Raw genomic sequence first — 110,389 nt, forward strand, 5'->3', positions numbered from 1 at the left:
GTCTTGAGCACCAGGTCCACGTTGGCGCCAGGCACCATGTCCAGCCCGGTGTAGCGCCAGTTCGGTGAGTCGAACAGGGCGCGGTAGGAACCGTTCACATCCTGGCTGCCCAGATCGTGGATGACCAGTGGCTCCCCCCGGCGGTTGCCCAGGTACTGGTCAACGATGGAGCGCATCTTGTCATGGGAGCTGGCGTGCATGGATTCAGTTCGGTGGTGGGTGCAGACGGTACAGCCAGGCGTCTGGCCAGTAGGTGAGGTTGGGGGCCGCCAGGGCATCGTTGTAGAGCGCGATGGGGCGGCGCAGCGCGAACTCGGGGTGCTCGGCGGCGTACGCCCGCGCGGCGGCGGCCGGGTTGTCGTCGCGCCAGTGCGCCTGGCCCAGGGGCGTGTCCGCAAGCTGCTGCATCACCCCGTCGGTCGCCACGATGTAGGAGCCGGGCGTGACCAGCGGGCCGTAGGCATCGAGTTCGCGGCGCACATGCTCCCGGCTGTGGTCGCTGTCGAGGAACACCAGCACCGTCTGGCCCGGTCCCACGGAACGGCGGACCCGCTCCACCACCGCGGGCGCGGCCGAGTCGCCTTCGATCAGGGTGATGAGGTCGCCCAGCGGGCAGACGGCCACGGCCTCGCGCACCTCGGGCGGGATGTGGATGTCGATCGAGATCACCCGTCCACGCCCCAGCGCGCGGCACAGGGAAGCAAAAAAGACGGCACTGCCGCCCCGGTTGACGCCGGTTTCGATGATGACGTCGGGCCGCACACTGGCGACGACCTCCTGCAGCCGCAGCACGTCTTCCGGCAACTGCCAGAGCTGGAAACCCAGCCAGGAGAACGACTGCCAATGCAGCTGGTTCCACTCCTGCTTGAGCCAGACCTCCGACACCAGCCGGAACGCCTCGGGCGAATACAGCGGCAGCCGCGTCGGCGCGGCGTCACCGGACTGGCATTCCAATGTTTTCGCTTCGGTGTCGATCGTGATCTTCATGGCGCCTGCGTGCGCCCCCGACCTGGGGGCCTGCGCATTGTGCGGCACTCAGACCTCGCTGGCATCGCACTCTCGCAGGCGTCCATGTTCGAGCCTGAAGAACCGGTTGCAGTACTGCTTGACCAGGTCGCTGGAATGCGAGGCGAACACGAAGATGCCCACGGATTTCACCAGGGACTCCATGCGCTCGTGGGCGTGCACGCGGAATTCGGCGTCGCCCAGGCCGAAGATCTCGTCCACCAGCAGGATGTCGGGGCGGGTCGAAGTAGCGACGGCGAAGATCAGGCGCGCGACCATGCCCGACGAGTAGGTGCGCACCGGCATCTGCAGGAAGTTGCCGAGCTGGGTGAAGCGCTCGATCTCCTCGATGTGCTGCCGCACGTCGGCGACGCGCTCGCCCATCAGCAGGCTCATGCGCGTGATGTTCTCGTAGCCCGAGAGCTCGTTGTCCATGCCCGCGCCGAGTTCGAGCATGGTGGCCACGCGCCCCTGCCGTTCGATCGTGCCCTGCGTCGGCGAGTAGATGCCGGCCATGGTGCGCAGCAGCGTGCTCTTGCCCGCGCCGTTGTGCCCGACCAGGCCCACCGCGTCGCCCCGGCGCAGCTCGAAGCTGACATCTTGCAGGGCGGTCACCATCTGCACCCGCCCGGACTCGCGCTCGATGCTGCCCCCGGTGCTGATGCGCACAAGGTGGTTGCGCAGCGACATGCCCCGGCTGTTGTAGACCGGGTAGCGCACGGTCACCGCATTGAATTTGAGGGAAGCCATGGTCAGACCCAGAACGCGATGCGGTGGTGCTTGCGGTCGAACATCCACAGGCTCACGCCGCCGCCCACCAGCAGCAGGCCCAGGTTGGTCCAGATCACGAAGCCCGGTGGCGCCGAACCCATGAGGGGGTAGCGGATGACCTCGATGAAGTGGGAAATGGGATTGGCCCACAGGTAGACCTCGCTGAAGGGCAGGAACTCGGGCCGGTAGAACACCGGGCTGAGCAGCATCAGCAAGGGCAACGCCGACGCGATCAGGTACTCCAGATCGCGAAAGCGCGCGCCCAGCATGCCCACGAGCAGGGCCAGCCAGAGCAGGTTGAGCGTCACCAGCACCACCCCGGGGACCACCAGCAGCAGGTTCAGGGTGGGCTGCAGCCCCACTGCCCAGGCCACCACGGCAAAGACCGGCACGCTGTGCAGCAGGTTGATCAGGTGCCGCAGCAGCAGCTGGGTCGGGTAGATCGACAGCGGCAGGTTGATGTTGCGGATCAGCGCCGCCTGGCGGCTGAACAGGGCCGATGCGTCGCCCACCACACCGGCAATAAACTGCCAGAGGATCAGGCCGGCGGTCACCGTCGGCATGAACTCGCGCACGTCCTTGTGCATGAGCTCGGCCCAGAGGAAGCTCAGACCCACGGCGCCGATGGCCGTGCCCAGCGTCATCCACAGCGGCCCGAGCACGCTGCGCTTGTAGCGCGCCCGCAGATCGCTCATGGCCATGTAGATGATGGCGCGGCTGTAGGCCAGGGACTGGACGATGTCCAGCAGAGCGGGGGACGAACGGAACCGGGCGTGCATGAAGCGCTCAGAAAGCGGGAAACCCTGGGGCCGCCGATGGGGCCCGGGCGCGGGTGGCGCAGTGCTCAGCGGCCAGCGTCACGGCCCCGGCGGCGGCGCGGGGCGTCCATGTCTCGGGGCGGGCTTCATGCGTCGGGCTCATCGGGCCAGTTTACCCGGGCGCCTCGCGAGCGCGGTCGCAGGTTCAAGCCGGCCCGACCGGGTTCAGCGGCCAAACAGCCCCAACAAGCCGATGATGATCAGGTAGACGGCGACGATGGTGTTCAGCAGGCGGGGCATCACCAGGATGAGGATGCCGGCGACGAGGGACACCAGCGGTCCGATGCTCAGGTGCAGGTTCATGAGGGTTTTCCTTCTTGGGGGTTGAGGTGCGGGTGCCGCGACCGGCCTGGAAGGCGGCGCAGCGGGAAGCCATGATTTTGCGCGACCGGTGCGGTCGTCTGTGCGTCGTCGAACAGACGCTGGGCCATGGCCCCGTGCGCTTGGGGCGGGCGGGCAAGTGCCCTGGCGCTTATTACCGCGTGGCCTCGCTCGGCGCGCGGCTCATCTCGTTGTTCTGCGTCACCAGCAAGTTCAGCAGCCGCATGAACTCGGCGCGCTGGCGCTCGGTCAGGGGCGCGAGGATCTGGTCCTGCGCGCGCAGCATCGCGGGCACGGCCTCGGCCAGCAGGGCCTGCCCGGTGGGTGTCAGGGCCAGCTGGCGCGCGCGCCGGTCTTCGGGCGCCGTCCGGCGCACCAGCCAGCCCCGCGCTTCGAGCCGGTCCACCACGCCACCGGTGGTGGAAGCGTCCAGCGCGATGGTGCGCGCCAGCGTGCGCTGGTCGATGCCGGGCTGGTTGCCCACCGTCTGCAGCGCGGCGTACTGGACGGGCGTGATGCCCAGCTCCCCCGCTTCCTGCAGAAAGATGCCCACGGAAATCTGGTGCAGGCGCCGGATCGCGTGGCCGGGCTGCAGGTCGATGTTGATGGCGGAAGGTTCGGTGGTGCTCATGGTGATCGGCGTCCAGGGTTAACCCTGATTTGGCGTCCGGCCATATTAGCACTACACTTATGATAAGCATACTGATGATGTGCATGCCATCTTTCAGACACCGTCTTTTGCCCGCCGCCTTTTACGCCGTATTTCACAGGAGTCGCGACCATGAACACAAGCTCTTCCGATCTGCCGGTGCTGGTGGCCGGTGGTGGCATCGGCGGTCTGGCCGCCGCGCTGGCGCTGGTGCGCCAGGGCTTCACCGTGCAGGTGTTCGAGCAGGCCGCCGAGATCGGCGAGATCGGCGCCGGCATCCAGCTCGGCCCCAACGCCTTCCATGCGTTTGACGCGCTGGGCGTGGGCGACAAGGCGCGTGGCCGCGCCGTCTACACCGACCACATGGTCATGCACGACGCCATCGACGAGACGCTGGTCGGCCGCATCGAGACCGGCGAAGCCTTCCGCCAGCGTTTCGGCAACCCCTACGCCGTGATCCACCGCGTGGACATCCACCAGTCGCTGCTCGAAGGCGCGGTGGAAACCGGCCGGGTCGCGTTCTTCACCAGCACCCGCATCGTCAAGGTCGAGCAAGACGAAGCCGCCAGGACCGTGACCGCCATCGACCAGAACGGCAAGCGCTGGCTCGGCCAGGCGCTGATCGGCGCCGACGGCGGCAAGTCGGTGGTGCGCGCGCAGTACGTGAACGACCCGCCGCGCGTGACCGGCCACGTGGTCTACCGCGCGGTGGTGGACAAGGCCGATTTCCCGGACGACCTGAAGTGGAACGCCGCCAGCCTCTGGGCCGGCCCCAAGTGCCACCTGGTGCACTACCCGCTGCGCGGCGGCGAGCAGTACAACGTGGTCGTGACCTTCCACAGCCGCCAGCCCGAGCAGTGGGGCGTGACGGACGGCAGCAAGGAAGAGGTGGAAAGCTACTTCCAGGGCATCTGCCCCAAAGCGCGCCAGCTGATCGAACTGCCCAAGACCTGGAAGCGCTGGGCCACGGCCGACCGCGAGCCGATCGCCACCTGGGTGTTCGGCCGCGCCACCCTGCTGGGCGATGCCGCCCACCCGACCACGCAGTACATGGCACAAGGCGCGTGCATGGCGATGGAAGACGCCGTGACGCTGGGCGAGGCGCTGCGCGTGTGCGGCAAGGACTGGGACGCTGCGTTGCAGCTGTACCAGCAGAGCCGCGTGACCCGCACCGCGCGCATCGTGCTCAGCGGCCGCGAGATGGGCCGCCTGTACCACGCCGTCGGTGTGGAGCGGCTGGTGCGCAACAGCCTGTGGAAGGGCCGTTCGCAGGAACGCTTTTATGACGCGATGGAATGGCTGTACAGCTGGAACGTCAACAACTGCCTGAGTCAATGAACCACCCCCGTCGCTGCGCTCCGCCCCTCAAGGGGCAACGCCAGCGGCCCGGCAAAGCCGGTTCCGCGGCGTTCTGGCACAAGACACCTCACACCCCTATTTCCGGAGACACCAAATGAGCCACGAACTCGGACGACTCGAAGACCTGCCGCTGGACTACCGCGACGACCTCAAGGCGCTGAACCTGGTGCCGCTGTGGCCCAGCCTGCGCGCGGTGCTGCCGCCCAAGGTGCCCACGCGCGCCACGCAGGCCATCCACTGGCCCTACGCCACCCTCAAGCCGCTGCTGCTGAAAGCGGGCGAGCTCACGCCCATCGAGAAGGCCGAGCGCCGCGTGCTGGTGCTGGCCAACCCGGGCCACGGCCTGGAAAACATGAAGGCCAGCCCCGCCATGTACCTGGGCATGCAGCTGCTGCTGCCCGGCGAGTGGGCGCCCAGCCACCGCCACACGCCCAACGCGGTGCGCATGATCGTGGAAGGCGAAGGCGCCTACACCACGGTCGATGGCGAGAAGTGCCCCATGAGCCGTGGCGACCTGATCCTGACGCCCACCGGCCTGTGGCACGAACACGGCCACGACGGCACCGAGCCCGTGGTCTGGCTCGACGTGCTGGACCTGCCGCTGGTCTATTACATGGAGGCCAGCTACCACATCAACGGTGAGCGCCAAGCCGTGAAACAGGGCAGCGGCGAGCGCGCCTGGACCCGCGCAGGCGTGGTACCGACGCAGGTGTTCAACCGCAGCGACAAGCGCTACCCCATGCTGCGTTACCCCTGGGTGGACACGCGCGCCGCCCTCGTGGCCATGGCGGCCGACCAGCCCGGGCTGGACTGCGTGCAGGTGACCTACGTGAACCCCGAAACCGGCGGCGACGCGCAGAACATCCTGGGCTTCTACGCGCTCATGCTCAAACCCGGCCAGACGCTCACCCTGCCCGCCCGCTCGCCCTCGCAGGTGTTCCACCTGATCGAAGGCGGTGTGGACGTGTCCACCTGCGGCAAACGCTTCGAGCTGGTCGAGGCCGACACCTGCTGCGCGCCGGGCTACGAGCCCGTGACGCTGAAGAACCGATCGGTCGACCAGCCTTCGTTTGTCTTCATTGCCGATGAATCCCCACTGCACCGCAAGCTGGGCGTTTACGAGACGAGATAGCCCACCCCCGCGCCGCGCTTCGCGCGTCACCCCCTCAAGGGGGCAACACCAGCGGCCCGGCAAAGCCGGTTCCGCGGTGCTCCCGGTTCAAGACACTTCTCCCTACCCCCACTCCTTTGTTCACCATGACCACATACCTCTTCGCCCCACCCGCCGTCCAGTCCTTGCCCATCCGTGGCCAGGCCGAACGTTTCCCCATCAACCGCATCTTCTGCGTCGGCCGCAACTACCACGCGCACGCCGTCGAGATGGGAAAGCCGGTCGACAAGAGCGCCGAGCGGCCGTTCTACTTCACCAAGTCGCCGCAGACCCTGGTGCAGAGCGGCACCACCGTGGCCTACCCGCCCGGCACCCACAACTACCACTTCGAAATGGAACTGGTGCTCGCCGTGGGCAAGACCGGTTTCCGTGTGAAAGCCGAAGACGCGCACGAAGTGATCTACGGCTACGCCGCCGGCCTGGACATGACCCGCCGCGACCTGCAACTGGTCGCCCGCGACAAGGGCCGCCCCTGGGATCTGGGCAAGGACATCGAAGAGGGTTCGGTGTGCAGCGAGATCGTGCCCATGGAAGGCGTGGTGATCGAGAGCGGCGCCATCGCGCTCGAAGTCAACGGCCAGACGAAACAGTCGTCCAACGTGGACAAGCTGATCTGGAACATCCGCGAAATCATCGCCGACCTGTCCCAGTTCTACCACCTGCAACCCGGCGACCTGATCTACACCGGCACGCCCGAAGGCGTGGGCGCGGTGATCAGCGGGGACAAGATCACCGGGCGTGTGGAGGGCGTGGCGGAGGTGGCGTTGAACGTTGGGCCGGCGGAGTAACCGCCGCGCCAACTCACTCCATCTCCAAAATCGTTGTTGACCGCAGGCGAGCGCTTGATCTAAGCAGACCGCGCCGGTGTGGCGCTTGACCTGCAAGGAAGACAATGATTGCGAGCCCTCGCGACCCAAGTCCCCAATCAGTCAGTCCCTTGCCCTTGAGAGGGAGTCCATCTATATGTTTAGGCTACCTACGACGGTAGCCGACAGTAGCTTCCCAAGCGATTTCATCTACGTTCACTGGCAGCCCTGTGCGTTCCTTCGCGAGTCTTGCAAAACGTTTGACCAGGTACTCGTGGGGTAGATGCCCTTCATGAGCAGCCAAGGACTCTCTGAGCTTGCCAGCCCAAAGGGCGATGTCGTCAACGTCCGTCAGTTCGGAAAGTGGCGCGATCAGTCCACTACCCAACTCGCAAACGATGTTGCCGCTGTCGACTCGTAACCGTTGATCGAGTTCATCCAACCACGCTTCGTATTGGTGCAACGGGTTCATTGGCCGCCCAACCTTGATCTAAATATCAACACGCAGGATACCCAGAATCGGCAATCCCACGGGCTCGGGTTGTCAAACCACCACCCCCCGCCGCGCCATCATCTCCGCGCCCATCGCCTGCAGCGCCTCGCCCCGGATGACCGAGCGCGCCGCCGGGTAGACCACGCCGTTCTCGTCCACCAGATGCCGCCGGTACAGCGCGTCGTAGGCATCGAAGCGCTGCCCATCTTCCGCAGAGAACCCGGACCAGCCCTCGCCAGCATCCACCAGCGCCATCAACGCCGCGCGCACCAGCGCCCACTGCGCTTCCATCGCCCGGTGGTCCTGCTTGAGCTGGATGACCACCGCCACCACGGCGGGGTCGCGCTGCGCCAGCAGCGGCGGGAACACGTGCCGCTCTTCGTCTTCGTGGTGGTGCGGGCCGGCCTGGTCGAAGTAACGCATCACGTCGCGTGCGGCCTGCCGGGCCTGTTCGTCGGCACCGTGGGTCTTGACGTGTTCGCGGATCTTTCCGAGCAGGGCCAGCATGCGCTCGACCCGCTCGTGGCAGGCGTCGAGCATCTCGAACGGCGCCTCGAAGCCCACGCCGGGTGAGGCATGGCCCGGCAGGCTGATCTCGTGCAGGCGGATGCCGGCCATGGCCATCAGCCGATCTGCACCGGCCGGCCCTGCGGGTCGAACGGGATGTAGGCCTGGATGCGGCCCTGGCGGATCGCCTCCACCATCTTCTGCAGCGGCTCGTCGGCGTCGGCGCTGGTGGGCGCCTTGCCCGGCGCGCCCGACATGGCGGCGGCGAAGACCATGCCCCAGGGCTGGCCGAAGGTCGCCGCTTCCTGCCTGAGCTGATCGAACGAGGCCAGCTCGTCCGGGCTTTTGTCCACACACATCTGCGGCACCAGGGCACCGCCCTGGCCTTGCTCAAAGGCCGCGCGCTCTTCGGGCGTGGCGTCGTCCGGCAGCTCGATGCCGGCGAACACGAACAGCAAGCGCTGCGGCAGGGGCTGGGCGCGCGCGGCGCTCAGCAGGTCGTCAAAACTGGCGATGTTCATGGGGAGGGGTCCTGCGTATCGGGGGTCAGGCGCCGGGCGGGTCGTCGCCCAGCGTGCGAAAGAAATCGGCCACGGCCGGCCGCACGCGCGATCCGCCGTGCGACAGCGCGGTGCCGATGCTGATGAAGCACAGCGCGTGCTGCCCCTCGCGCAGGGCGAAGAGCCGGCGCAGGCTGTCCGAGCCGAGCGCCTGGCCGCTGGTGAGCGCCGAGCCGAAGCCCAGCGCGGTGGCCATGAGCAGCACGTTCTGCACCGCGCAGCCGGCGGACAGGATGCGCTCGTGCAGATCCACCCGGGCGTCGCCGCACAGGCTGTCCACCACCACCAACATGAGCCAGGGCGCGCGGTGCGCTTTGTCGCCCGCCTGCGCCACCTGCTCGGGGGCGGCGGCGGGGTCGCGTTCGAGCAGGGCCTGGGCAAACGCCTCGGCGAGCGCGCCGCGCCGCGCTGGGGGCACGGCGATGAAGCGCCAGGGCAGGAGCTGGCGGTGGTCGGGCGCGGCGGCGGCCGCGGCCAGGATGGTCTGCTGCTGCGCGGCGTCGGGGCCGGGCGCCACCAGGCGCTTGGGCAGCACGGTCTGGCGCGCCTGGATCAGCTCGCCCGCGATGGCGGCCCAGTCGGGGGCCTCGGCGTCATGGGGGGATGTGGCGCGCATGGAAGGCATGGGGAAAGACGCTCAGGCGCTCAGCCCGGGCGGCCGTCGACGCGCACGCGGCCGTACCAGCCGACCATGCGCAGGCCCCAGACCGCCATCACGCCCGCCCACAGCAGCGCCGCGACCATGAGCAGGCCCACGGGCGCCTGCTCCAGCGCGGCGGTGATGCGCAGCACCACCGCCAGTTGCAGCAGCCAGAACAGCGTCCAGACCAGGTTGTCGGCCACCAGGGTGCGCCCGCTGTGGCCGCAGGACACGCGCGTGACCATGGCCAGCATCAGCGAGCCCAGGCAGCCCATGGTGAGCGCGTGCAGCGCGCCCAGGCCCAGCACCGGCGTGCCCAGCCGCAGGCCGAACAGCTGCGAGGTGCCCGCGAGCACGAAGGACAGGCCCAGCCAGAGAAAGCCCAGGTGCAACATGGCCAGCAGCCGGATGCTCAGGCTCTGCACCAGCCCCCAGACGAAGGCCAGCCACAGGATCACGCTGCCCGCGGCCAGCTCCATCAGGCCCAGGCTGAGCATCCAGCCCCGGCCCTGGGGCCAGCCGGCCAGAGGCGCCCACACCGCCAGCACTTCGAGCGCCACGGCGCCGAGCAGCACCCACAGCACCCAGAACGGCCGCCAGGCGTCCAGCATGGGCACCGCGCTGGAGGTGAAGAACGGGATCATGCGGTGCGCCACCACGAGGTAGGTCACGACCACGAAGCCCCAGAGCCCGGTGAGCACGGCGGCACGGGCCACGTCGAAGGCGTCCACCGACAAGGCCGCCAGCATGAGCGCCAGGCTCGCCACGCCCACCGCCCCGGCCAGACCCACGGTCTTGGCGTGCAGGCGGTCCGGCTGGGTGCTGCGCAGCACCAGTTGCCAGAACAGGGCGACCATCCAGCCCAGGCCCAGCAGCGCGGCACCCGCGCCGGCCATGGCCAGCCCGGCGGCGCTGTGCAAGCCGAGCAGCCAGACCAGCCAGCCCCCGGCCTGCAGCAGCAGCGGCGCCACCAGCGCCGTCACGGCGGGCGGCGGCACGCCCAGCCACTTCGGCCCGGCGGTGAACAGAAAGCCCGAGAAAAAGAGCGGGATGAACCCGAAGGTCATGACCGAGGCGTGGCCCAGCGTGGGCGAGACCGCGTAGGACAGCCCCACCAGGCCGCTCACGCGGTCCACCTGCACCAGCGCCCACCAGGCGCCCGAGGCCAGCAAGAGCAGCACGGCCAGCGCGAACCCCAGCCGGTGCGGCGCCAGCAGCAGGTGCCGAGGCCGCCAGGGCCGCCGCCCGGGCGGCTCGGCCCGGGGCGCGGGTGTTGTCGCCTGCGCGCGCACGGGCCGGATCGGCAGCACCGGGCGCGCGGGCGTGTTCATCCGCAGCTGCCGAGGTGGCCGCACGAGGTGCAGTAGTCGCAGCCGTCCTTGCGGATCATGGCGTGCGCGCCGCACTCGGGGCATTTTTTGCCCGCCATCACGCCCGAGGGCATGCCGACGAGCTCGGGCATGGCCGGCGCCGACGGGGCGGCGCTGGCCGCCACCACGCCCGACTGGGCGCGGCGCGCGATGATGTTCTGCAGCGCGAAGGCGATGGCGGCGACTTCGGAGTCGTGCCACATCGGCACGTGCGTGCCATCGGCCTTCTGGTACGTGCCCAGGCGCACCGGGCCGCGGTCCCAGGCCACCTTGCGCATGTCGGACAGCGCTCGGCCCAGGAAACCGCCGCGCGCGGCCAGCGAGAGCATGCGCATGGTGGAGGTGATCCACTGCTGCGACTCACCGCTCTGGCCCACGGGCATGAAGAACTCGATCGCGCGCTCGACCGTGCCCACGCCATCGGCGGCCGGCACCGGCAGGAACGACACCACGATGTACAGCGTCTTGTGGCCTTCCTGCGTCCAGTACTCGATCTTGTCGGCCACGGCCGACAGCGCGCCCTTGGGGCGGCTCTCGATCACGGTGCGCATCGGGTCCACCGGGGCCGGGGCGGCGGGCGCGGCAGCGGCCTTGGCGTCGGTCGCGGCACTGCCGGTGTCGAGCACCGAGCCGAGAATGTTGTTGGGCCGGTAGGTGGCCATGCCCTTGAGGTTGGCGCGCCAGGCCTTCTGGTACAGGCTCTTGAAATCTTCGAACGGGTAGTCGGCCGCGACGTTGACCGTCTTGGAAATGGCGGTGTCCACGAAGGGCTGCACCGCTTCCATCATGGCGATGTGTTCGCCCGCGCTCATGGCCAGCGCGTTGACGAAGTACTCGGGCAGCTGGTCCACGTCGCCGCCGAGTTCGCGGTACAGGCGCCAGGCGTGGTCTTCCACCGCGTACTCGCTGGTGGAGCCATCGGCCTCGCGCTTCTTGCGGCGGTACATCCAGGAAAACGGCGGCTCGATGCCGTTGGAGGCGTTGTCGGCAAAGGCCAGGCTCACCGTGCCGGTGGGCGCGATCGAGAGCAGGTGGCTGTTGCGGATGCCGTGCTTGCGGATGGCCTTCTTGATCGCCTCGGGCAGGCGGCTGGCGAAGGTGCCGGGGGCCAGGTAACCCTCGGCGTCGAATTTGGGGAACACGCCCTTTTCCTTGCCCAGCTCGACCGAGGCGAGGTAGGCCGCGTTGCGCATGCGCTCGGCGATCTGGGCCGCCATGTGGCGCCCCTCCTCGCGGTCGTAGCGCACACAGAGCATGGCCAGCGCATTGCCCATGCCGGTGAAGCCCACGCCGATGCGGCGCTTGGCGGCGCTTTCAGCGCGCTGCTGCTCCAGCGGCCAGAAGGTCACGTCGAGCACGTTGTCCAGCGCGCGCACCTGGGTCGCCACCGCCTGCTCGAAGGCCTCGAAATCAAACGCCGGCACACCGCCGAAGCCGAACGGGTTCTTGACGAAGCGCGTGAGGATGATGGGACCGAGGTCGCAGCAGCCGTAGGGCGGCAGCGGCTGCTCACCGCAGGGGTTCGTCGCCGCGATGGTTTCGCAGTAGTGCAGGTTGTTGTCGGTGCCGATCTTGTCGAGGAACAGGATGCCGGGCTCGGCGAAGTCGTAGGCCGACTTCATGATGGTGTCCCACAGCTCGGTGGCGGCCAGGGTCTGGTAGACCCACAGGCCGTCGCCGCGCTGGTAGGCCCCTTTTTCCATCAGGGTCTTGCCGGGCTTGGCCTTGTGCACCAGCTCCCAGGGCTGGTCGTTGCCCACGGCTTCCATGAAGGCGTCGCTCACGCCCACCGACACGTTGAAGTTGTTCCAGCGGCCGGGGGTGCGCTTGGCGGTGATGAACTCCATCACGTCCGGGTGGTCGATGCGCAGCACGCCCATCTGCGCGCCGCGGCGTGCGCCCGCGCTCTCGACCGTCGAACACGACTGGTCGAACACGTTGATGTAGCTGCAGGGACCGGACGCCATGGAGTGCGTGCCCTTGACCTCGGCGCCCTTGGGGCGGATGCGCGAGAAGTCGTAACCCACACCACCGCCACGGCGCATGGTTTCGGCGGCTTCGCGCAGCGCTTCGTAGATGCCGGGGTAACCCTCGGCGTCCACGCCCTGGATGGCGTCGCCCACGGGCTGCACGAAGCAGTTGATCAGGGTGGCCTGGATCTCGGTGCCGGCGGCGCTCATGATGCGCCCCGCGCCGATGGCGCCCACGTGCAGGTTGTCCAGGAAGCGCTGTTCCCACTTGGCCCGGTCGGCTTCTTTTTCCACCGAGGCCAGCGCGCGCGCCACGCGGCGGTACAGGTCTTCCAGCCCGGTTTCGCCGGGTTTGAGGTACTTCTCGGCCAGCACGTCCTGGCTGATGGGTTGGGTGGCGGTCAGGTCCTGGGGACGCATGGTGTTGTCGCGTTTCATGTCTGTTTTCTGGTGTAAGGCTCAGGCGAGAGCCTGGGGTCGAATGCCCGCGATCGACCACCGCATCAGATCATGAACGGAGCGGACGTGGCTGCCAAACGGCAACAACCCGGCTCCGCGGAGAAAAAGACCCTTGCGCTGGTCGCCATCGAAGGCGTGGCCCAGTTGCTGGTCGATACCGAACTGGCCCATGTCGGGCTTTCCGCCCCTCAGGCCGCGATGGGCGAGGCGGTCGAAAGCCATGCCGCATTTTGCCTTGACATGGGCAACCGCTCTTCGGTTGGGCCCAATTCGTGGATTATTTCCGCCCTCCCCCGAATCCATATGCATTTTTTCGTCAGTCCGTAAGGATTTGTCCATCGTGTTCCACATAAGGCTGGTAAGGCCCGGTGCCGCTGTGGGAGGCTAACGAGGCGGGCACGAACGCTCCTTGCTCTGCGTCAAACACGTGGACTTCTCCGTCCTCGATCACGTAATGCCAGCCGTGCAACGAGAGGTGGCCGACCTCCACGGCGCGGCGCACCATGGGGTAGTCCATCAGACGCTCCAGTTGCAGCACCACGGCGCGCTGCTCGGTGCGGCGCAGCGCCTCGGTACTGGCCTGTACCGGCAGCAGGGCCTCGTCGGCCAGCTTGAGCCAGGCCTTGAGCGCCACCGCCTCGTCGGGCGCGCCTTCGTAGGCGGCGCGGATGGCGCCGCAATGGCTGTGGCCGCAGACGATGATGCGCTCCACCTTCAGGTTGAGCACGGCGAACTCGATCGCGGCCATGGTGCCGTGCAGGCCGTGCGACTGGTCATAAGGCGGGATGAACGCCCCAACATTGCGCACCAAAAACAGCTCACCCGGCGCCGCACCGGTGAGCAGGTACGGCACCAGGCGCGAGTCCGAACAACCGATGAACAGCGTCTTGGGATGCTGCCCCTGCGCCACCAGATCCTGAAAACGTTGCTGGTGCCGCGGGAAATAGTCCGAATGGAAATCGCGCAGGCGCAGCAGCAGGTCGTCAGGCATGGCGGGCCATCACTGCACCAGGGGGCTGTCCGCGCCGATCAGGTCCACGCCTTCGATCTGCGCCTCCCCCACCAGCAGCTGCATGTACTGGCGCAGCGCCGTGGTGCGCGACTGCAGCAGCAGGCGCGAGGCGATCTGCTGGCGCAGTTCCTCGAACTCGGGCAGGCGGCCTTTCTTGCGGCCCAGCACTTCGATGATGTGCAGGCCGAAGCGGGTGTTGACCAGGCGCGGGTGCACGCCCATGCCCCAGCGCGAATCGCTCTGGAAAAACAGCTCGTTGGCCAGCTCGGGCGCGCAGTCGTCCGGCGTGAGCCAGCCCAGGTCGCCGCCCTGGACACTCGACGGGCAGTTGGAGAGTTCGCCGGCCAGGTGCTCGAAGCGCCCGGGCGAGACGTCCTTGCGGGTGAGTTCCAGCAACGCGGCCTCGGCGCGCAGCGTGAGCGCGTGCACGTTCACCCCCGGCGTCACGGCGAACAGGATGTGGCGCACGTGCAGCGCCTGGCCCACGATGAAGCGGCTCTTCTGGGCCGCGTAGTGGCGGCGGCATTCGTCCTCGGTGGGCTCGGGCACGCTCACCACCTGGTCGACCATGGCCTCGATGATCTGGCGCTGCGTCTCGTCGGGCGCGCGCGCGATCAGCCCACCGTAGCGCGGCAGCAGCCCGGCCCGCACGGCCTGCTGGCGCAGCAGCTCGGTGCAGGCGCGTTCGCGCAGGGTCTGGGTGTCCAGGGTCTCGCCCGGCTCGTGCAGGGCGATGCCGTTGACATGGGCAATCGCGGGCTGCGCCAGCTCGGAACAGGCGCAGGTGCTGCTGCCGCAGCCGGTGGTGGATGTTGCGTTCATGGAAAGTCTCCGGAAGCTTCAGGCGGCGCGGTCGCGCTGGCTCAGTGGCGCACGCGGCGCCATGCCCAGTCGACGGCTGCGCACCAGTTGGTAAGGGCGCACCACGTAGGCCAGCGTGCCAAAGCCGCTCCACACGTGCACCAGGCGGGTGAAGGGGAAGATCAGGAAGATGCTCATGCCCAGGAACATGTGGCCCTTGAACACCCAGCCGGCCTCGGCCAGCAGCTCGGGCGCTCCGGCGCGGAAGGTCACGATGCGCTGCGCCCACTCGGCCAGCTTCATCATCATGCCGCCGTCCAGGTGCTGGGCCGACAGCGGGATGGTGGCCAGACCCAGCGCGAACTGCAGCCACAGCAGGACCAGCAACACGATGTCGCTGGTCTTGGAGTTGACGCGGATGCGCACGTCGGAAAGCCGGCGGTGCAGCAGGATGCTCACGCCGATGAAGCCCAGCAGGCCGAACAGGCCGCCCGAGATCATGGCCATGAGCTGCTTGGCGCCGGCCGCCATGAAGGGCTCGTACACGAAGTGCGGCGTGAGCATGCCCACGCTGTGGCCGAAGAACAGGAACAGGATGCCGACGTGGAACAGGTTGCTGCCCCAGCGCAGCTGCCCGGCGCGCAGCAGCTGCGAGGAGTCGCTTTTCCAGGTGTACTGGTCGCGGTCGAAACGGATCAGGCTGCCCAGCAGGAACACGGTGAGGGCGATGTAGGGGTAGTAGCCGAAAAGGAATTGGTCAAGGGGGGTCATGAGCGTCTCCAAGGGGTCTCAAGCGGCCGCGCGGGCCGCGGGCGACTGGCGCACGATGTGGATCGGCTGCGGTTCGCCGGGGCGCGACTGGCCGCGCGTGCTGCAGCCGTCGAAGGCCTGTGGCTCGGCCCAGGCCTCGTCCATGGCTTCGTCGGCCGCGAACGGCACGGCCTGCGCCTTCTGGCCGGCCAGCTCCAGCACGGCGGCCAGCACGGCGGCGTAGGGGCTCTCGCGCTTGAGCAGGGCGCTGAAGATGGCGTTGAGGATGTGGGCCATCTCGGCGAGGAAGGCGCGCGCCAGCTGCGACGGCTGCGTGGAGGCGAACTCCAGCACCACGCAGAGGTGGTCGGGCAGTTCCTCGGGACCGAGGAACAGGCCGGCCTTCTCGTAGGTCTGCACCAGATCGATCATGGCCGGGCCGCGGTCGCGCGAGTCGCCGTGCACATGCTCGAACAGGTGCAGCGAGGTGGCGCGGCCCCGGTCGAAGGTGTCCACGTAGCGCGCCTCCACCTCGAACGGATCGAGCCGCAGCAGTTCAGCGGCCAGGGCGCGCAGCTCGGCGCGGCGCGCGACCGGCACGGCCTGCTCCTCGTCGATCACGTCAAGCAAGGCCGGCAGTTCGGCGCGCCAGGCAGCGTCCGGGTAGGCCAGCAGGCGGGCCAGGGCGCGCAGGGAATAACGGGTGTTTTTCATGGTCTTGCGCTCTTTCATACAACCGACTGGATCGGGATCGTGCGGCGCTTGTCGCCGCCGAACAGGCTCGTTTCCGAAGCGCCGTCCGAGCAGCCGTTGCCGAACGAGAAGCCGCAGCCACCGCGCAGGTCGAAGGCGTTTTCGGCGTACTCGCGGTGCGAGGTCGGGATCACGAAGCGGTCTTCGTAGTTGGCGATCGCCATCACGTGGTACATCTCCTCGACCTGCGCCACCGTGAGGCCGGTCTGCTCCAGCACCGCCAGGTTCTGCACGCCGTCGACGTGTTTGCCGCGCTGGTAGGAACGCATGGCCAGCATGCGTTCGAGCGCGCGCACCACCGGACCGGTGTCGCCGGCCGTCAGCAGGTTGGCCAGGTACTGCACGGGGATGCGCATCTGCGTGAAGTCGGGCAGCTCGCCGTTGACGCCGATCTGGCCGGCGTTGACCGCCGAGGAGATGGGCGAGAGCGGCGGCACGTACCAGACCATGGGCAGGGTGCGGTACTCGGGGTGCAGCGGCAGCGCGACCTTCCAGTCGATCGCCATCTTGTAGACCGGGCTGTTCTGCGCGCCGGTGATCCAGTTCTCGGGGATGCCGTCAAGCCGGGCCTGCTCGATCACCTTGGGGTCGTTCGGGTTGAGGAAGATGTCGAGTTGGGCCTGGTACAGGTCCTTCTCGTCTTCCACGCTGGCGGCTTCCTGGATGCGGTCGGCGTCGTACAGCACCACGCCCAGGTAGCGGATGCGGCCCACGCAGGTTTCGCTGCACACGGTGGGCTGGCCGGCCTCGATGCGCGGGTAGCAGAAGATGCACTTCTCGGCCTTGCCGGTCTGCCAGTTGTAGTAGATCTTCTTGTAGGGGCAGCCGCTCACGCACATGCGCCAGCCGCGGCACTTGTCCTGGTCGATCAGCACGATGCCGTCGTCCTCGCGCTTGTAGATCGAACCCGAGGGGCACGAGGCCACGCAGGCCGGGTTCAGGCAGTGCTCGCACAGGCGCGGCAGGTACATCATGAAGGTGTTCTCGAACTGGCCCACCATGTCTTTCTGGACCTGCTCGAAGTTCGCCAGGTTGGCGTCCTTGCTGCGCTTGCTGAACTCACCGCCCAGGATCTCTTCCCAGTTCGGACCCCACTCGATCTTCTCCATGCGCTGGCCGGTGATCAGGCTGCGCGGGCGCGCGGTCGGCGGCGCCTTGGTCTCGGCGGCCGACTGCAGGTGGTCGTAGTCGAAGGTGAAGGGCTCGTAGTAGTCGTCGATCTGTGGCAGGTTGGGGTTGGAGAAGATGCGCATGAGCAGCTTCCACTTGCCGCCCTGCTTGGGCTCGATGGAGCCGTCGGCCTTGCGCACCCAGCCTCCGTTCCACTTGTCCTGGTTCTCCCACTCCTTGGGGTAACCGATGCCGGGCTTGGTCTCGACGTTGTTGAACCAGGCGTATTCCACGCCGGGGCGGCTGGTCCAGACGTTCTTGCAGGTGACCGAACAGGTGTGGCAACCGATGCATTTGTCCAGGTTCAGCACCATGGCGATTTGGGCACGAACTTTCATGTTGTTTTCTCCTGTGCTGATCAAGCCTGAACGGTGTCGGTGCCCTGGCCGTCGAGCCAGTCGATCTTGCGCATCTTGCGCACGATGACGAACTCGTCGCGGTTGGTGCCGATGGTTCCGTAGTAGTTGAAGCCGTAGCTGAACTGCGCGTAGCCGCCGATCATGTGGGTGGGCTTGGTGACGATGCGGGTGACCGAGTTGTGGATGCCGCCGCGTGTGCCGGTGATCTCCGAGCCGGGGGTGTTGATGATCTTTTCCTGCGCGTGGTACATGAGCACCATGCCCGGGTTCACGCGCTGGCTCACCACCGCGCGCGCCGCGATGGCGCCGTTGGCGTTGAACAGTTCCACCCAGTCGTTGTCCTCGATGCCGGCGCCCTTGGCGTCGTCTTCGCTCAGCCAGATCACCGGGCCGCCGCGGTTGAGCGTGAGCATGTGCAGGTTGTCGCTGTACGTGCTGTGGATGCCCCACTTCTGGTGCGGCGTGATGAAGTTGAGCGAGATCTCCTTGTTGCCGTTGGGCTTGCGGTCGATCATGTCGCCCACCGTCTTCAGGTCCACCGGCGGGCGGTAGCTGGTGAGGCCTTCACCGAAGGCGATCATCCAGGGGTGGTCCAGGTAGAAGTGCTGGCGGCCGGTGAGGGTGCGCCATGGGATCAGCTCGTGCACGTTGGTGTAGCCGGCGTTGTAGGACACCTTCTCGGATTCGAGGCCGGACCAGGTCGGGCTGGAGATGATCTTGCGCGGCTGGGCCTGGATGTCGCGGAAACGGATCTTCTCGTCTTCGCGGTGCAGCGCCAGGTGGGCGTGTTCGCGGCCGGTGATCTTGCTGAGCGCTTCCCAGGCCTTCACCGCCACGTGGCCGTTGGTCTCGGGCGCGAGTTGCAGCACCACCTCGCAGGCGTCGATGTCGCTCTCGATGCGGGCCATGCCCTGGGTCACACCCTCGGCCTTGACGGTGCCGTTGAGCTCCTTGAGCTGCGCCACCTCGGTGTCGGTGTTCCAGCCGATGCCCTTGCCGCCGTTGCCCGCTTTTTCCATCAGCGGGCCCAGGGCCGTGAAGCGCTTGTAGGTGTTGGGGTAGTCGCGCACCACCACCTGGATCTGCGGCGCGGTCTTGCCGGGGATCAGCTCGCACTCGCCCTTGCTCCATTCCTTCACGTCAAACGGCTGGGCCAGTTCGGCGGGGGTGTCGTGCATCAGCGGCGTGAGCACCACCTCGCGCTCCACGCCCAGGTGGCCGACGCAGACCTCGCTGTAGGCCTTGGCGAAACCCTTGTAGATGTCCCAGTCGCTCTTGCTCTGCCAGGCCGGGTCCACCGCGGTGGACAGCGGGTGGATGAAGGGGTGCATGTCGCTGGTGTTGAGGTCGTTCTTCTCGTACCAGGTGGCGGTGGGCAACACGATGTCGGAGTACAGACAGGTGGTGCTCATGCGGAAGTCCAGCGTGACCAGCAGGTCCAGCTTGCCCTCGGGTGCCTTGTCGTGCCAGGCCACTTCCTTGGGTTTGGCCTCGTCGACCCCCAGGTCCTTGCCCTGCACGCCGTGGGTGGTGCCCAGCAGGTGCTTGAGGAAGTATTCGTGGCCCTTGCCGCTGGAGCCCAGCAGGTTGGAGCGCCAGACGAACAGGTTGCGCGGCCAGTTCAACGGGTTGTCCGGATCTTCGCAGCTCATCTTGAGCGTGCCGTCCTTCAGGCCCTGGACGGCGTAGTCCTTGGGGTCCATGCCGGCGGCGGTGGCATCTTTCACCACCTGCATCGGGTTGGTCTGCAGCTGCGGCGCGCTGGGCAGCCAGCCCATGCGTTCGGCGCGCACGTTGTAGTCGATCAGGCTGCCGCCGAACTTGGTCTTGTCGGCCAGCGGCGAGAGGATTTCTTCCACGCCCAGCTTTTCGTAGCGCCACTGGTCGGTGTGGGCGTAGAAGAAACTGGTGCTGTTCATCTGGCGCGGCGGGCGCACCCAGTCCAGCGCGAAGGCCAGCGCGGTCCAGCCAGTCTGCGGGCGCAGCTTCTCCTGGCCCACGTAGTGCGACCAGCCGCCGCCGCTCTGGCCGATACAGCCGCACATCATCAGCATGTTGATGATGCCGCGGTAGTTCATGTCGCAGTGGTACCAGTGGTTCATGGCCGCGCCGATGATGACCATGGACTTGCCGCGGGTCTTGTCGGCGTTGTCGGCGAACTGGCGCGCCACGGCGATCACCTGGTCGCGTTTCACGCCGGTGATCTTTTCCTGCCAGGCGGGGGTGTAGGGGGTGTCGTCGTCGTAGCTGGCGGCACCCGTGTCGCCGGGCAGGCCGCGGTTGACGCCGTAGTTGGCGACCGTCAGGTCGAACACCGTGGCGACCAGCGCGTAGCGCTCTTCACCGGCCTTGCCCAGCTTGACGCGGCGCACCGGCACCTGGCGCACCAGCACGTCGGCCACCGCGCCGGCCTGCTTGTTGGCGCTGAAGTTGGGGGTGTCGATGCCACCGAAATACGGGAACCCGACCTCGCCCACCTGGTAGTCGGGCTGCACGCCCTCCATCAGGCTGAGCTTGAGCTGCACGGTCTCGCCGTTGCGCGCTTCGCGGTTCTCCAGGTTCCACTGGCCGGCGTCTTCGGTGCCCTCGGCGCCCCAGCGGAAACCGATGGAACCGTTGGGCAGCACGATTTTGTCGTGCTCGTCGATGGCGACCGTCTTCCACTCGGGGTTGTGCTCCTGCCCGAGCTTGCCGTTGAAGTCGCTGGCGCGCAGGTAGCGCCCCGGCACCAGCACCGTGCGGCCGTCGGGCAGGGTGCGCTCTTCGAGCTGCACCAGGTTGGGCATGTCGGTGTAGCGGCGCACGTAGTCGTCGAAGTACGCCGAGCGCTTGTCGAAATAGAACTCCTTCAGGATCACGTGGCCCATGGCCATGGCCACGGCCGCGTCGGTGCCCTGCTTGGGGTGCATCCAGAGGTCGCAGAGCTTGCTGATCTCGGCGTAGTCGGGCGTGATCGCCACCGTCTTGGCGCCCTTGTAGCGCACCTCGGTGAAGAAGTGGGCGTCGGGCGTTCGGGTCTGGGGCACGTTGGAGCCCCAGGCGATGATGAAGGTGGAGTTGTACCAGTCGGCCGACTCGGGCACGTCGGTCTGCTCGCCCCACACCTGCGGGCTGGACGGCGGCAAGTCGCAGTACCAGTCGTAGAAGCTCATGCACACGCCGCCGATCAGCGACAGGTAGCGCGAGCCCGCGGCATAGCTCACCATGGACATGGCGGGGATGGGCGAGAAGCCGAGCACGCGGTCGGGCCCGTACTTCTTGGCGGTGTAGACGTTGGCGCTGGCGATGAGCTGGTTCACCTCGTCCCAGGTGCTGCGCACGAAGCCGCCCAGGCCGCGCTGCTGCTGCCATTCGCGCCGGGCTTCGTCGTTCTGCACGATGGCGGCCCAGGCATCGACCGGGCTCTTGGCCACGGCCAGCGCGGCACGCCAGTGCTTGAGCAGGCGCGCGCGGACCATGGGGTACTTCACGCGGTTGGCGCTGTACAGGTACCAGGAATACGAAGCGCCGCGGGCGCAGCCGCGCGGCTCGTGGTTGGGCAGGTCGGCGCGGGTGCGCGGGTAGTCGGTCTGCTGGGTTTCCCAGGTGACGATGCCGCCCTTGACGTAGATCTTCCACGAGCAGGAGCCCGTGCAGTTCACGCCGTGGGTGGAGCGCACGATCTTGTCGTGGGCCCAGCGGTCCCGGTAGGCGTCTTCCCAGGTGCGGTCTTCGCCGGTGGTGACGCCGTGGTCACCCGAGAAGGCTTCCTTCGGGGCGGAAAAATGGTTCAGACGGTCGAGAAAATGGCTCATGTGTGTCTCCGGAAAATGGGGGCGGTGCGCGGGCTCAGGGGTTCTTGATCTCTGCACCAGCGCGCAGATAGAACCACCAGTTCAGCACCAGGCAGACGGCGTAGAAGATGGCGAAGCCGTACATCGCGAGCTGCGGTGTGCCGGCCTTGATCTGGGCGCCGATCACCACCGGGGCGATGAAGGCACCGTAGGCGGCGACGGCCGAGGTCCACCCCAACACGGGGCCGGCCTGCTGGCGGTCGAAGATGACGCCGATGGTGCGGAAGGTGGAGCCGTTGCCGATGCCGCTGGCCACGAACAGCGCGATGAAGAGGCCAAGGAAGGCCGGGAAGTACTGCTCGGGCGTGGCCGAGCCGTAGGCCTGCATCATCACGTAGCCCACCGCACCCGAGGCGAACACCATCACGGCGGAGATGATCTGCGTGACGATGGAACCGCCCACCTTGTCGGAGATCCAGCCGCCCACCGGGCGCACGGCGGCGCCGACGAAGGGGCCGATCCAGGCGTAGGTGAGGGCCGAGGGAGCGTTCGGATTCTTCAGCGTGTGCGTCATCACGCCGGCCGCGTCGGCCACGTGCTGGAAGCCGAAGATCACGGTGATGGCCAGGGGCAGCACCATCGAGAAGCCGATGAAGGAACCGAAGGTGACGATGTAGAGCGCCGTGAGCGACCAGGTGTGCTTGTTGCGGAAGATGGCGAACTGCTTGCTCACGTTCTCCTTCATCGAACCGAACGCGGCCAGCTTCATCATCAGCAGCGCCAGGATGATGTCCAGCGGAATGGCCACCCACATGTTGAGCAGGCCCAGGCCGGTGGGTGCCGGCAGGTAGAGCCAGAGGATGAAGATGGCCGGCACGAAGGCCAGGGTGTAGAGGTAGGTGACCTTGGCGAAGGCGCCCACCGGGTGGCCGGCTTCGGGCGACACCGTCTTCAGGTTGTTCATGCCGAACCAGGCCAGGATCGACAGCGGCACCAGCGAGAGCACCCAGGCAAAGCCGGCGTTCTGGATCCAGGTGGGGGTGCCGGCGGCGATCTTGCCGAAGATCCAGCCGCTGTCTTTCACCAGCGTCATGGACTCACCGCCGAAGGCGCCCAGCAGCGGCAGCGTCATCACCAGCGGGATGACGATCTGCATGGTGGTGACACCGAAGTTGCCCAGGCCCGCGTTCAGGCCCAGCGCCGTGCCCTGCAGCCGCTTCGGAAAGAAGGTGCTGATGTTGGACATGGAGCTGGCGAAGTTGCCGCCGCCCACGCCCGACCACAGCGCCAGCAGCTGGAACACCCACAGCGGCCACTCGGGGTGCTGCAGCGCCACGCCGGTGCCGATGGCCGGAGCCAGCAGCATGGCGGTGGTGAGGAAGATGGTGTTGCGGCCACCGGCCAGGCGCACCAGGAAGGACGCCGGGATGCGCATGGTGGCGCCGGAGATGCCGGAGATGGCGGTCAGCGTGAACAGCTCGGCCTGGGTGAAGGGGAAGCCCAGGTTGAGCATCTGCACGGTGATGATGCCCCACATGCCCCAGACGGCGAAGCCGCAGAGCAGCGCGGGCACCGAGATCCAGAGGTTGCGGTAGGCGATCTTCTTGCCGGTGCTTTCCCAGAAGCGCTCGTCTTCGGGCCGCCAGTCAGAGATGTCCGCGCCCTGGCCGCTGGCAACAGCAACCGAGGCAGGCAGGGGGTTTGCTTTGGTGTTCATGGTGGGGTTCCTGACGGTGGAGTCAGTTCTGGAAGGAAAAGGATTTGGCTTCTGTGCCCATGACCTGGGCCTTGCGCACCTCGGTCCAGTACATCCAGATCAGCGAGACCCAGACCACGCCGTACATCAGCATGAAGGCGCTGGAGCGGATGCCGGTGAGGTCCATCAGGGCGCCGAACATGATGGGCAGCACGAAGCCCCCCAGGCCGCCGGCCAGGCCGACGATGCCGCTGATGGCGCCGATGTTCTTGGGGTAGTCGTCGCTGATGTACTTGAAGACACTGGCCTTGCCGAAGGCCCAGGAGATGCCCAGGATGAACATCAGGCCGGTGAAGAGATAGACGTTCAGGCCAATGTGGAAGGTCCTGGGGCCGTTCACGGTGAGCACGGTGAAGTCGGTCTGCGGGTAGGACAGCAGGAACAGGCAGATCCAGCTCACCCACATCACCCACCAGGTGACCTTGTGCGCGCCGAACTTGTCCGACATCACGCCGCCGATGGCGCGCAGCACGCCGCCGGGCAGCGAGAAGCAGGCGGCCAGCAGGGCGGCCACGCGGATGTCCAGCCCGAACTCGCCCACGTAGTACTGCACCATCCACAGCGAGAGCGCCACGTAGCCGCCGAACACGATGCTGTAGTACTGGCAGTACTTGAGCACCTTGGGGTCTTTCAGCGCCTTGAGCTGGTCGGTGAACTTCACGTTGCTCGGCACCAGGTGCGAGGAGTCGCTGTGGCTGAAGAGCCAGAAAAGGATCACCGTGCCCAGCATGATGGCCGCGTAGACCTGCGGCACCATGGTCCAGCCAAAGGCCACCAGCAACACCGGCGCCACGAACTTGTTGACCGCCGCGCCCGAGTTGCCCGCGCCGTACACGCCCATGGCCATGCCCTGGCGGTTTTTCGGGAACCAGCGCGCCACGTAGGGCGTGCCGACCGAGAAGGAGCCGCCGGCCAGGCCGACGAAGAGGCCGATGGTGAGGAAATGCCAGTAGGCGGTGGCGTAGCTCATGAGCCAGATCGCGGGCACGGTGAGCGCCATCAGGAGCGCCATCACGATGCGGCCGCCGTAGCGGTCGGTCCAGATGCCCAGGGGTACGCGCACCAGCGAGCCGGTGAGCACCGGCGTGGCCATGAGCAGGCCGAACTGGGTGGAGTTGAGGTCGAGCGCCTTCTTGATCGGAATGCCGATGACGCCGAACATCATCCAGACCATGAAGCACACGGTGAAGGCCAGCGTGCTGACGATCAGCACCGACCAGGCTTTTCTTTCGTTTCGAAGTTCAGAGGCCATGTTCTTTCTCCAGAGACATGGCATGACTGTCGGCGCTGTAGGGTTTTTCCGGTATCCACCGGTGGGACACCCGACCCTCGCCAGACGGACGATGGGGGCACCGGCCCCCATCGTCCTGAAGAACTACCTCGGCGCCTGATTCACCGGGTCTTGACCCAGATCAACCCAGGCCGCGACCGGCCGCGTATACCGCCGCCTGCACGCGGGAGGTCAGATTGAGCTTGCGCAGGATGTGCTGCACGTGAATCTTGACCGTGGTCTCGGCGATGTCGAGGTCGCGCGCGATCTGCTTGTTGCTGCCACCGCGCGCGATCAGCGCCAGGATCTCGCGCTCGCGCGCCGAGAGCTTGTCGATGCCCGGGTCGGGCTTGGCCTCGGGCGCCGGGACCAGGGTCGACAAGGCCGCCGGGCCCGTGTCCGCCGCCGCCGGCTGGCCGCGGAACATGCTGAAGAGCTTGCCCATCATCGCCGGGCTGACCACCGATTCGCCGTCAAGCACCTTGACGATGGCGTCGCACAGCTGGTCGGACTCCACCGTCTTGAGCAGGTAACCGTCGGCCCCGGCCTGCAGCGCGGCGGCCAGGTCGGCCTCGTTCTCGCTCACGGTGAGCATCAGGATGCGGGTGCCCGGCGCCGCGTCTTTCAGGGCCGCCACGCCGTCCACCCCGCGCACCCCGGGCAGGTGGTTGTCGAGCAGGATCAGGTCGGGCCGCTGCTGCGCCACGCCGCGCAGCGCCTCGCCCACGTCGGCGGCCTCGCAGACCACGTCGAAACGCTCGTCCTGTTGCAGCAGCGCTTTCAGGCCACGGCGGAACAGGGAGTGGTCGTCCACCAGCATCAGCTGGATACGGGGCGGGGGCGTCTGGATCATGGGGTGGTGGCAATGCCGTTGAGGTTGAGGCCGAGCGTGGCCACCGGGCTGGCGGTCACCGGGTAGGGCGGCAGGGTCAGGGTGACCGCTGTGCCCTGGCCGGCGCTGGACACCACCGCCACCTCGGCGCCGATGCGCTGGGCCCGCTCACGCATGATCTTCAGACCCACGTGCGAAGCACCGCGGGTGTGCTGGGGGTCGAAACCGCTGCCGTTGTCGCGCACCGTGAAGCGCCACTGCGAGCCCTTGGCCACGTCCAGGCTGACGTGGCTGGCGCCCGCGTGCTTGCGCACGTTGGACAGCGCCTCCTGCAGCACGTGCAGCACCTGCACCTGCACGTCGGCCGGCAGCGGCAGGCCGTCGCCTTCGACCTGCAGGCGGGTTGGCAGGCCGGTCTGGTGCTGGAACTTCTGCAGCGTCTCCTGCAGCGCGGCCTCGATGTCGTCGGTGTTGGTGCGGGTGCGGAAATGCACCAGCAGCTCGCGCACGTCGTTGATGCTCTCGCGCAGGCCCACGTCGAGCTCGTCGAGCGTGGCGTCCACCTGCTGCGGCTGCTGCTTCTGCACCGCCGTGCGCAGCAGCTGCACCTGGATCTTCAGGAACGCCAGCGACTGCGCAATGGAGTCGTGCAGCTCGCGCGCGATCAGCGCGCGCTCCTCGCCCACCGCGGCCTCGCGCTCCAGCGCGGCCGCGCGCAAGCCTTCGAGCGAACTCGCCAGGTGGCTGGCCAGCGCGTCGAGCAGGCCGATCTCGTCCACGTTGAGGCTGACCTCGCTGCGGAAGAACAGATCGATCTCGCCGATCAGGCGGTGCTGCAGCCGCACCGGCACGCTGACCAGGCTCTGGTAGCCCGCGCGCGCGCAGTGGCGCATGGGCGCCTCGTCGTGGCTGTGGATGGGGATGACCCGGGTGCGCGCGTCGGACTTGAGCGCGCCGCAGGCGCAGGCCCCGGCCAGCAGGCTGCGCTCTTCGTCCACCATGTCCTGCGGAAAACAGTCGGACGCCAGCATCAGGTAGCGCTGGTTGGCCTCGTCGGACCAGCGCACCGCCACCGCGTCGGCCTTCACCACCTGGCGCACGCGCTGCGAGAACCCGCGCGAAAGCTCCTCGATGGTGTTGGCGCCGGCCAGGAAGGCGCTCACCTCGTACAACGCCTCCAGCCGCGCGCGCTGCGCTTCGATGCGCTGCGTCTTGACCTGCACCTTGCTCTCCAGCCCTTCGTAGAGCGACTGCAGCGTGGCGGCCATGCGGTTGAAGCCGGCGGCCACCTGGCCGAATTCGTCGTGCGTGTCCACGTTGACCCGCACCGCGAAGTCGCCCGTCTCCAGCTGGCGCAGCCCCCCGCGCAAATGCCCCAGCGGGTTGATCACGTACAGGTAGCCGGTGTAGAGCATCACCACGGCGGCGGCAATGGCCAGCGCCATCATGAGGAACTGGAACAGGTTGAGGATGGCCGTGAAGCCCGAGAGGTGGTTTTCGATCGACTGCACGAAGCGGTCGATGCCGGTGACGAAGGCCTCGGCCGCGTGCATGGACTGCTGGGCGTCCAGCGGGCCGTCCCGCAGCCACAGCCCGCGCTGCACCTGCCAGAGCGATTCCACGTTGGCGAACTCGCGCTCGACCTCGTCGTCCCAGGGCACGAACAACGGGCGGCTCGGATCGCCGGCGCGCAGCAGGCCCAGGCTCTGGTCGAACTGCGCCACCAGCGCCGCCACCTCGGGCGCCGGCAGCCCGGCCTGCACCGCGCTGGTCAGGCGCCAGGTCTGCATGCGCATGCGCCCGGCCTCGTTGACCGCCGCGGCACCGCCTTCGAGCTGCCAGGTCACCCACAGGGTCAACCCGATCGAGGCCAGCGCCACGATGAGCAGGCCCGCGCCGATGCGCACCAGCTTGGTCGACAGGGAGGCGGTGGATTTCATGCGCATAGGTTAGCGGCTTTCGGCGCGACTGCGCGGCTTTGTGCCCGCGCCGAGGGCGGGCTTGCGCCCCGCCCGGGCCGGATACCCGGTCGCCAGCCTGGGGTATTTTAGATTCATTTAAAATGCATATTAAATCCAGGCCACCGCCCCCGCCCGGGCCGGCCCCACTGAAACACCCGCCATGCCACCCGCCTCCCCGATCGCCGCCAAGCCGGTGCTGTTCTCCATGGTGGAGGACACCCGCAAGATCTACCCGCGCTCGGTCACGGGCCGCTTCGCGCGCTGGCGCTGGATGATGGTGTGGCTGACGCAGCTGGTGTTCTACGGCATACCCTGGCTGACCTGGAACGGGCGCCAGGCCGTGCTGTTCGACTTGGAGCAGCGGCATTTCTACATCTTTGGCCTGGTCCTGCAGCCCCAGGACTTCATCTACCTGGCCGCGCTGCTGGTGCTCTCGGCGCTGGCGCTGTTCTTCTTCACCGCCCTGGCCGGCCGGCTCTGGTGCGGCTACGCCTGCCCGCAGACCGTCTACACCGAGATCTTTCTCTGGGTCGAGCGCCACCTGGAGGGCGACCGCAGCGCACGCATGCGCCTGGACGCCCAATCCTGGGGCGCCACCAAGCTGCTGCGCAAAGGCGGCAAACAACTGGCCTGGCTCGCCATCGCACTGTTCACCGGCTTCACCTTCGTGGGCTACTTCATGCCCATCCAAGGCCTCACCGCGCAGGCCCTGGCACTGCAGCTCTCGCCCTGGGCCACCTTCTGGGTGTTCTTCTACGGTTTCGCCACCTACGGCAACGCCGGTTTCCTGCGCGAGCAGGTGTGCAAACAGATGTGCCCCTACGCACGTTTCCAGAGTGCGCTGATCGACATGGATTCCATGGTGATCGCCTACGACGCCGGCCGCGGCGAAAACCGCGGCGCCCGCCCGCGCAAGGCCAATCCGAAAGCGCTGGGCCTGGGCGACTGCGTGGACTGCACCCTGTGCGTGCAGGTCTGCCCCACGGGCATCGACATCCGCAACGGCCTGCAGAACGAATGCATCGCCTGCGCCGCCTGCATCGACGTCTGCGACGACGTCATGGGCAAGATGGGCTACGCCCCCGGGCTGATCCGCTATTCCTCGGGCAACGGCATCGAAAAAGGCTGGAACCGCACCCGCATGCTGCGCCGCGTCTGGCGCCCGCGCGTGCTCATCTATGGTGCCCTGCTGCTGGTGCTGGGCACGGCCTTCGTGTGGAGCCTGTCAAACCGCAACGACTTCGTGGTGGCCGTCAGCCGCGACCGCGGCGCGCTCGCGCGCATGGTGGGCAACGGCAACATCGAAAACACCTACCGCCTGCAGATCACCAACAGCACCGAACAGCCCCAGCGCTACACCGCCAGCGTCTCGGGCGTGGAAGGCCTGCGGCTGGACACAGACGCCAGCCTGACCGTGGCCGCCACCAGCACCGGCGACCAGGCCCTGCGCCTGGTGCTGCCCGCCACCACGGCACAGGCCCACAGCGGCCAGACGCTGGCGGTGGTGTTCCAGATCGGGCCCGACACGGGCGGCGCGCGCGAGCCGGTTCAGGTGAAGAGCACGTTCATCGTGCCGCGGTATTGATGAGGTGACGTGCCGCGTTAAGTCTCGATTGACTCACACGTATCTATGCCGGTAAGACCGGAAGACTGAATAGCCGCAGCAAGGATCGCCCCGCACAGTATGAGGGGGCTGGCCTCATTGTTGGACCCAAAGTACCAGTCCGAAAAGGCCAGTTCGTTGTCCGCAAGATGAGCGATTGGTTGAAGCGCGATATGGCTATACCCAACAACATCCAGATGGCGGTCACAGCCGGCGCATGGCCGCAGGCGCTGCGCCCCAATAGCCGAATAATCCAGATGGAGCGGCTGGCTACATTTGAGTTGGTAGAAGCCGGGTGTGGCTGGGAGGCCAGTGAAACGCATTCTGGAGCCGCCGAGCGATTGATACAGCAACCGAAAACTGTCACTGACGATCACAGCGCCGTCATAGCAGCAAGAGATGTCAAAGCGCCGCTTGCGGAGCCGAAATGCTGGATTTGTGAAGTCAGGATCGGTGCGATAGCCACAGGTCGCGCACGTTGGAACTCCACAGACGGGATCGACACGGTCGCACGAGCCCACCATGTACGAACCATTGTCTTTTGGGGCTATATGGAAGAGCATGGTGGTTAGGTCTTTGCGAGGAAGGCTTCGGCATCTCCGGCCTCACACTCCCAGTGAGCAAAGACTCCAATGAGACTGCATTTCGTGCATAAACAACCAATGTAGTTCCAGCGAACATCGTTGCTTGCTGCGTATAGAGCGACGCCGGACAGCAGTTGAAAAGTTTCGCTATCGCAAACACACTCATGGCTTTCGAATTTCGCTTCGCTTGCGTACTCCGCGCTGTCTCCCATCAAATGGGACGTCTCGCATGCCACGCATATGCGTCTGGCGGCACCTTCGTCTTCATCGGTTTCGAGCTTGAAGGTGCGGCTCCCGCATGAGCACACAGATTCGGAAAACTTGGTGGCTGCATAGCCGTTCAGCTTGCTGAAGCGAACCAACTCGTACTTGAGGTCTTCCAGTGTTGCCCCGTACCAGTACTTGCCCTTTTTTTGCCGTGCCATTGGGATAATTTGACGTTGTGGTTTGAGTTGCGCGGAATTCGAGCGAAGGGGCGTGCATCATGCGGCATCCCTAAGTCGGGCAACCAGCTTCTCGCAGGCCTGACGCAAGAGGGCCTCCATCTCGCTTCGTCGAGCTGGCCGCTCCAGACCCACCAGAACGCGCCAAGACAGCGCTCTGTTCAGATACACGGGCCAAGGCATTTTCTGAGTGACATGGAAGGTCGTCTTCGTCTTGTTCGATTGAAGATCGAAGAGCCTTGCCGCGAGACGAATTTTGAGCCTCCAATACATGGGAAGGCCGACCGCATCCAGCGACAGGTCTGTTGCGCTCCCAAACCGATAGCCTTGCAAAACGACATCGAAGGCCATGTCTGTTGACCGTGGCGCCTCGACCGTGGCAGCCATTGGGAAAGAAAGCAACTCGGTGAGCTCGACGAGAAGTGCTCGATCGAGCGCGGGAGGTGCACCACCGGGCAGACTCTCCAGATGGCGGATCAAGTTGCGGCCCGTGGTGATACTCAGCGCACCGAGAAACAGTCGCGCTGGCTCACGCTTCAACAACTTGCGGAACACTGAGCTACTCCCCTGGCGCCCAACGTTTTGGCAAGAGATGTGCTCCGTTCAGAGGCTGTTGCTGGGCGATGGACGCTGTGACAACCCTGCCTTTCATAAGGCATCGATCTTCACTTCGTCCGAGGGAACTGCCACGGCCCGAGGCCCGAAGCTGGTGATGTTGGCCAGCGTTTCGTTGTGGTGAGCCGTGATCTGTGCGGCCGACAAGACGGCGTTGTCCACGGTGGAGTGGGCATCCGACACGAGCGTGACCGGATAACCAAGGGCAAGCGCCCTGCGAGTCGTGGTGTCCACACAGAATTCGCTCTGAAAACCACAGATCACCAGCTTCGTCACCCCGTGTGCCTGCAGGATGGCCTGCAAGTCTGTGTTGTGAAACGAATCCGTTGCCCGCTTGCGGAGGCGTATGTCGGTGGGTTGAACATCCAGCCCGGCGGCAAGGCCCCAGCCCTCCGTTCCGTACTCCAGCGGGCTGCCCGGCGCTTCGTGCTGGATCACAACGACCGGTGCGCCAGCTTCGCGCGTCTTTCTGGCGACAACGTTGATGCGATCAATGACGCGTCTGGACTCAAAGGCCGCGTGCTCGCCGGAACACAGGGCGTGCTGAACATCGATGATGAGAAGAGCGGTGGTCATGGTATGTCTTGATGCCTGATTGGCTGTTTTCCGGCCGCGGGCTGGACCCCGTGCGCGAAGGCAGCCGCGAATCGCACTATAAGCCGGCGGGCGGCGCAGGCCTGCGCCCATTGGGCGCGCTTCTTGTTGTGAACCAGCTTCCCGCAGCCCCATTGAAGAGACCGCTGAACCGCCCTACAAATCAGGCATCCCCGGGATGTGCTTCAGCTGCACAACCTTGCGCACACCGGCGCCCGGGGGCATGGGTTCGAGCAGGTCGGCCAGGGTCACGCCGTCGAGTTCCGCGAGGTAGCGGTCCATCGCCTTTTGCAGCGTGCCCTTGAGCCGGCAGTAGCCTTCGAGCCGGCAGGTGTTGTGCTCGGCGCTGAAGCATTCGACCAGGGTGAAGTCGGTCTCGGTCTGGCGGACCACGTCGCCCAGCACGATCAGGTGCGCCGGCTTGAGCAGGCGCAGGCCGCCGCCCCGCCCGCGCGTGGTCTCCAGCAGGCCCAGGCCGGAGAGCGTCATCACGATCTTGGTGAGGTGGCTGCGCGAAATGCCGTGCGCCCCGGCGATCTCGCTGATGGTGGCGGGCTTCTCGCGCTGCGTGCAGGCCGCGCAATACATCAGCACGCGCAGGCTGTAGTCGGTCCAGTGGGTCAGTCGCATGCGGTGATCTCCCGGGGCCGGTGGGTCATCGTTCTTTCGGATACCCCGTGTTGTTCTGTGGAAATATTCACTTCATATGAATTTTATCTTCTAATACATGCAGTCACAATGCATATTTCAGGAAACCCCATGAACCACACCACCACCGAAGCCCGCCCCACCCACGCCGCCGCCGATCGTGCGCAGCAGGCCATCGGCCAGATCGCCGTTGACCTGCCGGGCTCCACCGCGGTCTTTCGCCGCCTCAAGCTCGATTTCTGCTGCGGCGGCCAGATCCCCCTGCAACAGGCCTGCGCCAGCAAGGGCCTGCCGCTGGACGCGGTGCTCGACGAGCTCTCGCAGCTGGAGCGCCCGAACACCCTGCCCATCACCGAATCGCCCGAGGCGATGGTGGACCACCTCCTGCTGCGCTACCACGCGGTGCACCGCGAGCAGCTGCCCGAGCTGATCCGCATGGCGCGCCGCGTGGAAGCGGTGCACTGCAACAACCCCGACGTGCCCACCGGCCTGGCCGAGCACCTGGAGACCATGGAAGCCGAGCTGCTGGACCACATGGAGAAGGAAGAACAGATCCTGTTCCCCCTGCTCAAAAGCGGTGGGCGCTCGCTGGCCGCCGGGCCGATCAACGTGATGCGGGGTGAGCACACCAGCCACGGCGTGCAACTGGACCGGCTGATGGAGCTGACGAACGACGCCACGCCGCCGATGGGCGCCTGCAACACCTGGCGCGCCCTGTACACGGGCATCGCGCAGTTCTCCGACGACCTGATCAACCACATCCACACGGAAAACAACCTGCTGTTCCCGCAATTCGAAGAAGCGGAACAGCAACAACCCGCCACCGGCTGCGGCTCGGCCTGCGGCTGCGCTTGACATGGCCCACCCCTGCGGCGCTTCGCACCACCCCCTCAAGGGGGCGACACCAGCCGTCCGGCAAAGCCGGCCCGGCGGTGTCCCCGGTGGGGCAGGTGCTGGCTCGGATGACCCACTTGCGCCAGATCAAGCCATGAGCCCCTTGACCCAGGTCAACGCCCGCGTGGCGGGCGGTTGCTAAGGTCGCGCCCGCTTGGCACCGGCCTGTCCGCGCTGCCCTTTTCACGACGCAACTCCCCCATGGCCATCGACCGCACGCACGAAAATTCCAACACCCTGGACCTGGTCTGCCCGGCCGGCAGCCTGCCCGCGCTCAAGGCCGCGGTGGACCATGGGGCGAACTGCGTCTACCTGGGCCTGCGCGACGCCACCAACGCGCGCAACTTCGCCGGCCTGAACTTCGACGACGCGGCCATCGCCAGCGGCGTGGCCTACGCGCATGCGCGTGGCTGCCAGGTGTTCATGGCGCTCAACACCTACCCGCAGGCCGCGCAGCCGGAGCGCTGGCGCGAGGCGATGGACAAGGCTGTGAACCTGGGCGTGGACGCGGTGATCCTGGCCGACCCGGGCCTGATGCGCTACGCCACGCAGCGCCACCCAACGTTGCGGCTGCACCTCTCGGTGCAGGGCTCGGCCACCAACCACGAGGCGATCAACCTCTACCACCGCGAGTTCGGCATTTCGCGCGCCGTGTTGCCGCGCGTGCTCTCGCTCGACCAGGTGCGCCAGGTGGTGCAGAAGACGCCGGTGGAGATCGAGGTGTTCGGCTTCGGCAGCCTGTGCGTGATGGTCGAAGGGCGCTGCGCGCTCTCGTCCTACGTGACCGGCGAGTCGCCCAACACGCACGGCGTGTGTTCGCCGGCCAAGGCGGTGCGCTGGCAGGAAACGCCGAAGGGGCTGGAGTCACGGCTCAACGGCGTGCTGATCGACCGCTACGCCAGCGGCGAAAGCGCGGGCTACCCCACGTTGTGCAAGGGCCGCTTCGACGTGGAGGACGACACGAGCTACTACGCGATCGAAGAGCCGACCAGCCTCAACACGCTCTCGCTGTTGCCGCAGCTGGCGCAGATGGGCGTGCGCGCGATCAAGATCGAAGGCCGCCAGCGCAGCCCGTCCTACGTGGCCCAGGTCACGAAGGTCTGGCGCGAGGCCATCGACAGCTGCCAGGCCCAGCCCCAGCACTACACGCCCAAAAGCGCCTGGATGGCCTCGCTCGACCAAGTCGCGGAAGGTCAGCAGCACACCTTGGGTGCCTACCACCGGCCGTGGAAATGATGGCTCCCCCCTGCGCCGCTTCGCGGCTTCCCCCCAGGGGGACCACGCCCTTGGACCGGCGGAGCCGGATCTTCGGCGTGTGCTGGGAAAGGCACGCGCGATGAACGAAACACCGATATGAAACTATCCCTCGGACCTCTGCAGTACCACTGGCCGCGCCAGACCGTGTTCGACTTCTACGAAGCCATGGCCGCGACCGCGGTGGACATCGTCTACCTCGGCGAGGTCACCTGCTCGCGCCGCCACGAGCTGCGCCTGTCGGACTGGCTGGACGTGGCCGAGCTGATGCGCGCTTCGGGCAAGACCGCGGTGCTCTCCACCCAGGTGCTGCTCGAATCGGGCTCGGACGTGAGCGCGATGCAGAAGATCGCGGCGAACACCGACTTCGGCATCGAGGCCAACGACATGGGCGCGGTGAGCGCGCTGACCGGCCAGCGCGGCTTCGTCGCCGGCCCGCACCTCAACGTCTACAACGGCCCCACGCTGCAATGGATGGCGTCGATGGGCGCATCGCGCTGGGTCGCGCCGTTGGAGATGCCGCGCAAAGACCTGGCCCTGCTGCAGCAGCAGCGCCCGGCCGGCCTGCAGACCGAGGTGTTCGTGCACGGCCGCCTGCCATTGGCGTTTTCGGCCCGCTGCTTCACGGCGCGCCACCGCAACCTGCCCAAGGACGACTGCCGCTTCAGCTGCATCGATCACCCCGACGGCCTGATGCTCAAGACGCGCGAGAACGCCGAGTTCCTGGTGCTCAACGGCATCCAGACCCAGTCGGCGCGGGTGCACAGCCTGATCGACGCCTGGGACGATCTGACGGCGCTCGGTGTGGACGTGGCGCGCATCAGCCCGCAGTCGTTGCACACGGCGGACGTGATCGCGCTGTACGACGCGGTGCGCCGCGAAACGCTGAACGGCCCGGCGGCGCGCGCCGCGCTGCTCGGCCTGCTGCCCGACCGCGACTGCAACGGCTACTGGCACGGCCAGCCCGGGCAGGAGCGCGTCGAACCCGCCCTGGCCTGAACACCCCCACCGCCCATGACCAACACCCTTGCCAACGCCCAGCGCCACACCGTCCCGCCGCCGCTCGCCGCGCTGCTCTCGCGCCTGCCCGCCTACCCCGGCTCGCTGCTGCTGGTCACCGGGCTCAACCTGGTGCTGGCGCGGCAGCTGCCCGCCGACGTGGTCGAGCGCCTGCAGGGCCAGCGCATCCGCATCCACGTGCGGGACGCCGGCCTGAAGTTCGACTTTGCCTGGCGGGGCACGATGTTTCGCGCCAGCGCGCCGCAGCCCGCCACCGAGCTCACCCTGAGCGCCAACGCGCACGACTTCCTGCGCCTGGCGCAGCGGCTGGACGACCCCGACACCCTGTTCTTCAACCGCCGCCTCTCCATGGAGGGCGACACCGAGCTGGGCCTGGTGGTCAAGAACGCGCTCGACGCGCTGGAACTGCCGGTGTTCGACTTCGCGCCGTGGGCGCCCACGGCGGTGCTGTCCCGCCTGCGGCAGTTGCGCCCGTCGTGGGCGCCGGAGCCCCGCCATGGCCCGCGCTGAAGCCAGGCTGCCCATCGTCTACGCGTGCTCCGGTTGCTCCAGCGCCGCGCAGCTGGCCAACCACGTGGCGGTGCGGCTGGACCGCATGGGCACGGCCGAAATGTCCTGCATCGCGGGCATCGGTGGTGACGTGCCCAGCCTGCTGAAGACGGCCCGCTCGGGGCGCCCCATCGTGGTCCTGGACGGCTGCCCCCTGGAATGCGCGCGCCACTGCCTGGGCCGCCACGGCATCGAACCCACCCAGCACCACCAGTTGAACATCTACGGCGTGCGCAAGCGCCTGCACGAGGATTTCGACCCGGACCAGGCCGAGGCCGTGCTGTTCCGCGTGCGCAACGACCTGCAGCGCCTCTTGCAAGACGCCGCCAAGCCGCCCGATGAGCCCCCCACCGACTGAACCACGCCGCCTGCTGGTGGCCATCACCGGTGCCAGCGGCGCGGTCTACGGCCTGCGCCTGCTGCAGGTGCTGCAACACGCGCCCGGGGTGCAGACGCATGCGGTGGTGTCCGACGCCGGCTGGCTCACGCTGCGCCACGAACTGAACCTGGCACCCGAGGCGCTGCGCCCGCTGGTGCACACGTTGCACGACGCACACGACCTCGGCGCCGGCCCGGCCAGCGGCTCGTTCCGCTGCAGCGGCATGGTGGTCGCGCCCTGCTCCATGCGCACGCTCGCGGCCATCGCGCACGGCCTGTCGGACAACCTGGTCACGCGCGCGGCCGACGTGATGCTCAAGGAGCGCCGCCGCCTGGTGCTGATGACGCGCGAAACCCCGCTGCACCTGGGCCACCTGCGCAACATGACCGCCGTGACCGAGATGGGCGCCATCGTCTGCCCGCCCATGCCCGCCTTCTACCTGCGGCCCCAGACGCTCGACGATCTGGTGGACGCCAGCGTGGCGCGCGTGCTTGATCTGCTCGAGGTGCCGCACACGCTGAGCCAGCGTTGGCAGGGCATGGACAAGGTGCCCGCATGACCTACCGCGACCTGCGCGATTTCATGGCCCAGCTGGAACAGACCGGCGAGCTGCGGCGCGTGAGCGAGCCGGTCTCACCCCACCTGGAAATGACCGCGCTGTGCGACCGCGTGCTGCGCGCGGGCGGCCCGGCCCTGCTGTTCGAGCGGCCCACCGGCCACAGCATGCCGGTGCTGGGCAACCTGTTTGGCACCACGGGCCGCGTGGCACGCGCCATGGGCGTGGGCAGCCTGGGCGAGCTGCGCCAGTTCGGCGAGGTGCTGGCCGCGCTCAAGGAGCCGCAGGCGCCGGGCGGGCTCAAGGACATGGTAGCCCTGAGCGGTCTGGTCAAGACGCTGTGGCACATGAGCCCCAAGGAATGCCGCTCGGCGCCCTGCCAGGACCTGGTGTGGGAAGGCGACGACGTGGACCTGGCGCGCCTGCCCATCCAGCACTGCTGGCCCGACGACGTGGCCCCGCTCATCACCTGGGGCCTGGTGATCACGCGCGGGCCGCACAAGACGCGGCAGAACCTGGGCATCTACCGCCAGCAGGTGCTCTCGCGCAACCAGCTCATCGTGCGCTGGCTCGCGCACCGCGGCGGCGCACTCGATTTCCGCGACCACGGCCAGCAGCACCCGAGCCAGCCCTACCCGGTGGCCGTGGCCCTGGGCGCCGACCCGGCCACCATCCTGGGCGCGGTCACGCCGGTGCCCGACAGCCTTTCCGAATACCAGTTCGCCGGCCTGCTGCGCGGCGCACGCACCGAGGTTGTGCGCGCGCTGGGCGTGCCGCTGCAGGTGCCGGCCTCGGCCGAGATCGTGCTCGAAGGCCACATCCGGCCCGACCCGCTGCACCCCAGCGGCTTTCAGCACGCGCTCGAAGGCCCCTACGGCGACCACACCGGTTACTACAACGAACGCGCCGAGTTCCCGGTGTTCACGGTGGAGCGCATCACGATGCGGCGCGACGCCATCTACCACTCCACCTACACCGGCAAGCCACCCGACGAACCCGCCATGCTCGCGCTGGCGATGAACGAGCTGTTCATCCCGCTGCTGCAGCGCCAGTTCCCCGAGATCACCGACTTTTACCTGCCGCCCGAGGCCTGCAGTTACCGCATGGCGGTGGTGCAGATCCGCAAGGCCTACGCCGGCCACGCGCGGCGCGTGATGATGGGCGTGTGGAGCCACCTGCGCCAGTTCATGTACACCAAGTTCGTCGTGGTCGTGGACGAGGACATCGACGTGCACAACTGGGGCGAAGTCATCTGGGCCATGAGCACCCGCATGGACCCGGCGCGCGACACCCTGATGATCGAGCACACCCCCATTGACTACCTCGACTTCGCCTCGCCCGTGAGCGGCCTGGGCAGCAAGATGGGCCTGGACGCGACGAACAAATGGCCCGGCGAAACACAACGCGAATGGGGCCGGGTGATGGCCATGGACCCGGCGGTCACGGCCCGCATGGCGCCGCTGTTTGATCAGCTGATGGGTTCTTGATACTGTCCGGTCCATCCACGACCTTGGGGTCCAAAGGCCCGAACTGGGTGCCGTATCCATGAGTTTTTTAGCGATTCGGGGGGCAGGCCTGCGCTAACCTTGGCCACATTCCTTTCGGCCAAAACATGCGCGCTCTTTCTGGCAATCGATTTCACTGGGGTTCTGCCTTCCTCCCATGGGGGAAGCACCCAACCCCTTGTTCATGTGAAATCCGCGCTCCTGGTGGCTTCACCGAACGAGGCGCCCCATGAAAGAGACCTTCCACACGGCGAAGGGCTTTGTCGCGAACAAGAACCGGCGTTCGAAGCACCCGCAGGGCATGGGGTTCCTGGATGCCCTGCCAGACGCGGCTTTGGACAGCGTGACCGAGCTGGCATGCTCGATTTGCGAAACGCCCATCGCGGTGATTGCCCTGGTCGACCAGGACAGGCAGTGGTTCAAGTCCGCACGTGGGCTGGATATCGGCCAGATGGACCCGGATCGGTCGTTCTGCGCGCACGCGATTCTGGAACCCTCCCAGGTCATGGAGGTCCAGGATGCCACGACCGATGTGCGGTTTGCTGCGCATCCCATGGTCACCGGTGGGCCCAACATCCGCTTCTACGCGGGGGCACCCATCGTGACGTCCGATGGAATCGCACGCGGGGCTGTCTGCGTGCTCGATCGCGTTGCCCGGCGGCTGAGCGGCGGGCAACGCCGCTCGCTGGAAAACCTGGCCGGTCTGGCGGCGCGACTGCTGGAGCATGCCGAATCGATGCGAGCGCGGTCCCAGGCCCGGTTCGTGCAATGGGAGCAGGAAGAGGAGTTCCTCCAGGCGGTGAGTTCAGCCGCGCTGGACCTCACCTCGTATGTTGACCGGACGTACACCTACCGCTTCGCCAACGATGCCTACCTGAAGTACTGGGAACGGCGAAGGGAAGAGATCGTCGGAAAGTCCGTTGCCTCGCTGCTGGGCGAAGACATGTTCCAGAAAGTCGCCAAGCCCGCTCTGGATCGGGCTTTTGGGGGCCAGGTCGTTTCCTACGAGTCTGTCGTGAACTTTCCTGGCAAAGGCGAGCGACACGTCAAGATCACCTATCTGCCCTCAGGTGCAAGAGTGGGGGTCCCCTGCAAGGGCGTTGTTGTCCGGGTACAAGACATCCACGAACTCAAGAGCCATGAGCTCGAGCTCGAAAAAACCGTGCAACTGCTCGAACGCAAGACCATCGAGCAGCAGCGCTTCATCCACATCGTCTCGCACGATCTGCGCGAACCGCTGAACTCGATCAACAACTTCACCTCGCTTCTCGTGCAGGACCACCGCGAGAGCCTGCCCCGGGAGGCTCAGCGCTACCTGGACTATGTGTCCGCGGGGGGCGCGCGCATGACGCGGCTGCTCAACGACCTCATCCGGTTCACGGAACTGGAGAACTACACCCTGGACCTCGAAGCGGTCGACCTCAACCAGTTGGCGGCCCAGGTGCGCGACGACCTGCTCTCGGCGACCCTCGACGTGGGAGCGCAACTCCACATCGACGAATTGCCGGTGGTTGAGGGCAACGCTTCGTTTCTGAGGATCGCGCTGCAGAACCTCGTGTCCAACGCGCTCAAGTTCAGGCATCCATCGATCACGCCCATTGTTCGGGTTTCGTCGATCACCGAGGGAAGCGACGTGGTCCTGCAGGTGGAAGACAATGGCATCGGCATTTCAGACGAACACCAGGCCGAGGTGTTCGATGCCTTCCGGCGTCTGCACAACCGAAGAACGTACGAAGGCACGGGATTGGGGCTGGCGATCTGCAAGCGCATCGCGCAAATGCATGGGGGCTGGCTCAGCGTGAAATCCGAGCCGGGCGTCGGCAGTTGCTTTTCGCTGCATTTGCCGTCATGTGTTTCGAACCCGTCGGGTGACCCTTTGGCATGAACCCTCTAGAACGCATCATCCTCGTGGACGACAACGACCTGGACAACGTCTTTCACGAGATCGTCATCCGCAAGACCGGTTTCAAGGGTGAGGTCCGGGTGTTTGAGTCGGGCACCGATTTCCTGGCGTTCTTGAAACAGGATGCCCTGAGTCCGCGAACCTGCGTTTTCCTGGACATCAACATGCCCTTGCTCAGCGGCTTCGACGTCGCGCGCAGCATCTCGCCGGTCTTGCAGAACACCCCAGGCTTCGAGCTGCACTTCCTCACCTCCTCCGGATCGACGCAGGACAAGCAAATGGCGGGCTCGATCCCCGGTGTGAGTGGCTACCTGGTGAAGCCCCTGACACGGGAGTTCCTCGTCGAGCGGTTCCAGCTGGGAACCTGAGCCCGACGGGCGGGCCATGGCGCACCGCTCACCCGGCCCGCAGCCCTCTGGAGGGAATCGCCTGCAGCGCGGCGGGGGTGTTCCCTAAGCTTGCACGCCGTAGTTCGCCAGCCGCGGCACGTCCACGATGTGGATGTCGCGCTTGTCGATGCGGATCAGCTGCGCCGCTTCCAGCTCGTGCAACACCTTGGAGAAATACTCCGGCGTGAGCGACAGCCGCGAGGCCACGGTGGCCTTGCTCACCGGCAGCGAGACGATGTAGACCTCGCCCGTGGAGCAGTCTTCCACCTGGTGCTCGCGCAGCAGATAGCCGATCACCCGCTGCATGCCGGTGTGCAACGCGCCGGTCTCGATGTCGTGCACCAGACCGTGCAGGCGCCGGGAGATGCCGGCCAGCATGCGCAGCGAGAAGCGGGGGTCGCGCTGGATCTCGTTGACGATGACCTGCTTGCCCACGCTCAGCAGCAGGCTGCTGGTGAGGGCCTGTGCATTCAGGATGTAGGGCTTGTCGGTGAACATCAGCGCCTCGGCAAAGCTGTGGCCGGGCTGCACCAGCTCGATCACCTTTTCCTGCCCGGCGGGCGAGAGCACGAACAGCTTGACCTGGCCCATGACCAGCACGTGGAATTCGCGGCAGGGCTCGCCGTAGCGGAACACGGTGTCGCCCCGGGCCAGGCGGCGCACCTGGCAGCCCTGGGCCACGCGCTCCAACTCTTCGGTGGACAGGTCGGTGAAGAGCGCCTGGGTCGCCAGGAAGCGCGGGATGTTGAAGTCGCTGGTGTCCATCGGTTCCTTTGCCCGTGTGGGGGCCGCGGCGGTGCCGGATTGTAGGTGTGGGGGGCCGGAATCCAGCCGGATATCCCCGGCCGATTCTTGGCATTTTCGACGGGAAACTTGAACCGGTTCAAGGAAAGAAAACCCACCCGCTCCCAAACTCGGCTCCAGCATTACAGCCACAGGAGCGTACCCCAATGAGCCAACCCCATTCCAGCGGATTCACCAAGCAGATGGCCCGCAACATGTTCTATGGAGGATCGGTGTTCTTCATTCTCGTGTTCGCCGGCCTGATCTGGGACAGCGAACGCCGCATTCCCACGCGCTCGAACGCGCAGGCCATCACCCCGGCCGTGATCAACGGCAAGAAGCTCTGGGAGACGCGCAACTGCATCGGCTGCCACACCCTGCTCGGCGAAGGCGCCTATTTTGCGCCCGAGCTGGGCAATGTGTACGCGCGCCGTGGGCCCGACTTCATCAAGACCTGGATCAAGATCCAGCCCACCCATGTCGAGGGCCGGCGCCAGATGCCGCAGTTCAACTTCACCGAACAGCAGCTCGACGACCTGGTCGAGTTCCTGCGCTGGACCGGTGGCGTCGACACCGAAAAATGGCCACCGAACATCGAAGGCTGAGAGCCATGCGCACACCCGACACCACAAGGAACTTCCCCATGCCCGCGACCAGACTCCCTTACGCCTCGCAGTCGGTATCCCGGTACTACTTCATCGCCGCGCTGGCGCTGTTCACGGCCCAGATCGTCTTTGGTCTGGCGCTCGGTCTGCAATACCTGCTGGGGGACTTCCTGTTCCCCTACATCCCGTTCAACCAGGCCCGCATGGTCCACACCAACCTGCTGATCGTGTGGTTGCTGTTCGGCTTCCAGGGCGCGGCCTACTACATGGTGCCCGAGGAGTCCGAGACCGAGCTCTACAGCCCGAAGCTGGCGATCGCCCTGTTCTGGATCTTCCTCGTGGCCGGCGCGCTGACCATCGTGGGCTACCTCGCGGTGCCCTACGCCAAGCTGGCCGAACTCACGGGCAACGACCTGCTGCAGACCATGGGCCGCGAGTTCCTGGAGCAGCCCCTGCCCACCAAGCTGGGCATCGTGGCGGTGATGCTGGGCTTCCTGTTCAACATCAGCATGACCGTGCTCAAGGGCCGCAAGACCAGCATCAGCCTGGTGCTGATGATCGGCCTGTGGGGCCTGGCCCTGCTGTTCCTGTTCAGCTTCGTGAACCCGCACAACCTGGTGCGCGACAAGATGTACTGGTGGTTCGTGGTGCACCTGTGGGTGGAAGGCACCTGGGAGCTGATCATGGGTGCGCTGCTGGCCTTCGTGCTGATCAAGACCACCGGCGTGGACCGCGAGGTGATCGACAAATGGCTCTACGTGATCATCGCCATGGCGCTGATCACCGGCATCCTGGGCACGGGTCACCACTTCTTCTACATCGGCATGCCCGGCTACTGGCTGTGGGTGGGCTCGATCTTCTCCGCCATGGAGCCGATCCCCTTCTTCATGATGACGGTGTTCGCCTTCAACATGGTGCAGCGCCGCCGCCGCGAACACCCCAACCAGGCCGCGCTGCTGTGGGCCGTGGGCTGCTCGGTGGTGGCCTTCCTGGGCGCCGGTGTCTGGGGCTTCATCCACACGCTGAGCCCGGTCAACTACTACACGCACGGCAGCCAGGTCACGGCCGCCCACGGCCACCTGGCCTTCTACGGCGCCTACGTGATGGTGGTGCTGGCGATCATCAGCTACGCCATGCCCATCCTGCGCGGCCGCGTGGCCAACAGCCAGAAGGCGCAGAACGTGGAAATGTGGAGCTTCTGGATGATGACCATCGGCATGGCCGTGATGGTGCTGGCGCTCACCGGCGCGGGCATCCTGCAGATCTGGCTGCAGCGCATGCCGACCTCGGGCGCCATGTCCTTCATGGACACCCAGGACCAGCTGCGCTTCTTCTACTGGATCCGCGTCGGCGGCGGGGTGGGCTTCCTGCTCGGCCTGATGACCTACCTCTCCAGCTTCTTCGTCGGCGGTGTGCCCCGCGAAGTGCCCGAGGGCGCCTCGGCCCTGCGCATGCGCGGCGCCTGAGCCCCGGGTGAGCGCCATGACCGTCACCGAACTGCACGCCCGGGCCAACCCGCTGCCGTACTACGCCGAGCAGGCGGGCGAGTGCGAGGTGTTCAGCCAGGCCTGGCGCGCCCAGCTGCCGCTGCTGATCAAAGGGCCGACCGGCTGCGGCAAGACCCGCTTCGTCGAACACATGGCGGCCCGCCTGGGCCGCCCGCTGATCACGGTGTCGTGCCACGACGACCTGGGCGCGGCCGACCTGGTGGGCCGTTTCCTGATCGGCCAGGGCGAGACCGTGTGGTCCGACGGGCCGCTGGCGCGCGCCGTGCGCACCGGCGCCATCTGTTACCTGGACGAGGTGGTCGAGGCCCGCAAGGACACCACCGTGGTGCTGCACCCGCTGGCCGACGACCGGCGCTGCCTGCCCATTGAGCGCACCGGCGAGCAGCTGATCGCGCCGCCCGGCTTCATGCTGGTCATGTCCTACAACCCCGGCTACCAGAACCTGCTCAAGGGCCTCAAGCCCAGCACCCGCCAGCGCTTCGTGGCGCTGGACCTGGCCTACCCGCCAGCCGACACCGAACGCCAGATCGTGATGAACGAGGGCCGCATCGGGGCCGACCAGGCCGCGCAGCTGGTGCAGCTGGCGCAGGCCCTGCGCCGCCTGACCGAACACGACCTCGAAGAGACCGCCAGCACCCGGCTGCTGGTCTGCGCGGCCCGGCTGATGGCCGGCGGCCTGCCGCCGCCCCGGGCCTGCCGCGTGGCCATCGTCAACGCCCTGACCGACGACCCCGGCACCGCCGAGGCGCTGTTCGAGGTGGTGCGCGCGGTGCTGGGCGACGCGGGCTGAACGCGCCGCCCCATGGATCTGCTGGCCCCCACCGCCCCTCCCGCAGGCGCCGCAGCGGGCCGCGCCCAGGCCCTGCAGGTCTGGCGGCGGCGCACCCAGATCGGCTTCTTTGTCCTGTTCCTGCTCGCGCCCAGCCTCAACCTGCTGCGCTTCGACCTGTACGAAACCCAGCTCTGGGTGTTGGGCATGCGCTGGTCGCTCGGCATCGACGGCCTGCTCACCGGCGAGATCAGTGCGACACAGGCTGCACTGAACCTGGTGTGGCGCGCGCTGCTGCCCGCCGTGCTGCTCGTGGGCGGCTTCCTCGCGCTGGCCTACCGCTACGGCCGCATCTACTGCGGCTGGCTGTGCCCGCATTTTTCGCTGGTGGAGTCGCTCAACGGCCTGCTGCACCGCGCCTGCGGCAAGCTCAGCCTGTGGGACCGCGCGCCGGTGCACCGCGCCGGCGTCACACCGCAGCGGCGCTGGTGGCCGCTGTTCGCGCTGAGCTGCCTGCTCGCGGGCTTCGCCTGGGCCATCACCCTGCTGACCTACCTACTGCCGCCGCAGCTGATCTGGAGCGGCCTGTTCAGCGGCACGCTCAGCGCCAACCAGCTGCGTTTCCTGCTGGTGGGCACGGCCGTCTTCAGCGCCGAGTTCGCGTTCGCGCGCCACCTGTTCTGCCGCTTTGGCTGCGCGGTGGGCCTGTTCCAGAGCCTGGCCTGGATGGCCAACCCGCGCGGGCTGGTGGTCTCGTTCGAGCGCGAACGCGCGCGCGACTGCCGCAGCTGCCAGAGCGAGCAGCGCAGCGGCCCGGCCCACGCCGCCCTGGCCGCGCCCAGCGCCCCGCTGGGCAACGCCTGTGACAGCGTGTGCCCCATGCGGCTGCAGCCGCGCAACATCAAGCGGCGCATGTTTTCCTGCGTGCAGTGCGGCCAATGCCTGGACGCCTGCGACAGCACCCAGACCGCCCAGGGCCGCAGCCCCACCCTGCAGTGGCGCATCGGCGCGGACGCCCTGCGCGAAACCCTGCGGCAGCGCCGCGCCCACCCTCCGGAGCACAGCTGATGGAAGAGATGGTGGGGCGCTGGTGGCACGTGGCCCTGACGCGCCTGACCCGGCCCGAACACGCGGCCGCCGCCGTGCACCTGCCCGAGATGAAAGCGGCCATCGGCCTGCTGTTTCGCGCCGCGGGCGGGCAGGCCCACGTGCGGCTGGCCGAGGCCGGCCTGCAGCGCACCGCGGCCCCGCGCCACTGGCTGCACCGGCTCGCGGGCAGCGGTGAACGCGCGGCGCTGGCGGTGCTGGAGCCCGAGGTGCTGGCCCTGCCGCCGAGCGTGGCGGTGTTCGCCGAGCCCGCGCTCAACCGCGACCTCTACCTCTGGCTGGCCCTGCTCACGGCCCACTGGGTGCCCAGCGGCCGGTGGCTGACCGACAACCGGCGCGCCACCCGGCGGGCGCTCGACGCCTTCCCCGGTTTTCACCCACGCTACGAGCGTCTGCGCGATCTGCATCTGGCGCAGCGCCCGGCCGTGCCGGGCCTGCGCGGGCGCGCGGCCCTGGCCGAGCAGGCCGTGGTCGACACGCTGCGCGGCGGCTCGCCCGCCGACGGCGACTGGCAGGCCGCCGACGTGGCCCCGGTCTGGCTCTGGGTCTGCGGCGCCCCCGGTGCGGCGCCCGCCTGGCCCGCCACCGGTGCGGCGGCCGCACCACCCCCCACGAACCGCACACCGGCCGCCGACGCCCAGCGCCGGCGCGCCCAGGCCACGTCCCACACGCAGGAGCGCCACGCCATGGTGCTGCCGTTCCGCGCCGAGGCGCTGATGTCGTGGAGCGAGCTGGTGCGCGTGAACCGCAGCAGCGACGACGAGGACGACGGCAACGCGCTCAAGGCCGCCAACGACATGGAGGTCTTGTCGGTGGCGCAGCAGGGCCAGACCCTGGCCGCGCGCGTGAAGTTCGACCTGGACCTGCCCAGCAGCAGCGCCGACGACACCCCGCTCGGCCCGGGCCGCAAGTTCCCCGAGTGGGACCACCGGCGCGGCGTGCTGGTGCCCGACCACTGCCTGGTGCAGGACCTGCGGGCCCGCCAGGGCGAACCCTTCGTGCCCGGCGCCGGCCTGCGCGCCACGGCCCGCCAGGTGCGCCGGCGCATGGAGGTGCTGCGCCACGCGCCGCGCCTGCAGCGCGGCCAGGAACAGGGCGACGACATCGACCTGGACGCCTGGATCCGCCTGCAGGCCGACAGCCTCGGCGCCAGCGCCCGGCGCAGCGACACGCCCGCGGTCTACACCCGGCAGACCCGCGGTGAGCGCAGCCTGGCCACCTGGCTGCTGGCCGATCTCTCGCAGTCCACCGACGCCCACGCGAACGACCACGCGCGTGTGATCGACGTGATCCGCGACGCCTTGTACGTGTTCGGCGAGGCCCTGAACGCGGTGGGCGACCCGTTCGCCGTCTGGGGCTTCAGCTCGGTGCGCCGGCAACACGTGCGCATGCAGTGCATCAAGGGGCTGGACGAAGCGTGGAACGACGCCGCCCGAGCCCGCGTGGGCGCGATCCGGCCCGGCTACTACACCCGCATGGGCGCGGCGATCCGCCACGCCACCGAACACCTGCGCCAGTGCCCGCAGCGCTGCCGGCTGCTGATGCTGCTGACCGACGGCAAGCCCAACGACCTCGACCAGTACGAAGGCCGCTACGGCCTGGAAGACACGCGCCATGCGATCCGCGAGGCCCGCGCGGCCGGGCTGATTCCGTTCTGCGTCACCATCGACAGCGCGGGCCACGACTACCTGCCGATGCTGTTCGGCCGCCAGGGTTACGCCCTGGTGCACCGCCCAGAAGACCTGGCGCACCGCCTGACGCAGGCCTGGACAACCCTGGTGAGATAGGAGCCCCCCACAGCGCTTCGCGCTCCCCCCCAGGGGGCGGCACTGGCCGTCCGGCAAAGCCGGCCCGGCGGTGCCCTTGGCTTTGCGTCGCTTCTGGCGTTGCGGGTCGTGCTCCGGCGTCGTGAAAGCGATACCCGTGACACGCGCAGGCTCTCACCACCAGAAAAACAGCGCCGACCAGCCGGCCACCACCAAGCCGGCGCCGACGGCGATCAGGCCGGTGGCAAGCGCACGGCGCCCCGTGTCCTGGCTGTGGGCGGCGCTGGAGCGCCAGGCCAGCCACAGGCCCCACAGGGCCGCGCCTGCGAGCAGCAGGGCGCGGGTGCCGTCCACCCAGGGCACGGCGAGGCCTTCGTGGCGCAGCATGGTCACGGTGGTCATGGACAGCCCCAGGAACGCCCCGCAGCCGCCCAGCGGCACATAGGCCAGGGCCAGGTGGTGCTGCGCGCCCGGGCTCGTCAGCGCGCGCGCGGCGGCCAGGCACAACCCGTACAGCGCGGCCCCCACCGCCAGCCCGGTGGCCAGGATGTAGGCCACGATCAGCAGGCCGTCGAGCCAGACGAACACGTCCTGGTTCTGCGGGTAGTGCGTGAGCAGCCACCAGGGCGCGTTGTCCGACAGCAGCCACCACCAGCCCCGCTCGGCCGCCCCGTCCACCAGCGCCACGCGCCACGCCACGAAGACCGGGCTGGCGCCCCAGTGAAACGCGCCCATCGCCACACCGATGAGCCCGAACAGCAGCAGGGCCGTGTCCCAGCCGCTGGCCGTGTGCGCGCCGTGGCGCACGATCTCCGAGCCGGGCACCCGCGCGACCAGCGTCACCGCGTCGCGCTGGCCGCTGCAGCGGCCGCACATGTGGCAGGCCGAGGCGCTGTCCATGCGGCGGATGTCGATCAAGGGCGCGCAGTTGGGCAGGCGGGTGATGCCGCCGGAGCGCGCCTCCCAGCGCGCCCGGTCCACCAGGAAGTGCAGCGGCGCGAGCCGCGCCAGCAGGCCGAACACGCCGCCCACCGGGCACAGGTGGCGGCACCACACCCGCTTGCCGCGCCCGTACAACACGCCCACCAGCACGGCCGCCACGGTGGAGCCACCCAGCACCAGCAGGGCGGCCTGCGGGTACTGGTACACGCTCACCAACTGGCCGTAGATGGTGGTGATGACGAAGGCCACGGCCGGCCAGCCGCCCCAGCGCATCCAGCGCGGGATGCCGCGCCCGCGCCCGTGGCGGCTCACCGCCTCGCTCAGCGCCCCCTCGGGGCAGAACACCCCGCACCAGACACGGCCCAGCAGGACCATGCTCAGCAGCACGAAAGGCCACCAGATGCCCCAGAACAGGAATTGCGCGAACAGGCCCAGGTGGTCCAGGATGCGCGCTTCATCGTCGGGCAGCGGCAGAAACGCCGGCAGCACCACCAGCACGGCGTAGGCCAGCACGACGACCCACTGCACGCCCCGGATCAGGCGGCCGTGGCGGCGCATGGCGTCGCCCAGCGCCGGCAGCGCACCCACCGGGCGGCGCGGCACGAAGCGCAGTGGCACGGCCTCCACGTGCGGCGCGGTCGCGCCCATCGCGGGGTCCACGGCGCAGGGGGTGGGCATGGGTGGTCTCACCAATCAGCGATCAGCGATCAGCGCGCAAGGGGGCCACTCGCGCCGGCGCACCGGCGCGCAACAGGCCCGCCACACCGAGCCAGAAGCCCGCGTAGGCCAGCACGGTGATCAGCGCGGGCTGCGCCCGGTAGCCGGTCAGCGCCGCGAGCAGGCCGCCCACGGCGCCGCTGTCGTCCAGCCAGTCCGCGCTGTTCCAGAGCGGGTCCACCAGCGTGGGCAACACGTCCAGCGAGATCAGCCGGTCCACCGCGTTGACCCACAGGGACGCGGCGAGCAGCAGCAGCAGGGCCTCGCTGATGCGGAAGAAGCTGCGCCACGACAGCCAGCGCCGGCCCGACTGCAACAGCCAGAAGCTCGCCAGCGCCAGCCCCAGGCCCAGCAGCGCCGAGGCCGCGAAGCCCAGTTGGCCGGCGCCCGCGTGGCGGCCGGCCACGCCGTAGAGGAAGATCACGGTTTCGCTGCCCTCGCGCGCGATGGCCAGCGCCGCCAGCAGCGCGATGCCCCAGCCACTGGCGCGGGCGAGCTGGCCGGCGGCCTGGTGTTCGAGGTCCTGCCGCAGGGCGCGGCCATGGCGGCGCATCCACCACACCATCTGCAAGATCAGCGCCGCGGCGCTCAGCACCATCGCGGCCTGGAACCACTCGCCGGCCTCGCCGTCGAGCACGCTGGCCGCGCCCAGCATGAGCAGCGCCAGCCCGAGCGCGGCGGCCAGGCCCAGCGCCACCCCACCCCAGAGCCAGCGCAGGCCCCAGACCCGGTCGGGGCGCTCACTGAGCCAGGCGCGCAGGATGCCGACCACCAGCAGCGCCTCCACGCTTTCGCGCCAGGTGATGAAGACCACTTCGCCCATGCCGTGCTCCCGCTCAACGCGCCACGATGGCGCCTTGCCCCGTGGTCTGGTGAAAATCGTCAAAGAACCGGTAGCGCCCGGCATCCAGCGGCCGGAACACCAACGACGAAGTCACGCCCGGCGCCAGCACCTTTTCCTTGCGCAGCTCCAGGCTCTCGAACTCCACCGGATCGCGCCCCGCGTTGGTGATCTCCAGCCGGAACTTCACCCCCTGCGGCACCACCAGCTCCGCCGGCTCGAACCGCCCCTCACGCGCCGTGAGCCGGTAAGTCGGCATGTCATCCGCCCGCGCCAGGCCCAGCGCCGACCCCATCAGCAACACCGCCACCGGCCAAACGCACCAGGCCAGCAGCCGGGCACGACGGGTATTCCCGGAGCGCGAGGCACCCCAGCCCAGGACACCGCCGGGCCGGCTTTGCCGGACGGCAGGTGTCGCCCCCTTGAGGGGGTCGCGCGCAGCGCGGCAGGGGTGGGCCATCAATACCCACCCTTCTTGCCCGTGCCCGCAAAGGTGAATTCGTAGCTCACGTCGAAGGGCTTGAACCATGGGCCGACGCCGGTTTCCTTGTCGGTGTGGGGGCCAAAATGCGCTGCGTGGCCGCTGGGCGGGCTGATGCGCAGGGTCAGCTTGTATTTGCCGGGGCCCATCAGCTTGACGTTATCGCCGTAGTGCGGGCCGTCGGAGGCCACCATGGGCATGAAGTGGCCGCTGACCTTCTCGGTCGTGCCCAGCTTGACCAGTTCGAAGTCGATGCTGAGGTGGGGCATCCAGGCCCCTTCCTCGAAGCCGTTCGGGTGGTCCTTGAGCGCGTGGATGTCGGCTTCCAGGTGGATGTCCGATTCCTCGGCCTTGCGCATCATGCCCTCGGGCTCCATCTTGATCGGTGCCAGGTACACCGCAGCGATCTCCATGCCGGCCAGCTTGTGCGGCGTGCCGATCGGGAATTCCTTGGCGTGCGCGGCAAAGGACAAGGCGGCGCTGGCCGCGAGCGTGGCGATGAAAGACGTGTATTTCATGAGTGATCCTTGGTATCTCGGGACGGGCAGGTTGCACGGTCCGAATCGGATACTAAACAAGAATCACTCTTGTTTACTTGACGAAGATCAAGCTTCGGGCACGCCGGATGGATCTGAGGTTGAACGTTTTTTCGGCCGCATCCAGGCGGGACCGAAAGACACTCAGCCAGCCTGATCCACGGCCAGCCCTGGCTCGGCAGCGGCGCTCTCCAGTGCCCGCCGCGCCTTCCTGCCCTTGACCCAATAGGGATAGAAGAACAGGTAGTAGCCGGTCAGGATCAGCCAGAACAGGGTGATGCCGCTCAAGATCATGGCGGCGTACTTGGCGACATCGCCGAACACCAGGAAGGAGTGCACATCCATCCACAGCTGATCGCCGCGCAGCCCAACGTTGAGCACCTTTCCGCTGATCGCGTCGATCTGGATTTCCCGGGGTGAGCTGAAACCGGAGCTCGCTTCCAGACGAACCTTCCACATGCGTTTGCCCGGGCGCAGCTCGATCCGGTTGATGTCGTCCAGGGACTTGGCCCCCGGCAGGTCCATCTCCAGCACGATCTCCGCGATGCGCTGCACCGGCAGGAACTGGCTGAACTCGCCCTTCTCGCCTTTGCGCGAGGACGGCTGCAGGTATTCGAGGTCTTTCTTGAAGGCGAGAAACAGGCCCGACAACACAATGACCAGGAAGACCAATCCCAGAAACAGGGACATCCATTTGTGCGTGAAGCGGGAGAACTTGGCGAAGCGGGCCATCGAATCCGGGTGACGCTTCCCTGCGGCGGAGGTGTTTTTCATGGTGCAATTGTGTTGTTTGATGCAAATGCAATTCATTCGCATTACAAATTATGCCCAAAAAAACACCCGCCTCCCCCCAGGCGCCGTTGTTGTTGGCGCCGGCACCGACCTACCGGCATTCAAAGCGCTGAAACCGAGCGCCCAGCTCCGCCAGATCGCTCGCCGACAGGCCGTCCAGCGGCGCGCCCGGCTCGCTGCAGGTCTGCAGCACCCAGTGCGGCACCAGCTGCGCCGCCAGTGCGTCGGCCAGCCGGAACAGATCGTCGCGGCTGAACAGCCCGGCGTGCCAGGTGGTGCGGCATTCCAGGGCCAGGCCCCGGTCCAGCAGCAGGCCCAGGCTCTGCGCGGCCCGTGCGCCGCTGCCCGGCGTGCGGGTGATGGCGTCGTAACGGTGCGCCGGCGCCTTGACGTCCAGGCCCACCCAGTCCAGCCAGGGCATGGCCTGCGCCAGGCGTTCCGGGTACATGCCACCGGTGTGCAGGCCGGTGACAAAGCCCAGCGCCCGCACCTCGGTCAGCGCCGGCACCAGCGCGGCCTGCAGCGTGGGCTCGCCGCCCGAGAACACCACGCCGTCGAGCAGCCCGCGGCGCTGCTGCAGAAACGCCCGCACGTCCGACCACGCCAGCGCGCCGGGGGCCACCGCGTCCAGCAAGGCCGGGTTGTGGCAATAGCCGCAGCGCCAGGGGCAGCCCTGGCAGAACACCACGGCCGCCAGCCGGCCGGGGAAGTCGATGCCGGTGAGCCGCGTCAGGCCGCCGATGCGCAATGCATCGGCAGTTCGCGGCGTGGCAGGCGGTGCCTCAGCCGGCACGGCCTGATTCAACAAAGAAGCGCCGTTCGGCGTGTTCGCCCTGCTTGCCCCGGTTGAAGCTGCTCACGGGGCGGTGGTAGCCCATGACGCGGGTCCAGACCTCGCAGGGTTGGCGCTCGTCGTCGCGCAGGGTGATATCAGCAGCCGTTGACTTGACGGCAGATGGGGTCGATGCGTTCATGGGTGTTTCCTTTTGGGGTGGTTGAAAGACGGGGTATCAAGCGGCTTGCAACTGGCGTTTGGCGGCCAGTTTTTCCGCATCGCACACGGGGCAGAACGGGTGCTCGCCAGCGAGGTAGCCGTGGGTCGGGCAGATGGAGAAGGTGGGCGTGACGGTGATGTAGGGCAGGCGGTAGTTGGTCAGCGCGCGCTGCACCAGCGCGCGGCAGGCCTCGCCGCTGGTCAGGCGCTCGCCCATGTACAGGTGCAGCACGGTGCCGCCGGTGTACTTGCGCTGCAGCGGGGCCTGGCGCTCCAGCGCCTCGAACGGATCGTCGGTGAAACCCACGGGCAGCTGCGAGGAGTTGGTGTAATAGGGCTGCTCGGGTGTGCCGGCCTGCAGGATCGTGGGCCAGCGCTTGCGGTCTTCGCGCGCGAAGCGGTAGGTGGTGCCTTCGGCCGGCGTGGCCTCCAGGTTGTACAGGTGCCCGGTCTCCTCCTGAAAGGCCACGATGCGCTCGCGCACGTGGTCGAGGAAGCGCAGCGCGAAGGCGTGGCCCTCGTCGGTGCCGATGTCGTGCGCGTCGCCGCTGAAGTTGCGCACCATCTCGTTGATGCCGTTCACGCCCAGGGTGCTGAAGTGGTTGCGCAGCGTGCCCAGGTAACGCTTGGTGTAGGGGAACAGGCCCTGGTCCATGAGCCGCTGGATCAGCTTGCGTTTGGTCTCCAGGCTCTGCTTGCCCAACTCCAGCAGGCGGTCCAGCGCGGCCAGCAGGCCGGCTTCGTCGCCCGCGTGCAGGTGGCCCAGGCGGGCGCAGTTGACCGTGACCACGCCCAGGCTGCCGGTCTGCTCGGCGCTGCCGAACAAGCCGTTGCCGCGCTTGAGCAGCTCGCGCAGATCGAGCTGCAGGCGGCAGCACATGGAGCGCACCATGTTCGGCTGCAGCTCCGAGTTGATGAAGTTCTGGAAGTACGGCAGGCCGTACTTGGCCGTCATGTCGAACAGGCGCCGCGCGTTCTCGCTCTCCCAGGGGAAATCGGGCGTGATGTTGTAGGTGGGAATGGGGAAGGTGAAGACCCGGCCCTTGGCGTCGCCCTCGGTCATGACCTCGATGTAGGCGCGGTTGATCAGGTCCATCTCGGCCTGCAGCTCGCCGTAGCAGAACGGCATCTCGCGGCCCGCGATCACCGGCACCTGCTCGCGCAGGTCTTCGGGGCAGACCCAGTCGAAGGTGAGGTTGGTGAACGGCGTCTGCGTGCCCCAGCGCGAGGGCACGTTGAGGTTGTAGATCAGCTCCTGGATGCACTGGCGCACGGCGGCGTAATCCATGCCGTCCTGCCGCACATAGGGCGCCATGTAGGTGTCAAAGGACGAGAAGGCCTGCGCGCCGGCCCACTCGTTCTGCAGCGTGCCCAGGAAGTTGACGATCTGCCCCACGGCCGAGGACATGTGTTTCGGCGGCCCCGACTCCACCTTGCCCGGCACCCCGTTGAGGCCCTCGTTGAGCAGGGTGCGCAGCGACCAGCCCGCGCAGTAGCCGCTGAGCATGTCGAGGTCGTGGATGTGGATGTCGCCCTCGCGGTGGGCTGCGCCGATCTCGGGCGTGTAGACGTGCGAGAGCCAGTAGTTGGCCGTGACCTTGCCGGCCACGTTGAGGATCAGGCCGCCCAGCGAATAGCCCTGGTTGGCGTTGGCGTTGACGCGCCAGTCGGCGCGCGTGAGGTATTCGTTGATCGACGATTCCACGTCCACCAGGGTCTGGCGGTCGGTGCGCAGGCGGGCGTGCTGTTCGCGGTAGACGATGTAGGCGCGCGCCGTCTTGAAGTGGTTGGCCGCGATCAGCGTCTGCTCGACCACGTCCTGCACCTGTTCGATGTGCGGCGCCTCACCGCGAAAGCGGTGGATCAGCACCTTGATCACCTGCGCGCACAGCAGCGCGGCCTCCGGCTCGTCGAACTCGCCGCTGGCGGCCCCGGCGCGGGCCAGCGCCGCACCGATCTTGTGGGCATTGAACGGCTCGCGCTGACCACCTCGCTTGACCACCTCGCGCGGCAAACTGACCACCATGGCGTCCTCCATCGGGCTCTCCTCATTCGGGGTTGAAACACTACCTATGGTGTGCACGATACCCATGACACGCTATATGTAGTTTGATGTGCGACAAGAAATCGCACGCCCCGGAGGCCCGAAAACGCCCAAAGACCGGCTTGATGCGCATCAAGCCGGCGCCCTGGCCCCGGCCCTGCCGCCGGGGGAGGGAAAGCGCCTAGCGGCGCAGCCGGCAGGCGTCGCCGCTGGCCTGGCGGCGCACCTCCACGCAGTCCAGCTGCTGCGCGTAGCGCGCCTCCATCGCGCGCCAGATGAAGGCGCAGAGGTTTTCCAGCGTGGCCGGGCCGAGGTCGGCCACCTCGTCGAGGAAGCGGTGGTCCAGCGCCTGGCGCAGGGTCTCGATGTGGCCGCGCAGGTGGGCCAGATCGACCAGCATGCCGCTCTCCGGGTCGGGCTCGCCCGCCAGCGTGACCTCGGCGATGTAGGTGTGGCCGTGGATGCGCAGGCTGGGCTCGACATCGATCTTGCGGCGCAAGGTGTGGGCGGCCTCGAAATAAAAGCTCTGACTCAGTTCGTATCTCATCTCAATCCATCTCTATCAACTCAATTCACATGCCACGGCAGTTCCCACACCGCATGAAACCTGGGCGCGCCGGCCCCTCACCCCAACCCTCTCCCCAGCGGGGAGAGGGAGCCAAACCCGCGGCCGGAGGGCGTGCCTCGCCCAGGGCACCCGTGGAACTGGCTTTGCCAGGCCACAGGGTGCGCCCCCTCCGGGGGGACGCCGCGAAGCGGCGCAGGGGGGTCATCGGATCCCCAACACCTTGTGCGTCTGCACCGAGAGCCGCCAGCGCGGGTCGGCCAGGCACAGCGCGGTGGCCAGCTCGGTGTTGCGGCGCGCCAGCGGGCCGTCCATGGCCTGCAGGAAATGGTGTTCGAACGGCAGCTCGGCCAGCGCCGCCAGGTCCAGCCCGTCCTGCGGCACCACCACCTTCAACTCCTGCCCGCGGGTGAGCAGCAGCGGAGCGCCGGCCTTGGGGCTCACACACACCCAGTCCAGCCCGGCGGGTGGCGCGAGCGTGCCATTGGTTTCCACCGCGATGGTGAAGCCGCGCGCGTGCAGCGCGCCGGTCAGGGCCTCGTCCACCTGCAGCAGCGGCTCGCCCCCGGTCAGCACCACCAGGCCGGGGGCAGCGCCGGCGGGCCACTGCCCGGCGATGGTGTCGGCCAGGGCCTCGGCGGTGGTGAACTTGCCGCCCAGCGTGCCGTCGGTGCCCACGAAGTCGGTGTCGCAGAAGCTGCAGACCGCGCTGGCGCGATCGGCCTCGCGCCCGCTCCAGAGGTTGCAGCCGGCAAAGCGGCAGAACACCGCCGCGCGGCCGGCGTTGGCACCCTCGCCCTGCAGGGTGTAGAAGATTTCCTTGACGCTGTAGGTCATGGTGAGAGCCGGGTTGGCCGCGAAACAGGCGGCGCCCGGGGTTGTATCGAAGAGGCCGATATTGTCCGCCACCGGGGCCCACGGCCGGTCCGCTGTCGCGTGGGCGCTGACAAGCGGCCCGGCGCTCCCCACAATGCCCGCATGGACTTTGAGCACAGCCCCCGGGCGCAGGCGCTCCAGCAGCAGCTGGAGACCTTCATGCAGCGTTACCTGCTGCCCCACAACGCGGCCTGGCACCAGGCGGTGCAACTGGGGCAATACCCGCCGCCGTTCCTGGACGACCTGAAGACCCTGGCGCGCGAAGAAGGCCTGTGGAACCTGTTCCTGCCCAGCCTGTGCGACGGCGAGCCCGGCACCCGCCTGGACAACCTGGACTACGCGCCGCTGGCCGAAACCATGGGTCGGCTGCACTGGGCGCCCGAGGTGTTCAACTGCAGCGCGCCCGACACCGGCAACATGGAGTTGTTGCACCGCTTCGCCACGCCCGCGCAGCGCACGCGCTGGCTCACGCCGCTGCTGGACGGCACGATCCGCTCGGCCTTCGCCATGTCCGAGCCCGACGTGGCCTCGTCCGACCCGACCAACCTGCAGACCACGGTGCGGCGCGAGGGCGACGAGCTGGTGTTGAACGGCCGCAAGTGGTTCATCACCGGCGCGGCGCATCCGGGCTGCAGGCTGCTGATCGTGATGGCGCGCAACGCGCCCGACGACACCGCCACGCCCGAGACGAAACACCACCAGCACAGCATGGTGCTGGTGCCGCTGGACACGCCGGGTGTGGAGGTGGTGCGCAACATCAGCGTGGTGCACCACCACGCGCCCGAGGGGCATTGCGAGATCGTCTTTCGCCAGGTGCGCGTGCCGGCCAACCAGCTGCTCGGCGGCTGGGGCGAGGGCTTTGCGATGGCGCAGGCGCGCCTGGGGCCGGGCCGGGTGCACCACTGCATGCGCACCATCGGCCAGTGCGAACTGGCGCTGGAACTCGCCACCGAACGCGCGCTGGAGCGCCGCAGCTTTGGCAAGACGCTGGCCGACTACGCCAACGTGCAGGAGTGGATCGCGATGTCGCGCATCGAGATCGACCAGGCGCGCCTGCTGGTGTTGCGCTGCGCCTGGCTGCTCGACCACCCGGAGCGCGTCGAACCCGCGGCCCTGCGCGCGCAGGTGGCCGCGATCAAGGTGGTGGCCGCGGGCCTGCAGACCCGCGTGGTGGACCGCGCCATGCAGATCTTCGGCGCCATGGGCCTGTCGCCCGACACCCCGCTGGCGCAGTTCTGGACCTGGGGCCGCGCCCTGCACCTGCTCGACGGGCCCGACGAGGTGCACCTGCGCAGCGTGGCGCGCCACGAGTTGGACCGGGCGCGGGGGCGCATGGGGTCTTCTTCCGCTTACTTCACGACACCGGAGCAGATGCGGGCGCCACCGCGATTGCACTGAGCCCCCACGCTCCGCCGCTGGCGCGGGTCGCTGCCCCCCAAGGGGGCGCGAATCCAGCTTGGGGCGGCCCGGCGCTGGATTCCTGAGCCCCCACGCTCCGCCTCTGCGCGGGTCGCTGCCCCCCAAGGGGGCGCGAATCCAGCTTGGGGCGGCCCGGCGCTGGATTCCTGAGCCCCCACGCTCCGCCTCTGCGCGGGTCGCTGCCCCCCAAGGGGGCGCGAATCCAGCTTGGGGCGGCCCGGCGCTGGATTCCTGAGCCCCCACGCTCCGCCGCTGGCGCGGGTCGCTGCCCCCCAAGGGGGCGCGAATCCAGCTTGGGGCGGCCCGGCGCTGGATTCCTGAGCCCCACGCTCCGCCGCTGCGCGGGTCGCTCTTCATCGGTCGAGCGATCCTGGCAGCGATCCGTGGCACCCAGTGTCTGGTCGCGGACTGTTCGAATAGGATCATTTCGTACAAAATTCATATCCTTTCGTCCAACCATCGGCATGACCTCTCCGCCCCCGCCCATCGACCGCCTGTCCGGCCTGCTGGAGCGTTTTCCCGTGCGCGCCGAGCTGTCCTTCACCGGCACGCTCTGTGGCGTGCAAAGCTTCACGCCGCCGCCGGGCATGGGTTACCTCCACCTGCTGCGCCGGGGCACGCTCGATGTCACGCACCCGCCGCGGCAGGCCGTGCCGCTGCGCCTGCACCTCAGCGCGCCCGCACTGCTGTTCTACCCGCGCGCCATCGCCCACCACTTCCACAACCCGCCGATTGAGGGCTCGGACTTCACCTGTGCGCAGCTGTGGTTCGAGGGTGGCCAGGCGCACCCGCTGGTGCGCACCCTGCCCGGCGCCATCGTGCTGTCGCTGAACGAGGTCGAGGGGTTGGGGGCTTCTCTGGACCTGCTGTTCGCCGAGACCGGCCGCGTGCGCTGCGGCCACCGGCTGCTGGCCGACCGGCTGTTCGAGGTGGTGCTGATCCAGACCCTGCGCTGGCTGCTCGACCACCCGCACGAGGCCGGTGTGCCGCCCGGCCTGGTCACGGGCCTGTCGGACCTTCGGCTGGCGCGGGCCATCGGGGCGATGCACGATGCACCCGGCGAGCCCTGGAGCGTCGAGCAGCTGGCGGCTGCGGCCGGCATGTCGCGCACCAGCTTCACCAGCCTGTTCCGGCAACTGGTGGGCCAGACGCCGGCGGACTACCTGAGCGACTGGCGCATCGGGCTGGCCCAGACGGGCCTGGCGCGGGGCAGCTCCATCAAGCTGCTGGCCAGCGAACTGGGCTACGCCAACCCCTCGGCCCTGAGCCGCGCCTTCGCCGCCAAGACCGGGCGTTCACCGCGCGAATGGCTCAAGGGATCGTTGCCGCCGGCACCACCGGCGCGCTGAGCCCCATCGCCTGCGCCGCGATGTCCAGCGAGCGCAGCCGCAGCGCCGGGTCGAACAGGTCGCTGACCAGCATGAACTCGTCGGCCTGGGTGGCGTTGGCGAGTTGCTGCAAACCGGCGCGCACCGTCTCCGGCCCACCGACCACTGCGCAGGCCAGGAAGTCGGCGATCGCCGCGCGGGCCTGCGCGTCCAGGTGCTCCATGAAGCCGGCCACCGGCGCGGGCAGCTGGCCGCGCTGGCCGGTGAGGATGCCCAGCACGCGCTGGTAGGTGCTGCTGGCCAGGTACTGCGCCTCCTCGTCGGTGGGCGCGGCCACCAGCGGCACGCCCACGATGGCGTAGGGCTTGTCGAGCACGGCCGAGGGTTTGAAGTTGTGGCGGTACATGTCCAGCGCCTGCAGCAGGTAGCGCGGCGCGAAGTGCGAAGCGAACGCATACGGCAGGCCGCGCTCGGCCGCGAGCTGGGCCGAAAACAGGCTCGATCCCAGCAGCCAGATCGGCACATGGGTGCCCGCGCCGGGCATGGCGATGAGCCGCTGGCCCGGCTGCGGATCGCCCAGCAGGCGCTGCAGCTCGGCCACGTCGCGCGGGAAATCGTCTTCGGTCTCGCGGCGGTCGCGGCGCAGCGCGCGCATGGTCAGCGGGTCGGTGCCGGGCGCGCGGCCCAGGCCGAGGTCGATGCGCCCGGGGTACAACTCGGCCAGCGTGCCAAAGGCCTCGGCCACCACCAGCGGCGCGTGGTTGGGCAGCATCACACCGCCCGAGCCCACGCGCATGCGCTCGGTCGCGCCGGCGATGTGGCCCACCAGCACGGCCGTGGCCGAGCTGGCGATGCCGCTCATGTTGTGGTGCTCGGCCAGCCAGTAACGCGTGAAACCCAGCGCTTCGGCATGCTGCGCGGTGCGCCGCGCAATCGCCAGCGCATCGGCCACCGTACCCCCTTCGCGCACCGCCACGAGGTCGAGCAGGGACAGGTGGATCTGGTGCAGGGGCCTGGGCAATGGGTTCATGGGCTGGATTGTCAGAGCTTTGCATCGGACCGGTCTGCGATCCAGCGAAAGACCACTTCAGCGCTTCCCTGATATGGCGTCAGCTTGCTGGTTCGCCCTTGCGCTGGAAGACGGCAAAGGTACCGCTCGCCTTGGCGACCAGCACCTCGCCGGCGTGTATGCAGGCCTCAAGGCTGGCGACCGTCCTGCTCCGGTTGACGATCTCGCCGGTGCAGACCAGGGCGCCGGCCAGCACGGGCTTGAAGTAGCTGATCTTGATCTCGATCGTCGCGCAGCCCTCGCCAAGAGCGAGCGTCGGGTAGAGCGCGGCGCCCATCGCTGTGTCGGCGAGGGTGAAAAGCGCACCGCCATGGACGATGCCTGCCGAGTTGAAGTGATGGCCCTCGACCAGCAGCGTGCATCGGCTGCGCCCGCCATCCTGCTGCTCGATACGAACGCCGACGTGATTGACAAAGGGAAGCTCCATCACCCGCACCTTTCTGGCAAACCAACGACGCCGTGCAAAACCCCAAGATCCGACCGGAACTGGCGGGGCAACGTGATCGTCATTTTGCACAGCGCCAACGTTGACATCACTTTATGAAACACCCTCCGTGGGGTCACCGTCCGTCGGCGACCGCCCGCACGGGCTGTGAGGCGTAGACTGGGCCGCACCTCCATTCCTGCCTCCCCCCGCCATGACCACCCTCTTCGACCCCACCACCGTTGGCGATCTCCGGCTCGCCAACCGCATCGTCATGGCGCCGCTCACGCGCAACCGCGCGCCCGACGCCATCCCCACGCCGCTGATGGCCGAGTACTACGCCCAGCGCGCCAGCGCGGGCCTGCTGATCACCGAGGCCACCGCCATCACCCAGCAGGGCCAGGGCTATGCCGACGTGCCCGGTCTGTACGGCATCGAGCAGCTCGACGGCTGGAAGCGCGTGACGCAGGCGGTGCACGACGCCGGGGGCAAGATCGTGGTGCAGCTCTGGCACGTGGGCCGCGTCTCGCACACCGATCTGCAACCGCACTTTGCCAAGCCCGTCGCGCCCTCGGCCATCCGCGCCCACACCAAAACCGTGCTGATCAAGGACGGTGTGCCGACCTTCGTGGAAACCTCCGATCCGCGCGCGCTCGACCCCGAGGAGATTCCCGGCATCGTGATGGACTACCGCCACGCGGCGCTCAACGCCATCGCCGCCGGTTTCGACGGGGTGGAGATCCACGCCGCCAACGGCTACCTGATCGACCAGTTCCTGAAAACCGGCAGCAACCACCGCCGGGACGACTACGGCGGCAGCATCGCCAACCGCGCGCGCTTCCTGCTCGAAGTGGCCCGCGCCGTGACCGAGGCCATCGGGGGCGGGCGCACCGGCATCCGGCTCTCGCCCGTGACGCCGGCGAACGATGTGACCGATGCCGATCCGCAGTCGCTGTTCGACCACGTGGCGCGCAAGCTCGCGCCGCTGAACCTGGCCTACCTGCACCTGATCGAGGGCGCCACCGGCGGCCCGCGCGATCTGCCCGAGCGCCCGTTCGACTACGCCGAGCTCAAGGCCGTCTACCGCGCGGCCGGCGGCCAGGGCGCCTGGATGGTGAACAACGGCTACGACCTGCCGCTGGCCCAGCAGGCGCTGGCCGACGGCGCCGACCTGGTGGCCTTTGGCAAGGCCTTCATCGCCAACCCGGATCTGGTGGCGCGCCTGCGCGCGGGCGGCCCGTTCAACGCGCCGGACAAGACCACCTTCTACGGTGGTGGCGAAGAAGGCTACACCGACTACCCCCCGCTCGCCGGCTGAGGGCCTGACACCGTTGGGGGTTCCATCCCGCGCCAGCCGTTCGGGCGCCTATGATGGCCGGGCTTTTGCGCCCCCCGCCTGACCCATGCCTTCGCCCGAACTCACCGCCGCGATCTACCCCTGGCTGCTGCCGGCCCACATCGGCCTGGTGAGCACCAGCGTGGCGCTGTTCACGGCGCGCGGTCTGGGTGTGCTGGCGGGCCAGGGTTGGCCCATGGCGGACTGGGCGCGCGGCCTGGCCCCGGTCGTCGACTCGTTGCTGCTGCTCGCGGGCGGCACGCTGTGGTGGCTGCTGCAGTTGAACCCCCTGCAAAACCACTGGCTGCTCGTCAAGCTGATGCTGCTCGTGGTGTACATCGTGCTGGGCACGCTGGCGCTCCAGCGCGCGCCCACGCGCGGCGCGCGGGCCCTGTGTTTCGCGGCCGCGCTGCTGTGCGTGTCGTTCATGGCCTCGATCGCCCTGAACCACCACCCGCTGGGCTGGTGGGCACCATGAGCGCCAGCCCCGACACCAACCCGCCGCCCACGCCGCACGCCTCGCGCGCGGTGCGCTGGCTGCTCTGGCTGGCGGGCTCGGTCTCGCTGGCGCTGGGCCTGCTCGGGGTGCTGCTGCCCGGCCTGCCCACCACGCCCTTCGTGCTGCTGGCCGCGGCCTGTTACGCCAAGGCCTCGCCGCGCCTGCACCGCTGGCTGCTCAACCACCGCTGGATGGGACCCATGCTGCGCGACTGGGAGCGCGACCGCAGCCTGACCCGGCGCAGCAAGACCGTGGCCCTGGTGTCCATGGCGGTGATGGTGAGCGTCTCGATCTGGAGCTTTCGCGGCCGGCTGGCGCTGCAGCTGGTGCTGGCGGCCACCGCGGCGGTGGGCGCCTGGGTGGTGCTGCGCATCCCCACCCGCCGGCCCCCCACCATGGCGCCGTCCGTCGGGAAGCCACCCCGATAAGCTGGACTTAATCCAGCGCCACCAACATGCCCCCCAGACAGCCCGCGAATCCACGCGGGCTGGTCTCAAGGAGTGTGTCCCGTGTTGTTTTCGTCCGTGCGCAACCTCGGGTTGCCAAGCCCCGCCAACCCGCCCGCGCGCGCCCCCCGCCTGACGGCGCACGGCCTGGGCGACCCGCTGCGCCCGCAGGTGGAGGCTTTCATCGCGCAGGTGTACGCGCGCCGCTTCGGCGCCCAGGTCACCCACTTCGCGCCCACGCTGGTGAGCCTGCGCGACCCGCTGGACGGCGGCATCGTGGCCGCCGCGGGCTACCGACCGGCACAGCATGCCACCCTGTTTCTGGAGCGTTACCTGCAGGCTCCGATCGAGTCGCTGCTGGCCACGCCGGGCCACACCCCGCCCGAGCGCGCGGGCATCGTTGAAGTCGGCCACCTGGCGGCGCAGCGCGCGGGCGAAGGCCGGCGCCTGATCTTCCTGCTGGGCCACCACCTCGCGGCCGAAGGCGCGCAGTGGGTGGTGGGCACGCTCACCGAAGAGCTGCGCCACCTGTTCGTGCGGCTGGGCATCACGCCGCAGGCCCTGGGCCGCGCCGACCCGGCCGCGCTCGGCGACGACGCGCGGCAGTGGGGCAGCTACTACGACCACCACCCCGTGGTGCTGGCCGGGCAGATGCAGCAGGCGCTGCGCCTGCTGCAGCGCCGCGAGAACGCCCGGCCCGCTGAAGGGCTGCGCAACGCGCAGGAGAAGCTGGCATGAAGGGTGATCCTGTGAGCAGCCCCCGCCCCTCCCCACAAGACGACGCTTCCCCGATGAACGCACTGGCCGCAGGCGCCTCGCTCAACGACGGGCAACGCCGCATCGACCACACCGCGCTCCAGGCCCAGGTGGCCGCGCTGGCCCGGACCCTGCGCGCCCAGGGCATCCGGGTGCTGGCCACCGTCATGGACAACAGCCCCGCCTGGGTGGTGGCCGATCTGGCCGCCGCCCAGGCCGGCCTGGTGCACGTGCCGCTGCCGGTGTTCTTCACCCCGGCGCAGATGGCGCACGCCACCCGCGCGGCCGGCGTGGACGGCGTGCTCACCGTCGCCCCCCTGGCGGCGCTCTGGCCGCAGGCGGCGCCCCTGCCCTGCGAGGTGGCGGGCCAGCCGCTGGCGCTGCTGCGGCTGCCCGCCACGGCGGTGCCCCTGCCCGCCGGCACGGCCAAGATCACCTTCACCTCCGGCACCACCGGCACCCCCAAGGGCGTGTGCCTGAGCGGCCCGGCGATGCACCGCGTGGCCGACGGCCTGGCGCAGGCGCTGCAGCCGCTGGGCATCACGCGCCACCTGTGCGCGCTGCCCTTCGCGGTGCTGCTGGAAAACATCGCCGGCCTGATGGCGCCGCTGTCGCAGGGCGCCGAATGCGTCGTGTTGCCGCTGGCCGAGGTGGGCCTGCAAGGCTCGTCCCATTTCGACGCGGCCCGCCTGCAGGCCGCGGTGGAGCGGCACCAGCCGCACAGCCTGATCCTGCTGCCGCAGATGCTGCGCGCCTGGGCCGGCTGGCTGCGACACCACCAGCAGCGCGCTCCCGCCTCGCTGCGCATGGTCGCCGTGGGCGGCGCGTCCGTGGGCACGGCGCTGATCCAGGCGGCGCGCGCGGTGGGCATCCCCGCGCACGAAGGCTACGGCCTGTCCGAAGGCGCCTCGGTGCAGACGCTGAACCTGCCCGGCGCCGACCGCCCCGGCAGCGCCGGCCGGGCGCTGCCCCACGCGCAGCTGCGCCTGGCGGCGGACGGTGAGATCGAGATCCGCGGCAGCCTCTTCGCGGGCTACCTCGGCGACCCATCCCCGGTGCCCGCGTGGTGGCCCAGCGGCGACCTGGGCGAGATCGACGCCGAGGGTTTTGTCCACGTGCGCGGCCGCAAGAAACATGTGCTGATCACGGCCTACGGCCGCAACGTCTCGCCCGAATGGGTGGAGACCGCCCTGCGCAGCGAAGGCGCCATCGCTCAGGCGGTGGTGTTCGGCGAAGCGCAGGCCACGCTCAGCGCCGTGCTCTGGCCCATGCAACCCGCCGCGAGCGACGCCGAGTTGCAGGCCGCCGTGGACGCGGCCAACCAGACCCTGCCCGACTACGCCCGCGTGGGGCACTGGGTGCGCGCTGGCGCGGCCTTCACGGTCGAGACCGGCCTGGCCACCGCCAACGGCCGCCCACAACGCCAGGCCATCCTGGCCCAACACGCCGACGCGCTGGCCGCCGCGGCGTGTGAAACCCCCTGAACCCCAAGGACCCGAACATGAGCTTCTTCGCCCAACTGCAGCAACAAACCGAACTGGCCCGCATGGGCCTGCTGAGCGCGCCCATCATCCAGGGCTGCCTGCAAGGCGTGGTCTCGCTGCCCAGCTACCAGGCCTTTCTGCGCGAGGCCTACCACCACGTGAGCCACACGGTGCCGCTGCTGCAGGCCTGCAAGGCCGCACTGCCGCCGCACCACGCCTGGCTGAACGACGCCATGGACGAATACGTGGAAGAAGAACGCGGCCACGACGAGTGGATCCTGGACGACATCCGCGCCTGCGGCGGCGACGCCGAAGCGGTGCGCCACGGCCAGCCCGCCCACGCCACCGAGGTGATGGTGGCCTACGCCTACGACACCATCGCGCGGCGCAACCCGCTGGGCTTCTTCGGCATGGTGCACGTGCTCGAAGGCACCAGCGTCTCGCTCGCCCTGCTGGCCGCCGACCAGATCCAGAAACCGCTGAACCTGCCCGACGCCGCCTTCAGCTACCTGCGCTCGCACGGCACGCTGGACCAGGAACACACGGCCCACTTCGCCCTGCTGATGGACCGCATCGACGACCCGCAGGACCAGGCCGCCATCGTGCACGGCGCGCGCGCCTTCTTCCGCCTCTATGGCGACGTGTTCCGTGGCCTGCCGCTGCCGCAGGCGCCTGCAGAAGCCATGCCCGAGCGGGCCGGAGCCCTGGCATGAGGGCCGCCCAGGCCCGCATCGTGCTCACCGGCGCTGGCGGCGGCATTGGCCGCGCCACGGCCAGCACCCTGGCCTGCGCTGGCGCATCGCTGCTGCTGGTGGGCCGCTCGCCCGAGCGCCTGGAGAGCCAGGCGCGCGAACTGGTGGCCGCGGGCGCCCCCACCGCGCACATCGGCTGGCGCGCCTGCGACCTGACCAGCGCCGCCGACATCGACCGGCTCGCCGCCGAGGCCGCCATCTGGGGCTGCAACGTGGTGCTGCACGGCGCCGGCCTGCCCGCCTTTGGCCGCCTGCAGTCGCAAAGCGCCGCCGACATGCAGGCGGTGCTGCAGACCAACCTGCTCGCGCCCATGCTGCTCACCCGCGCGCTGCTTGGGCACCTGCTCCAGCAACCCGCCGCGCAGGTGATCTGCGTGGGCTCCGCGCTGGGCCGCATCGGCCTGCCCGGTTTCAGCGTGTACAGCGCCAGCAAGTTCGGGCTGCACGGCTTCGCCGAGGCCCTGCGCCGCGAGCTGGCCGAAACCCCGGTGCGCGTGCAGTACATCGGGCCGCGCAGCACCGAAACCGGCTTCAACAACGCCGATGTGGCGGCCTACAACCAGGCCACCGGCACCGCCATGGACCCGCCCGCGGACGTGGCCCGCGAAATCCTGCGCCTGCTGGAAGACGGCAGCGCCGAACGCTTTCTGGGCTTCCCCGAAAAAATCGCGGTGCGCCTCAACGGCGTGCTGCCCACCTGGCTCGACGGCAGCTTCCGCAAGCACCGCCACAGCCTGCCGCCCGCGCCCGCGTTGACCGCTGGCGCCCTTCCTTCGTGAACCCCGTTGTCTCCCTGGAGCTTGTCCCCATGAACCACCACACCCCCCTGGGCACCGCCGTGCCCGCCACGCGCCGCCACTGGATCACCGCCCTGCTGGCCAGCGCCGCCCTGGCCCTGCCCTTCGCCGGCCACGCCGCGGGCGTGGAAGACGCCGTCAAAGAACTGCAGCACGACTGGGAAGTGACGCGCTACCAGACCGTACCCAGCGAACGCGAGAAGCGCTTCGAGGCGCTGGCGGCCAAGGCCCGCAAGATCAGCGAAGGCTTCGTCGGCCGCGCCGAACCGCTGGTGTGGGAAGGCATCATCGTCAGCTCATGGGCCGGCGAAAAAGGCGGGCTGGGCGCACTGCCGCTGGTGAAACAGGCCAAGCGCCTGTACGAGGCCGCCATCCACATCGACGGCAACGTGCTCGACGGCTCGGCCTACAACAGCCTGGGCGTGCTGTATTACAAGGTGCCGGGCTGGCCCATCGGTTTTGGCGACAAGGACAAGGCGCGCGAGCTGCTGCAAAAGGCCCTGAGCATCAACGCCCAGGGCATCGACCCCAACTACTTCTTCGCGGAATACCTGGTGGAAACCGGCCACCCGGAAGAAGCCACGCCCTACCTGGAGCGTGCGCTGCAGGCCCCCGCCCGCGCCGGCCGCCAGATCGCCGACAGTGGCCGCCGCGAAGAGGTGCGCCAGTTGCTGGAGAAGGTGAAGGGGCACTGAGGCCCTCGGTGGATTCGGGGAGCCCCCATCCCGGCCTTCCCCCAGAGGGGGAAGGAGCAAACACGGAAGCCTGCTAACTGGCGCCCTCCTCGGCTTACCCCCTCCCCCTCTGGGGGAGGGCTGGGGTGGGGGCCTGCCTACCGGGTATTACTCAGACTCAGCTCTGCGCGCCAGCACCTCAAACGCCGGCAGCGTCTTGCCCTCCAGCACTTCCAGGAAGGCCCCACCCCCGGTGGAGATGTAGCCCACGTCCTTCTCGATGCCGTACTTGGCGATCGCGGCCAGGGTGTCGCCACCGCCCGCGATGCTGAACGCGCTGGATTCGGCAATCGCGTGCGCGATGGTCTTGGTGCCGTTCTCAAACGCCGCAAACTCGAACACGCCCACCGGGCCGTTCCAGACGATGGTGCCGGCCTGCTTGAGCTGTTCGGCCAGCAGCTGCGCGGTCTGCGGTCCGATGTCCAGGATCAGGTCGTCGTCGGCCACGTCGGTGGCGGCTTTCACGGTGGCCACGGCGTCGGGGCTGAAGCTCTTGGCGCAGACCACGTCGGAGGGAATCGGCACCGCGGCGCCGCGCGCTTTCATGGCGTTGATCACGGCGGTGGCTTCGCCCAGCAGGTCGGGTTCGGCCAGGCTCTTGCCGATCTTCAGGCCGGCGGCGAGCATGAAGGTGTTGGCGATGCCGCCACCGACGATCAGGCCGTCCACATTTTTCGCCAGGGCCTGCAGGATGGTGAGCTTGGTGCTGACCTTGCTGCCGGCGACGATGGCCACCAGCGGCCGTTTCGGGTTGGCCAGGGCTTTGCTGATGGCGTCCATCTCAGCGGCCAGCAAGGGGCCGGCGCAAGCGATGGGGGCGGTCTCGGCGATGCCGTAGGTCGTGCCTTCGGCGCGGTGCGCGGTGCCGAAGGCGTCGTGCACGAAGATGTCGCAGAGCTTGCCGAGCTTGGCCGCGAGTTCGGGTTTGTTCTTTTTCTCGCCGACGTTGAGGCGGCAGTTCTCCAGCATCACGAGTTCACCGGGGGCGACGGAGAAGTCGCCATCGACCCAGTCGCTCACCACGCGGATGCTGCGGCCCATGAGTTCACCCATGCGCGCGGCCACGGGGGCCAGGGAGTCTTCGGGTTTGAACTCGCCTTCGGTGGGGCGGCCCAGGTGGCTGGTGACCATGACGGCGGCGCCGGCGTCCAGCGCCATCTGGATGGCGGGGATGCTGGCGCGGATGCGGGTGTCTTCGGTGATCTTGCCGTCGTCGTCCTGGGGCACGTTGAGGTCGGCGCGGATGAAGACGCGTCGGCCAGCGGCCTGGCCGCTGGAGCAGAGGTCGGAAAAGCGGATGAATTGCATGGGTGGTGCCTTGAGCGGGCAGCGATGCTGCGGGGATGCGGGAGCGCGGGTGCGAAACGCGCAGCGCAAATTGTAGGCACTGCCGCCGCGCGGTGGCCGCGGCGAGGGTGCGCCCTCAGTCCAGGCGCTGGGGCAGGGCTTCGGGGGCCCCGGCCCTGACGCCGGCGAGCCATGCCCGGCCCTGGCTCCAGCGGTGGACCACGGTCCAGGCCAGCACCGTGGCCAGCAGGCCGCCGGTCAGCACATCGAGCGGGAAATGCAGGCCCAGCGCGACCCGGCTCCAGGCGACCAGCACGCCCGTCGTCAGCAACAGCACGCGCCCGATGCCGTGCGGCGCCGACAACCAGCCCACCACGCCCAGGGCCATGGCCACGCTGGCGTGGCTGCTCGGGAAGCTCGGGGTGGGGGAGTGCTCCAGCCAGCGGTGCCCCAGGCCCAGAACGAAGGGCCGAGGCATCGGCAGCGCCCACTGGATGCAGCGCGCCACCAGCCAGGCCAGGGCCATGGCCAGCAGCATCTGGCGCGCCGTGGTGCGCCAGCGGGGTTCGCCCACCACGGCCACGCTGAGCGCGAACACGAGCGCAAAAGCGGGCAGTTGGACCGAGGCGAAACGCGCCAGCGACAGGGCCCACGGGCTCGTCAACGGCGACAGGTTCAACCAGAGAAAGAGCGATTGGTGAAGCTCGCTCATGGCCGCGCTTCCCGGTGGGCGGTGCGCTCGCGGAGCGTCTGCTGGGGGGTTCGCTGCATGGGGTGAAGGTCTCCAACCGGGTTGATGCGCCGTCAGGACCTTAGGCGGTCCAGCTTATGCGGCGCTTATCGCGGGCCACACCCCAGGAAATCCCCTGGACTTAAGCAGGCACAAATTTTAACAACCCAGTATCGGCCCCGGTCCATCGGTCTTTGTGAATTTGTCTTTGTTTTTCATACTTTTCAGGAGGTTCCCCCATGCCATCCCCAGCGCTCACCGAACGCTACCGCACCCCATCCATCGTCCTGCACTGGGCCATGCTGCTGTTGATGGTGGCGGTCTACGCCTGCATCGAACTGCGCGAGCTGTTCCCCAAGGGCAGCGATCCGCGCGAGAACCTCAAGGCCCTGCATTTCATGCTGGGCCTGTGCGTCCTGGCGCTGGTGGGCCTGCGCGTGGCGCTGCGCTTCTCGGCCCCCACGCCGCGCATCGAACCCACCCCACCCCGCGCCCAGCAACTCATGTCGAAGCTGGTGCACGCCGCGCTCTATGTGTTCATGGTCGGCATGCCGCTGGCGGGCTGGCTCTACCTGAGCGCCAAAGGCAAACCCGTGCCGTTCTTCGGCCTGGAGCTGCCGGCCCTGATGGGCACCGACCCCGATGCCGCCAAGTCGATCAAGGAAGTGCACGAAACGGTGGGCGTGGCCGGCTACTGGTTCATCGGCCTGCACGCTGCGGCCGCCCTGTTCCACCACCATGTGATCAAGGACAACACCTTGCTGCGCATGTTGCCCTCGCGCGGCTGAGCCGCCGCGCCGGATTCATCCCCCTTTTTCTGCTTTCCGGACAGGAGGCCCTGGTCATGATCAACACAACCCCCCTTCGCGCCGCAACAGCCTGGCTCGTCGCGCTCCTGGCCTGCTGGGGCGGCCAAGCCATGGCCAGCACCCCTACCGAAAAGGTGGTCTGCACCCAGTTGCCGCACTCGCAATGGATGTCGGAGCAGCAGGCCCGGGCCGCGTTCGACGCGCCCCGGTACCTGCTGGTGCGCTTCAAGATCTCCCGCGGCAACTGCCACGAGTTCTACGCGGTGGAAAAAGACGGCACCGTGGTGGAGGCCTACCGGCACCCCGTCACCGGCGAAACCGTGCGCCTGACCCGCGTGCCACCACCCACGCCGGCCGCCTCGCAGCCGCAGCCGCAGCCGACGGGACAGCCAGAGGCGTCGGGGACGCTGCCCACGGGCCGGTAGTCTTGTTGGTTGGCTGGGGCGGGCACCGCGCAAAACCCGCACCCTATTCAGGCCGGCCTGTTCGATCTGAAGGCTATAGTGCCAATGGCGAACACGTTCTCGCAATTGGTCCAACAAGCGTTTGGACACCAAAGGCGCAGCAACACAGGCAAGAACTTTGTCCGATTCAGCATGCCTGATCATTCATGCAGCATGCTGGGGCAACTGTATGAATGCAGACACTTTTTGGGGAGTGCCTCACCATGTTATTTCGCGCCTGTTGCGGGTATTCGGTAGACCACGAACGACATCAAAATTAGGCCTGTTATGACACTCGCAGACGTTTCACCCATCGTTTCAGTTGTTGCGCTAGCCGTTTCGCTGTTCACGTTGTGGTTCACCGCCCTACGGCGCGGCACTGTACGCAGCACTCATCCTTCGTTCATAGCAATCCGCTACGACTTCGTTGGAAAGAAAGCACCACAAGCAAAGATCTTCTTTCGATCTTTGCTCTACAGCACTGGCAAGCGCGGCCAAGTCGTTGAGAGCCTCTTCCTTCGAGTTCGCGAAGGCTCACGCCAAGTAGAGTTTTCGTTCTGGGGCCTCGGAGACAAAGATCTCATTCGAGGCAGCGGTCTGTTCGTCCCCGAAACCGGGGTAGCTACAAATCACCACTTCAATCCAATCGACGCAGAAACTCTGTTCCTTTTCTCAGGTGGCACGTACTCGCTGGAGCTTGTCGCAAAGTTAGTCGGAAGAGAGAGCCCAGTTTCGCTGTGGCGTGTAGCCATCGAAGTTCCCGCCGAAGTGTTCGGTCCCACCATAGCTCGCGAGAGGGCAATCTTCTACAGTTGGTCTCCGGAGCAGAGTTCTTATGTCGCTTCAAGCGAAAGTCGGTCTGGCTCAGTCCATGCGCTCTCCGATCCGCAGGCCTAATGAATTCATGGCGGATTCAATCCAAACCCGCCTCGCAAGTCGGTCTAATTCGTTAGGCATCGCAATGCGGCCCTTGCTTCTCGCTCTATCCTTGCTACTCGCGACCTCAGCTTGTTCCAAATACCTTGAGGTTCGCGTTTTCAACGCAACGGAAATTTCCATTCGTGTTTGCTCGCTCGGCGACGACACCGACTGCATTCGCCCGGCACCCAACTTCGGCGCGGCAAATATGAGTTGGAAGCGAGGCGTCTTCACCGTGGAAACCAGCGGTTGCAAGCGAAGTTACAACGTTCCGGGAATCGATGCCCTCGACGACTATCGCGTGAGTAGAAACGATCCCCTTCAGGTTGTCGTGGCACCCGACTATTCGGTCTATTTGCTACGTAAGGGGGGCAATCCAACGGCAACCAGGTCCGAACGCCAACCAGAAGGCTTCCCGGTCGAGCCATCCATTTCCGGTCAGGCTTGCCGGTGAGGGCAATGCCCAACCTCCTCTCGATTCCGCTCAGCCTCAACGGTCAAACCGCACTGACCACGAAATCGGCCTTGCCCACCGAACACTCGGGGCAGCGCCAGTCTTCCGGCACGTCGGCCCAGCGGGTGCCGGGCGGGATGCCGTCTTCGGGCCGGCCGGCGGCCTCGTCGTAGAAAAAGCCGCAGACCACGCAGAGATAGCAGTTCATGGGGGATGCCTTTCAGTTTTCAGATGTGAGGCTGCTCAGGGCCTGGGCCGACACCAGCCCCTTGGGCGACTGCTGCCATTCCCAGGCGCCGTAGGCCAGCACCGCGATCAGCAGCAGGGCCGCGAGCCAGCGGCGGTTGTGTTGCACGAGGCTGGGCCCCGGGCCTTCGACGCGGCCGCTCAGCATGGGCAGCGCCTGGTTCTTGCGGCGCAGCAGGCTCAGGACCCCGATCAGCGCCAGGTGGGCCAGCACCACGAACAGCATGGCTTCGCCGAAGAATTCGTGCAGCTCTTCGAGCCAGTCGCCGCCGAGCACGTCGCCCCAGTCGTTGTAGGTGCCGTAGCCGCTGAGGGTGATTGGCACCACCAGCGCCAGCAGGGCCACCACGGCCACCGCCATCAGCAGGTTCTGGCCCTGGCGCCCGTTGACGCCGGCCAACGAGCGCCGGGGCACGGCCGCGCGGACCGAGCGCAGCCAGGCCGGCGCGGCGCCGAGCTTGCGCCACAGCAGGCCCAGCCCCGCCTGGCGCGGGCCGAACAGGCCATAGAGCACGCGAAAGACCAGCAGGCCGGCCATGGTGTAGCCCAGGGTGACGTGCAGCAGCCGCCAGTGTTCACCGTCGGCGGTGAGGTAGGCGCCCAGAAAGCTCAGGGCGAACAGCCCGTGGAACATGCGCGTGGGCGCATCGGTGACCAGGCGGCTCGGCGCGGCGGCGGCGCGCCGCGGGCTGGAAGCGGCATGGAAAGAGGGGTTGACTTGCATGATCAGGCCTCCTGGCGCGCCGCCTCCAAGGCGGCTTGTGCCCCCTTGGGGGGCGGTGATGACATGAGGTGTCGAACGTGGGGGGACATGGTGTTGCTCCGTGGCTCAGTCGTTCCAGGCCCGGCGCGAACGGGCGTCGAGCCCGGCCGGGAACTGCAGGTTGTCGTCGTCGTAGTCGCCCTTGTCCGCGCCGGTGTGGCAGGCCGCGCAGTTGGCCGCGCTCTTCACGCTGGCGAGCTTCCAGACGGACGGGGCGATGTCGTCGTGCTTGCGCTCGAACCAGGCCGAGCGGGTGATGCGGTCTTCGGGCGGTGCCTCGGCCACGCGCTTGTAGGTGCCGGCGTTGGCCACCAGCCAGGTGGTCAGCTGCTGCACGGTGGCGGCGTCGAGCGAGGCGTCGGTGCCGTAGTGCCGGTCGAGCCCGCTCATGATGCGTTGCCACGAGCGGGCGGGCAGCATGCCGGGGGCGTAGCCGGTGTGGCAGGCGGCGCATTCCTGCGTGTAGGCCTGCGGCACGTTGCGCGGCAGCAGGCGGCCGCTGTCGGCGTGCGCGGCCGACAGCGCGACCAGACCCAGGCCAGCGGTCAGGAGCAGGGATCGGAGGTTGCGATGGGTGTTCATGGGGTTCTCCAGAGGCCGGGGTGGACCGGCGGTCATTTCAGACTGTTCAGGTAGGCCAGCACGTCGGCCTTTTCGCCAGCGCTGCATTCGCGGCTGAGCACGTCGTTGCAGTTGCGCTTGAACCACTTGTCGACTTTCGCCGTGTCGGTGAACGCCTTGGGGTTGAAGGCCGGCGCGAGCGGTGCGATCACCTTGCCGGTGTTGGCGTGTTTGCCCTGGGTGGTGGGCGGCGTGCCGTGGCAGGACGCGCAGGACCACTCGCCGCCCTGGCGGTTGTTGAAAAAGACCTGGCCCTTGCCGGCGTTGCCGGGGCTGCCGGCCTGCGCGCTCCAGCGCTGCAGCTGCTCGGCGGCCGAGGTGTCGGCGGCCTGGACAACGGGGGACAGCAGAGCGCTGCCCAGGGCGATGGCCGTGAGGCCGGTGCGGATGAAGGAGGGACGGATCGGGGTCATGGTTGGGGGGCTTTCCGAAGAGAGGTTTTGGAACGGTGTCGCAATGGGTGGCATTGTTGGAAAGGCCGCTTGAACCTTGTCTGAAGACCGTGTTCATTTGCCGTTCAGAATGCCGGCCCGACAATCGCGCCATGCCCTCGAACCCCACCGCTCCCCGCACCCGCCGCTTCGTGGCCTGCGCCGTGGCCGTGGCCGCGCTGTGGGCGGGCGGCACCGCCGCCTGGGCGCGTGGCGAGGACGACCACGAGCGCGCGCGGCAGGCGGTGCAGGCCGGGCAGGTGCTGCCCCTGCGCACGGTGCTGGAGCGGCTGGAGCGCGAACACCCGGGCCAGGTGCTGGAAGTGGAGCTGGAGCACGACGGCGAGCGCTGGCTCTACGAAATCAAACTGCTGCAAGCGGACGGGCGGCTGCTCAAGCTGCTGCTCGACGCGCGGACCGCCGACGTGCTGCGCAGCAAGCGCCGCGATCACAATGGCATTGACGGGCATCGCCCGCCCCGCTGAGAACCCTCCTGCCCCACCCCATGCGCATCCTGCTGGTCGAAGACGAACCCACCCTGCGCGCGCAGCTGCGCACGGGCCTGGTGGACGCGGGCTACGCGGTGGACGAGGCCGACAACGGGCGCGAGGCCCACTACCTGGGCGACACGCAGGCGTTTGACGCGGTGGTGCTCGACCTGGGCCTGCCGGTGCTCGACGGGCTGTCGGTGCTCAAGCGCTGGCGCGATGCAGGGCGCACGATGCCGGTGCTGATCCTGACCGCGCGCGACAACTGGCACGAGAAGGTGGCCGGCATCGACGCCGGCGCCGACGACTACCTGACCAAGCCCTTCCACCTGGAAGAGCTGCTGGCGCGCCTGCGCGCGCTGATCCGCCGCGCCAGCGGGCAGGCCTCGCCGGTGCTGCAGTGCGGCGCGCTGGCGCTGGACACGCGCAGCGGCCGCGTCACGCTGGACGGCCAGCCCGTGACCCTGACCAGCCATGAGTACAAGGTGCTGGCCTACCTGATGCACCGCCCGGGCACGGTGGTCTCGCGCAGCGAACTGGTCGAACACATCTACGCCCAGGACTTCGACCGCGACTCCAACACCATCGAGGTGTTCGTGGGCCGGCTGCGCAAGAAGCTGCCCCAGGCCTGCATCGAGACCGTGCGCGGGCTGGGCTACCGGCTGGTCCCGCCTCCACCCCCGCCACCATGAACCGCGTGCGCTGGACCCGCTCCCTGCGTTTCCGCCTGCTCGCGGCCACGCTGGTGGCGCTGGCGCTGGCCCTGCTGCTCGCCGGCTGGGGGCTCGCGGGCCTGTTCCGCCAGCACGTGATGCGCCAGTTCGAGGCCAGCCTGACCCAGCAGCTCGACCAACTCACCGCGCGGCTGGAGTTCGACGCCGCCGGGCAACCGCTGATCGACCCGCGGACGCTGTCGGACCCGCGCTGGCACAAGCCGTATTCGGGGCTGTACTGGCAGATCGACCAGATGAGCACCAACGGCCAGGCGCGCAGCAGCGTGCTGCGCTCGCGCTCGCTGTGGGACACCCGGCTGGAACTGCACCCCGACGATCTGGCCGACGGCGCGCTGCACGCGCACGAAGGCACTGGGCCCCAAGGCGCGGCGGTGCTGATGCTGGAGCGCACGGTGCGCCCGGACGAGCAGCCCGAGGCGCGCTGGCGGCTGGTGGTGGCGGCCAACACGCAGGACAGCCTGCAGGCCGTGGCGCGCTTCAACGGCGTGCTCGCCACGTCCTTGCTGGTGCTGGGCCTGCTGCTGGTGCTGGCCGCGCTGGCGCAGGTGGCGGTGGGGCTGTCGCCGCTGCGCGCCCTGCAGCGCGCGCTGGCCCAGGTGCGCGAGGGGCAGGCGGCGCGGTTGCAGGGCCGCTTTCCGGCCGAGGTGCAGCCGCTGATCGACGATTTCAACGGCGTGCTGGAGCGCAACGCCGAGGTGGTGGCGCGCGCGCGCACCCACGCCGGCAATCTGGCGCACGCCATCAAGACCCCGCTGGCGGTGCTGGGGCAAGCGGCCACGCAGTCGCTGCAGGCCAGCCCGGGCGACGCGGCGCTGGCGCGGCTGGTGCAGGAACAGGTGGCCACCGCGCGCCGCCACATCGACTGGCACCTCGCACGCTCGCGCGCCGCGGCCGCGCAGCGCCTGCCCGGCCTGCGCACGCCGCTGGCGCCGGTGGCCGCCGGGCTGGTGCGCGTGATGCAGCGGGTGCACGCCGCGCGCGGGCTGCGGATCGACACCACGGGCGTGCCCGACGCGCTGGCCTTCGCGGGCGAAGAGCAGGACCTGCAGGAGATGCTGGGCAACCTGCTCGACAACGCCTGCAAGTGGGCGCGCGCCACGGTGCGGATCAGCGCCACGGCCACGGCCGACGGGCTGTGCGTGGCGGTGGAAGACGACGGGCCGGGCATCGCCGAAGCCGCCCGCGCCGCGGTGCTCGCGCGTGGGGTTCGCATGGACGAAACCGTGCCCGGCTCCGGCCTGGGTCTGGCCATCGTGGACGAGCTGGCGCAGCTCTACGGCGGCCAGCTGCGGCTGCAGCCCTCCACGCTGGGCGGGCTGCGGGTGACGCTCAGCCTGCCGATGGCGGCTTGACCTCGACGGCCTGCACGTGCGGCGCCACGCAGGGCGCCAGGGCGTCGAGCGTCGGCCGGTAGGCCTGGGTGTGCACGTCCATCAGGCCCAGCACCGAATGGAAGAAGTGGTCGTGCGAGATCGGGTCGGCGGCGTGGCCGCGCAGGCAGTCCAGCGACAGGCCTGAGCGCTCGCGCAGCCCCGGCGAGAGCCAGGCCACCATGGGCACATGGGTCTGCTGTTCGGGTGCGAAGCTGTAGGGCACGCCGTGCAGGTACAGGCCGTTTTCGCCCAGCGACTCGCCGTGGTCCGACAGGTAGATCAGGCCGGTGTCGTGGCGCCCGCTCCGGGCCTGGGTCTGCAGCCATTGCAGCGTCTGGTCCAGGAAGTGGTCGGTGTAGGCCACGGTGTTGTCGTAGGCGTTGATCAGTTGCTCCACCGGGCAGTCCGAGAGCGTGTTGCTGCGGCACTCGGGCTGGAACGGTTTGTGGCTGGCGGGCGTGCGCTTGAAATACGCGGGGCCGTGGCTGCCCATCTGGTGCATCACCACCACCACGCCGCGCGCGCGGCGCAGCGGGTCGAGCGCGGCGATGCGTTCGTCCAGCCCCTGCAGCATCACGTCGTCGAAACACTCGCCGTCTTCGCACAGGCCGGGCACCTGGAGCGCCAGGGTGCTGGCGTGTGGCACGCGGTCACACACCCCCTTGCAGCCCGACTGGTTGTCCAGCCAGAGCACGGCCAGGCCCGCGCGCTGCAGCACGTCGAGCAGGTTTTCGTGCTCGGGAGTCTGGTCGCCACCCTGCTGGCGCGTGAGCGGTGAAAACAGGCAGGGCACGGAGACCTGGGTGTTGGTGCCGCAGGAATGCACCTGGCTGAAGTTCACCAGATCACCCTGGGCCTGCCAGCGCGCCAGCGCCGGGGTGGTGGGACGCGCGTAGCCGTCGAGCATGAAGTTGTCGGCGCGCGCGGTCTCGCCGACCACCAGCACCAGCAGGGGCGGGCGCGGCTGTTGCGCGTAGCTCGCGCCCAGGCGCGCGTCTTCGCCCACGGGCTGCAGCGCGTGCGCCTGCCGCGGCCACTGGTCGGCCGCGAGCCGGGTGGCGGCGTACACAGTGTTGAGCGGGTTGGCCATGTAGCGCAGCGCCTTCTGGTTGCGCATGAGCGAGGCCAGGTCCTGGTAGCTCAGCAGCGCCATCAGCAGCGCCAGCCCCAGGCCCGCCAGCGCGCCGGCGGTGTTGCGCGCGGTCTGTTGCCACGGGCCGCACGCGCGCAGCGGGCGCTGCCACAACCACCACAGCGGCGGCGCCGCCACCAGCAGCACGGTGGCGAGCAGTGACAGCGAGAGCAGGTCGCGCACCTCGCGCACGTCGGTCTGCACCACGTTGGCGAACATGGTCGGGTCGATCACGACGCCGTACTGCCACATGAAGTGGGTGTTGAAGGCCGCCACCAGCAGCAACCCGCTGGCCGCGGGCCGGAACAGGCGCGGCCAGGCCAGCAGCGACAGCAGCGCGGCGATGGCGCCGGTCAACAACAGCGCGAAGCTGGCGAACAGCCACACGCGATGCGCCGGGCCGCCCTCCATGCCGGCGATGCGCTGCCACAAGGGCAGATTGCCCGGCACGGCAAGCCAGAGCGCCAGCGGCCAGACCACAGCCGCCGGCCACCGGTCCGCCGGCGGAACGGACGTGTCCACGCCGCGCGCGCTCGGGCGGAAGCTGACAAAAAGAAGGGGCCGAGTGACCTGCATGGACAAGACCGAAAGCACCAGCACATGCTGGCCTTGCCATGTTGGAGGGGCGAAATTAAGCCCACCTTATCGAGCGCGGCGCCGCCCTTTCACCGCAGCGCGGCGGGGGTGTTTCCCTACCTTTTCCAGCGCAGGGTAAAGCGCGTGGTCATGGGTGACTGGCCCGCATCGCGCTCGAAACCCGCGCCCATCTGTTCGGCGATGCGCTCGACCAGGCGCAGGCCCAGCCCCAGGCCGGAGGTGTCCGCGGGCGCCAGTCGGGCACCACCGGGCGGGCTGGTGTCCAGCGGTGGCGGGCCGCCGCGCTGGCCGTCGTCGCTGACCGAAACCCCCACCGCCTGCGGCGTTTGCCAGACCTCGACACACACCTGGGTGCCGCGCGGGGTGTGGCGCAGGGCGTTTTCGATCAGGTTGCGCAAGGCCAGCTCCAGCAGCATGGGCGGCACCACGACTTCCACCGCGGTCGCGGGCTGCACCAGCGACAGCTCGTGGTCGGTCTCGTAGCCCAGCTGCGCGTGGCGGGAGATCAGGTCGCTGGCGACGGCGCCCAGGGCCACGCTTTGCGCCACGACGCCGCCCGGGCCGTCGGCGCCGGTGCGTTGCGCCCGGGCCAGGTCCAGCAGCTGGGACAGGATGCGCCCGGCGCGCAGGGCCTCCTGCTCCAGCTGGGCCAGTTGCTCGCGCGAGGCGCCGTGCTGGGCCGCGCTGGCCTGCAGCGCGATGGCCGACAGTGGGGTGCGCAGCTCGTGGGCCACGTCGGAGGCGAACTCGCGCTCGCGCTGGGCGCGGGTCTGCAGCGTGTCCACCAGGGTGTTGATCGCCGCCACGGTGCTGAAGAACTCGCGGAAGCGGTGCTGCGTGTCCAGCCGCTGGCCGGCAAAACCGTCCAGCGCCTCGACCTCGCTGGAGAGGCGGTCGAGCGGGCGCAGGCCGCGCCGGATGGTCCACCACAGCACCAGGGCCACCAGCGGCAGCACCAGGATCGCGGGCTGCGCCACGTGTTTGGCGATGTCCTTGCCGAGCTCGAAGCGCTTGTCCATGTCCATCAGCGCCAGCACGCGGCGCTGGCGCCCGCCCACGTTGAGCTGCACACCGTAGGAGCGCCATTCCCCCACGCCGTGTTCGGTCTGGAGCGTCACGGTGGAAAACCCGTGCAAGGGCAAACGGCTCAGGTTCAGGCCCGGCGCCATGCGGTGGGTGTCGGCCACCAGGCGGCCGTTCTCCCAGGCCAGCACGGCCACGTCCTGCATGTACTCGTGATCCACCCCGGCCGATTCGGGGATGCTGTTGCGGGTGGTCCCGGTGGGCGCCGCTTCGAGCCACAAGCGGGCCATCGCCACCAGTTGCCCGTCCGAGAACTTGCGGGTTTCGCGAAACCCGGTGGCCGCGGCCACGGCGATCAGCGTGAGCCACACCACCAGCAGGGCGCCCAGCGTCCAGCTCAGGATGTAGCGGCGCAGCACGGGCTGGCGCGCGGGCCGTGGCGTCGAGGCGAGGTTCACGCCGCGTCCGCCTTGCCCGGCGCCGGGGGGGCGTCCTCGCGCGGGATGAAGTAGCCCACGCCGCGCACGGTCTTGATCAGCGCGTCGCCCAGCTTGCGGCGCAGGTGGTGCACGTGCACCTCGATCGCGTTGCTCTCCAGCGATTCGCCAAAGCCGTACAGCGCCGACTCCAGCCGCGATTTTGAAAGGACCTGCGGGCGCGCCTGCAGCAGGGTGAGCAGCAGCGCGAACTCGCGCCCGCCCAGGGCCACCGGCTGGCCCGCGCGTTCGACGGTGCGGTTGGCCGGGTCGAGCACCAGGTCGCCGTGCTCGATCACCGGCTTGCTGCGCCCGCTGGCGCGGCGCAGCATGGCGCGCAGCCGGGCCAGCAGCTCGTTGGCGTCGAAGGGTTTGACGATGTAGTCGTCGGCGCCGCTGTCCAGCCCGCTGATGCGGTCGCTCACGCCGTCGCGCGCGGTCATGATCAGCACCGGCATGTCGCTGTGGGGCAGGGCGTCGTGTCCGGCGGCGGGTTCGCGCTGGCGGCGCAGGCGCGCGAGCAGGTCCAGCCCGTCGCCATCGGGCAGGCCCAGGTCGAGCAGCATGACGTCGAACGGCTCCACCGAGAGCGCCGCCCAGGCCGCGTCCAGGGTCTGGCACACGTCCACCGCGTAACCGGCCTGGCGCAGCGACACGGTCAGGCCGCTGGCGATGCCGGTATCGTCTTCCACCACAAGTGCGCGCATGTCATGAGAGGGCTCTGGGCCCCGGTGAAAAAGAAACCATTATCCGAAGCGCGCTTAAGCACCCCTTAAAGCGGCCCACCGATGATGGTGCCCCATGCACGCCCCGACCCACAACCCCACCCTGGCGGCGGTTCCGCCGACCCACACCCGCCTGCTCCAGGCCTGGGCCACCTTGCTGGTGCTGACCCTGTGGTGGGATTTCTCGGGCGCCGACCTCGCCATCATGCAGGCCATCGGCCACCCCGACGGGTTTGCCTGGCGCCACCACTGGCTGCTGGAGGCGGTGTTGCACGACGGCCTGCGCCGCGTGGCGTTCGGTTTTTTGGCGCTGCTCGGGCTCTGGGCGCTCTGGCCCGCCGGGCCAGGGGGCATCTGGCCAGGAGTGGCGCGGCGCGAGCGGGGGGTGGTGGTGCTGCTGGTGCTGCTGTCGCTGCTGGCGGTGAACCTGGTGAAATCCAGCAGCCGCACCAGTTGCCCCTGGGAGCTGCAGCTGTTCGGCGGCCAGGCCAGCTATGTGTCTCACTGGAACCTCTGGGCCGGGGACGGCGGCGGTGGCCGCTGCTTCCCGGGTGGCCACGCCTCCAGCGCCTTCGCCTTCCTGGCGCTGTGCCTGCCCTGGCTGGCACCGCCGCACACCACGGCCCGCTCGGCACGGCGGGGCTGGGGCGTGCTGGCCGCCGTGCTGCTGGTGGGGCTGGTGGCGGGCGCCACACAAACCCTGCGCGGGGCCCACCACCCCAGCCACACGCTGTGGACGCTGCTGATCTGCGCTGGCGTCAGCCTGGCGGGCTGGCACGCGGCACGGCCCTGGATGGCGGCGGGCCGGCGTCAGACGGTGGGGCCGTCGCCGTAGTAGCCGCGGTACCAGTCCACGAAACGCTGCACGCCCAGCTGCAGTTCGGTGTGGGGCCGCACGCCGAAACCCTGTTCGAGCGCGGTGGTGTCGGCCCAGGTTTCGGGCACGTCGCCCTGCTGCATGGGCAGGAAACGCTTGATGGCCTCGATGCCGGTGGCCTTTTCGATGCAGCCGATGAAGTCCAGCAGGCTCACCGGCGCGCTGTTGCCCACGTTGAGCACGCGGTGCGCCGCCGCGCCCGCGCTGGCCACCGGGGGCACGGCCATCACCTGGACCACCGCGTCGATCACGTCGTCCACATAGGTGAAGTCGCGGCGCATCTGGCCGTTGTTGTAGACGTCGATCGGCTGGTGCGCCAGGATGGCGCGCACGAACTTGAAGATCGCCATGTCGGGCCGGCCCCAGGGGCCGTACACCGTGAACAGCCGCAGCGCCGTGGCCGGGATCTGGTAGAGGTGGCTGTAGCTGTAGGCCATCAGCTCGTTGGCCTTCTTGCTCGCGGCGTAGAGCGAGATCGGCTGGTCGGTGACCTGGTCTTCGCGCAGCGGCATCTGGCGCGAGGCGCCGTAGATCGAGCTCGACGAGGCGTAGACCAGGTGCGGCACGGCGCTGTGGCGGCAGCCTTCGAGCACGGTGAGCATGCCGGCCAGGTTGCTGTCCAGGTAGGCCATGGGGTGGTCCACCGAGTAGCGCACGCCGGCCTGGGCCGCCAGGTGCACCACGCGCTCGAAGCGGTGCGTGGCAAACAGCCGGGCCATGGCGTCGCGGTCGGCCAGGTCCAGCGCGTGGAACACAAAGCCCGGCCGGGCCTGCAGCTGCCGCAGGCGGGCCTGCTTCAGGCTGGGTTCGTAGTAGGCGTTCAGGTTGTCCAGACCGTGCACCTGCAGCCCCAGGCCCAGCAGGCGCTGGCTCAGGTGAAAGCCGATGAAACCGGCGGCACCGGTGACGAGCACGGGGCCAACGGCGTGGGAGGTCAAAGCGGTCATGGCAGGACCCCGCGCGTCACGGGGCGGTAGACGAAACGTTGGGCCTTGCGCGGGCTGCCACAGGCGCTCGCCAGGGTGTCGGGCCCGAGCAGCACCCATTCTCGGCGGTGCGCCTCGCCCAGCGAGACGGCACGGGTCACGTCGAAACAGCCCAGCTCGGCGTCGGTGGGCACGAGCAGGTGGCGCTGGGGCGCCTCGCGCATCCAGATCCAGGCGTTTTTCTCCTGCTCCGCCAGCGGCGCCAGGTAGCTGAAGTGGGTCAGCGGACGCTCGGCGAAGAGCAGGAACTGCTCCTTGAAATAGAGCAGGCCCAGCTCGGCATTGGCGGGCAGCCGCTGCTCGACCTGCTGCATCAGGCGCTGCGGGGTGCGGTACGGGTCCACCAGCGGCCAGACCAGCAGCGAGACGAACAGCCAGACCGCCAGGCTGCTGGCCGCCAGCCGCACGAACAGGTCGGCGCGGCGCAGCCACAGCAGCAGGGCCAGCCACGCCAGCCCGAGCCCGATCAGCGGGTAGGCCGCCGCGCCGAGCAGCTCACCATAGTCCTGCAGCCGCGCCGGCAGGCGGTGCGGCGCCAGCAGCAGGGCCAGGCCCAGGCCGGCGAGCAGCACGGCCAGCGCCATCAGCAGCCCCTGCAGGACGGTGCCGATCTTCAAGGCCAGCGCGCGTTCGCGCACCCGCCCCCACAGCACCGCCACCACCAGCGACAACATGGGCAGCGCCGGCAAGATGTAGACCTCACGTTTGCCCGAGCTGAGCGAGAAGAACAGCAGCACCAGCCCGACCCAGGCCAGCAGCACGCGCAGCTTCGGGTCCTCCCGCAGCAGGCCCGCCAGCGGCCGCCAGAACACCAGCATCAGCAGCGGCAGCGGGAACCACACGGTCGGAATCGCCTGGGAGAAGAAATAGTGCCAGGGCTTGACGTGGTGCCAGGCGTTCACGAAACGTTCGCCGGTCTGGCGGAACAGCAGGTCGTTGCGGTAGACCACCATGGTGTCGGTGCCGACGCTGTGCACCTGCCAGAGCATCGGCCCCAGCCAGAGCGCGATCACCGCGAGCATCACCGGCAAGCCCAGCAGCAGCCTCCAGCTCCAGCACGCACCACGGAACCGGCTTTGCCGGGCCGCAGGTGCGGTCCCCTCGGGGGGAAGACGCGGAGCGGCGCAGGGAGGGGCATGGCTCCACAGCGCCAGCGGCAGCAGCATCAGCAGCGGCAGGAAGCCGACACCCTTGGTCATGATGCCCAGGCCCATGGCCACCCAGCTCAGGAAGTACCAGCGCCAGTGCGGCCCGGTCAGGAAATGGCGCAGCAGGCCATAACAGCCCAGCGTGATCCAGAACGTGACCAGCGCGTCCATCTGCGCGGCCTTGCCCTGCAGCAGGAACTGCGGCGTGAAGACCAGCACCAGCACGGCGAACAGGGCGGTTGGCGCATTCCACAGGCGCCGGCCCAGGTCGTGCACCAGCCACAGGGTGCCGATCGAGGCCAGCGCGCTGGGCAGCAGGAACGACAGCTTGAGGTCACCCAGCAGCCCGTAGCACAAGGCGCTGAACCAGATGAACACCGGCGGTTTGTCCGGGTAGTACTCGCCGCCCCGGGTGGGAAACAGCCACTGGCCGCCCTCGACCATCTCGCGGGCGATCTGGGCGAAGCGGGGCTCGTCGGCCGGCCAGGGGTAGCGCAGGCCGATGCCGGCCAGCAACACGAGGGCCGTGGCCGCCAGCCAGAACAGCGTCTGGCGGCGCACGGTGGCGTCAGAGGTCATGGGGTTTGCGCTCCATCAGGTCCGCAGCGCCAACGGCCCGAGGCAGCCGCAGCGCGGGGGTGGCCTTGAATGCTTCCAGCCGCTGCTTGAAACCGTGGTGGTACAGGTACCAGGCCAGCACGCTGGAGCCCACCAGCAGGGCAAAACTCATCCAGATCTTGGAGCTGTCCTGCAGGGCCACGCCGCGCCCGGCGTAGCTGAACAGCAGGGACTGCGGCAGATAACCCGGCAGACTACCCAGGAACACCCCGCGCCGGCTCAGGCCCGCCAAGGCGGCGGCGACGTTGGTCAGCAGATTGCTGCCCACCGGCATGAGCCGGACGATGCAGATCCAGAGCCAGGTGTCTTCGGCCAACACCCGGCGCAAGAGTTCGATGCGCTCGCCATGGCGCTGGCGCATCCAGTCCAGGCCCATCTGGCGCACCACCGCCATGGTCAGCAGCGCACCGAACCCGGTGAGCGCAGCGCTCACCAGCCCGCCCACGAAGCCCCCGAGCAGATACCCGCAGCTGAAGGCCAGCACCTGGCGCGGGCCGCCCGCCGCGGTGTAGAGGATGCCGCCGAGGGCGAACACCGGCCAGGCCACGGCCCAGTGCTGCTGGAACAGCTGGCGCAACAGGTCTTCTTCGGTGAACGATCCCCACCAGCCGTAATGCAGGGAGGCAAAGGCCAGCGTCAGCACAGCCGTCAGCCCCAGCGGCTTGACGAGCAGTTTGGCGCTAGATTTCACCGATGGTTTCCACCTGTGCGACCACCGGTTGCTTGCTGCGCCGGGTCAGCCAGCGCACGCCGAACATGTCGACGATGCCCACCCACACGCGGTTCCAGGCGGTGTACTTGGACACGCCGGCCGTGCGGTGGCGGTGGTTCACCGGCACCACCGCGATGCGGCCGCCCAGGCGGCGCACCAGCGCGGGAATGTAGCGGTGCATGTGGTCAAAGTAGGGCAGCCGCAGCCAGGTCGCGCGCGGGATCAGCTTGAGGCCGCAGCCCGTGTCGGGCACACCGTCGTCCAGGATCTGGCGGCGCACGGCGTTGGCGATCTTCGACTGGATCTTCTTCCACTCGGTGTCCTTGCGTTGGTGGCGAAAGCCCGCGATGCAGAAATGCGCGCCCCCCGCCTCCAGGGCCTGCGCCTGGCGCAGCAGAGCCGGGATGTCGGCCGGATCGTTCTGGCCGTCGCCGTCGATGGTGACCAGGTAACGCCCCCGGGCATGCTGGGCGGCGGTGGACAGCGCCGTGCTCTGCCCCACGCTGGCCTGGTGCCGGATCAGCTGGGCGGCGGCGCCCAGCGCGGTGCAGCGCTGCGCGAACTCGGCCGCCGTGGCATCGCCACTGCCATCGTCCACCAGCACGATCTCGAACCCGCACACGGGCCGCAGGGCGTCCACCACCTCGGTCACGAGCTGGCCGATGTTGCCGGCCTCGTCCTTGGCCGGGATCAACACGGAGATCAGGGGGGTGGCGCTGGGGGGCACCGCAAGGCTCGCCGCCGGGCTGGGAGCTGACATGTTCTGGGTCACCATTCACGAATCATCTGGGTCTGCTGCCGGTCAGCAACAACGGCGCCCAAGGGAAAACCCTGACGCCTCCCGATTATCGGCAAGCTTTCTTAAGCCTCTCTTAAGAAAAGTCCGCCACTCGCCCATTCTCGCTCACCGGGTCCGGTTTCCGGCAGCGCGCGACCTACCAGCCCAGCCCGATCTTCAGCGGCAGGTACACCAGCATGCCGGCCACGATGGTGCCCAGCACGCCGCGCTGCCAGACGAACCAGGCCACGCCGGCCGCGGCGGCGAACAGGCGCGCATCCTGCCAGGTGTGGATGAGCTGGCCCTGCGTCATCACGATCTCCGGGATCACCACCGCCGACAGGGCGGCGATAGGCGCGTATTGCAGGCCGCGCTGCGCCCAGTGCGGCAAGGTCCAGGGCTTGCTGGAGATGAGGAAGAAGCCACGGGTGATCACCGTGACGACGCCCATCGCCACGATGGTGAGCAGGGTCCAGGGGTTGAGGTCAAACATGCCGCCCCCCTGGCGCGGCGCCCCCCGATGCCCGGCTTTCGATGACCAGGCAGATGGCCACCGCGCTGGCGATCGCCACCAGGATGTTGAGCTTGAGCGGCAGGGCCCAGGCCGCCACCGCCGCAGCGCCGGCCACGCCGGCCGAGACGATGCGCAGCGGTGAGCTCGCCAGCGAACTCAGCACCCCCAGCAAAGCCAGGATGCCGGCGAAGCCCAGGCCCCACGCGGTCGGGATGGCGTTGGCCAACAGCACCCCCACCACGCTGGAGAGCATCCAGGCCACGTAGTTCACCGCGCAATTGCCCATCAGATAGGCCTGCTGGCGCGCCAGCTCTTGCGGTGTCTGGCCCGGCTTGGGGAAACGGCGGGCAAAAAACACGTAGCTCAGATCGCCGGTGACGTAGCCCGACACCAGCCGCTGCCAGCGCGGCAGGTGCATCAGGTAGGGCCGCAGATGCGCCGAGAACACCATGAAGCGCAGGTTGACGCAGAACGCCGCGGCCAGGATCACCCACAGCGGCGCGCCCGCGGCGATCATGGGCACGGCCGCGAGCTGGGCGCTGCCGGCGTAGACGATGAGCGTCATGAGCAGCGCCTCCAGCGCCGACAGCCCGGACTTGACCATGGCCACGCCGGTCATCAGGCCCCAGGCGGCGATGCCCATGGCCACCGTGGCCTGATCGCGCACACCCTCCCGGAATTCCGCGCGCTGGCGGTGCTCGCGCAGGTAGAACACGCCGGATCAGCCCGCCACGACCTGCGGGGCCACACCGTCCAGGACCTGCCCGGCTTCGAGGGAAAAGCCGCGCAGGAAGTCGGCCACGCCCAGGCGCTTGCCGCCCGCGCGCTGCAGCTCGGTGAGCACCAGCACACCCTCGCCGGTCATGACCCGGATGCCTTCGGGCCCCACGGCCAGCACCTGCCCGGGCACGCCCGCGGTCGGCACCGGGGCCGCTTCGGCATGGGCCGCCCACAGCTTCACCGGCTCGCCCGCCAGGGCGAAGGAGGCCCCCGGGAACGGGTTGAAGGCCCGTACCCGCCGCGCGATGGCCGCCGCGGGGAGGGACCAGTCGATGCTGGCCTCGGTTTTTTCGATCTTGTGCGCGTAGCTCACGCCCTCGGCGGGCTGGGGCACCGGGCGCAGGCCACCGCAGGCGGCCAGTTCCAGCGCCTCGACGATCAGCCGCCCGCCCAGTTCGGCCAGGCGGTCGTGCAGGTCGCCCGTGGTTTCGGCTTCGCCGATGGGCAGGCGCTCCACCAGCAGCATGTCGCCGGTGTCCAGCCCGGCGTCCATCTGCATGATGGTCACGCCGGTGGCCGCGTCACCCGCTTCGATGGCCCGGTGGATCGGCGCGGCGCCGCGCCAGCGCGGCAGCAACGAGGCATGGATGTTGAGGCAGCCCAGACCTGGACCTGAAGCGCTGGCGGCCCGCATGACATCCAGCACCCACTGCGGCAGGATCAGGCCGTAGGCGGCCACCACCATGGCGTCGGCCCGAGCGGCCACGATGGCCTCGCGCGCCGCGGCCGCGTCCTCGGGGTATTTGCCATCCAGCCGCAGACTGCGCGGCTGGGCCACGGGCATGCCGTGCGCCAGGGCGAACTGCTTCACCGCCGAGGCCTGCAGCTTCATGCCGCGACCGGCCGGCCGGTCGGGCTGGGTCATCACCAGGGCGATCTCGAAACCCGCCGCGTGCAGGCGCTCCAGCGCCACCCGGGCGAAATCCGGTGTGCCCGCGAAAATGATCCTCATGGGTTCACGGTCGTCACGACCGCTCCATCTCACGCTGCGCCTTGACCAGCTTGCTCTTGATGCGGTTGCGCTTGAGCGGCGACAGGTATTCCACGAACACCTTGCCCATCAAGTGGTCCATTTCGTGCTGGATGCACACGGCCAGCATGCCCTCGGCCTCGATGATGCGCGCCACCCCCTCGCCATCGAGGGCGCGCACCCGCACCGCCACCGAGCGCTCCACACCGTCGTAGATGCCGGGCACCGAGAGGCAGCCTTCTTCGCCCTTGCGGGTTTCCGGGCTGGCCCATTCGATCTCGGGGTTGATCAGCACCAGTGGCTGGTCGCGCGTTTCGCTGACGTCGATCACGACCAGGCGCTCATGCACGTCCACCTGGGTGGCGGCCAGGCCGATGCCACTGGCTTCGTACATGGTGGCGAACATCAGGCTGATCAGCCCCCGGATGCGGTCGTCCACCGCCTGGACGGGTTTGGCCACGGTGTGCAGTCGCGGATCGGGGTAGCGCAGGATGTTGAGCAAAGTCGGCGAAGTCATGGTCGGTCGCGGCCATTGAGGATCGGAAATGGGGCCAACCCGGCGGGCCGCCGGTGCGGCGCGGTGAGCGGGTTGTGGTTTGTCGCTATTTTCGCCACTTTTGAACCGGGGCGTGGGGCCCGAACGCCATAAACATTGCCTAATCAAGGGCTTGGGCGCAAAATCAAATGCGAATTGTCAAGTCAAAAGCGCGACCGCGCTGGTGCCGCCACCCCCTTTGCGGGCAAGGTTCGGGCCGCGGTGGCGACTGCCACAGGGCCCACACATGCCATTGAAAACCTGCGCGTCCGCCGATTTCCGTCCGATCCAAACCCTGCGCCCGCTGGCCTGCGCCGTCGCCGTGCTCGCCACGCTGGCCAGCGCAACGGCCTGGGCCCAGAACTACCCGATCACGCAAGACCAGCGCGCCACCGCCACCCTGGTGGCCGAGTCCGGCGTGCCACTGCACGAGCTGGCGCCCAACGCGCCCGACAGCCACACCGTCAAACGCGGCGACACCCTGTGGGGCATTTCCAGCATCTTCCTCCAGAGCCCCTGGCGCTGGCCCGAGCTCTGGGGCATGAACCTGCAGGACATCCGCAACCCGCACCTGATCTACCCGGGCCAGGTGCTGTACCTCGACAAATCGGGTGGCCGCGCCCGCCTGAGCACGCGCCGCCCTGGCGACAACGGCGAACCGCAGACCGTGCGCGTGTCGCCGCGCACCCGTTACGAAGGCCTGTCCGACTCGGCCATTCCCCCGATTTCGCTGCAGGCCATTGAGGCCTTCCTCACCGAACCCCTGATCGTGGACGAGGCCACGTTCGCCAAGGCGCCCCGGATCGTGGCCACCAGAGACAGCCGCGTGCTGCTCAGCCGTGGAGACCGCGCCTATGCGCGCTCGTTCTACGGCGACAACGCCCAGACCGAGGTCGAGCCCTTGAGCACCGCAGCGGGCAAACCGAGGGACTACCGGGTCTTCCGCAACGCCGTTCCGCTCAAGGACCCCAGCACGGGCGAGGTTCTCGCCTACGAGGCGCAGTACGTCGGCAAGGCCTACATCGTCCGGGACGAATCGCGCAAGGCGGCTGCGGTGGCACCGGCCAAAGCCCAGCCCGCCCAGCCCGCGACCCAGGATGTCTACACCCCGCAGTTCGAGCGCACCGCGGCCAACATCGAGCGGGACAAGCCCGCCAGCGCCGCCGCCCCAGCCAAGGCCCCTGCGGGCGAGATCGTCCCGGCGACGATCGACATCATCTCGGCCAAGGAAGAAATGCGCGTGGGCGACCGCATGCTGCCCGAGCCGCCGCGCGAATTCCCGCACTACGTGCCGACCGCACCGAGCAGCCCCCAGACCGGCCAAATCGTTTCGGTCTACGGCAACGCGGTGACGTTCGCGGCGCAGAACCAGGTGGTGGCCATCAACCGGGGCCGTGAACACGGCATCGAACGCGGCCATGTGCTGGCCCTGCTGAGCGACAGCGACACCCTGACCGACAAGACCGACGACAGCCGGCCGACGCTGCGCCTGCCCGGCGAGCGCAACGGCCTGATGATGGTGTTCCGCACCTTCGACAAGGTGTCCTACGCCCTGGTGCTGCAGATCGCCGATGGCGTGAAGGTGGGCGACCGCTTCACCAACCCCTGATCCCTCCATGAGCAGGGACGAGCTGGCCGCTTGGTTGCGGCTGCTGCTCACGCCCGGCGTGGGCCCGGAACATGCGCGCAGACTGCTGAGCGCCTTCGGCCTGCCCGAGGCGGTGTTCGAGCAGTCCATTGACGCGCTGTCGGCGGTGGTGTCGGGCCGGATCGCGCAATCCCTGCAGACGCCGCCCGACGACCTGGAGCCCCAGCTGGAGCGCCTCATGGCCTGGCTGGCCGCATCGCCGGATCGCCACGTGCTCACGCTGGCCGATCCGCGCTTTCCACCCGACCTGCTGCAAATGGCGGACCCGCCCTTGTTGCTGTACGTGCAGGGCCTCCCCGAGGCGCTGAGCCACCCGCGTCGGCTGGCCATCGTGGGCAGCCGCAATCCGACGCCGCAGGGCGAAACCAACGCGCGCCAGTTCGCGTTTGCGCTGGGCCAGGCCGGCGTGTGCGTGGTGTCCGGCCTGGCGCTGGGGGTGGATGGGGCCGCGCACACCGGCGCCCTGGACGCCGGAGCGCCCACGGTGGCCGTGGTCGGCACCGGCCTGGACCGGGTCTACCCCAAACGCCACCTCGCACTGGCCCACCGCATCGCCGCGCAGGGCGCCATCGTCAGCGAGTTTCCCCTGGGCACACCGCCGTTGCCGGCCCACTTCCCGATGCGCAACCGCATCATCGCCGGCCTCTCACAAGGCACGCTGGTGGTGGAAGCGGCGGTGCAGTCGGGCTCCCTGATCACCGCGCGGCTGGCGGCCGAGCAGGGGCGCGAGGTGTTCGCCATTCCCGGGTCCATCCATGCGCCGCAGTCGCGCGGCTGCCATGCGCTGATCCGCCAGGGCGCCAAGCTGGTGGAGTCGGCGCAGGACATTCTGGAAGATCTGCGCATGGCCGAAGCACCGGCGGCCACGGCGCCCGACACCCCGACGCGACCAGACAGCCTGCTCGATGCCATGGGGTACGACCCGGTGAGCTTCGACGCCTTGCAGGCCCGCACCGGACTGGACACCGCCACCTTGCAGGCCCGTTTGCTGGAGCTGGAACTGGATGGCGATGTGAGCCGGATGCCCGGCGGCCTGCTGCAGCGAACAGGCCAGAGCTAAAGCCTGCCGGAGCACCCAACCGCCTCCGGGGCGAGGTGTCTTCAAGCCAGAACGCCGCGGAACCGGCTTTGCCGGGCCGCCAGCGTTGCCCCCTGGGGGGTGACGCACCGCAGGTGCGGCGCGGGGGGGGATCACCCGAGCAGCCGCTCGGGATTCGCGTCGAGCTTGGCCAGCGCGTCGCGCGTGGCCCGCACCGTGAGCGCTTCTTCCTCGCTGGGCACCAGCAGGCCGGCCTGCAGATAGGCCGCGACCCGGTTGGACTGGATCAGGAAACAGCGTCCGCCGTTGGTGACGAACATGAACAGCTGACCGCGCTCGCTGCGCCAGGCCAGCTGCACATTGTGGAGCTTGCCGTTGTGGTCCAGCGCGAACCAGGAACCGATCTGCAGCTCCACCGCCCAGGCGCGCATGGCTTCGGTGGGCTGGCTGCCGCCCTGGCTGATCACCTCGATGTTGCTGGCGTCCACGCCGGTGATCATCTCGATGCTCTCGTTGTCCAGATCCAGATCCCCCATGCCGTTCTCGGGGATGTAGTCTTCCAGGTTCGCCAACCGGTCGGACAGGTGGTCCAGGCTTTCCTGGGAGATCGGTTCGGTGCGCGACATGAACGCATCGGCCAGGGTATCGCTGACGGACTTGATGTGCTGGTCCTGCAGCCCGGGCGGGTACCCGAGCAGCCCCATGCCCTGGCGCAGGCGCTGCAGCAGGCCCGGCAGCTGCTGGATCACGCGGGCGCGGTCGTTGCGGTTGGGCTTGGCGCTGGCCGCCCACAGCAGATCGGTCGCGACCTGCTTGAGCGAGGTGGTTTCCTCGTGCTTGAGGCCGTACTTGACGCTGGCCACCGCCAGCACGTCCACCCAGACCTTGAACAGGAAGTCCCGCACCTCGTCGCGCACCGGCACCTCATCGAGCAGCTTGCGCAGCTCGATGGTGTACTGGACCGACAGGGTTTCCTTCTGCTCCACCTGCTGCGCGACGCTGACAAAACGGCTGGCGCTGCCGGTTTCGCTGAGGTAGGTGGAAAGGAATTTCTGGAATTCGTCGAGCACCAGCTGGAACACCCGCCGACCCGTTTCGGGGTACTGCTCGATCACCTGCACCACACGTTTGATCTCGGCCTCCAGGGCGGCCGAGCCGACGTTGGACTCAAAACCCAGCACACAGGAACCCATACGGTCGATCAGGCGCCGCGCGGGGTGCTGCAGGGCGCTGAAGAACTCGGGCTCGGCCAGGGCCACGCGCAACACCGGGATCTGCAGCCGCGCGAACCAGACCCGCACGCTCGGCGGAATGCGTTCCTCGGCCAGGATGCTCTGGAACATCAGCGCCACCACCTCGATGGTGGCCTTTTCGGTCGGTGTGGAAGCCGCCTCCTTGAGCTCGGTCGTGCGCTGGCGCAGCACCCGGGCGGCCTGTTCCACGTGGGTGGCGTCCATATAGGCCACACCCCCGCCGCCGTCCCCCATGTTGGGCAACCCGGCATTGACACTGATCATCGGCAGGGGCTGCTGCATGGCCTGCTGCAGCGCCGGTGACGGAGGCACCAGCTGCGTGGCTTCGAAGTCGCCCCCCACCTTGTCCATCAGCATGCGCTTGAGCCGGCCCATCACCCCTTGGGCCCGCATGCGGGCTCGGGCCAGTGGCGACGCACCGGTCATCATGCGGGTTTCGTCGTGAACCCCCATGCTGGACGACGACATGCTTCCGTGTGAGGAGCTCGATGGGCCACTGCGGCCTGAATCGGAGCGCGAGGCCGACGCCGAACCCGGCCCCTGGCCTGTGGCACGCCCCTGCGTGTCTGGGGTACCGGCACTTGCGGCGCTCCTGGGTTGGGACGGGACGGCCGAACGGCTGCCCGGCGTGCGTTTGACCAGCGCCTGCAGGTCAATCTCTTTCATGACCCCGCTGGAGACCAGGAACTCGTTGGTGGCCTCGTAGGCTTCGAGCAGCTTCTTGGCCATCAGCGGCGCCAGCGCGTCCTGCACCAGGGCCCAGCTTTCCCGGGTCATGTGCACGTCGAGCCATTGGTCCACCAGGATGCGGGCCGTGACGTCGGGCAGCAGCACGTCGCCACGCGGCAACTCCTGGCGCTTTTCCAGATGCTGAATGCGCAGGCGCAATTCGTTGAGCTCGGTGGACGCGAGGTCCAACACCCGCATGGCCAGCCGCGAGGCCATGATCTGGTCGTCCATGACCCCTTCGGCCATCAACTCCAGCCGGCCCGGTGTGCTGACCTCGTGGCCCGACTGGCTGAAGCGGGGCAGCAGGGTGCGCTGCAACGCCTTGCGGCTCTGGTTGAGCCAGGCGGTCTGGTTCTTCTGGAAAGCGGTCCAGGCGTCGCGGCGCTCCTGCATTTCGCGCGCGGGACCGGCCTGATCGAGGATGGTGGTGAGTCGGGTGTCGCAGGCCTTGACCAGTTCGGGAAGGGCGCGGCCCACCTGAACCACGAAGAGTTCACGCGCCTGTTTGGCTAGGGACGAGACGTTCTGATCGGGTGACGACACAATGGTTTCAGTATGACACGAAAGCACTCCGCCGCTCAGCCCTGCGGGCCCGCACATACCCGCAACCCCGGGGCCTGTTCGCGCTTATACGACAGCACCGGCGTTGGGATCATCGGGATCGCCTTCCTTGCGGGTGCCACCGCCCTTGATCAGGTCCTCGCGCTTGATGCCCAGCCACATCGCGATGGCGGCCGCCACGAACACCGAGGAGTAGATGCCAAAGAGAATGCCGATGGTCAGCGCCATCGCAAAGTAGTGCAGCGTCGGGCCACCGAACAGCAACATCGACAGCACCATGATCTGGGTGGAACCGTGCGTGATGATCGTGCGGCTGATGGTGGAGGTGATGGCGTGGTCGATGATCTGGGGCGTCGTCTTCTTGCGGTGGCGGCGAAAGCTCTCACGGATGCGGTCGAAGATCACCACGGATTCGTTGACGGAATAACCCAGCACCGCCAGCACCGCCGCCAGCACCGCCAGCGAGAACTCCCACTGGAAAAAGGCAAAGAAGCCCAGGATGATGACCACGTCGTGCAGGTTGGCGATGATGGCCGACACGGCGTATTTCCACTCGAAGCGGAACGCCAGGTAGATCATGATCCCGACGATCACCATGCCGAGCGCCTTGAGCCCGTCCTCCACCAGTTCCTGCCCCACCTGTGGCCCCACGAACTCGGAGCGACGCAACGCCACCGCCGGGTTCTGCGCCTTCAGGGCGGCCAGCACGGCCTCGCTCTGCTGCCCTGAGCTCTTGCCCGCCTGCACCGGCAGGCGCAGCAGCACGTCACGGGCGGAGCCGAAGTTCTGCACCGGCACCTCGGCATAACCGAGCGACTCCACCACCTGGCGCACGGCGGCGAGGTCGGCGGGCTGCTCGTAGGCCACTTCCATGACGGTACCCCCGGTGAATTCCACCGACAGGTTCAGGCCCCGGGTCACCAGGAAGATGACGGCAGCGACGAAGGTGATGGCCGAGATCGCGTTGAGCACGATGGCGTGCTTCATGAACGGAATGTCGCGGCGGATGCGGAAGAGTTCCATGGTGCTTTACCTTCAACAAGTCTTCAATCGGCCTTGGCGACGGCGTTGGCGCCATCGGGGCGCCAGACGGTGCCGATGGACACGGTCTTGAGCTTTTTCTGGCGGCCATACCAGAGGTTGACCAGGCCGCGCGAGAAGAACACCGACGAGAACATGCTGGTGAGAATGCCGATGCAGTGCACCACCGCAAAGCCGCGCACCGGGCCGGAGCCGAAGATCAGCAAGGCCACGCCCGCGATCAGGGTGGTGACGTTGGAGTCCAGGATGGTGCCCCAGGCGTGTTCGTAGCCGGCGTTGATGGCCGACTGCGGCGATGAGCCGTTGCGCAGCTCTTCGCGCACCCGCTCGTTGATCAGCACGTTGGAGTCGATCGCCATGCCCAGCGCGAGCGCCATGGCCGCGATGCCCGGCAGCGTCAGTGTGGCCTGCAGCATGGACAACACCGCCACCAGCAGCACCAGGTTGAACGCCAGCGCCAAGCTGGAGAAGACGCCGAACAGCATGTAGTAGACGCACATGAAGACCACGATCACCGCGAAGCCCCACATCACGCTGTTGAAGCCCTTGGCGATGTTTTCGGCGCCCAGGCTCGGGCCGATGGTGCGCTCCTCGATGATCTCCATGGGGGCGGCCAGTGAGCCGGCGCGCAGCAGCAGCGCGGTGTCGCTGGCCTCCACCGTGGTCATCGCGCCCGAAATCTGCACCCGGCCGCCGCCGATTTCGGTGCGGATCACCGGCGCCGTCACCACCTCGCCCTTGCCCTTTTCGAACAGAATGATGGCCATGCGCTTGCCCACGTTGTCGCGCGTGACGTCGCGGAAGATGCGCGAACCCTTGGCGTCGAGCGTCAGGTGCACCGCGGCCTCCTGGGTCTGGCTGTCGAAGCCGGCCTGCGCGTCGGTGAGGTTTTCGCCGCTGAGCAGCACCTCGCGTTTCACGATCACGGCCCGGCCGCTGCGCTCGGGGTAACGCTCGGAGCCGAACGGCACCGCGCCTGTGCCACGCTCGGCGGCCAGGCCTTCGGCGCTTTCGTCGACCAGACGCACCTCCAGGGTGGCGGTGCGGCCCAGGATGTCCTTGGCCTTGGCGGTGTCCTGCACGCCGGGCAGTTGCACCACGATGCGGTCGGCCCCTTGCTGCTGGATCACCGGCTCGGACACGGCCAGTTCGTTGATGCGGTTGTGCAGGGTGGTGATGTTCTGCTTGAGCGCCTGATCCTGCACCAGCAGCGCCGTCGCCGGCTTGAGGGTCGCCACCAGACGGAGCTCACCGCCCTCAGGCAGCTGCACCAGCTGCAGGTCGGGAAACTGGTCCTGGATCACGTTCTGCACCGCCTGCGCCGTGGCTTCATCGCGTGCGCGCAGCTCGATGGTCTGGCCATTGCGGTTGACGCCACCGTGGCGCACGCCCTTTTCGCGCAGCGCGGAGCGCAGGTCGGCGGCCAGCACGTCGGCGCGCCGCTGCAGGGCCGCGGGCATGTCCACCTGCAGCATGAAATGCACACCGCCGCGCAGATCCAGGCCCAGGTACATGGGTACAGCGTTCAGGCCAGCCAGCCAGGCGGGGGTGCGCGGCAGCAGGTTGAGCGCGACCACGTGGCTCGGGCTGGTCGGATCGGGGTTGAGCGCACGCTCCAGCGCATCGCGCGCCTTGATCTGGTCGTCGGTGGACTCGAAGCGGGCCTTGACCGAGTTGCCATCCAGCTGGATCAGCGACGGCTTGAGTCCCTGGGCAGCCAGCGCCTGCTCGACCTGGGTGACCGTGGCCGCGTCCACACGCACCGTGGCCCGCCCCGCCGACACCTGGACGGCCGGCGATTCACCGAAGACGTTGGGCAGGGCATACAGCAAGCCGATCACCAACGCAAAAGCGATGATCAGGTACTTCCAGAGCGGATAACGGTTCATGGCGACAGGCCCTGAGGGCAGAGGTGGCTTCTATCCAGAATGCGGCGGAACCGGCTCCGCCGGGCCGCTCGCATTGCCCCCTTGAGGGGGTGACGCGCCGCGAGTGCGGCGCGGCGCGGGGGTGGTCCTTACTTCTTACTTAATAGTGCCCTTGGGCAGCACCTGCGTCACGGCCGAGCGTTGCATCTGGACTTCAACGCCAGTGGCGAGTTCCACGCTCACGTAGATTTCGCCGATCTTGGACACCTTGCCCAGGAAGCCCCCGGCGGTCACGACCTCGTCGCCCTTGGCCAGGGCCTCGACCATGGCCTTGTGCTCTTTCTGCCGCTTCATCTGGGGGCGGATCATCACGAAATACAGCACCACGAACATCAACACCAGCGGCAGCATGCCCATGATGGTGGATTGGGTGTCGCCGCCGGTGGCGGCCTGGGCGTAAGCGGAAGAAATGAACACGGACGGTCTCCAACAGGTTCAAGAGCACAACAGCGCCAAAGGCCCGGCGGCCCCGTGGGGCGGCGCCAGGCGCTTTGAACTCAACCGGCGATTGTATGTTGCGGGGGTCGCGATCAGGCGGCCTTGGCCACAGAGGCCGTGCGCGGCTGGCGCCATTGCGCCATCAGGCCGCTCCAGCGGCTGCGTGCGGCCGCCAGATGGCGCTCCTTCACATGGCCGAAACCCTTGATCTGCTCCGGCAGGTTCGCGATCTCCAGCGCCAGCGCGTGGTTGTCGGCGGTCAGGCCCTGCAGCAGTTCGTCCACACAAGCCCGGTACTCGCCGATCAGGGCCCGCTCGGTGCGCCGCTCCTCGGTGCGGCCGAAGATGTCCAGCGCCGTGCCGCGCAGGCCCTTGAACTTCGCCAGCACACGGAACACGGTGAACATGGCCGGGCCGAACTTCTGCTTGATCAGCTCGCCCTTGTCGTTCTTCTTCGCGATCAGCGGCGGCGCCAGGTGCACCTTCAGCTTGAAATCGCCCTCGAACTGGCTGGCGAGCCGGGCGTGGAACGCCGGATCGCTGTGCAGGCGGGCCACCTCGTACTCGTCCTTGTAGGCCATGAGCTTGAAGAGCTGGCGTGCCACGGCCTCGGTGAGCGCGGTCTTGTTGCCCAGCGACGCCTCAGCCGCCCGCACCTTCTCCACGAACCGCTGGTAGTCGGCGGCGTAGGCGGCGTTCTGGTAGCCGGTGAGGAACTCCACGCGTCGCGCGACCAGGCTGTCCACCGTCTCGCGCTTCTTGAACTGGATCACCTGCGAGCCCGCGCCCGCCGGCACCAGCAGCGCGGCCAGCGCCTTCGGATCGTGCGCGGCGCGGCGGCCCCATTCGAAGGCGGTCTTGTTCTTCTCCACCTGCACCGCGTTGAGCTCGATGGCGCGCATCAGCGCGTCATGACCCAGCGGCACCCAGCCACGCTGCCAGGCGTAGCCCAGCATCATGGGGTTGGTGTAGATGCTGTCGCCCATCAGCGTCGTGGACGCGGTCTCGGCGTCGAACACACCCACCTGGTCCGCGCCCAGGCTGTGGGTCAGCGCGTCCACGCAGGCCTGCGCCGGGTTCTGCCAGTCCGGGTGGGTCACAAAGGCGGCCGTGGGCGTGGCGTGGGCGTTGAGCGCCACGTGGCTGCGGCCCTCGCGCAGGCGCTGCCAGGTTTCCTTGTGGGCCGCGACGATGGGGTCGCAGCCGATCACGAGGTCGGCCGAGGCGGCCGAGACGCGCGTGGTGCGGATGGCGTCCTGGTGCGCACCGATCAGCACGTGGCTCCAGGTGGCGCCGCCCTTTTGCGCCAGGCCCGCCGCGTCCTGCGTGACGATGCCCTTGCCTTCGATGTGCGCCGCCATGCCCAGCAGCTGGCCGATGGTGATGACCCCGGTGCCGCCCACGCCCGCGACGATGATGCCCCAGGCCTCGGCGTCGAGCGCGGGCAGGGCCGGTTGCGGCACCACGCCGCCGCTCCACTCCAGGCCGCCGGTTTTCTTGTCCTTCTTGCGCAGCTGGCCGCCTTCCACGGTGATGAAGCTCGGGCAGAAGCCCTTGACGCAGGAGAAGTCCTTGTTGCAGCTGCTCTGGTTGATGGTGCGCTTGCGACCGAACTCGGTCTCCAGCGGCTCGACCGACAGGCAGTTGCTCTGCACGCTGCAGTCGCCACAGCCCTCGCACACCAGCTCGTTGATCACCACGCGCTCGGCCGGGTCCACCAGGGTGCCGCGCTTGCGGCGGCGGCGCTTTTCGGTGGCGCAGGTCTGGTCGTAGATGATGACCGTGGTGCCCTTGATCTCACGGAACTCGCGCTGCACCGCGTCCAGCGTGTCGCGGTGCTGGATCGCGATGCCGCTGGGCAGGCCGCTCACGCTGGCGTACTTCTCGGGCTCGTCGGTCACGATGGTGATCTTGGCCGCGCCCTCGGCGCGCATGCTCTGCGCGATCTGCACCACGCTGTGGCCCTCGGGGCGTTCGCCCACCTGCTGGCCACCGGTCATGGCCACGGCGTCGTTGTAGAGAATCTTGTAGGTGATGTTCACGCCCGAAGCGATGCTCTGGCGGATCGCCAGGATGCCGCTGTGGAAGTAGGTGCCGTCGCCCAGGTTGGCGAACATGTGCTGCTCGTTCACGAACGGCTGCTGGCCGACCCAGGGCACACCCTCACCGCCCATCTGCGTGAAACCCACGGTGGCGCGGTCCATCCAGATGGTCATGAAGTGGCAGCCGATGCCGGCCATGGCGCGCGAGCCTTCGGGCACGCGGGTGCTGGTGTTGTGCGGGCAGCCCGAGCAGAACCAGGGCTGGCGCTCGGCGCCTTCCACGCCCTTGGTCAGCAGGGTCTGCAGGGACTGCTCCTGCGCGGTGTAAATGGCGAGCTGCGCGTCGATGCGCGCCTGCACGTCCTCGGGCAGGCCCAGCTTGCGCAGGCGGCGCGCCACGGCGCGCGCGATGATCGCCGGCGACAGGTCGGCGTTGGCACGCAGCAGGGTGTGGGCGCTCGGGTTGGGCATGCTCCATTCGCCGCCGCTGAAGTCGCCTTCGACCTCGTCGAACTTGCCGAGCACGTTGGGCCGCACGTCGCCGCGCCAGTTGTAGAGCTCTTCCTTGAGCTGGTATTCGATGACCTGGCGTTTCTCTTCCACCACCAGGATCTCGCGCAGGCCGGTGGCGAACTCGCGCGTGGTCTGCGCCTCCAGCGGCCAGACCACGTTGACCTTGTGCAGGCGCAGACCGATGCGGCGGCAGGTGGCGTCGTCCAGGCCCAGGTCCAGCAGCGCCTGGCGCGTGTCGTTGAAGGCCTTGCCGCTGGCGATGATGCCGAAGCGGTCGTTCGGGCCGGCGATCACGTTGTGGTTCAGCTTATTGGCTCGGATGTAGGCCAGCGCGGCGTACCACTTGTAGTCAAACAGGCGCGCTTCCTGCTCCAGCGCGGCGTCGGGCCAGCGGATGTGCACGCCGCCGGGCGGCATGTCGAACTCGGGGATCACGATCTCGACCCGCTCGGGGTCGATCATCGCCGTGGCGCTGGATTCGACGATCTCCTGGATCGTCTTCATGCCGGCCCAGACGCCGCTGAAACGGCTCATGGCGATGGCGTGTTGCCCCAGGTCCAGGATGTCCTGCACGCTGGTCGGGAAGAACACCGGCAGGCCACAGGCCTTGAAGATGTGGTCGCTCTGGTGCGCGGCGGTCGAGCTCTTGGCCACGTGGTCGTCGCCGGCCACCGCGATCACGCCGCCCCAAGGTGTGGTGCCGGCCATGTTGGCGTGCTTGAACACGTCGGAGCAGCGGTCCACCCCCGGGCCCTTGCCGTACCAGATGCCGAACACGCCATCAAACTTGTTGCTGCCGGGCGGCGCAAAGCCCAGCTGCTGCGTGCCCCAGAGCGCGGTGGCCGCCAGCTCCTCGTTCACGCCCGGCTGGAACACGATGTTCTGTGCCTTCAGGTAGGGCGCGGCCTTCTGCAAGGCCTGGTCGTAACCGCCGAGCGGCGAACCGCGGTAACCGCTGATGAAACCCGCTGTGTTCTTGCCCTGCAGCGCGTCGCGCTGGCGCTGCAGCATGGGCAGCTTGACCAGCGCCTGCACGCCACTCATGAAGGCGCGGCCGTGGTCCAGGGAATATTTGTCGTCGAGCGTGACGGTTTCGAGCGCGCGGCGGATGTGCTCGGGCAGTGGGGCGTTCATCTTGTTGTCTCCTACGTGGGTGGAAAGCCACCTTGTGGGCGGCATCTGACTGGAGAAACGGCCGGGTCGGCCGCATCCAGTGTGCCGCACAGTGTATGACCCGGGCGCTGACAGGTGTTTGCTTTTCATGCCCAGATTTACCACCAAAAGGAAAGATTCTTCCTGAATAATGCGACCGATGGAAACACTCGACAAGTTTGATCTCGCCATCCTGAGCGAACTGCAAACCGATGGTCGCCTGACCAACGCCGAACTCGCCAACCGCGTGGGTCTGTCGGCAGCACCCTGCTGGCGGCGCGTGCGCGCGCTCGAAGAGCAGGGCTTCATCCGCGGCTACCGGGCCGAACTCGACCGCGAAAAAATGGGGCTGGGCGTGCTCGCCTTCGTGCGGCTCGATGCCGAGCGCAACAGCGGCGACGTGCTGCGCCAGATGGAGTCGGCCATCCAGGGCATCCCCGAAATCGTGTCCTGCCACTACATCAGCGGCTCGGGCACCTTCGAGCTGCAGGTGGTCTGCCCCGACCTCAACCACTTCAGCCGCTTCGCGCGCGAGGTGTTGATCAACCTGCCCAACGTGAAAGACCTGCACACCAGCTTCTCGCTCGGCGAGGTCAAATCCGCCGGTGCACTTCCGTTGTCACACCTGTTACCCAAAAGTTCTGGCACGGCACGTCCCCCGAAAACTTGAGCCCTTTTTGCGACCACCCGTCCGCAAACTTCGACCGCCGGGGGAATAAATGGCCGTAAGTGCTTGGAAATTGTGACTTTTGCCCGGAAACGGGCTTGCAACCATATGTGTCCTTCCGTACCATCGGCCCCACTATAAAAGTGACCAAAGTATTCAAAGTGCTGCGGCCACACCGGTTTCCCATCCTTGAAGGTAACGTCGTGAAAAACTCCCTGCTCCTCAAGTCCGCCCTGGCGCTGGCCATGGCGGCGCCTCTCATGGCTTCGGCCGAATCCCAACTGGTGACCGGTGCCGGCACCGCCACCGCCCGCCTGGACCTGCGCGTCGTGATTCCGCGCGTGCTGTTCCTGGGTGTGGGCGCCGGCGCCGCCACCCCGCTGGCCAGCAACGGCAGCATCAACACCCTGACGTTCGACTACTCCACCAACCCGCTGGACGTCGGTACCGGCGCGGCGGCCGCGTCCATCTCGAACGACGGCCCCCTGCCCGGCGGCAATGCCGTCCCGGTGCGCGTGTTCGGCAACGATGGCCAGATCACCATCACCGCCACCAACCCGGCCAACCTGACCAGCGGCGCCGACACCATTCCCTTCACCGAGCTGTCGGTGTCCACCACGAATGCGGCCCTGCCTGCGCCCGGTTTCAATGGTGGCACCAGCCTGCCCACGCTGGCCGGCCGTGTCACCAACCAGACCGCCAACTGGGCATACAGCTACGCCAACGCCACCACGCCGGCGTTTGGTACCTACACGGGCCGAGTGACCTACACCGCCACGATGCCTTGAGGACGCAGGTCCTGCGTCGCCGACACCGGTGAGCGCCCGCGCCACCGGTCAAACCACGGAGGGCCTGCACACCGCAGCCCTCCGTTGTCTTTTGGGCCGCCACCGGTCCGCCCCCCGGAACCGCCCGGGCGGCCGGCGATCACAACGACACCATGAACCAGCTCTTGCGCCCGCACACCCCCAGACGGCTCGCCGCCGCCTGCCTGGCGCTGCTGTGTGGCGCGCACATGGCGGCGGCGCACGCCTGGTCGCTGACCCTCGCGGCGGCCTCGCGCCGCGTGTTCCTGCATGTGGGCAACGGCACCTACGACAACACCAACGGCACCATCAACCTGGTGCAGGTCACGGTGCCCACGGCGCAGCTGGGCAACGGCACCGCGCTGGCCATGACCAGCAACAGCACCCAGGCCACCAGCCTGTACGGTGACAACTACGCCACCTGCCCCACGCCCGCCAGCCAGGTGATGGTGGGCGCCTCGTACCGGCGCAGCAATGCGGGCAACGGCCCCGCGAGCGCCACGCTGAGCGTGACCTCCCCGGCCAGCCTGACCACCACCGGCGGTGACACCATCCCCATCTCGCAGGTCAGCTGGACCGTGTCCGCCCCGGGCAGCGGCGTGCCCAACGTGATCCCCGCCGGCACCTTCAACGGCGGCACCCAGACCCTGGCGACCGTGCCCGCCAACCGCTACATCGAGAACTGCCACACCTTCAGCTACGCCAACAGCGCGGTGCGCGCGGCGGGCACCTACAACGGCCGGGTGACCTACACCCTGAGCAGCCCATGACGGCGCGCCCTCTGCTGCTCGCGCTGCTGGGCGGGCTGCTGGCCGGCCCGGCGCTGGCCAACCCGCACCGGCTGGACGACTCGCAGAGCCACACCGTGCCGCCCAACGTGCAGATGCAGTGGCGGCCGGTGGCCAAGAGCCGGTCCGACGTGGGCGGCATGGAGGCCTGGCTGGTGGTGAACGTGCGCATCGACACGCACGACTGGATCGGGCGCAGCGGCCGTGTCTACATGGTGTTGCCGCGCGACGAGACCTCCACCATCGAGGCGGTGTGGACCACACGGGGGCGGCTGCTGGGCGGGCGCCTGGTGTCGGGCGAGCGCGCGCTGGTGTACGCGGGCCAGATCCCCGGCGCCACACTGCAGGACCAGTTCCAGGTGCGCCTGCGCTCGGGCGCGGACTGGCAGAGCAACACCCGGCGCCTGAATTTCCACTTCGAGTTCGATGCCGACTGAGCCTTGTGTCCCCATGCCTTCCCTGATGTTCCGCTTTCAACGCTTTGAGGCCCTGCTGCTGGGCTGCCTGCTGTGGGCCGCCGCCCCCTCCTTTGCCACCGCCCAGGGCTTTGCCGCGTACATCACGCCGCCCCGGTTCGACGTCAAGATCGCGCCCGGCCAGAGCCTGCGCCAGGTGTTCGAGATCCAGCACGTGGGCCAGCTCAAAGGGGGCTACCGCCTCTACACCAACGACTGGACCTACCAGCCGGACAACACTGTCATCTTCAGCGACGAGCTCGCGCCCGACAGCTGCCGCCCCTGGGTCGCGGTCGAACGGCGTGAGCTCACGCTGGAGCCCGGCGCGCGCTACCGCTTCCGGTTCGAAATCACCCCCCCGCCGGGCACGCCGGCGCGCGAATGCCGGTTCGCCATCATGGTCGAGGGCGTGGACCCGGCCAAGAGCAGCGTGGACGTGGGCGGGCGCATCGGCGTCATCGTCTATGCCGCCATTGGCGGCGCCGAGCCCGTGCTTGAGCTTGCCGCCACCCGCGTGGCCATGGTCGGTGGCAAACCGGTCGCGATGCTGGACATCCGCAACCGCGGCAACGCCCACGGCCGGCTGGAGGGCTTCGTCAACGCCACGGACGCCACCGGCCGCCGCCTGGAAATGACCCCCACCGACATGCCCATCCTGCCCGGCGAAACGCGTGGCGTGGCGCTCGGGCCGGTGGTCGACGAGGGCCAGCCCGTGCCCGAGATCCGCTTCCCGCTGGCGGTCAAGGGCAGCCTGGAATGGGGCAAGAACCGTCTTCCGCTGGATGCGAGTTTTGCTCCATGAGCCTGGCGCCCCGGCCAGGCGGCATGCTGCTGGCGACCCTGATGGGCGCACTGGGCCCGGCGCAGGCCCAGACGCCCCCGGCCGCGACAGCGCCCGCCGCGGCCCCGGCCTATGTCGACCGCGTCATCGAAGGCCTGCAGCCCGAGACGCTGGACGAGGACGCCGGCTACGACTACGACCGCGCCGGATGGCCGCGCTTCCTCAAGCTGGAAACCCGGCTGGGCACCCAGCCCTTTGACGAAAGCCAGCGCACCCGGCTCGGCTACAGCATTTACGGCCTGCTGGAGACCCCCAACCACGGCACCCTGTCGCTGGACGGCAGCTTCACGCCCAGCGACCGCCAGGGCACCCTCACCCTGCGCCAGCGCGGCATGCCGCTCACCGGCGGCTGGCTGGCCAACCACGAGCTTGGCATCATCAGCACGCCCGCGCCCGCCATCACCCGGCTGCCCTCGCGCGTGTTCGTGCCCACCTCGATCCTGCAAGGTGCGGGCGGCGAGTGGGAAAACCTGGGCCAGGGCCTGCAGCTGCAGGCCGCCACCGGGGTGCCCGGGCAGCTGCAGATCCAGCCGGCCTCCGGGTTCGAGCGGCTGGCGGGGCGGCGCACCGCCCTGGGCGCCCAGTGGCGGCCCGGCGCGGACGGCGCCAGCGACCCGCTCGGCGAATCGCGCGACGGCTGGACGCTGGCCCTGCAGCACGAAAGCGCGCAAGGCGTCGCCCCCGTGGGCTCGTCCAGCCCGACCGCCCCCCGGCTCGATGCCCACGCCACCCTGGTCGCAGCCCGCCACGAGGGCGCCCAACACCGCCTGCAGGCCAAGGCCATGAGCAGCGACGTCAACGATGCGCGTGGCACGCTCGCCGGCTACTGGCTCGACGGCGAGTGGGACGACGGCCCCCGGCGTTACGGCGCGGGCCTGTACCGGCTCGATCCCGGGCTGAACTGGGCCAACCTGCCCATGGCCAACGACGTCACCGGCGCCCACCTGAGCACCCACTGGCGCACCCGCCAGTGGTCGGCCGAGGGCTCGGTCGACTGGCTGCGCTCGGTCAGCGGCCGCAGTTCCGCCGGCTACTACGCCACCTCCAGCGCCCGCTGGCGCCTGAGCCGCGACAGCAACCTGGGCGTCGGCATGGCCCTGCGCGACTACGCCGGCCGGGCCTGGAGCAGCTACGGCGACTACCGCTGGCAGAACGGCTGGGGCACCAGCGGCCTGCGCCTGGAGCTCGAAGGCGGCGCCAGCCAGGGATCGTCCCGGCTGCTGAGCTACGACCAGGACTGGGCGGTGCCCCAGGGCTGGACGGTCTCCACCAGTCTGGGCGTGGGCCACGCCGGCGCCGATGCCAGCACCGGCCAGCCCGCCGAAAGCCTGTGGTCCAGCGCGGTCAGCTTCTCGGCCCCCGTGACCTCGCGCGCCAGCCTGCACGGCAGCCTCAACACCGAACACGCCAGCGCCAGCGCGAGCCGCAACAGCCTGAACCTGGGCGCCAGCTGGCGCATCGACACCCGCTGGAGCCTGGAAGGCAACGCCATCCGCTCCACCGGGCGCAGCCGCACGCGCAACTCGATCGACCCGCTGGCGCCGCCGCAGACCGCGGTCAACACCAGCGCCTACCGCTCGTTCCACGCCGTGCTGCGCTACGAGCTGCAGGCCGGCAGCCGCAGCGTGCCCATGGGCGGCAAACCCTCGGACGGGGGCGGGCGCATCGAAGGCACGGTGTATTTCGACGCCAACCGCAGCGGCACCCAGGAGGCCAGCGAAACCGGGGTGCCCGGCGCCACGGTCTACCTGGACAACCGCTACGCCGTGCGCACCGACACCCAGGGCCGCTTCGAATTTCCCTTCGTCGCCAGCGGCCCGCGTACCGTGACCGTGCGCAACGACAGCCTGCCCCTGCCCTGGGGCGTGGTCGACGAGGGCCAGGCCAAGGTGGACGTGCGGCTGCGCGAAACCACCCGGCTCAGCCTGCCGGTGCAGCGCAGCGACAACTGAGCGGCTGAGCGTCTTTCGCTCATGCCCGCCCGGCCGCCGATCACCATCAAGTTGGGCCACCAGCCGCCGATACAGGGGGCATGTCCGCGCCCCTTCGCCCCTTGCTGCCGCCGTTGCTGGCCGCGCTCGGCCTGCTGTTCAGTCCGGCCGCCAGCATGGGCGAGAGCGCGAGCACATCGGGCGCCCTGAGCGCCAGCGCCACGCTGGACATCCGCATCGTCGTCCCGCCGGTGATCCGCGTGCTGGAAAACAACCATCCGCAGCAGCTCGACACCTCCGCCAGCGGCGAGGCCAGCGCCGAGCAACGCCTGGTGGTGCTGTCCACCATGAAGCGGGGTTTCTGCGTCTTGCTGCGGCGCTCCACGCCCCAACTCGGCACATGGGAGCTGCAGACCGCCCCACAAAGCGGCATCCAGCTCAGCCCGACGGCCGACGGCTACCGCCTCTGTGGCACCCGTCCGGGGCGTTACACCGTGCTGTTGCAACACCGATTTGCTAGCAACAACGCCAGCGCCACCGCGCTGAGCTGGCCCGTACAGACCGATATCTCGGCCATCTGAGCCCCCGCTTCGTGGCCGCTCGTCCACGAAAACGGGTTTCGGGATGTAAACCCCACATCCGCAACCGTGCCCCCGTTACATGGGCCCAGGGGGGTGGTGCGCCAATTTGTTCTGTACTTATCGCCCGACGCGCGCCAACGCGACCTTGGCGGGGGTGGCGCTGGTGACAACCGACGCGCTGGCCGTCCAGATGAACGGTTTGGGTCTTTGATCGTGATGTTCGATGTACAGCGCAATGGCCTGCCGAAGTTCGGCCACGCGGGTGAAGCTGTCGCGTCTGATGCGGTGCTCGAAGATGTCGCGGAGAAAACGCTTGACCATGTTCAACCACGAGGTGTTGGCGGGGGTTGAGTGCACGACCACGCGCGGGTGTTCGGCCAGCCAGGCCTGGACCTCGGGGTACTCGGGGCTGGCGTCGTTGTCGACGATCAGGTGCAACTTCAGGTGCTTGGGCGTCTTGCGATCGATCAGGCGCAGGAACCTGAGCCACTCCTCGTGGCGATGCCGGTCCTGGCACATCGAGATCACCGTTCCGTCCAGCGTGTTGAGCGCGGCAAACAGCGTTGTCGTGCCATTGCGCTTGTGGTCGTGGGTCATGGTGCCGGCGCGTCCGGGCTCGCTGCGGTGCAGCATCTGGAGCTGGCTCTTTTCGCCACTGCTGAGCACCAGCGCATGCTCGCGCGGGTTCATGTAGAGCCCCACGACATCGACCAGTTCGTCCTCGAAGCGAGGCGGCGTGCGTGAGACCTTGGTGTCCTGCAGGTGCGGCTGGATTCCATTGCGCTGCCACACCCGGCGGATGGTCGTGGCGCTCAGGCCCAGATGGGCCGCCAAGGTGCGTGTGCTCCAGTGCGTGGTCTGCGCCCGTGGCTTGTGCAGCGTCGTGTTCAGGATGTGCGACTCCACCTCGGGCGTCACGCTCGGTGTGCGTCCCGGGCGCGAGGCGTCCTGCAGCAAGGCCTGGAGGCCGCCTTCCATGAAGCGCCTCCGCCACAACGCCACTTGCCGCCGGTCGAGCTTGACCTCGTTGGCGATGTCCTTGTTCTGCCAGCCTTGCGCCGCCAGCAAGACGATGCTGGCGCGTTGCTGCACGCGCGCCTCGACCCGCCGTCCCTTGGACAGCGTGCGCAACCCACGCTCGGTCTGCGCATCCAGCTCAATCGCCTCGGCCACTCGCATCGCGTCAACCTCCTGAAGCGCTGAAGTCTGCCAGAGACCATAAGTTCATTCAATTACGGCGCACCGCACCAGCGCTCCCCCGGCAGCACATGAAACCAGATTTCGATACATCGCAATCCTTGTTGAAGGAACTCAAAGCTCGTTACATGCGGCTTTTGTGCGTGCCCTAACAATGAAAAAGACGAGCGCAGGGTTGCATGCCTGCGCAGAACCCAACGAACCCAGGATGTCCATGTATGCCGTGCTTTTGCCACCTGACGCCCCAGCGCGCCATGCGAGTGCATACCATGCACCCGCATGGGGCCCGCCCATTGGCCAACCCCATCCGCAGCGAGCGTTGACATGGCCCGCGCACGCACCCATCCACAAGAGACGCTAGAGAGGCACGCGCCGGCCGAAGGCGGCCCGGGCACCGTCGTCCCTCTCTACAACGAACACGACCTGGCCCGCAGCCTGGCCCCCTGGGCCAACCTCGCCCGGCGCCAGCAGGAGGTGAAAGTCTGGCTGGTGTTCACCGACCTGGCCGTGCTCGCGTTCTGCTTCATCGCCGGGCGGCTGCCCGCGTGGCTTCGCGACGAGATGAGCCTCTCGCAGGCCATGAACGTCTGGTGGGCCACCAATGGCCACCTGCGCATCACGCTGTTCGCCGCCGTTGCCCTGACCATGGTGAGCTGGATGTGGACCGTGCAGGGCCACTACACGGCCCACCGCCGAAAGCCCTGGTGGGACGAAGCGCGCCAGATGATCCAGGTCATCGTGCTCGCGGCGCTGCTCGACGCCATGGTCATGTACCTCGCCAAGTGGCCGCTCTCGCGCCTGTGGACCGGCGCCACCTGGGGCCTCGTGCTCGTCTGCCTGCCGCTGGCGCGCCTGGCCGTGCGCACCGGCTTGCTGCGCGCCGGCCTGCTGACCCAGCCCTACGTGCTCATCGGCCACCCCGACGACGTTGAAAAAGCCGCCGCCGCCCTGGCCAGCGAGCCGCTGCTGGGCTACCGGCCCGTGGCCGTGGTCTGCCCGGACCCCGGCGCGCGACTGGTCAACCTCGGGGGCGGCCAGATGGCCGCGCCCACCGCGCTCACCCCGGGTGTGCGCGCGTTCCTCGCCCGGCCCGGGCCCCACCAGCTGGTGGGCGTTCTCGGCATCCGCGACAACAACTGGCTGCGCGAACTGGCGCAGGAGCTCATGCTCACCCGCGACGACCTGGTCATGGTGCCCGCGCTCGGCGGCCTGCCCATCTACGGCATGGAGGTCTCGCACTTCTTCAGCCACGAAGTGCTGCTGCTGCGCGCCCGCAACAACCTCAACCGGCGCGGCCCGCAAGTGCTCAAACGCGCGCTCGACATCGTGGGCGCCGCCGCCCTGCTGGTGCTGCTCGCGCCGCTGTTTGCCTGGGTCGCGTGGCGCATCAAGCGCGACGACGCCGGCCCCGTGTTCTTCGTGCAAAAGCGCGTGGGGGTGGACGGCCAGCTGTTCGACTTCATCAAGTTCCGCAGCATGGTGATGGACGCCGACGGCGCCCTGGAGCGCTGGAAGACCGAAAACGAAAAGCTCTACGTGCAGTACCTGGCCAGCAACTTCAAGCTCGCCAACGACCCGCGCATCACCCCCATCGGCCATTTCATCCGCCGCACCAGCATCGACGAGCTGCCCCAGCTCATCAACGTGCTCAAGGGCGACATGAGCCTGGTGGGACCGCGCCCGCTGCTGGCCCGCGAACTGGGCGAGTACGGCAAGAGCATCGCCGCCTACGGCAAGGCCCGCCCCGGCATCACCGGCCTGTGGCAGATCAGCGGGCGCAGCGCCAGCACCTTCCAGCACCGCATCAACATGGACCTCTGGTACGTGCGCAACTGGTCGCTCTGGTACGACCTCGTGATCATGCTGCGCACCGTGCGCGTGGTGCTCAGGCAAGAAGGCGCCTGCTGACTCCCACCTGAGCTTGTTGTCCCACCGCGCCGCCCGCATGCCCTCCACAGACAACGCGGGCGGCCCACCCATCCCCTATCCATGCTGCACCGCACCATCATCACCCCTGTCATCCTCTGCGGCGGCGCCGGCACCCGGCTCTGGCCGCTGAGCCGCAAGAGCCTGCCCAAGCAGTTCGTGCCCCTGATCGGCGGCAAGAGCCTGCTGCAGCTCACGCTGGAGCGCGTGCGCCCGCTCGGCCCCAACCTCATGGTCGTCACCGCCGAAGGCCACCGCTTCATGGTGGCCGACGCGCTGCAAAGATCGCCCGGTGCGGCCCAGGTGATCCTGGAGCCCGTGGCGCGCAACACCGCCGCTGCCATGGCGCTCGCCGCCCTGCTGTCGGCGCAGAACGGCGAACCCGAGGCCCTGCTGCTCTTCTGCCCGTCCGACCACCACATCCCCGACGCCGTGGCCTTCGTCAGCACCGTCGAGCAGGGCGTGCCAGCGGCCGAAAGCGGCGCCATCGTCACCTTCGGCATCGTGCCGAGCTCCCCGAGCACCGCCTATGGCTACATCGAGCACGGTGCCTCCCGGGCCGGCCAGGCCCTGGCGGTTGAGCGCTTCATCGAAAAGCCCAACGCCGACAAGGCCCTACAGCTGCTGCTGAGCGGCCAGGTCCTGTGGAACGCGGGCATCTTTCTGTGCCGCGCCAGCGCCCTGCTGCAGGCCCTGCAGCAACACGCGCCGGACATCCTGGCCAGTTGCCGCGAAGCCCTGCCCGCGCCGGTCGATCCGGCCACCGCCGAACCCGGCACGCACTGGGTGGCACCGCTGCCCGGCGCCTTCGCCGCCTGCCGTTCGCAAAGCATCGACTACGCCGTCATGGAACACCATGCCCATGTGGCGGTGGTGCCCTACACCGGCGCCTGGAGCGACGTCGGCAGCTGGAACGCCGTGGCCGAGCTCACGCCCGCCGACGCCGAAGGCAACCGCGTCCAGGGCCAGGGCTTCGTCCCGCTCTCGCGCGACACCTACATCCACGCGCCCCACCGCCCGGTGGTCGCGCTCGGCACCCAGAA

111 protein-coding genes (2 of these 111 cut by a window edge) are annotated in these 110,389 nt (G+C 68.4%); 49 read left to right on the plus strand and 62 right to left on the minus strand.

Translation table 11 applies throughout. The annotated features are described in order from the left end of the window. From KIH07_RS01770 to KIH07_RS01795, 6 genes are all read right to left on the minus strand, one after another. Window positions 1–200 carry the start of a methyltransferase domain-containing protein gene (locus KIH07_RS01770; protein WP_226490318.1) on the minus strand. 1,225 nt of this gene lie to the left of the window's left edge, so only the first 200 of its 1,425 coding nucleotides appear in the window; its start codon is at window positions 198–200; its stop codon lies off the left edge, out of view. A gap of 4 nt (window positions 201–204) precedes the next feature. Continuing rightward, a complete protein-coding gene (locus tag KIH07_RS01775) occupies window positions 205–987 on the minus strand; it encodes a CmcI family methyltransferase (protein WP_226490319.1) in 783 nt (260 codons plus the stop codon). 48 nt (window positions 988–1,035) lie between these two features. Then, window positions 1,036–1,755, minus strand: a complete 720-nt coding sequence (locus tag KIH07_RS01780) for an ABC transporter ATP-binding protein (protein WP_226490320.1) — start codon at window positions 1,753–1,755, stop codon at window positions 1,036–1,038. A 2-nt stretch (window positions 1,756–1,757) separates the two neighbouring features. Next, on the minus strand, window positions 1,758–2,555 hold the full coding sequence (locus KIH07_RS01785; protein WP_226490321.1) for an ABC transporter permease: 798 nt from the start codon (window positions 2,553–2,555) through the stop codon (window positions 1,758–1,760). Between the two features lie 204 nt (window positions 2,556–2,759). Beyond that, the gene (locus KIH07_RS01790; RefSeq protein WP_226490322.1) at window positions 2,760–2,897 is read right to left on the minus strand and encodes a DUF3096 domain-containing protein; all 138 of its coding nucleotides are present in this window, start codon (window positions 2,895–2,897) and stop codon (window positions 2,760–2,762) included. 172 nt (window positions 2,898–3,069) lie between these two features. Then, a complete protein-coding gene (locus KIH07_RS01795; protein WP_226490323.1) occupies window positions 3,070–3,546 on the minus strand; it encodes a MarR family winged helix-turn-helix transcriptional regulator in 477 nt (158 codons plus the stop codon). Window positions 3,547–3,696: 150 nt separating this feature from the next. Here KIH07_RS01795 and KIH07_RS01800 point away from each other — a divergent pair, with 150 nt between their 5' ends. The 3 genes from KIH07_RS01800 to KIH07_RS01810 all read left to right on the plus strand — a co-directional run bounded on the left by KIH07_RS01800 (window position 3,697) and on the right by KIH07_RS01810 (window position 6,882). Next, entirely contained in the window at window positions 3,697–4,902 is a 1,206-nt protein-coding gene (locus tag KIH07_RS01800; protein WP_226490324.1) for a 3-hydroxybenzoate 6-monooxygenase, read from the plus strand. Window positions 4,903–5,017: 115 nt separating this feature from the next. Next, complete coding sequence (locus KIH07_RS01805; protein WP_226490325.1) at window positions 5,018–6,055, plus strand: cupin domain-containing protein; 1,038 nt, start codon at window positions 5,018–5,020, stop codon at window positions 6,053–6,055. A gap of 125 nt (window positions 6,056–6,180) precedes the next feature. Then, window positions 6,181–6,882 (plus strand): fumarylacetoacetate hydrolase family protein, encoded by a 702-nt coding sequence (locus tag KIH07_RS01810; RefSeq protein ID WP_226490326.1) that lies wholly within the window; start codon window positions 6,181–6,183, stop codon window positions 6,880–6,882. A gap of 184 nt (window positions 6,883–7,066) precedes the next feature. Here KIH07_RS01810 and KIH07_RS01815 read toward each other — a convergent pair whose 3' ends face one another. The 6 genes from KIH07_RS01815 to KIH07_RS01840 all read right to left on the minus strand — a co-directional run bounded on the left by KIH07_RS01815 (window position 7,067) and on the right by KIH07_RS01840 (window position 12,878). After that, window positions 7,067–7,372, minus strand: coding sequence for a hypothetical protein (locus tag KIH07_RS01815; protein WP_226490327.1), 306 nt, complete (start codon window positions 7,370–7,372; stop codon window positions 7,067–7,069). 72 nt (window positions 7,373–7,444) lie between these two features. Then, a complete protein-coding gene (locus tag KIH07_RS01820) occupies window positions 7,445–8,017 on the minus strand; it encodes a hemerythrin domain-containing protein (RefSeq protein WP_226490328.1) in 573 nt (190 codons plus the stop codon). Then, on the minus strand, window positions 8,017–8,421 hold the full coding sequence (locus KIH07_RS01825) for a ribonucleotide reductase subunit alpha (RefSeq protein ID WP_226490329.1): 405 nt from the start codon (window positions 8,419–8,421) through the stop codon (window positions 8,017–8,019). Before KIH07_RS01825 ends, KIH07_RS01820 begins: the two co-directional genes overlap by 1 nt. A 25-nt stretch (window positions 8,422–8,446) precedes the next feature. Further along, window positions 8,447–9,085 carry a nitroreductase family protein gene (locus tag KIH07_RS01830; protein ID WP_413465687.1) on the minus strand — a complete coding sequence of 213 codons (639 nt, stop codon included), beginning with the start codon at window positions 9,083–9,085 and terminating at the stop codon, window positions 8,447–8,449. A gap of 20 nt (window positions 9,086–9,105) precedes the next feature. Continuing rightward, a complete protein-coding gene (locus KIH07_RS01835; protein WP_226490330.1) occupies window positions 9,106–10,431 on the minus strand; it encodes an NnrS family protein in 1,326 nt (441 codons plus the stop codon). Next, on the minus strand, window positions 10,428–12,878 hold the full coding sequence (locus KIH07_RS01840; protein WP_226490331.1) for an adenosylcobalamin-dependent ribonucleoside-diphosphate reductase: 2,451 nt from the start codon (window positions 12,876–12,878) through the stop codon (window positions 10,428–10,430). The genes KIH07_RS01835 and KIH07_RS01840 overlap by 4 nt, the downstream gene beginning before the upstream one ends. 72 nt (window positions 12,879–12,950) lie before the next feature. Here KIH07_RS01840 and KIH07_RS01845 point away from each other — a divergent pair, with 72 nt between their 5' ends. Next, complete coding sequence (locus tag KIH07_RS01845; RefSeq protein ID WP_226490332.1) at window positions 12,951–13,226, plus strand: hypothetical protein; 276 nt, start codon at window positions 12,951–12,953, stop codon at window positions 13,224–13,226. On the opposite strand, the gene KIH07_RS01850 is transcribed toward KIH07_RS01845, so the two are convergent. The 10 genes from KIH07_RS01850 to KIH07_RS01895 all read right to left on the minus strand — a co-directional run bounded on the left by KIH07_RS01850 (window position 13,216) and on the right by KIH07_RS01895 (window position 27,315). Beyond that, window positions 13,216–13,890, minus strand: a complete 675-nt coding sequence (locus KIH07_RS01850; RefSeq protein WP_226490333.1) for a carbonic anhydrase — start codon at window positions 13,888–13,890, stop codon at window positions 13,216–13,218. The genes KIH07_RS01845 and KIH07_RS01850 overlap by 11 nt on opposite strands. Window positions 13,891–13,899: 9 nt before the next feature. After that, the gene (locus KIH07_RS01855) at window positions 13,900–14,733 is read right to left on the minus strand and encodes a peptidylprolyl isomerase (protein WP_226490334.1); all 834 of its coding nucleotides are present in this window, start codon (window positions 14,731–14,733) and stop codon (window positions 13,900–13,902) included. Between the two features lie 18 nt (window positions 14,734–14,751). Continuing rightward, window positions 14,752–15,483: a respiratory nitrate reductase subunit gamma gene (gene narI / locus KIH07_RS01860; RefSeq protein WP_226490335.1), complete on the minus strand. Its 732-nt coding sequence runs from the start codon at window positions 15,481–15,483 to the stop codon at window positions 14,752–14,754. Window positions 15,484–15,501: 18 nt separating this feature from the next. Next, window positions 15,502–16,194: a nitrate reductase molybdenum cofactor assembly chaperone gene (gene narJ, locus KIH07_RS01865; RefSeq protein ID WP_413465688.1), complete on the minus strand. Its 693-nt coding sequence runs from the start codon at window positions 16,192–16,194 to the stop codon at window positions 15,502–15,504. Next, the gene (gene narH, locus KIH07_RS01870; protein ID WP_226490337.1) at window positions 16,191–17,723 is read right to left on the minus strand and encodes a nitrate reductase subunit beta; all 1,533 of its coding nucleotides are present in this window, start codon (window positions 17,721–17,723) and stop codon (window positions 16,191–16,193) included. Before narH ends, narJ begins: the two co-directional genes overlap by 4 nt. Before the next feature lie 20 nt (window positions 17,724–17,743). Further along, window positions 17,744–21,538 carry a nitrate reductase subunit alpha gene (locus KIH07_RS01875; protein WP_226490338.1) on the minus strand — a complete coding sequence of 1,265 codons (3,795 nt, stop codon included), beginning with the start codon at window positions 21,536–21,538 and terminating at the stop codon, window positions 17,744–17,746. Window positions 21,539–21,572: 34 nt separating this feature from the next. Next, window positions 21,573–23,234, minus strand: coding sequence for an MFS transporter (locus tag KIH07_RS01880; protein WP_226490339.1), 1,662 nt, complete (start codon window positions 23,232–23,234; stop codon window positions 21,573–21,575). Between the two features lie 22 nt (window positions 23,235–23,256). Continuing rightward, the gene (locus tag KIH07_RS01885; RefSeq protein ID WP_226490340.1) at window positions 23,257–24,525 is read right to left on the minus strand and encodes an MFS transporter; all 1,269 of its coding nucleotides are present in this window, start codon (window positions 24,523–24,525) and stop codon (window positions 23,257–23,259) included. A 160-nt stretch (window positions 24,526–24,685) separates the two neighbouring features. After that, a complete protein-coding gene (locus KIH07_RS01890) occupies window positions 24,686–25,396 on the minus strand; it encodes a response regulator (protein WP_226490341.1) in 711 nt (236 codons plus the stop codon). Then, the gene (locus tag KIH07_RS01895; protein WP_226490342.1) at window positions 25,393–27,315 is read right to left on the minus strand and encodes a type IV pili methyl-accepting chemotaxis transducer N-terminal domain-containing protein; all 1,923 of its coding nucleotides are present in this window, start codon (window positions 27,313–27,315) and stop codon (window positions 25,393–25,395) included. The genes KIH07_RS01890 and KIH07_RS01895 overlap by 4 nt, the downstream gene beginning before the upstream one ends. Before the next feature lie 181 nt (window positions 27,316–27,496). On the opposite strand from KIH07_RS01895, the gene ccoG reads away from it, so the two are divergent. Further along, entirely contained in the window at window positions 27,497–28,921 is a 1,425-nt protein-coding gene (gene ccoG, locus KIH07_RS01900; protein ID WP_226490343.1) for a cytochrome c oxidase accessory protein CcoG, read from the plus strand. A 191-nt stretch (window positions 28,922–29,112) separates the two neighbouring features. Then, window positions 29,113–29,511, plus strand: coding sequence for a hypothetical protein (locus KIH07_RS01905; protein ID WP_226490344.1), 399 nt, complete (start codon window positions 29,113–29,115; stop codon window positions 29,509–29,511). Here KIH07_RS01905 and KIH07_RS01910 read toward each other — a convergent pair. From KIH07_RS01910 to KIH07_RS01925, 4 genes are all read right to left on the minus strand, one after another. Next, on the minus strand, window positions 29,508–29,948 hold the full coding sequence (locus KIH07_RS01910; RefSeq protein ID WP_226490345.1) for a hypothetical protein: 441 nt from the start codon (window positions 29,946–29,948) through the stop codon (window positions 29,508–29,510). The two genes, KIH07_RS01905 and KIH07_RS01910, sit on opposite strands and share 4 nt — an antisense overlap. A 57-nt stretch (window positions 29,949–30,005) precedes the next feature. Further along, window positions 30,006–30,521 carry a hypothetical protein gene (locus KIH07_RS01915; protein ID WP_226490346.1) on the minus strand — a complete coding sequence of 172 codons (516 nt, stop codon included), beginning with the start codon at window positions 30,519–30,521 and terminating at the stop codon, window positions 30,006–30,008. A 93-nt stretch (window positions 30,522–30,614) separates the two neighbouring features. After that, window positions 30,615–31,157, minus strand: a complete 543-nt coding sequence (locus KIH07_RS01920) for a cysteine hydrolase family protein (protein WP_226490347.1) — start codon at window positions 31,155–31,157, stop codon at window positions 30,615–30,617. 174 nt (window positions 31,158–31,331) lie between these two features. Next, entirely contained in the window at window positions 31,332–31,805 is a 474-nt protein-coding gene (locus KIH07_RS01925; protein WP_226490348.1) for an Rrf2 family transcriptional regulator, read from the minus strand. A 129-nt stretch (window positions 31,806–31,934) separates the two neighbouring features. On the opposite strand from KIH07_RS01925, the gene ytfE reads away from it, so the two are divergent. The 9 genes from ytfE (at window position 31,935) to KIH07_RS01970 (ending at window position 40,251) form a co-directional block, all read left to right on the plus strand. Continuing rightward, window positions 31,935–32,678, plus strand: coding sequence for an iron-sulfur cluster repair protein YtfE (gene ytfE, locus KIH07_RS01930; RefSeq protein WP_226490349.1), 744 nt, complete (start codon window positions 31,935–31,937; stop codon window positions 32,676–32,678). Window positions 32,679–32,918: 240 nt separating this feature from the next. Beyond that, entirely contained in the window at window positions 32,919–33,953 is a 1,035-nt protein-coding gene (gene ubiU, locus KIH07_RS01935; protein WP_226490350.1) for a ubiquinone anaerobic biosynthesis protein UbiU, read from the plus strand. 117 nt (window positions 33,954–34,070) lie between these two features. After that, window positions 34,071–34,970 carry a ubiquinone anaerobic biosynthesis protein UbiV gene (gene ubiV, locus KIH07_RS01940; RefSeq protein ID WP_226490351.1) on the plus strand — a complete coding sequence of 300 codons (900 nt, stop codon included), beginning with the start codon at window positions 34,071–34,073 and terminating at the stop codon, window positions 34,968–34,970. A gap of 15 nt (window positions 34,971–34,985) precedes the next feature. Beyond that, on the plus strand, window positions 34,986–35,501 hold the full coding sequence (gene ubiT / locus KIH07_RS01945; RefSeq protein ID WP_226490352.1) for a ubiquinone anaerobic biosynthesis accessory factor UbiT: 516 nt from the start codon (window positions 34,986–34,988) through the stop codon (window positions 35,499–35,501). After that, window positions 35,488–35,898 carry a putative zinc-binding protein gene (locus KIH07_RS01950; protein WP_226490353.1) on the plus strand — a complete coding sequence of 137 codons (411 nt, stop codon included), beginning with the start codon at window positions 35,488–35,490 and terminating at the stop codon, window positions 35,896–35,898. The genes ubiT and KIH07_RS01950 overlap by 14 nt, the downstream gene beginning before the upstream one ends. Continuing rightward, the gene (locus KIH07_RS01955) at window positions 35,879–36,478 is read left to right on the plus strand and encodes a UbiX family flavin prenyltransferase (protein ID WP_226490354.1); all 600 of its coding nucleotides are present in this window, start codon (window positions 35,879–35,881) and stop codon (window positions 36,476–36,478) included. Before KIH07_RS01950 ends, KIH07_RS01955 begins: the two co-directional genes overlap by 20 nt. Further along, window positions 36,475–37,962 carry a 4-hydroxy-3-polyprenylbenzoate decarboxylase gene (gene ubiD, locus KIH07_RS01960; protein ID WP_226490355.1) on the plus strand — a complete coding sequence of 496 codons (1,488 nt, stop codon included), beginning with the start codon at window positions 36,475–36,477 and terminating at the stop codon, window positions 37,960–37,962. The genes KIH07_RS01955 and ubiD overlap by 4 nt, the downstream gene beginning before the upstream one ends. A 247-nt stretch (window positions 37,963–38,209) precedes the next feature. After that, window positions 38,210–39,865 carry a sensor histidine kinase gene (locus KIH07_RS01965; RefSeq protein WP_226490356.1) on the plus strand — a complete coding sequence of 552 codons (1,656 nt, stop codon included), beginning with the start codon at window positions 38,210–38,212 and terminating at the stop codon, window positions 39,863–39,865. Then, complete coding sequence (locus KIH07_RS01970; RefSeq protein WP_226490357.1) at window positions 39,862–40,251, plus strand: response regulator; 390 nt, start codon at window positions 39,862–39,864, stop codon at window positions 40,249–40,251. The genes KIH07_RS01965 and KIH07_RS01970 overlap by 4 nt, the downstream gene beginning before the upstream one ends. Before the next feature lie 84 nt (window positions 40,252–40,335). Here KIH07_RS01970 and KIH07_RS01975 read toward each other — a convergent pair whose 3' ends face one another. After that, window positions 40,336–41,037 (minus strand): Crp/Fnr family transcriptional regulator, encoded by a 702-nt coding sequence (locus KIH07_RS01975; protein ID WP_226490358.1) that lies wholly within the window; start codon window positions 41,035–41,037, stop codon window positions 40,336–40,338. A gap of 185 nt (window positions 41,038–41,222) precedes the next feature. Here KIH07_RS01975 and KIH07_RS01980 point away from each other — a divergent pair, with 185 nt between their 5' ends. The 5 genes from KIH07_RS01980 to KIH07_RS02000 are packed head-to-tail and all read left to right on the plus strand — an operon-like array spanning window position 41,223 to window position 46,831. Further along, the gene (locus KIH07_RS01980) at window positions 41,223–41,660 is read left to right on the plus strand and encodes a c-type cytochrome (RefSeq protein WP_226490359.1); all 438 of its coding nucleotides are present in this window, start codon (window positions 41,223–41,225) and stop codon (window positions 41,658–41,660) included. Window positions 41,661–41,698: 38 nt separating this feature from the next. Further along, window positions 41,699–43,126, plus strand: a complete 1,428-nt coding sequence (locus tag KIH07_RS01985; RefSeq protein WP_226490360.1) for a cbb3-type cytochrome c oxidase subunit I — start codon at window positions 41,699–41,701, stop codon at window positions 43,124–43,126. 16 nt (window positions 43,127–43,142) lie between these two features. After that, window positions 43,143–43,958 carry a CbbQ/NirQ/NorQ/GpvN family protein gene (locus tag KIH07_RS01990; protein WP_226490361.1) on the plus strand — a complete coding sequence of 272 codons (816 nt, stop codon included), beginning with the start codon at window positions 43,143–43,145 and terminating at the stop codon, window positions 43,956–43,958. Window positions 43,959–43,970: 12 nt separating this feature from the next. Beyond that, complete coding sequence (locus tag KIH07_RS01995; RefSeq protein WP_226490362.1) at window positions 43,971–45,005, plus strand: 4Fe-4S binding protein; 1,035 nt, start codon at window positions 43,971–43,973, stop codon at window positions 45,003–45,005. Beyond that, a complete protein-coding gene (locus KIH07_RS02000) occupies window positions 45,005–46,831 on the plus strand; it encodes a nitric oxide reductase activation protein NorD (RefSeq protein WP_226490363.1) in 1,827 nt (608 codons plus the stop codon). Before KIH07_RS01995 ends, KIH07_RS02000 begins: the two co-directional genes overlap by 1 nt. Window positions 46,832–46,984: 153 nt before the next feature. Here KIH07_RS02000 and KIH07_RS02005 read toward each other — a convergent pair whose 3' ends face one another. From KIH07_RS02005 to queE, 10 genes are all read right to left on the minus strand, one after another. Beyond that, window positions 46,985–48,310, minus strand: coding sequence for a 4Fe-4S binding protein (locus KIH07_RS02005; protein ID WP_319004847.1), 1,326 nt, complete (start codon window positions 48,308–48,310; stop codon window positions 46,985–46,987). Window positions 48,311–48,452: 142 nt separating this feature from the next. Then, the gene (locus KIH07_RS02010; protein WP_226490365.1) at window positions 48,453–49,292 is read right to left on the minus strand and encodes an FTR1 family iron permease; all 840 of its coding nucleotides are present in this window, start codon (window positions 49,290–49,292) and stop codon (window positions 48,453–48,455) included. 13 nt (window positions 49,293–49,305) lie between these two features. Then, a complete protein-coding gene (locus tag KIH07_RS25440; protein WP_319004772.1) occupies window positions 49,306–49,770 on the minus strand; it encodes a cupredoxin domain-containing protein in 465 nt (154 codons plus the stop codon). Continuing rightward, window positions 49,770–50,309, minus strand: a complete 540-nt coding sequence (locus KIH07_RS02020; RefSeq protein ID WP_226490366.1) for an iron transporter — start codon at window positions 50,307–50,309, stop codon at window positions 49,770–49,772. The genes KIH07_RS25440 and KIH07_RS02020 overlap by 1 nt, the downstream gene beginning before the upstream one ends. A 162-nt stretch (window positions 50,310–50,471) precedes the next feature. Beyond that, window positions 50,472–51,101, minus strand: coding sequence for a PepSY-associated TM helix domain-containing protein (locus KIH07_RS02025; protein WP_226490367.1), 630 nt, complete (start codon window positions 51,099–51,101; stop codon window positions 50,472–50,474). Window positions 51,102–51,210: 109 nt separating this feature from the next. Continuing rightward, window positions 51,211–51,912: an anaerobic ribonucleoside-triphosphate reductase activating protein gene (locus KIH07_RS02030; RefSeq protein ID WP_226490368.1), complete on the minus strand. Its 702-nt coding sequence runs from the start codon at window positions 51,910–51,912 to the stop codon at window positions 51,211–51,213. Beyond that, window positions 51,902–52,093, minus strand: a complete 192-nt coding sequence (gene nrdD, locus KIH07_RS02035) for an anaerobic ribonucleoside-triphosphate reductase (protein WP_226490369.1) — start codon at window positions 52,091–52,093, stop codon at window positions 51,902–51,904. Before nrdD ends, KIH07_RS02030 begins: the two co-directional genes overlap by 11 nt. Window positions 52,094–52,129: 36 nt before the next feature. Beyond that, entirely contained in the window at window positions 52,130–54,151 is a 2,022-nt protein-coding gene (locus KIH07_RS02040) for a ribonucleoside triphosphate reductase (protein WP_226490370.1), read from the minus strand. A gap of 187 nt (window positions 54,152–54,338) precedes the next feature. Further along, window positions 54,339–54,704 (minus strand): 6-pyruvoyl trahydropterin synthase family protein, encoded by a 366-nt coding sequence (locus tag KIH07_RS02045; RefSeq protein WP_226490371.1) that lies wholly within the window; start codon window positions 54,702–54,704, stop codon window positions 54,339–54,341. Between the two features lie 222 nt (window positions 54,705–54,926). Next, window positions 54,927–55,559: a 7-carboxy-7-deazaguanine synthase gene (gene queE, locus KIH07_RS02050; protein ID WP_226490372.1), complete on the minus strand. Its 633-nt coding sequence runs from the start codon at window positions 55,557–55,559 to the stop codon at window positions 54,927–54,929. A gap of 141 nt (window positions 55,560–55,700) precedes the next feature. Between queE and KIH07_RS02055 the strand changes: the two genes are divergently transcribed. Both KIH07_RS02055 and KIH07_RS02060 read left to right on the plus strand, forming a co-directional pair. After that, window positions 55,701–56,996: an acyl-CoA dehydrogenase family protein gene (locus KIH07_RS02055; RefSeq protein ID WP_226490373.1), complete on the plus strand. Its 1,296-nt coding sequence runs from the start codon at window positions 55,701–55,703 to the stop codon at window positions 56,994–56,996. Window positions 56,997–57,481: 485 nt separating this feature from the next. Next, window positions 57,482–58,366, plus strand: a complete 885-nt coding sequence (locus KIH07_RS02060; protein ID WP_226490374.1) for an AraC family transcriptional regulator — start codon at window positions 57,482–57,484, stop codon at window positions 58,364–58,366. Here the strand turns inward: KIH07_RS02060 and KIH07_RS02065 are convergent. After that, window positions 58,329–59,375: an LLM class flavin-dependent oxidoreductase gene (locus KIH07_RS02065; RefSeq protein WP_226490375.1), complete on the minus strand. Its 1,047-nt coding sequence runs from the start codon at window positions 59,373–59,375 to the stop codon at window positions 58,329–58,331. The two genes, KIH07_RS02060 and KIH07_RS02065, sit on opposite strands and share 38 nt — an antisense overlap. Before the next feature lie 79 nt (window positions 59,376–59,454). Next, window positions 59,455–59,841: a PaaI family thioesterase gene (locus KIH07_RS02070; protein ID WP_226490376.1), complete on the minus strand. Its 387-nt coding sequence runs from the start codon at window positions 59,839–59,841 to the stop codon at window positions 59,455–59,457. Between the two features lie 211 nt (window positions 59,842–60,052). On the opposite strand from KIH07_RS02070, the gene KIH07_RS02075 reads away from it, so the two are divergent. From KIH07_RS02075 to KIH07_RS02110, 8 genes are all read left to right on the plus strand, one after another. Further along, the gene (locus KIH07_RS02075; protein WP_226490377.1) at window positions 60,053–61,156 is read left to right on the plus strand and encodes an alkene reductase; all 1,104 of its coding nucleotides are present in this window, start codon (window positions 60,053–60,055) and stop codon (window positions 61,154–61,156) included. An 85-nt stretch (window positions 61,157–61,241) separates the two neighbouring features. Further along, entirely contained in the window at window positions 61,242–61,652 is a 411-nt protein-coding gene (locus KIH07_RS02080) for a SirB2 family protein (protein ID WP_226490378.1), read from the plus strand. After that, window positions 61,649–62,101 carry a YbaN family protein gene (locus tag KIH07_RS02085; RefSeq protein ID WP_226490379.1) on the plus strand — a complete coding sequence of 151 codons (453 nt, stop codon included), beginning with the start codon at window positions 61,649–61,651 and terminating at the stop codon, window positions 62,099–62,101. The genes KIH07_RS02080 and KIH07_RS02085 overlap by 4 nt, the downstream gene beginning before the upstream one ends. Window positions 62,102–62,182: 81 nt before the next feature. Then, window positions 62,183–62,857, plus strand: coding sequence for a thermostable hemolysin (locus KIH07_RS02090; protein ID WP_226490380.1), 675 nt, complete (start codon window positions 62,183–62,185; stop codon window positions 62,855–62,857). Further along, window positions 62,854–64,359, plus strand: a complete 1,506-nt coding sequence (locus KIH07_RS02095) for an AMP-binding protein (RefSeq protein WP_226490381.1) — start codon at window positions 62,854–62,856, stop codon at window positions 64,357–64,359. The genes KIH07_RS02090 and KIH07_RS02095 overlap by 4 nt, the downstream gene beginning before the upstream one ends. Before the next feature lie 17 nt (window positions 64,360–64,376). After that, window positions 64,377–65,072: a TenA family transcriptional regulator gene (locus tag KIH07_RS02100; RefSeq protein WP_226490382.1), complete on the plus strand. Its 696-nt coding sequence runs from the start codon at window positions 64,377–64,379 to the stop codon at window positions 65,070–65,072. Beyond that, window positions 65,069–65,890, plus strand: coding sequence for an SDR family oxidoreductase (locus tag KIH07_RS02105; RefSeq protein ID WP_226490383.1), 822 nt, complete (start codon window positions 65,069–65,071; stop codon window positions 65,888–65,890). Before KIH07_RS02100 ends, KIH07_RS02105 begins: the two co-directional genes overlap by 4 nt. Window positions 65,891–65,919: 29 nt before the next feature. Beyond that, window positions 65,920–66,603, plus strand: a complete 684-nt coding sequence (locus KIH07_RS02110; RefSeq protein ID WP_226490384.1) for a hypothetical protein — start codon at window positions 65,920–65,922, stop codon at window positions 66,601–66,603. A 147-nt stretch (window positions 66,604–66,750) separates the two neighbouring features. Here KIH07_RS02110 and KIH07_RS02115 read toward each other — a convergent pair whose 3' ends face one another. Both KIH07_RS02115 and KIH07_RS02120 read right to left on the minus strand, forming a co-directional pair. Continuing rightward, window positions 66,751–67,950 carry a phosphoglycerate kinase gene (locus tag KIH07_RS02115; protein ID WP_226490385.1) on the minus strand — a complete coding sequence of 400 codons (1,200 nt, stop codon included), beginning with the start codon at window positions 67,948–67,950 and terminating at the stop codon, window positions 66,751–66,753. 115 nt (window positions 67,951–68,065) lie between these two features. Next, complete coding sequence (locus KIH07_RS02120; RefSeq protein ID WP_226490386.1) at window positions 68,066–68,641, minus strand: phosphatase PAP2 family protein; 576 nt, start codon at window positions 68,639–68,641, stop codon at window positions 68,066–68,068. Between the two features lie 257 nt (window positions 68,642–68,898). Between KIH07_RS02120 and KIH07_RS02125 the strand changes: the two genes are divergently transcribed. From KIH07_RS02125 to KIH07_RS02140, 4 genes are all read left to right on the plus strand, one after another. Then, window positions 68,899–69,447, plus strand: a complete 549-nt coding sequence (locus KIH07_RS02125) for a cytochrome b (protein ID WP_226490387.1) — start codon at window positions 68,899–68,901, stop codon at window positions 69,445–69,447. A gap of 56 nt (window positions 69,448–69,503) precedes the next feature. After that, a complete protein-coding gene (locus KIH07_RS02130) occupies window positions 69,504–69,893 on the plus strand; it encodes a PepSY domain-containing protein (RefSeq protein ID WP_226490388.1) in 390 nt (129 codons plus the stop codon). A 306-nt stretch (window positions 69,894–70,199) separates the two neighbouring features. Beyond that, window positions 70,200–70,808, plus strand: a complete 609-nt coding sequence (locus KIH07_RS02135) for a hypothetical protein (protein ID WP_226490389.1) — start codon at window positions 70,200–70,202, stop codon at window positions 70,806–70,808. A 73-nt stretch (window positions 70,809–70,881) separates the two neighbouring features. Next, window positions 70,882–71,283, plus strand: a complete 402-nt coding sequence (locus KIH07_RS02140; RefSeq protein ID WP_226490390.1) for a hypothetical protein — start codon at window positions 70,882–70,884, stop codon at window positions 71,281–71,283. 43 nt (window positions 71,284–71,326) lie between these two features. Here KIH07_RS02140 and KIH07_RS02145 read toward each other — a convergent pair whose 3' ends face one another. The 4 genes from KIH07_RS02145 to KIH07_RS02160 form a co-directional block, all read right to left on the minus strand. After that, complete coding sequence (locus KIH07_RS02145; protein ID WP_226490391.1) at window positions 71,327–71,491, minus strand: rubredoxin; 165 nt, start codon at window positions 71,489–71,491, stop codon at window positions 71,327–71,329. Window positions 71,492–71,503: 12 nt separating this feature from the next. Then, window positions 71,504–72,253, minus strand: coding sequence for a cytochrome b/b6 domain-containing protein (locus tag KIH07_RS02150; protein ID WP_226490392.1), 750 nt, complete (start codon window positions 72,251–72,253; stop codon window positions 71,504–71,506). Window positions 72,254–72,358: 105 nt separating this feature from the next. Next, a complete protein-coding gene (locus KIH07_RS02155; protein ID WP_226490393.1) occupies window positions 72,359–72,874 on the minus strand; it encodes a diheme cytochrome c in 516 nt (171 codons plus the stop codon). Window positions 72,875–72,906: 32 nt separating this feature from the next. Further along, the gene (locus KIH07_RS02160) at window positions 72,907–73,326 is read right to left on the minus strand and encodes a DUF1924 domain-containing protein (protein ID WP_226490394.1); all 420 of its coding nucleotides are present in this window, start codon (window positions 73,324–73,326) and stop codon (window positions 72,907–72,909) included. 131 nt (window positions 73,327–73,457) lie between these two features. Between KIH07_RS02160 and KIH07_RS02165 the strand changes: the two genes are divergently transcribed. The 3 genes from KIH07_RS02165 to KIH07_RS02175 are packed head-to-tail and all read left to right on the plus strand — an operon-like array spanning window position 73,458 to window position 75,918. After that, a complete protein-coding gene (locus tag KIH07_RS02165) occupies window positions 73,458–73,829 on the plus strand; it encodes a PepSY domain-containing protein (protein WP_226490395.1) in 372 nt (123 codons plus the stop codon). 20 nt (window positions 73,830–73,849) lie between these two features. Beyond that, window positions 73,850–74,524: a response regulator transcription factor gene (locus KIH07_RS02170; protein ID WP_226490396.1), complete on the plus strand. Its 675-nt coding sequence runs from the start codon at window positions 73,850–73,852 to the stop codon at window positions 74,522–74,524. Next, window positions 74,521–75,918, plus strand: a complete 1,398-nt coding sequence (locus tag KIH07_RS02175; protein WP_226490397.1) for a sensor histidine kinase — start codon at window positions 74,521–74,523, stop codon at window positions 75,916–75,918. The genes KIH07_RS02170 and KIH07_RS02175 overlap by 4 nt, the downstream gene beginning before the upstream one ends. Here KIH07_RS02175 and KIH07_RS02180 read toward each other — a convergent pair. The 3 genes from KIH07_RS02180 to KIH07_RS02190 all read right to left on the minus strand — a co-directional run bounded on the left by KIH07_RS02180 (window position 75,896) and on the right by KIH07_RS02190 (window position 79,874). Beyond that, window positions 75,896–77,593 carry a phosphoethanolamine transferase gene (locus KIH07_RS02180; RefSeq protein WP_226490398.1) on the minus strand — a complete coding sequence of 566 codons (1,698 nt, stop codon included), beginning with the start codon at window positions 77,591–77,593 and terminating at the stop codon, window positions 75,896–75,898. The genes KIH07_RS02175 and KIH07_RS02180 overlap by 23 nt on opposite strands. Before the next feature lie 170 nt (window positions 77,594–77,763). After that, on the minus strand, window positions 77,764–79,149 hold the full coding sequence (locus tag KIH07_RS02185) for a sensor histidine kinase (protein WP_226490399.1): 1,386 nt from the start codon (window positions 79,147–79,149) through the stop codon (window positions 77,764–77,766). Further along, window positions 79,146–79,874 (minus strand): response regulator transcription factor, encoded by a 729-nt coding sequence (locus KIH07_RS02190; RefSeq protein ID WP_226490400.1) that lies wholly within the window; start codon window positions 79,872–79,874, stop codon window positions 79,146–79,148. The genes KIH07_RS02185 and KIH07_RS02190 overlap by 4 nt, the downstream gene beginning before the upstream one ends. Window positions 79,875–79,968: 94 nt before the next feature. Between KIH07_RS02190 and KIH07_RS02195 the strand changes: the two genes are divergently transcribed. Beyond that, window positions 79,969–80,727 (plus strand): phosphatase PAP2 family protein, encoded by a 759-nt coding sequence (locus KIH07_RS02195; protein ID WP_226490401.1) that lies wholly within the window; start codon window positions 79,969–79,971, stop codon window positions 80,725–80,727. Here the strand turns inward: KIH07_RS02195 and KIH07_RS02200 are convergent. The 8 genes from KIH07_RS02200 to def form a co-directional block, all read right to left on the minus strand. Next, window positions 80,703–81,716, minus strand: a complete 1,014-nt coding sequence (locus tag KIH07_RS02200; protein ID WP_226490402.1) for an NAD-dependent epimerase/dehydratase family protein — start codon at window positions 81,714–81,716, stop codon at window positions 80,703–80,705. The two genes, KIH07_RS02195 and KIH07_RS02200, sit on opposite strands and share 25 nt — an antisense overlap. Then, complete coding sequence (locus tag KIH07_RS02205; RefSeq protein WP_226490403.1) at window positions 81,713–83,482, minus strand: ArnT family glycosyltransferase; 1,770 nt, start codon at window positions 83,480–83,482, stop codon at window positions 81,713–81,715. The genes KIH07_RS02200 and KIH07_RS02205 overlap by 4 nt, the downstream gene beginning before the upstream one ends. Then, complete coding sequence (locus KIH07_RS02210; RefSeq protein WP_226490404.1) at window positions 83,472–84,212, minus strand: TVP38/TMEM64 family protein; 741 nt, start codon at window positions 84,210–84,212, stop codon at window positions 83,472–83,474. Before KIH07_RS02210 ends, KIH07_RS02205 begins: the two co-directional genes overlap by 11 nt. Next, complete coding sequence (locus tag KIH07_RS02215; protein WP_226490405.1) at window positions 84,202–84,993, minus strand: glycosyltransferase family 2 protein; 792 nt, start codon at window positions 84,991–84,993, stop codon at window positions 84,202–84,204. Before KIH07_RS02215 ends, KIH07_RS02210 begins: the two co-directional genes overlap by 11 nt. Window positions 84,994–85,168: 175 nt before the next feature. Further along, on the minus strand, window positions 85,169–85,504 hold the full coding sequence (locus tag KIH07_RS02220) for an AzlD domain-containing protein (protein WP_226490406.1): 336 nt from the start codon (window positions 85,502–85,504) through the stop codon (window positions 85,169–85,171). Continuing rightward, the gene (locus tag KIH07_RS02225; RefSeq protein WP_226490407.1) at window positions 85,497–86,240 is read right to left on the minus strand and encodes an AzlC family ABC transporter permease; all 744 of its coding nucleotides are present in this window, start codon (window positions 86,238–86,240) and stop codon (window positions 85,497–85,499) included. Before KIH07_RS02225 ends, KIH07_RS02220 begins: the two co-directional genes overlap by 8 nt. 6 nt (window positions 86,241–86,246) lie before the next feature. Continuing rightward, window positions 86,247–87,257 carry a methionyl-tRNA formyltransferase gene (fmt, locus tag KIH07_RS02230; protein ID WP_226490408.1) on the minus strand — a complete coding sequence of 337 codons (1,011 nt, stop codon included), beginning with the start codon at window positions 87,255–87,257 and terminating at the stop codon, window positions 86,247–86,249. Between the two features lie 13 nt (window positions 87,258–87,270). Next, a complete protein-coding gene (gene def, locus KIH07_RS02235) occupies window positions 87,271–87,792 on the minus strand; it encodes a peptide deformylase (RefSeq protein ID WP_226490409.1) in 522 nt (173 codons plus the stop codon). 265 nt (window positions 87,793–88,057) lie between these two features. On the opposite strand from def, the gene KIH07_RS02240 reads away from it, so the two are divergent. After that, on the plus strand, window positions 88,058–89,419 hold the full coding sequence (locus KIH07_RS02240) for a LysM peptidoglycan-binding domain-containing protein (protein WP_226490410.1): 1,362 nt from the start codon (window positions 88,058–88,060) through the stop codon (window positions 89,417–89,419). Between the two features lie 7 nt (window positions 89,420–89,426). Continuing rightward, the gene (dprA, locus tag KIH07_RS02245) at window positions 89,427–90,518 is read left to right on the plus strand and encodes a DNA-processing protein DprA (RefSeq protein WP_226490411.1); all 1,092 of its coding nucleotides are present in this window, start codon (window positions 89,427–89,429) and stop codon (window positions 90,516–90,518) included. Between the two features lie 131 nt (window positions 90,519–90,649). Here the strand turns inward: dprA and KIH07_RS02250 are convergent, their stop codons facing one another. The 5 genes from KIH07_RS02250 to KIH07_RS02270 form a co-directional block, all read right to left on the minus strand. After that, a complete protein-coding gene (locus tag KIH07_RS02250; RefSeq protein WP_226490412.1) occupies window positions 90,650–93,022 on the minus strand; it encodes a DUF1631 family protein in 2,373 nt (790 codons plus the stop codon). A gap of 84 nt (window positions 93,023–93,106) precedes the next feature. Next, on the minus strand, window positions 93,107–94,063 hold the full coding sequence (secF, locus tag KIH07_RS02255) for a protein translocase subunit SecF (protein WP_226490413.1): 957 nt from the start codon (window positions 94,061–94,063) through the stop codon (window positions 93,107–93,109). A gap of 23 nt (window positions 94,064–94,086) precedes the next feature. Further along, the gene (gene secD, locus KIH07_RS02260) at window positions 94,087–95,970 is read right to left on the minus strand and encodes a protein translocase subunit SecD (RefSeq protein ID WP_226490414.1); all 1,884 of its coding nucleotides are present in this window, start codon (window positions 95,968–95,970) and stop codon (window positions 94,087–94,089) included. Window positions 95,971–96,105: 135 nt separating this feature from the next. After that, the gene (yajC, locus tag KIH07_RS02265) at window positions 96,106–96,426 is read right to left on the minus strand and encodes a preprotein translocase subunit YajC (RefSeq protein WP_226490415.1); all 321 of its coding nucleotides are present in this window, start codon (window positions 96,424–96,426) and stop codon (window positions 96,106–96,108) included. A gap of 113 nt (window positions 96,427–96,539) precedes the next feature. Next, complete coding sequence (locus KIH07_RS02270; protein ID WP_226490416.1) at window positions 96,540–100,136, minus strand: indolepyruvate ferredoxin oxidoreductase family protein; 3,597 nt, start codon at window positions 100,134–100,136, stop codon at window positions 96,540–96,542. A gap of 178 nt (window positions 100,137–100,314) precedes the next feature. Between KIH07_RS02270 and KIH07_RS02275 the strand changes: the two genes are divergently transcribed. The 7 genes from KIH07_RS02275 to KIH07_RS02305 all read left to right on the plus strand — a co-directional run bounded on the left by KIH07_RS02275 (window position 100,315) and on the right by KIH07_RS02305 (window position 106,223). After that, window positions 100,315–100,824: an Lrp/AsnC family transcriptional regulator gene (locus KIH07_RS02275; RefSeq protein WP_226490417.1), complete on the plus strand. Its 510-nt coding sequence runs from the start codon at window positions 100,315–100,317 to the stop codon at window positions 100,822–100,824. Window positions 100,825–101,024: 200 nt separating this feature from the next. Next, window positions 101,025–101,609: a hypothetical protein gene (locus KIH07_RS02280; RefSeq protein ID WP_226490418.1), complete on the plus strand. Its 585-nt coding sequence runs from the start codon at window positions 101,025–101,027 to the stop codon at window positions 101,607–101,609. A 152-nt stretch (window positions 101,610–101,761) separates the two neighbouring features. Further along, window positions 101,762–102,397 carry a hypothetical protein gene (locus KIH07_RS02285; protein ID WP_226490419.1) on the plus strand — a complete coding sequence of 212 codons (636 nt, stop codon included), beginning with the start codon at window positions 101,762–101,764 and terminating at the stop codon, window positions 102,395–102,397. Then, the gene (locus KIH07_RS02290; RefSeq protein WP_226490420.1) at window positions 102,394–102,852 is read left to right on the plus strand and encodes a hypothetical protein; all 459 of its coding nucleotides are present in this window, start codon (window positions 102,394–102,396) and stop codon (window positions 102,850–102,852) included. The genes KIH07_RS02285 and KIH07_RS02290 overlap by 4 nt, the downstream gene beginning before the upstream one ends. A gap of 13 nt (window positions 102,853–102,865) precedes the next feature. Continuing rightward, window positions 102,866–103,672 (plus strand): hypothetical protein, encoded by an 807-nt coding sequence (locus KIH07_RS02295; protein WP_226490421.1) that lies wholly within the window; start codon window positions 102,866–102,868, stop codon window positions 103,670–103,672. After that, window positions 103,669–105,663: a carboxypeptidase-like regulatory domain-containing protein gene (locus KIH07_RS02300; protein WP_226490422.1), complete on the plus strand. Its 1,995-nt coding sequence runs from the start codon at window positions 103,669–103,671 to the stop codon at window positions 105,661–105,663. The genes KIH07_RS02295 and KIH07_RS02300 overlap by 4 nt, the downstream gene beginning before the upstream one ends. A gap of 80 nt (window positions 105,664–105,743) precedes the next feature. After that, window positions 105,744–106,223: a hypothetical protein gene (locus tag KIH07_RS02305; RefSeq protein WP_226490423.1), complete on the plus strand. Its 480-nt coding sequence runs from the start codon at window positions 105,744–105,746 to the stop codon at window positions 106,221–106,223. Window positions 106,224–106,340: 117 nt separating this feature from the next. Here KIH07_RS02305 and KIH07_RS02310 read toward each other — a convergent pair whose 3' ends face one another. Beyond that, a complete protein-coding gene (locus KIH07_RS02310) occupies window positions 106,341–107,402 on the minus strand; it encodes an IS630 family transposase (protein ID WP_226490424.1) in 1,062 nt (353 codons plus the stop codon). Between the two features lie 342 nt (window positions 107,403–107,744). On the opposite strand from KIH07_RS02310, the gene wbaP reads away from it, so the two are divergent. After that, entirely contained in the window at window positions 107,745–109,328 is a 1,584-nt protein-coding gene (gene wbaP / locus KIH07_RS02315; protein ID WP_226490425.1) for an undecaprenyl-phosphate galactose phosphotransferase WbaP, read from the plus strand. 81 nt (window positions 109,329–109,409) lie between these two features. Then, window positions 109,410–110,389, plus strand: the 5' portion of a protein-coding gene (locus KIH07_RS02320) for a mannose-1-phosphate guanylyltransferase/mannose-6-phosphate isomerase (protein ID WP_226490426.1). Its footprint extends 469 nt past the window's final position; 980 of the gene's 1,449 nt are visible here — the first part of the coding sequence; its start codon is at window positions 109,410–109,412; its stop codon lies off the right edge, out of view.

This window comes from Hydrogenophaga taeniospiralis (assembly GCF_020510445.1).
Classification (GTDB): Bacteria; Pseudomonadota; Gammaproteobacteria; order Burkholderiales; family Burkholderiaceae_C; genus Hydrogenophaga.

Bases quoted from the DNA above. Each gene is read 5' to 3' on its own strand.
- KIH07_RS02305 (WP_226490423.1), top strand. From the start codon at position 105,744: ATGTCCGCGCCCCTTCGCCCCTTGCTGCCGCCGTTGCTGGCCGCGCTC.
- def (WP_226490409.1), bottom strand. From the start codon at position 87,792: ATGACTTCGCCGACTTTGCTCAACATCCTGCGCTACCCCGATCCGCGA.
- KIH07_RS02070 (WP_226490376.1), bottom strand. From the start codon at position 59,841: ATGGAGCTTCCCTTTGTCAATCACGTCGGCGTTCGTATCGAGCAGCAG.
- KIH07_RS01845 (WP_226490332.1), top strand. From the start codon at position 12,951: ATGAACGGAGCGGACGTGGCTGCCAAACGGCAACAACCCGGCTCCGCG.
- KIH07_RS01820 (WP_226490328.1), bottom strand. From the start codon at position 8,017: ATGGCCATGGCCGGCATCCGCCTGCACGAGATCAGCCTGCCGGGCCAT.
- dprA (WP_226490411.1), top strand. From the start codon at position 89,427: ATGAGCAGGGACGAGCTGGCCGCTTGGTTGCGGCTGCTGCTCACGCCC.
- ubiD (WP_226490355.1), top strand. From the start codon at position 36,475: ATGACCTACCGCGACCTGCGCGATTTCATGGCCCAGCTGGAACAGACC.
- KIH07_RS01970 (WP_226490357.1), top strand. From the start codon at position 39,862: ATGAACCCTCTAGAACGCATCATCCTCGTGGACGACAACGACCTGGAC.
- KIH07_RS01850 (WP_226490333.1), bottom strand. From the start codon at position 13,890: ATGCCTGACGACCTGCTGCTGCGCCTGCGCGATTTCCATTCGGACTAT.
- KIH07_RS01840 (WP_226490331.1), bottom strand. From the start codon at position 12,878: ATGAAACGCGACAACACCATGCGTCCCCAGGACCTGACCGCCACCCAA.
- KIH07_RS02215 (WP_226490405.1), bottom strand. From the start codon at position 84,993: ATGTCAGCTCCCAGCCCGGCGGCGAGCCTTGCGGTGCCCCCCAGCGCC.
- KIH07_RS02060 (WP_226490374.1), top strand. From the start codon at position 57,482: ATGACCTCTCCGCCCCCGCCCATCGACCGCCTGTCCGGCCTGCTGGAG.
- KIH07_RS02000 (WP_226490363.1), top strand. From the start codon at position 45,005: ATGGAAGAGATGGTGGGGCGCTGGTGGCACGTGGCCCTGACGCGCCTG.
- KIH07_RS02150 (WP_226490392.1), bottom strand. From the start codon at position 72,253: ATGCAAGTCAACCCCTCTTTCCATGCCGCTTCCAGCCCGCGGCGCGCC.
- KIH07_RS02205 (WP_226490403.1), bottom strand. From the start codon at position 83,482: ATGACCTCTGACGCCACCGTGCGCCGCCAGACGCTGTTCTGGCTGGCG.
- KIH07_RS02310 (WP_226490424.1), bottom strand. From the start codon at position 107,402: ATGCGAGTGGCCGAGGCGATTGAGCTGGATGCGCAGACCGAGCGTGGG.
- KIH07_RS02025 (WP_226490367.1), bottom strand. From the start codon at position 51,101: ATGAAAAACACCTCCGCCGCAGGGAAGCGTCACCCGGATTCGATGGCC.
- KIH07_RS02065 (WP_226490375.1), bottom strand. From the start codon at position 59,375: ATGAACCCATTGCCCAGGCCCCTGCACCAGATCCACCTGTCCCTGCTC.
- KIH07_RS01950 (WP_226490353.1), top strand. From the start codon at position 35,488: ATGGCCCGCGCTGAAGCCAGGCTGCCCATCGTCTACGCGTGCTCCGGT.
- KIH07_RS02020 (WP_226490366.1), bottom strand. From the start codon at position 50,309: ATGAAATACACGTCTTTCATCGCCACGCTCGCGGCCAGCGCCGCCTTG.
- KIH07_RS01985 (WP_226490360.1), top strand. From the start codon at position 41,699: ATGCCCGCGACCAGACTCCCTTACGCCTCGCAGTCGGTATCCCGGTAC.
- KIH07_RS01790 (WP_226490322.1), bottom strand. From the start codon at position 2,897: ATGAACCTGCACCTGAGCATCGGACCGCTGGTGTCCCTCGTCGCCGGC.
- KIH07_RS01920 (WP_226490347.1), bottom strand. From the start codon at position 31,157: ATGACCACCGCTCTTCTCATCATCGATGTTCAGCACGCCCTGTGTTCC.
- KIH07_RS01980 (WP_226490359.1), top strand. From the start codon at position 41,223: ATGAGCCAACCCCATTCCAGCGGATTCACCAAGCAGATGGCCCGCAAC.
- KIH07_RS01855 (WP_226490334.1), bottom strand. From the start codon at position 14,733: ATGAACGCAACATCCACCACCGGCTGCGGCAGCAGCACCTGCGCCTGT.
- KIH07_RS02135 (WP_226490389.1), top strand. From the start codon at position 70,200: ATGACACTCGCAGACGTTTCACCCATCGTTTCAGTTGTTGCGCTAGCC.
- fmt (WP_226490408.1), bottom strand. From the start codon at position 87,257: ATGAGGATCATTTTCGCGGGCACACCGGATTTCGCCCGGGTGGCGCTG.
- KIH07_RS02220 (WP_226490406.1), bottom strand. From the start codon at position 85,504: ATGTTTGACCTCAACCCCTGGACCCTGCTCACCATCGTGGCGATGGGC.
- KIH07_RS02165 (WP_226490395.1), top strand. From the start codon at position 73,458: ATGCCCTCGAACCCCACCGCTCCCCGCACCCGCCGCTTCGTGGCCTGC.
- narI (WP_226490335.1), bottom strand. From the start codon at position 15,483: ATGACCCCCCTTGACCAATTCCTTTTCGGCTACTACCCCTACATCGCC.
- KIH07_RS02155 (WP_226490393.1), bottom strand. From the start codon at position 72,874: ATGAACACCCATCGCAACCTCCGATCCCTGCTCCTGACCGCTGGCCTG.
- KIH07_RS02200 (WP_226490402.1), bottom strand. From the start codon at position 81,716: ATGACCGCTTTGACCTCCCACGCCGTTGGCCCCGTGCTCGTCACCGGT.
- KIH07_RS02130 (WP_226490388.1), top strand. From the start codon at position 69,504: ATGATCAACACAACCCCCCTTCGCGCCGCAACAGCCTGGCTCGTCGCG.
- KIH07_RS01835 (WP_226490330.1), bottom strand. From the start codon at position 10,431: ATGAACACGCCCGCGCGCCCGGTGCTGCCGATCCGGCCCGTGCGCGCG.
- KIH07_RS01895 (WP_226490342.1), bottom strand. From the start codon at position 27,315: ATGAAATCCACCGCCTCCCTGTCGACCAAGCTGGTGCGCATCGGCGCG.
- nrdD (WP_226490369.1), bottom strand. From the start codon at position 52,093: ATGAACGCATCGACCCCATCTGCCGTCAAGTCAACGGCTGCTGATATC.
- KIH07_RS02275 (WP_226490417.1), top strand. From the start codon at position 100,315: ATGGAAACACTCGACAAGTTTGATCTCGCCATCCTGAGCGAACTGCAA.
- narJ (WP_413465688.1), bottom strand. From the start codon at position 16,194: ATGAAAGAGCGCAAGACCATGAAAAACACCCGTTATTCCCTGCGCGCC.
- KIH07_RS25440 (WP_319004772.1), bottom strand. From the start codon at position 49,770: ATGGCCCACCCCTGCCGCGCTGCGCGCGACCCCCTCAAGGGGGCGACA.
- ubiU (WP_226490350.1), top strand. From the start codon at position 32,919: ATGGCCATCGACCGCACGCACGAAAATTCCAACACCCTGGACCTGGTC.
- KIH07_RS02125 (WP_226490387.1), top strand. From the start codon at position 68,899: ATGCCATCCCCAGCGCTCACCGAACGCTACCGCACCCCATCCATCGTC.
- KIH07_RS02160 (WP_226490394.1), bottom strand. From the start codon at position 73,326: ATGACCCCGATCCGTCCCTCCTTCATCCGCACCGGCCTCACGGCCATC.
- KIH07_RS02170 (WP_226490396.1), top strand. From the start codon at position 73,850: ATGCGCATCCTGCTGGTCGAAGACGAACCCACCCTGCGCGCGCAGCTG.
- KIH07_RS01910 (WP_226490345.1), bottom strand. From the start codon at position 29,948: ATGGCACGGCAAAAAAAGGGCAAGTACTGGTACGGGGCAACACTGGAA.
- KIH07_RS02190 (WP_226490400.1), bottom strand. From the start codon at position 79,874: ATGCGCGCACTTGTGGTGGAAGACGATACCGGCATCGCCAGCGGCCTG.
- KIH07_RS01795 (WP_226490323.1), bottom strand. From the start codon at position 3,546: ATGAGCACCACCGAACCTTCCGCCATCAACATCGACCTGCAGCCCGGC.
- KIH07_RS02115 (WP_226490385.1), bottom strand. From the start codon at position 67,950: ATGCAATTCATCCGCTTTTCCGACCTCTGCTCCAGCGGCCAGGCCGCT.
- wbaP (WP_226490425.1), top strand. From the start codon at position 107,745: ATGGCCCGCGCACGCACCCATCCACAAGAGACGCTAGAGAGGCACGCG.
- KIH07_RS02010 (WP_226490365.1), bottom strand. From the start codon at position 49,292: ATGGGCGAAGTGGTCTTCATCACCTGGCGCGAAAGCGTGGAGGCGCTG.
- KIH07_RS02005 (WP_319004847.1), bottom strand. From the start codon at position 48,310: ATGCGCCGCCACGGCCGCCTGATCCGGGGCGTGCAGTGGGTCGTCGTG.
- KIH07_RS01925 (WP_226490348.1), bottom strand. From the start codon at position 31,805: ATGCGACTGACCCACTGGACCGACTACAGCCTGCGCGTGCTGATGTAT.
- KIH07_RS02080 (WP_226490378.1), top strand. From the start codon at position 61,242: ATGCCTTCGCCCGAACTCACCGCCGCGATCTACCCCTGGCTGCTGCCG.
- KIH07_RS01775 (WP_226490319.1), bottom strand. From the start codon at position 987: ATGAAGATCACGATCGACACCGAAGCGAAAACATTGGAATGCCAGTCC.
- KIH07_RS02110 (WP_226490384.1), top strand. From the start codon at position 65,920: ATGAACCACCACACCCCCCTGGGCACCGCCGTGCCCGCCACGCGCCGC.
- KIH07_RS01875 (WP_226490338.1), bottom strand. From the start codon at position 21,538: ATGAGCCATTTTCTCGACCGTCTGAACCATTTTTCCGCCCCGAAGGAA.
- KIH07_RS01815 (WP_226490327.1), bottom strand. From the start codon at position 7,372: ATGAACCCGTTGCACCAATACGAAGCGTGGTTGGATGAACTCGATCAA.
- KIH07_RS01810 (WP_226490326.1), top strand. From the start codon at position 6,181: ATGACCACATACCTCTTCGCCCCACCCGCCGTCCAGTCCTTGCCCATC.
- KIH07_RS01805 (WP_226490325.1), top strand. From the start codon at position 5,018: ATGAGCCACGAACTCGGACGACTCGAAGACCTGCCGCTGGACTACCGC.
- KIH07_RS02040 (WP_226490370.1), bottom strand. From the start codon at position 54,151: ATGGAGGACGCCATGGTGGTCAGTTTGCCGCGCGAGGTGGTCAAGCGA.
- KIH07_RS02100 (WP_226490382.1), top strand. From the start codon at position 64,377: ATGAGCTTCTTCGCCCAACTGCAGCAACAAACCGAACTGGCCCGCATG.
- KIH07_RS01965 (WP_226490356.1), top strand. From the start codon at position 38,210: ATGAAAGAGACCTTCCACACGGCGAAGGGCTTTGTCGCGAACAAGAAC.
- KIH07_RS01830 (WP_413465687.1), bottom strand. From the start codon at position 9,085: ATGCCTTCCATGCGCGCCACATCCCCCCATGACGCCGAGGCCCCCGAC.
- ccoG (WP_226490343.1), top strand. From the start codon at position 27,497: ATGCCACCCGCCTCCCCGATCGCCGCCAAGCCGGTGCTGTTCTCCATG.
- KIH07_RS01995 (WP_226490362.1), top strand. From the start codon at position 43,971: ATGGATCTGCTGGCCCCCACCGCCCCTCCCGCAGGCGCCGCAGCGGGC.
- ubiV (WP_226490351.1), top strand. From the start codon at position 34,071: ATGAAACTATCCCTCGGACCTCTGCAGTACCACTGGCCGCGCCAGACC.
- ubiT (WP_226490352.1), top strand. From the start codon at position 34,986: ATGACCAACACCCTTGCCAACGCCCAGCGCCACACCGTCCCGCCGCCG.
- KIH07_RS02055 (WP_226490373.1), top strand. From the start codon at position 55,701: ATGGACTTTGAGCACAGCCCCCGGGCGCAGGCGCTCCAGCAGCAGCTG.
- KIH07_RS02120 (WP_226490386.1), bottom strand. From the start codon at position 68,641: ATGAGCGAGCTTCACCAATCGCTCTTTCTCTGGTTGAACCTGTCGCCG.
- KIH07_RS02295 (WP_226490421.1), top strand. From the start codon at position 102,866: ATGCCTTCCCTGATGTTCCGCTTTCAACGCTTTGAGGCCCTGCTGCTG.
- KIH07_RS01955 (WP_226490354.1), top strand. From the start codon at position 35,879: ATGAGCCCCCCACCGACTGAACCACGCCGCCTGCTGGTGGCCATCACC.
- KIH07_RS01905 (WP_226490344.1), top strand. From the start codon at position 29,113: ATGGCTATACCCAACAACATCCAGATGGCGGTCACAGCCGGCGCATGG.
- KIH07_RS02105 (WP_226490383.1), top strand. From the start codon at position 65,069: ATGAGGGCCGCCCAGGCCCGCATCGTGCTCACCGGCGCTGGCGGCGGC.
- KIH07_RS01990 (WP_226490361.1), top strand. From the start codon at position 43,143: ATGACCGTCACCGAACTGCACGCCCGGGCCAACCCGCTGCCGTACTAC.
- KIH07_RS02095 (WP_226490381.1), top strand. From the start codon at position 62,854: ATGAAGGGTGATCCTGTGAGCAGCCCCCGCCCCTCCCCACAAGACGAC.
- KIH07_RS02075 (WP_226490377.1), top strand. From the start codon at position 60,053: ATGACCACCCTCTTCGACCCCACCACCGTTGGCGATCTCCGGCTCGCC.
- KIH07_RS02290 (WP_226490420.1), top strand. From the start codon at position 102,394: ATGACGGCGCGCCCTCTGCTGCTCGCGCTGCTGGGCGGGCTGCTGGCC.
- secD (WP_226490414.1), bottom strand. From the start codon at position 95,970: ATGAACCGTTATCCGCTCTGGAAGTACCTGATCATCGCTTTTGCGTTG.
- KIH07_RS02285 (WP_226490419.1), top strand. From the start codon at position 101,762: ATGAACCAGCTCTTGCGCCCGCACACCCCCAGACGGCTCGCCGCCGCC.
- KIH07_RS02145 (WP_226490391.1), bottom strand. From the start codon at position 71,491: ATGAACTGCTATCTCTGCGTGGTCTGCGGCTTTTTCTACGACGAGGCC.
- KIH07_RS01885 (WP_226490340.1), bottom strand. From the start codon at position 24,525: ATGGCCTCTGAACTTCGAAACGAAAGAAAAGCCTGGTCGGTGCTGATC.
- KIH07_RS01800 (WP_226490324.1), top strand. From the start codon at position 3,697: ATGAACACAAGCTCTTCCGATCTGCCGGTGCTGGTGGCCGGTGGTGGC.
- KIH07_RS02240 (WP_226490410.1), top strand. From the start codon at position 88,058: ATGCCATTGAAAACCTGCGCGTCCGCCGATTTCCGTCCGATCCAAACC.
- KIH07_RS01975 (WP_226490358.1), bottom strand. From the start codon at position 41,037: ATGGACACCAGCGACTTCAACATCCCGCGCTTCCTGGCGACCCAGGCG.
- KIH07_RS01780 (WP_226490320.1), bottom strand. From the start codon at position 1,755: ATGGCTTCCCTCAAATTCAATGCGGTGACCGTGCGCTACCCGGTCTAC.
- KIH07_RS01785 (WP_226490321.1), bottom strand. From the start codon at position 2,555: ATGCACGCCCGGTTCCGTTCGTCCCCCGCTCTGCTGGACATCGTCCAG.
- KIH07_RS02270 (WP_226490416.1), bottom strand. From the start codon at position 100,136: ATGAACGCCCCACTGCCCGAGCACATCCGCCGCGCGCTCGAAACCGTC.
- KIH07_RS01880 (WP_226490339.1), bottom strand. From the start codon at position 23,234: ATGAACACCAAAGCAAACCCCCTGCCTGCCTCGGTTGCTGTTGCCAGC.
- KIH07_RS01890 (WP_226490341.1), bottom strand. From the start codon at position 25,396: ATGATCCAGACGCCCCCGCCCCGTATCCAGCTGATGCTGGTGGACGAC.
- KIH07_RS02300 (WP_226490422.1), top strand. From the start codon at position 103,669: ATGAGCCTGGCGCCCCGGCCAGGCGGCATGCTGCTGGCGACCCTGATG.
- KIH07_RS02175 (WP_226490397.1), top strand. From the start codon at position 74,521: ATGAACCGCGTGCGCTGGACCCGCTCCCTGCGTTTCCGCCTGCTCGCG.
- queE (WP_226490372.1), bottom strand. From the start codon at position 55,559: ATGACCTACAGCGTCAAGGAAATCTTCTACACCCTGCAGGGCGAGGGT.
- KIH07_RS02045 (WP_226490371.1), bottom strand. From the start codon at position 54,704: ATGAGATACGAACTGAGTCAGAGCTTTTATTTCGAGGCCGCCCACACC.
- KIH07_RS02195 (WP_226490401.1), top strand. From the start codon at position 79,969: ATGCACGCCCCGACCCACAACCCCACCCTGGCGGCGGTTCCGCCGACC.
- narH (WP_226490337.1), bottom strand. From the start codon at position 17,723: ATGAAAGTTCGTGCCCAAATCGCCATGGTGCTGAACCTGGACAAATGC.
- secF (WP_226490413.1), bottom strand. From the start codon at position 94,063: ATGGAACTCTTCCGCATCCGCCGCGACATTCCGTTCATGAAGCACGCC.
- ytfE (WP_226490349.1), top strand. From the start codon at position 31,935: ATGAACCACACCACCACCGAAGCCCGCCCCACCCACGCCGCCGCCGAT.
- KIH07_RS02085 (WP_226490379.1), top strand. From the start codon at position 61,649: ATGAGCGCCAGCCCCGACACCAACCCGCCGCCCACGCCGCACGCCTCG.
- KIH07_RS01825 (WP_226490329.1), bottom strand. From the start codon at position 8,421: ATGAACATCGCCAGTTTTGACGACCTGCTGAGCGCCGCGCGCGCCCAG.